The sequence below is a fragment of the Rhodococcus sp. NPDC077669 genome, from assembly GCF_040686915.1.
Taxonomy (GTDB): Bacteria; Actinomycetota; Actinomycetes; order Mycobacteriales; family Mycobacteriaceae; genus Rhodococcoides; species Rhodococcoides fascians.
On the sequence record NZ_JBFBMD010000003.1, the window covers coordinates 171714 to 281612 of the forward strand.

General features: G+C 64.5%; 121 protein-coding genes (2 of these 121 running past the window's edge). 57 read left to right on the forward strand and 64 right to left on the reverse strand.

Going from position 1 to position 109899, the window contains the following annotated elements; genetic code table 11:
• Together AB0P23_RS05215 and AB0P23_RS05220 are read right to left on the reverse strand one after the other, a co-directional pair.
• On the reverse strand, positions 1–572 hold the 5' portion of the coding sequence (locus AB0P23_RS05215; protein ID WP_283541967.1) for a DUF1707 domain-containing protein. Its footprint begins 274 nt before the window's first position; 572 of the gene's 846 nt are visible here — the first part of the coding sequence; its start codon is at positions 570–572; the stop codon falls past the left edge of the window.
• Positions 573–593: 21 nt separating this feature from the next.
• Entirely contained in the window at positions 594–1409 is an 816-nt protein-coding gene (locus AB0P23_RS05220) for a DUF1707 domain-containing protein (protein ID WP_283541968.1), read from the reverse strand.
• 99 nt (positions 1410–1508) lie between these two features.
• Here AB0P23_RS05220 and AB0P23_RS05225 point away from each other — a divergent pair, with 99 nt between their 5' ends.
• The 3 genes from AB0P23_RS05225 (at position 1509) to AB0P23_RS05235 (ending at position 6215) form a co-directional block, all read left to right on the forward strand.
• A complete protein-coding gene (locus AB0P23_RS05225; RefSeq protein WP_027495064.1) occupies positions 1509–1940 on the forward strand; it encodes a DUF5318 domain-containing protein in 432 nt (143 codons plus the stop codon).
• Positions 1941–2351: 411 nt separating this feature from the next.
• The gene (locus AB0P23_RS05230) at positions 2352–4655 is read left to right on the forward strand and encodes a transglycosylase domain-containing protein (protein WP_231578223.1); all 2304 of its coding nucleotides are present in this window, start codon (positions 2352–2354) and stop codon (positions 4653–4655) included.
• Between the two features lie 111 nt (positions 4656–4766).
• Complete coding sequence (locus AB0P23_RS05235; protein ID WP_052053643.1) at positions 4767–6215, forward strand: glycosyltransferase 87 family protein; 1449 nt, start codon at positions 4767–4769, stop codon at positions 6213–6215.
• Here the strand turns inward: AB0P23_RS05235 and AB0P23_RS05240 are convergent.
• From AB0P23_RS05240 to AB0P23_RS05280, 9 genes are all read right to left on the reverse strand, one after another.
• The gene (locus tag AB0P23_RS05240) at positions 6190–7416 is read right to left on the reverse strand and encodes a TerD family protein (RefSeq protein WP_230593358.1); all 1227 of its coding nucleotides are present in this window, start codon (positions 7414–7416) and stop codon (positions 6190–6192) included. The genes AB0P23_RS05235 and AB0P23_RS05240 overlap by 26 nt on opposite strands.
• 90 nt (positions 7417–7506) lie before the next feature.
• Entirely contained in the window at positions 7507–7734 is a 228-nt protein-coding gene (locus AB0P23_RS05245; protein ID WP_027495068.1) for a helix-turn-helix transcriptional regulator, read from the reverse strand.
• Positions 7734–8333, reverse strand: coding sequence for a DUF2975 domain-containing protein (locus AB0P23_RS05250; RefSeq protein ID WP_230593359.1), 600 nt, complete (start codon positions 8331–8333; stop codon positions 7734–7736). Before AB0P23_RS05250 ends, AB0P23_RS05245 begins: the two co-directional genes overlap by 1 nt.
• A gap of 84 nt (positions 8334–8417) precedes the next feature.
• Positions 8418–9152, reverse strand: a complete 735-nt coding sequence (locus tag AB0P23_RS05255) for an ESX secretion-associated protein EspG (protein WP_032373437.1) — start codon at positions 9150–9152, stop codon at positions 8418–8420.
• A gap of 2 nt (positions 9153–9154) precedes the next feature.
• On the reverse strand, positions 9155–10525 hold the full coding sequence (locus AB0P23_RS05260) for a PPE domain-containing protein (protein WP_052061293.1): 1371 nt from the start codon (positions 10523–10525) through the stop codon (positions 9155–9157).
• A 39-nt stretch (positions 10526–10564) separates the two neighbouring features.
• The gene (locus tag AB0P23_RS05265) at positions 10565–11368 is read right to left on the reverse strand and encodes an HAD family hydrolase (protein WP_167328157.1); all 804 of its coding nucleotides are present in this window, start codon (positions 11366–11368) and stop codon (positions 10565–10567) included.
• Complete coding sequence (locus tag AB0P23_RS05270; protein WP_363796956.1) at positions 11365–13698, reverse strand: phosphoribosyltransferase; 2334 nt, start codon at positions 13696–13698, stop codon at positions 11365–11367. Before AB0P23_RS05270 ends, AB0P23_RS05265 begins: the two co-directional genes overlap by 4 nt.
• Positions 13695–14843, reverse strand: a complete 1149-nt coding sequence (locus AB0P23_RS05275; RefSeq protein ID WP_032382656.1) for an HpcH/HpaI aldolase/citrate lyase family protein — start codon at positions 14841–14843, stop codon at positions 13695–13697. Before AB0P23_RS05275 ends, AB0P23_RS05270 begins: the two co-directional genes overlap by 4 nt.
• Before the next feature lie 29 nt (positions 14844–14872).
• Positions 14873–15952 (reverse strand): hypothetical protein, encoded by a 1080-nt coding sequence (locus tag AB0P23_RS05280; RefSeq protein ID WP_032382655.1) that lies wholly within the window; start codon positions 15950–15952, stop codon positions 14873–14875.
• Between the two features lie 220 nt (positions 15953–16172).
• Between AB0P23_RS05280 and AB0P23_RS05285 the strand changes: the two genes are divergently transcribed.
• A complete protein-coding gene (locus tag AB0P23_RS05285) occupies positions 16173–16748 on the forward strand; it encodes a TerD family protein (RefSeq protein WP_027495074.1) in 576 nt (191 codons plus the stop codon).
• A 125-nt stretch (positions 16749–16873) separates the two neighbouring features.
• Complete coding sequence (locus AB0P23_RS05290; protein ID WP_032373439.1) at positions 16874–17971, forward strand: DUF475 domain-containing protein; 1098 nt, start codon at positions 16874–16876, stop codon at positions 17969–17971.
• 31 nt (positions 17972–18002) lie between these two features.
• Here the strand turns inward: AB0P23_RS05290 and AB0P23_RS05295 are convergent, their stop codons facing one another.
• The 3 genes from AB0P23_RS05295 to AB0P23_RS05305 form a co-directional block, all read right to left on the reverse strand.
• Positions 18003–18347, reverse strand: coding sequence for a LuxR C-terminal-related transcriptional regulator (locus AB0P23_RS05295; RefSeq protein ID WP_032389419.1), 345 nt, complete (start codon positions 18345–18347; stop codon positions 18003–18005).
• Positions 18348–18498: 151 nt separating this feature from the next.
• Positions 18499–19197, reverse strand: a complete 699-nt coding sequence (locus tag AB0P23_RS05300; protein ID WP_048318943.1) for a response regulator transcription factor — start codon at positions 19195–19197, stop codon at positions 18499–18501.
• A gap of 52 nt (positions 19198–19249) precedes the next feature.
• On the reverse strand, positions 19250–20653 hold the full coding sequence (locus AB0P23_RS05305; protein WP_363796959.1) for a hypothetical protein: 1404 nt from the start codon (positions 20651–20653) through the stop codon (positions 19250–19252).
• A 161-nt stretch (positions 20654–20814) separates the two neighbouring features.
• Between AB0P23_RS05305 and rpsF the strand changes: the two genes are divergently transcribed.
• From rpsF to AB0P23_RS05340, 7 genes are all read left to right on the forward strand, one after another.
• Positions 20815–21102: a 30S ribosomal protein S6 gene (rpsF, locus tag AB0P23_RS05310; RefSeq protein ID WP_008711385.1), complete on the forward strand. Its 288-nt coding sequence runs from the start codon at positions 20815–20817 to the stop codon at positions 21100–21102.
• A gap of 57 nt (positions 21103–21159) precedes the next feature.
• Positions 21160–21705, forward strand: coding sequence for a single-stranded DNA-binding protein (locus AB0P23_RS05315; RefSeq protein ID WP_027495079.1), 546 nt, complete (start codon positions 21160–21162; stop codon positions 21703–21705).
• Between the two features lie 42 nt (positions 21706–21747).
• Positions 21748–21990 carry a 30S ribosomal protein S18 gene (gene rpsR / locus AB0P23_RS05320; protein ID WP_027495080.1) on the forward strand — a complete coding sequence of 81 codons (243 nt, stop codon included), beginning with the start codon at positions 21748–21750 and terminating at the stop codon, positions 21988–21990.
• 15 nt (positions 21991–22005) lie between these two features.
• Positions 22006–22461 carry a 50S ribosomal protein L9 gene (rplI, locus tag AB0P23_RS05325; RefSeq protein ID WP_027495081.1) on the forward strand — a complete coding sequence of 152 codons (456 nt, stop codon included), beginning with the start codon at positions 22006–22008 and terminating at the stop codon, positions 22459–22461.
• 303 nt (positions 22462–22764) lie between these two features.
• Positions 22765–24969: a bifunctional SulP family inorganic anion transporter/carbonic anhydrase gene (locus AB0P23_RS05330; protein WP_283542037.1), complete on the forward strand. Its 2205-nt coding sequence runs from the start codon at positions 22765–22767 to the stop codon at positions 24967–24969.
• A 523-nt stretch (positions 24970–25492) separates the two neighbouring features.
• On the forward strand, positions 25493–26887 hold the full coding sequence (gene dnaB / locus AB0P23_RS05335; RefSeq protein WP_027495083.1) for a replicative DNA helicase: 1395 nt from the start codon (positions 25493–25495) through the stop codon (positions 26885–26887).
• 89 nt (positions 26888–26976) lie between these two features.
• Positions 26977–27234 (forward strand): DUF3297 family protein, encoded by a 258-nt coding sequence (locus AB0P23_RS05340; protein WP_094716203.1) that lies wholly within the window; start codon positions 26977–26979, stop codon positions 27232–27234.
• A gap of 46 nt (positions 27235–27280) precedes the next feature.
• Here the strand turns inward: AB0P23_RS05340 and AB0P23_RS05345 are convergent, their stop codons facing one another.
• The 6 genes from AB0P23_RS05345 to AB0P23_RS05370 all read right to left on the reverse strand — a co-directional run bounded on the left by AB0P23_RS05345 (position 27281) and on the right by AB0P23_RS05370 (position 32088).
• The gene (locus tag AB0P23_RS05345) at positions 27281–29461 is read right to left on the reverse strand and encodes a cation-translocating P-type ATPase (protein ID WP_052061294.1); all 2181 of its coding nucleotides are present in this window, start codon (positions 29459–29461) and stop codon (positions 27281–27283) included.
• A gap of 18 nt (positions 29462–29479) precedes the next feature.
• Entirely contained in the window at positions 29480–29764 is a 285-nt protein-coding gene (locus AB0P23_RS05350) for a DUF1490 family protein (protein ID WP_027495086.1), read from the reverse strand.
• A 107-nt stretch (positions 29765–29871) separates the two neighbouring features.
• Positions 29872–30351, reverse strand: coding sequence for a GNAT family N-acetyltransferase (locus AB0P23_RS05355; protein WP_206498470.1), 480 nt, complete (start codon positions 30349–30351; stop codon positions 29872–29874).
• Between the two features lie 14 nt (positions 30352–30365).
• On the reverse strand, positions 30366–30707 hold the full coding sequence (locus tag AB0P23_RS05360) for a hypothetical protein (RefSeq protein WP_032407926.1): 342 nt from the start codon (positions 30705–30707) through the stop codon (positions 30366–30368).
• Positions 30704–31126 (reverse strand): VOC family protein, encoded by a 423-nt coding sequence (locus AB0P23_RS05365; protein WP_052061295.1) that lies wholly within the window; start codon positions 31124–31126, stop codon positions 30704–30706. The genes AB0P23_RS05360 and AB0P23_RS05365 overlap by 4 nt, the downstream gene beginning before the upstream one ends.
• A gap of 29 nt (positions 31127–31155) precedes the next feature.
• On the reverse strand, positions 31156–32088 hold the full coding sequence (locus AB0P23_RS05370; RefSeq protein ID WP_363796963.1) for a YafY family protein: 933 nt from the start codon (positions 32086–32088) through the stop codon (positions 31156–31158).
• A gap of 103 nt (positions 32089–32191) precedes the next feature.
• On the opposite strand from AB0P23_RS05370, the gene AB0P23_RS05375 reads away from it, so the two are divergent.
• From AB0P23_RS05375 to AB0P23_RS05385, 3 genes are read left to right on the forward strand one after another with little or no spacing between them, the layout of a single operon-like run.
• Entirely contained in the window at positions 32192–32785 is a 594-nt protein-coding gene (locus AB0P23_RS05375) for a TIGR03086 family metal-binding protein (protein WP_222090567.1), read from the forward strand.
• A gap of 47 nt (positions 32786–32832) precedes the next feature.
• The gene (locus AB0P23_RS05380) at positions 32833–33513 is read left to right on the forward strand and encodes a thiamine pyrophosphate-dependent enzyme (protein ID WP_222097430.1); all 681 of its coding nucleotides are present in this window, start codon (positions 32833–32835) and stop codon (positions 33511–33513) included.
• Positions 33514–34425 carry a transketolase gene (locus AB0P23_RS05385; protein ID WP_363796966.1) on the forward strand — a complete coding sequence of 304 codons (912 nt, stop codon included), beginning with the start codon at positions 33514–33516 and terminating at the stop codon, positions 34423–34425.
• On the opposite strand, the gene AB0P23_RS05390 is transcribed toward AB0P23_RS05385, so the two are convergent.
• Together AB0P23_RS05390 and AB0P23_RS05395 are read right to left on the reverse strand one after the other, a co-directional pair.
• Positions 34426–34887: a DUF6194 family protein gene (locus AB0P23_RS05390; protein ID WP_222097429.1), complete on the reverse strand. Its 462-nt coding sequence runs from the start codon at positions 34885–34887 to the stop codon at positions 34426–34428. It abuts the gene before it with no gap.
• Positions 34888–34926: 39 nt separating this feature from the next.
• On the reverse strand, positions 34927–35286 hold the full coding sequence (locus AB0P23_RS05395; protein WP_363796968.1) for a PaaI family thioesterase: 360 nt from the start codon (positions 35284–35286) through the stop codon (positions 34927–34929).
• Between the two features lie 130 nt (positions 35287–35416).
• Here AB0P23_RS05395 and AB0P23_RS05400 point away from each other — a divergent pair, with 130 nt between their 5' ends.
• Entirely contained in the window at positions 35417–36037 is a 621-nt protein-coding gene (locus AB0P23_RS05400; RefSeq protein ID WP_363796970.1) for a TetR/AcrR family transcriptional regulator, read from the forward strand.
• A 139-nt stretch (positions 36038–36176) separates the two neighbouring features.
• Entirely contained in the window at positions 36177–36692 is a 516-nt protein-coding gene (locus AB0P23_RS05405; RefSeq protein ID WP_283541979.1) for an HD domain-containing protein, read from the forward strand.
• Here AB0P23_RS05405 and AB0P23_RS05410 read toward each other — a convergent pair.
• The gene (locus AB0P23_RS05410; RefSeq protein ID WP_363796972.1) at positions 36676–37299 is read right to left on the reverse strand and encodes a hypothetical protein; all 624 of its coding nucleotides are present in this window, start codon (positions 37297–37299) and stop codon (positions 36676–36678) included. The genes AB0P23_RS05405 and AB0P23_RS05410 overlap by 17 nt on opposite strands.
• A 181-nt stretch (positions 37300–37480) precedes the next feature.
• On the opposite strand from AB0P23_RS05410, the gene AB0P23_RS05415 reads away from it, so the two are divergent.
• Entirely contained in the window at positions 37481–37756 is a 276-nt protein-coding gene (locus AB0P23_RS05415; protein WP_027495096.1) for a PLD nuclease N-terminal domain-containing protein, read from the forward strand.
• Here AB0P23_RS05415 and AB0P23_RS05420 read toward each other — a convergent pair.
• Positions 37749–39143 carry a PLP-dependent aminotransferase family protein gene (locus AB0P23_RS05420; RefSeq protein ID WP_032382391.1) on the reverse strand — a complete coding sequence of 465 codons (1395 nt, stop codon included), beginning with the start codon at positions 39141–39143 and terminating at the stop codon, positions 37749–37751. The genes AB0P23_RS05415 and AB0P23_RS05420 overlap by 8 nt on opposite strands.
• Between AB0P23_RS05420 and AB0P23_RS05425 the strand changes: the two genes are divergently transcribed.
• The 6 genes from AB0P23_RS05425 (at position 39142) to AB0P23_RS05450 (ending at position 45032) form a co-directional block, all read left to right on the forward strand.
• A complete protein-coding gene (locus tag AB0P23_RS05425; protein ID WP_032400974.1) occupies positions 39142–40083 on the forward strand; it encodes a DMT family transporter in 942 nt (313 codons plus the stop codon). The genes AB0P23_RS05420 and AB0P23_RS05425 overlap by 2 nt on opposite strands.
• Positions 40080–41300, forward strand: coding sequence for a pyridoxal phosphate-dependent aminotransferase (locus AB0P23_RS05430; RefSeq protein WP_032373451.1), 1221 nt, complete (start codon positions 40080–40082; stop codon positions 41298–41300). The genes AB0P23_RS05425 and AB0P23_RS05430 overlap by 4 nt, the downstream gene beginning before the upstream one ends.
• 177 nt (positions 41301–41477) lie before the next feature.
• Positions 41478–42122: an ABC transporter permease gene (locus AB0P23_RS05435; RefSeq protein ID WP_032367688.1), complete on the forward strand. Its 645-nt coding sequence runs from the start codon at positions 41478–41480 to the stop codon at positions 42120–42122.
• A complete protein-coding gene (locus tag AB0P23_RS05440) occupies positions 42119–43327 on the forward strand; it encodes an ATP-binding cassette domain-containing protein (RefSeq protein WP_032367689.1) in 1209 nt (402 codons plus the stop codon). Before AB0P23_RS05435 ends, AB0P23_RS05440 begins: the two co-directional genes overlap by 4 nt.
• Positions 43324–44061, forward strand: a complete 738-nt coding sequence (locus AB0P23_RS05445) for an ABC transporter permease (RefSeq protein WP_179274294.1) — start codon at positions 43324–43326, stop codon at positions 44059–44061. The genes AB0P23_RS05440 and AB0P23_RS05445 overlap by 4 nt, the downstream gene beginning before the upstream one ends.
• Positions 44058–45032, forward strand: a complete 975-nt coding sequence (locus AB0P23_RS05450; RefSeq protein ID WP_032373453.1) for a glycine betaine ABC transporter substrate-binding protein — start codon at positions 44058–44060, stop codon at positions 45030–45032. Before AB0P23_RS05445 ends, AB0P23_RS05450 begins: the two co-directional genes overlap by 4 nt.
• Positions 45033–45039: 7 nt before the next feature.
• On the opposite strand, the gene AB0P23_RS05455 is transcribed toward AB0P23_RS05450, so the two are convergent.
• The 3 genes from AB0P23_RS05455 to AB0P23_RS05465 form a co-directional block, all read right to left on the reverse strand.
• Positions 45040–45237: a helix-turn-helix transcriptional regulator gene (locus AB0P23_RS05455; protein ID WP_032373454.1), complete on the reverse strand. Its 198-nt coding sequence runs from the start codon at positions 45235–45237 to the stop codon at positions 45040–45042.
• On the reverse strand, positions 45234–45641 hold the full coding sequence (locus AB0P23_RS05460) for a hypothetical protein (protein ID WP_230593518.1): 408 nt from the start codon (positions 45639–45641) through the stop codon (positions 45234–45236). Before AB0P23_RS05460 ends, AB0P23_RS05455 begins: the two co-directional genes overlap by 4 nt.
• A 71-nt stretch (positions 45642–45712) precedes the next feature.
• Positions 45713–46795: a Gfo/Idh/MocA family oxidoreductase gene (locus tag AB0P23_RS05465; protein ID WP_196251043.1), complete on the reverse strand. Its 1083-nt coding sequence runs from the start codon at positions 46793–46795 to the stop codon at positions 45713–45715.
• 94 nt (positions 46796–46889) lie between these two features.
• Here AB0P23_RS05465 and AB0P23_RS05470 point away from each other — a divergent pair, with 94 nt between their 5' ends.
• From AB0P23_RS05470 to AB0P23_RS05480, 3 genes are all read left to right on the forward strand, one after another.
• Positions 46890–47189, forward strand: coding sequence for a helix-turn-helix transcriptional regulator (locus tag AB0P23_RS05470; RefSeq protein WP_052061623.1), 300 nt, complete (start codon positions 46890–46892; stop codon positions 47187–47189).
• Between the two features lie 117 nt (positions 47190–47306).
• A complete protein-coding gene (locus AB0P23_RS05475; protein ID WP_032367693.1) occupies positions 47307–48248 on the forward strand; it encodes a DUF808 domain-containing protein in 942 nt (313 codons plus the stop codon).
• Positions 48248–48733, forward strand: coding sequence for a GNAT family N-acetyltransferase (locus AB0P23_RS05480; RefSeq protein ID WP_032400975.1), 486 nt, complete (start codon positions 48248–48250; stop codon positions 48731–48733). The genes AB0P23_RS05475 and AB0P23_RS05480 overlap by 1 nt, the downstream gene beginning before the upstream one ends.
• Before the next feature lie 10 nt (positions 48734–48743).
• On the opposite strand, the gene AB0P23_RS05485 is transcribed toward AB0P23_RS05480, so the two are convergent.
• The 4 genes from AB0P23_RS05485 to AB0P23_RS05500 all read right to left on the reverse strand — a co-directional run bounded on the left by AB0P23_RS05485 (position 48744) and on the right by AB0P23_RS05500 (position 50679).
• Positions 48744–48956, reverse strand: a complete 213-nt coding sequence (locus AB0P23_RS05485) for a hypothetical protein (protein WP_032373455.1) — start codon at positions 48954–48956, stop codon at positions 48744–48746.
• Between the two features lie 8 nt (positions 48957–48964).
• Complete coding sequence (locus tag AB0P23_RS05490; protein ID WP_032373456.1) at positions 48965–49552, reverse strand: helix-turn-helix domain-containing protein; 588 nt, start codon at positions 49550–49552, stop codon at positions 48965–48967.
• 62 nt (positions 49553–49614) lie between these two features.
• Complete coding sequence (locus AB0P23_RS05495; RefSeq protein ID WP_230593519.1) at positions 49615–50289, reverse strand: DUF1109 domain-containing protein; 675 nt, start codon at positions 50287–50289, stop codon at positions 49615–49617.
• 18 nt (positions 50290–50307) lie between these two features.
• The gene (locus AB0P23_RS05500) at positions 50308–50679 is read right to left on the reverse strand and encodes a VOC family protein (protein WP_032367695.1); all 372 of its coding nucleotides are present in this window, start codon (positions 50677–50679) and stop codon (positions 50308–50310) included.
• Between the two features lie 62 nt (positions 50680–50741).
• Here AB0P23_RS05500 and AB0P23_RS05505 point away from each other — a divergent pair, with 62 nt between their 5' ends.
• Positions 50742–51176: a MarR family transcriptional regulator gene (locus AB0P23_RS05505; RefSeq protein WP_032373608.1), complete on the forward strand. Its 435-nt coding sequence runs from the start codon at positions 50742–50744 to the stop codon at positions 51174–51176.
• A 2-nt stretch (positions 51177–51178) separates the two neighbouring features.
• On the opposite strand, the gene AB0P23_RS05510 is transcribed toward AB0P23_RS05505, so the two are convergent.
• Genes AB0P23_RS05510 through AB0P23_RS05520 form a run of 3 tightly spaced genes read right to left on the reverse strand, consistent with a single transcriptional unit; the run spans position 51179 to position 53190 of the window.
• On the reverse strand, positions 51179–51988 hold the full coding sequence (locus AB0P23_RS05510) for an alpha/beta hydrolase (RefSeq protein ID WP_032373457.1): 810 nt from the start codon (positions 51986–51988) through the stop codon (positions 51179–51181).
• Between the two features lie 30 nt (positions 51989–52018).
• Positions 52019–52741: a pirin family protein gene (locus AB0P23_RS05515; RefSeq protein WP_363796978.1), complete on the reverse strand. Its 723-nt coding sequence runs from the start codon at positions 52739–52741 to the stop codon at positions 52019–52021.
• Positions 52738–53190: a MarR family transcriptional regulator gene (locus tag AB0P23_RS05520; RefSeq protein WP_032382398.1), complete on the reverse strand. Its 453-nt coding sequence runs from the start codon at positions 53188–53190 to the stop codon at positions 52738–52740. Before AB0P23_RS05520 ends, AB0P23_RS05515 begins: the two co-directional genes overlap by 4 nt.
• A gap of 85 nt (positions 53191–53275) precedes the next feature.
• Between AB0P23_RS05520 and AB0P23_RS05525 the strand changes: the two genes are divergently transcribed.
• Positions 53276–53800 (forward strand): VOC family protein, encoded by a 525-nt coding sequence (locus tag AB0P23_RS05525; RefSeq protein ID WP_027495111.1) that lies wholly within the window; start codon positions 53276–53278, stop codon positions 53798–53800.
• A gap of 34 nt (positions 53801–53834) precedes the next feature.
• Positions 53835–54617 (forward strand): pirin-like bicupin family protein, encoded by a 783-nt coding sequence (locus tag AB0P23_RS05530; RefSeq protein ID WP_206498482.1) that lies wholly within the window; start codon positions 53835–53837, stop codon positions 54615–54617.
• On the opposite strand, the gene AB0P23_RS05535 is transcribed toward AB0P23_RS05530, so the two are convergent.
• Positions 54614–56179: a Na+/H+ antiporter gene (locus AB0P23_RS05535; protein WP_206498483.1), complete on the reverse strand. Its 1566-nt coding sequence runs from the start codon at positions 56177–56179 to the stop codon at positions 54614–54616. The genes AB0P23_RS05530 and AB0P23_RS05535 overlap by 4 nt on opposite strands.
• Before the next feature lie 32 nt (positions 56180–56211).
• Positions 56212–57015 (reverse strand): SDR family oxidoreductase, encoded by an 804-nt coding sequence (locus AB0P23_RS05540; RefSeq protein WP_032407909.1) that lies wholly within the window; start codon positions 57013–57015, stop codon positions 56212–56214.
• A gap of 107 nt (positions 57016–57122) precedes the next feature.
• On the opposite strand from AB0P23_RS05540, the gene AB0P23_RS05545 reads away from it, so the two are divergent.
• Both AB0P23_RS05545 and AB0P23_RS05550 read left to right on the forward strand, forming a co-directional pair.
• Positions 57123–57851 carry an ABC transporter ATP-binding protein gene (locus tag AB0P23_RS05545; protein WP_032367991.1) on the forward strand — a complete coding sequence of 243 codons (729 nt, stop codon included), beginning with the start codon at positions 57123–57125 and terminating at the stop codon, positions 57849–57851.
• Positions 57848–59431: an ABC transporter permease gene (locus AB0P23_RS05550; RefSeq protein ID WP_206498484.1), complete on the forward strand. Its 1584-nt coding sequence runs from the start codon at positions 57848–57850 to the stop codon at positions 59429–59431. The genes AB0P23_RS05545 and AB0P23_RS05550 overlap by 4 nt, the downstream gene beginning before the upstream one ends.
• Here AB0P23_RS05550 and AB0P23_RS05555 read toward each other — a convergent pair.
• Entirely contained in the window at positions 59423–59983 is a 561-nt protein-coding gene (locus AB0P23_RS05555) for a sugar O-acetyltransferase (protein ID WP_206498485.1), read from the reverse strand. The genes AB0P23_RS05550 and AB0P23_RS05555 overlap by 9 nt on opposite strands.
• A 10-nt stretch (positions 59984–59993) precedes the next feature.
• Positions 59994–60500 carry a GNAT family N-acetyltransferase gene (locus AB0P23_RS05560; RefSeq protein ID WP_032373465.1) on the reverse strand — a complete coding sequence of 169 codons (507 nt, stop codon included), beginning with the start codon at positions 60498–60500 and terminating at the stop codon, positions 59994–59996.
• Positions 60501–60517: 17 nt separating this feature from the next.
• On the opposite strand from AB0P23_RS05560, the gene AB0P23_RS05565 reads away from it, so the two are divergent.
• From AB0P23_RS05565 to AB0P23_RS05575, 3 genes are read left to right on the forward strand one after another with little or no spacing between them, the layout of a single operon-like run.
• Entirely contained in the window at positions 60518–61483 is a 966-nt protein-coding gene (locus AB0P23_RS05565) for a D-2-hydroxyacid dehydrogenase (RefSeq protein ID WP_206498486.1), read from the forward strand.
• A 54-nt stretch (positions 61484–61537) separates the two neighbouring features.
• Positions 61538–61987 (forward strand): SRPBCC family protein, encoded by a 450-nt coding sequence (locus AB0P23_RS05570; RefSeq protein ID WP_032373467.1) that lies wholly within the window; start codon positions 61538–61540, stop codon positions 61985–61987.
• A gap of 27 nt (positions 61988–62014) precedes the next feature.
• Positions 62015–62776, forward strand: a complete 762-nt coding sequence (locus tag AB0P23_RS05575; RefSeq protein ID WP_052061624.1) for a class I SAM-dependent methyltransferase — start codon at positions 62015–62017, stop codon at positions 62774–62776.
• Here the strand turns inward: AB0P23_RS05575 and AB0P23_RS05580 are convergent.
• The 4 genes from AB0P23_RS05580 to AB0P23_RS05595 all read right to left on the reverse strand — a co-directional run bounded on the left by AB0P23_RS05580 (position 62773) and on the right by AB0P23_RS05595 (position 66758).
• Complete coding sequence (locus tag AB0P23_RS05580) at positions 62773–63372, reverse strand: hypothetical protein (RefSeq protein ID WP_032373468.1); 600 nt, start codon at positions 63370–63372, stop codon at positions 62773–62775. The two genes, AB0P23_RS05575 and AB0P23_RS05580, sit on opposite strands and share 4 nt — an antisense overlap.
• 106 nt (positions 63373–63478) lie before the next feature.
• On the reverse strand, positions 63479–64708 hold the full coding sequence (locus AB0P23_RS05585; protein WP_052061640.1) for a molybdopterin-dependent oxidoreductase: 1230 nt from the start codon (positions 64706–64708) through the stop codon (positions 63479–63481).
• A gap of 311 nt (positions 64709–65019) precedes the next feature.
• Complete coding sequence (locus AB0P23_RS05590; RefSeq protein ID WP_230593522.1) at positions 65020–65859, reverse strand: DUF692 domain-containing protein; 840 nt, start codon at positions 65857–65859, stop codon at positions 65020–65022.
• Complete coding sequence (locus AB0P23_RS05595; protein WP_204847267.1) at positions 65856–66758, reverse strand: TIGR04222 domain-containing membrane protein; 903 nt, start codon at positions 66756–66758, stop codon at positions 65856–65858. The genes AB0P23_RS05590 and AB0P23_RS05595 overlap by 4 nt, the downstream gene beginning before the upstream one ends.
• A 171-nt stretch (positions 66759–66929) precedes the next feature.
• Between AB0P23_RS05595 and AB0P23_RS05600 the strand changes: the two genes are divergently transcribed.
• From AB0P23_RS05600 to AB0P23_RS05610, 3 genes are read left to right on the forward strand one after another with little or no spacing between them, the layout of a single operon-like run.
• Positions 66930–68177, forward strand: a complete 1248-nt coding sequence (locus tag AB0P23_RS05600; protein ID WP_363796983.1) for an HNH endonuclease signature motif containing protein — start codon at positions 66930–66932, stop codon at positions 68175–68177.
• Between the two features lie 60 nt (positions 68178–68237).
• Positions 68238–69536 carry a lipase family protein gene (locus AB0P23_RS05605; protein ID WP_032389391.1) on the forward strand — a complete coding sequence of 433 codons (1299 nt, stop codon included), beginning with the start codon at positions 68238–68240 and terminating at the stop codon, positions 69534–69536.
• Between the two features lie 14 nt (positions 69537–69550).
• Positions 69551–70531 (forward strand): endonuclease/exonuclease/phosphatase family protein, encoded by a 981-nt coding sequence (locus tag AB0P23_RS05610; protein WP_052060811.1) that lies wholly within the window; start codon positions 69551–69553, stop codon positions 70529–70531.
• Here the strand turns inward: AB0P23_RS05610 and AB0P23_RS05615 are convergent.
• From AB0P23_RS05615 to AB0P23_RS05645, 7 genes are read right to left on the reverse strand one after another with little or no spacing between them, the layout of a single operon-like run.
• Positions 70524–71123: a hypothetical protein gene (locus AB0P23_RS05615; protein WP_310179624.1), complete on the reverse strand. Its 600-nt coding sequence runs from the start codon at positions 71121–71123 to the stop codon at positions 70524–70526. The genes AB0P23_RS05610 and AB0P23_RS05615 overlap by 8 nt on opposite strands.
• 13 nt (positions 71124–71136) lie before the next feature.
• The gene (locus tag AB0P23_RS05620) at positions 71137–71679 is read right to left on the reverse strand and encodes a DUF6286 domain-containing protein (protein WP_052053617.1); all 543 of its coding nucleotides are present in this window, start codon (positions 71677–71679) and stop codon (positions 71137–71139) included.
• Positions 71676–72089: an Asp23/Gls24 family envelope stress response protein gene (locus tag AB0P23_RS05625; RefSeq protein WP_363796985.1), complete on the reverse strand. Its 414-nt coding sequence runs from the start codon at positions 72087–72089 to the stop codon at positions 71676–71678. The genes AB0P23_RS05620 and AB0P23_RS05625 overlap by 4 nt, the downstream gene beginning before the upstream one ends.
• Complete coding sequence (locus tag AB0P23_RS05630; RefSeq protein ID WP_027495126.1) at positions 72082–72261, reverse strand: hypothetical protein; 180 nt, start codon at positions 72259–72261, stop codon at positions 72082–72084. The genes AB0P23_RS05625 and AB0P23_RS05630 overlap by 8 nt, the downstream gene beginning before the upstream one ends.
• Positions 72262–72300: 39 nt before the next feature.
• The gene (locus AB0P23_RS05635) at positions 72301–72585 is read right to left on the reverse strand and encodes a hypothetical protein (RefSeq protein WP_162182897.1); all 285 of its coding nucleotides are present in this window, start codon (positions 72583–72585) and stop codon (positions 72301–72303) included.
• Between the two features lie 19 nt (positions 72586–72604).
• Positions 72605–72895, reverse strand: coding sequence for an Asp23/Gls24 family envelope stress response protein (locus AB0P23_RS05640; RefSeq protein WP_027495127.1), 291 nt, complete (start codon positions 72893–72895; stop codon positions 72605–72607).
• A complete protein-coding gene (locus tag AB0P23_RS05645) occupies positions 72892–73380 on the reverse strand; it encodes an Asp23/Gls24 family envelope stress response protein (RefSeq protein ID WP_027495128.1) in 489 nt (162 codons plus the stop codon). The genes AB0P23_RS05640 and AB0P23_RS05645 overlap by 4 nt, the downstream gene beginning before the upstream one ends.
• A gap of 120 nt (positions 73381–73500) precedes the next feature.
• On the opposite strand from AB0P23_RS05645, the gene AB0P23_RS05650 reads away from it, so the two are divergent.
• From AB0P23_RS05650 to AB0P23_RS05685, 8 genes are all read left to right on the forward strand, one after another.
• The gene (locus tag AB0P23_RS05650) at positions 73501–74058 is read left to right on the forward strand and encodes a sigma-70 family RNA polymerase sigma factor (RefSeq protein ID WP_052056556.1); all 558 of its coding nucleotides are present in this window, start codon (positions 73501–73503) and stop codon (positions 74056–74058) included.
• Positions 74043–74501 carry a hypothetical protein gene (locus AB0P23_RS05655; protein WP_027495130.1) on the forward strand — a complete coding sequence of 153 codons (459 nt, stop codon included), beginning with the start codon at positions 74043–74045 and terminating at the stop codon, positions 74499–74501. Before AB0P23_RS05650 ends, AB0P23_RS05655 begins: the two co-directional genes overlap by 16 nt.
• 117 nt (positions 74502–74618) lie before the next feature.
• Positions 74619–74702, forward strand: a complete 84-nt coding sequence (locus AB0P23_RS05660; protein WP_072691966.1) for a potassium-transporting ATPase subunit F — start codon at positions 74619–74621, stop codon at positions 74700–74702.
• Between the two features lie 7 nt (positions 74703–74709).
• A complete protein-coding gene (kdpA, locus tag AB0P23_RS05665) occupies positions 74710–76374 on the forward strand; it encodes a potassium-transporting ATPase subunit KdpA (RefSeq protein ID WP_363796988.1) in 1665 nt (554 codons plus the stop codon).
• Positions 76371–78383 (forward strand): potassium-transporting ATPase subunit KdpB, encoded by a 2013-nt coding sequence (gene kdpB / locus AB0P23_RS05670; RefSeq protein WP_363796989.1) that lies wholly within the window; start codon positions 76371–76373, stop codon positions 78381–78383. The genes kdpA and kdpB overlap by 4 nt, the downstream gene beginning before the upstream one ends.
• A 2-nt stretch (positions 78384–78385) precedes the next feature.
• The gene (locus AB0P23_RS05675; RefSeq protein ID WP_363796991.1) at positions 78386–79042 is read left to right on the forward strand and encodes a potassium-transporting ATPase subunit C; all 657 of its coding nucleotides are present in this window, start codon (positions 78386–78388) and stop codon (positions 79040–79042) included.
• A complete protein-coding gene (locus AB0P23_RS05680; RefSeq protein WP_363796993.1) occupies positions 79026–81479 on the forward strand; it encodes a sensor histidine kinase KdpD in 2454 nt (817 codons plus the stop codon). Before AB0P23_RS05675 ends, AB0P23_RS05680 begins: the two co-directional genes overlap by 17 nt.
• Positions 81476–82153, forward strand: a complete 678-nt coding sequence (locus tag AB0P23_RS05685) for a response regulator (RefSeq protein WP_032367717.1) — start codon at positions 81476–81478, stop codon at positions 82151–82153. The genes AB0P23_RS05680 and AB0P23_RS05685 overlap by 4 nt, the downstream gene beginning before the upstream one ends.
• A 19-nt stretch (positions 82154–82172) precedes the next feature.
• Here AB0P23_RS05685 and AB0P23_RS05690 read toward each other — a convergent pair whose 3' ends face one another.
• Together AB0P23_RS05690 and AB0P23_RS05695 are read right to left on the reverse strand one after the other, a co-directional pair.
• Positions 82173–84095 carry a gamma-glutamyltransferase family protein gene (locus AB0P23_RS05690; protein WP_363797064.1) on the reverse strand — a complete coding sequence of 641 codons (1923 nt, stop codon included), beginning with the start codon at positions 84093–84095 and terminating at the stop codon, positions 82173–82175.
• Between the two features lie 36 nt (positions 84096–84131).
• Positions 84132–86354: a bifunctional diguanylate cyclase/phosphodiesterase gene (locus tag AB0P23_RS05695; RefSeq protein WP_032373617.1), complete on the reverse strand. Its 2223-nt coding sequence runs from the start codon at positions 86352–86354 to the stop codon at positions 84132–84134.
• Between the two features lie 201 nt (positions 86355–86555).
• On the opposite strand from AB0P23_RS05695, the gene AB0P23_RS05700 reads away from it, so the two are divergent.
• Positions 86556–87266: a Clp protease N-terminal domain-containing protein gene (locus AB0P23_RS05700; protein WP_196249528.1), complete on the forward strand. Its 711-nt coding sequence runs from the start codon at positions 86556–86558 to the stop codon at positions 87264–87266.
• Positions 87267–87275: 9 nt separating this feature from the next.
• Here AB0P23_RS05700 and AB0P23_RS05705 read toward each other — a convergent pair whose 3' ends face one another.
• Positions 87276–88265 (reverse strand): NAD(P)/FAD-dependent oxidoreductase, encoded by a 990-nt coding sequence (locus tag AB0P23_RS05705; RefSeq protein WP_032373619.1) that lies wholly within the window; start codon positions 88263–88265, stop codon positions 87276–87278.
• 291 nt (positions 88266–88556) lie between these two features.
• Here AB0P23_RS05705 and AB0P23_RS05710 point away from each other — a divergent pair, with 291 nt between their 5' ends.
• The gene (locus tag AB0P23_RS05710) at positions 88557–88745 is read left to right on the forward strand and encodes a hypothetical protein (protein ID WP_230595184.1); all 189 of its coding nucleotides are present in this window, start codon (positions 88557–88559) and stop codon (positions 88743–88745) included.
• Here the strand turns inward: AB0P23_RS05710 and AB0P23_RS05715 are convergent.
• Positions 88742–88900, reverse strand: a complete 159-nt coding sequence (locus tag AB0P23_RS05715) for a hypothetical protein (protein WP_167328122.1) — start codon at positions 88898–88900, stop codon at positions 88742–88744. The two genes, AB0P23_RS05710 and AB0P23_RS05715, sit on opposite strands and share 4 nt — an antisense overlap.
• A 252-nt stretch (positions 88901–89152) precedes the next feature.
• Between AB0P23_RS05715 and AB0P23_RS05720 the strand changes: the two genes are divergently transcribed.
• Together AB0P23_RS05720 and AB0P23_RS05725 are read left to right on the forward strand one after the other, a co-directional pair.
• Entirely contained in the window at positions 89153–90040 is an 888-nt protein-coding gene (locus tag AB0P23_RS05720) for an SGNH/GDSL hydrolase family protein (RefSeq protein WP_363796996.1), read from the forward strand.
• Positions 90041–90101: 61 nt separating this feature from the next.
• Positions 90102–90743, forward strand: coding sequence for a LysE family translocator (locus tag AB0P23_RS05725; RefSeq protein ID WP_363796998.1), 642 nt, complete (start codon positions 90102–90104; stop codon positions 90741–90743).
• On the opposite strand, the gene atzF is transcribed toward AB0P23_RS05725, so the two are convergent.
• The 5 genes from atzF to AB0P23_RS05750 are packed head-to-tail and all read right to left on the reverse strand — an operon-like array spanning position 90693 to position 97396.
• Positions 90693–92426, reverse strand: a complete 1734-nt coding sequence (gene atzF, locus AB0P23_RS05730) for an allophanate hydrolase (protein ID WP_363797000.1) — start codon at positions 92424–92426, stop codon at positions 90693–90695. The two genes, AB0P23_RS05725 and atzF, sit on opposite strands and share 51 nt — an antisense overlap.
• Positions 92416–94440 (reverse strand): 5-oxoprolinase/urea amidolyase family protein, encoded by a 2025-nt coding sequence (locus AB0P23_RS05735; protein WP_363797001.1) that lies wholly within the window; start codon positions 94438–94440, stop codon positions 92416–92418. Before AB0P23_RS05735 ends, atzF begins: the two co-directional genes overlap by 11 nt.
• The gene (locus tag AB0P23_RS05740; RefSeq protein ID WP_032373482.1) at positions 94437–95063 is read right to left on the reverse strand and encodes an urea amidolyase associated protein UAAP2; all 627 of its coding nucleotides are present in this window, start codon (positions 95061–95063) and stop codon (positions 94437–94439) included. The genes AB0P23_RS05735 and AB0P23_RS05740 overlap by 4 nt, the downstream gene beginning before the upstream one ends.
• A complete protein-coding gene (locus tag AB0P23_RS05745) occupies positions 95060–95842 on the reverse strand; it encodes an urea amidolyase associated protein UAAP1 (RefSeq protein ID WP_363797004.1) in 783 nt (260 codons plus the stop codon). The genes AB0P23_RS05740 and AB0P23_RS05745 overlap by 4 nt, the downstream gene beginning before the upstream one ends.
• A gap of 6 nt (positions 95843–95848) precedes the next feature.
• Complete coding sequence (locus tag AB0P23_RS05750; RefSeq protein ID WP_363797005.1) at positions 95849–97396, reverse strand: amino acid permease; 1548 nt, start codon at positions 97394–97396, stop codon at positions 95849–95851.
• Between the two features lie 187 nt (positions 97397–97583).
• On the opposite strand from AB0P23_RS05750, the gene AB0P23_RS05755 reads away from it, so the two are divergent.
• From AB0P23_RS05755 to AB0P23_RS05770, 4 genes are read left to right on the forward strand one after another with little or no spacing between them, the layout of a single operon-like run.
• Positions 97584–98285, forward strand: a complete 702-nt coding sequence (locus AB0P23_RS05755; RefSeq protein ID WP_363797007.1) for a TetR/AcrR family transcriptional regulator — start codon at positions 97584–97586, stop codon at positions 98283–98285.
• Positions 98282–98947 (forward strand): SDR family NAD(P)-dependent oxidoreductase, encoded by a 666-nt coding sequence (locus tag AB0P23_RS05760; RefSeq protein WP_363797009.1) that lies wholly within the window; start codon positions 98282–98284, stop codon positions 98945–98947. Before AB0P23_RS05755 ends, AB0P23_RS05760 begins: the two co-directional genes overlap by 4 nt.
• Positions 98948–98961: 14 nt before the next feature.
• A complete protein-coding gene (locus AB0P23_RS05765; RefSeq protein WP_222097400.1) occupies positions 98962–99402 on the forward strand; it encodes a cupin domain-containing protein in 441 nt (146 codons plus the stop codon).
• Positions 99395–100213 (forward strand): fused MFS/spermidine synthase, encoded by an 819-nt coding sequence (locus AB0P23_RS05770; RefSeq protein ID WP_222097399.1) that lies wholly within the window; start codon positions 99395–99397, stop codon positions 100211–100213. Before AB0P23_RS05765 ends, AB0P23_RS05770 begins: the two co-directional genes overlap by 8 nt.
• 22 nt (positions 100214–100235) lie before the next feature.
• Here the strand turns inward: AB0P23_RS05770 and AB0P23_RS05775 are convergent, their stop codons facing one another.
• Positions 100236–101588 (reverse strand): 8-oxoguanine deaminase, encoded by a 1353-nt coding sequence (locus tag AB0P23_RS05775; RefSeq protein WP_363797012.1) that lies wholly within the window; start codon positions 101586–101588, stop codon positions 100236–100238.
• 81 nt (positions 101589–101669) lie between these two features.
• Between AB0P23_RS05775 and AB0P23_RS05780 the strand changes: the two genes are divergently transcribed.
• Complete coding sequence (locus AB0P23_RS05780) at positions 101670–101966, forward strand: antibiotic biosynthesis monooxygenase (RefSeq protein WP_027495153.1); 297 nt, start codon at positions 101670–101672, stop codon at positions 101964–101966.
• Here AB0P23_RS05780 and AB0P23_RS05785 read toward each other — a convergent pair.
• Genes AB0P23_RS05785 through AB0P23_RS05800 form a run of 4 tightly spaced genes read right to left on the reverse strand, consistent with a single transcriptional unit; the run spans position 101944 to position 108038 of the window.
• Entirely contained in the window at positions 101944–103764 is a 1821-nt protein-coding gene (locus AB0P23_RS05785) for a bifunctional diguanylate cyclase/phosphodiesterase (RefSeq protein WP_230595188.1), read from the reverse strand. The two genes, AB0P23_RS05780 and AB0P23_RS05785, sit on opposite strands and share 23 nt — an antisense overlap.
• Positions 103765–103819: 55 nt before the next feature.
• The gene (locus tag AB0P23_RS05790; protein WP_032373487.1) at positions 103820–106189 is read right to left on the reverse strand and encodes a lysylphosphatidylglycerol synthase transmembrane domain-containing protein; all 2370 of its coding nucleotides are present in this window, start codon (positions 106187–106189) and stop codon (positions 103820–103822) included.
• Positions 106190–106198: 9 nt separating this feature from the next.
• On the reverse strand, positions 106199–106786 hold the full coding sequence (locus tag AB0P23_RS05795) for a GNAT family protein (protein ID WP_032367733.1): 588 nt from the start codon (positions 106784–106786) through the stop codon (positions 106199–106201).
• Positions 106755–108038, reverse strand: coding sequence for an MFS transporter (locus AB0P23_RS05800; RefSeq protein ID WP_032373488.1), 1284 nt, complete (start codon positions 108036–108038; stop codon positions 106755–106757). The genes AB0P23_RS05795 and AB0P23_RS05800 overlap by 32 nt, the downstream gene beginning before the upstream one ends.
• An 87-nt stretch (positions 108039–108125) precedes the next feature.
• Here AB0P23_RS05800 and AB0P23_RS05805 point away from each other — a divergent pair, with 87 nt between their 5' ends.
• Both AB0P23_RS05805 and AB0P23_RS05810 read left to right on the forward strand, forming a co-directional pair.
• Positions 108126–108440 (forward strand): helix-turn-helix domain-containing protein, encoded by a 315-nt coding sequence (locus AB0P23_RS05805; RefSeq protein WP_027495157.1) that lies wholly within the window; start codon positions 108126–108128, stop codon positions 108438–108440.
• Positions 108441–108474: 34 nt separating this feature from the next.
• Positions 108475–109644, forward strand: a complete 1170-nt coding sequence (locus AB0P23_RS05810) for a macrolide family glycosyltransferase (protein WP_363797016.1) — start codon at positions 108475–108477, stop codon at positions 109642–109644.
• Here AB0P23_RS05810 and AB0P23_RS05815 read toward each other — a convergent pair.
• Positions 109637–109899: the 3' portion of a hypothetical protein gene (locus tag AB0P23_RS05815; protein WP_027495159.1), read on the reverse strand. Its footprint extends 196 nt past the window's final position; 263 of the gene's 459 nt are visible here — the last part of the coding sequence; its start codon lies beyond the right edge, outside the window — the gene reads right to left on this strand; its stop codon occupies positions 109637–109639. The two genes, AB0P23_RS05810 and AB0P23_RS05815, sit on opposite strands and share 8 nt — an antisense overlap.

Consider the following 109899-nt stretch of genomic DNA (forward strand, 5'->3'; position numbering starts at 1 on the left):
AACACGCGCTCTCGTCGGCCCTCTGCCGTCGGGCGATAGACGTCGGCACGGTTGCCGTCCATCTGAATGAACACCTCGAGAACCTGCGAACTGCCGAAGCGTTCCACGTAGCGTTCTCGAAAATCGTCGAGTCCGGCTGCCGTGTCGAAAACGAAGGGGCGGGCGATGATCGGGGTGACGTCGACCGGCAGGTCCATCGGCACGGTGGGGGCGACGCTGCGCGTCGTCGTGGACGCGACGACGGCAGCAGTCGGAACCGGTTCTTCGCCGGTCCTGGTCGACAGAAACACCACCAGCCCTACAGTCACGATGACGACCGAGCCGAGTGCCAGCAGTAGCCGGTTCTTCGGTTCGGATGTTCGCGGCGGTGGTTCCGGAAGGTCGACGTCGATTTGTAGGTCGGAGACCAGGCGTCGTAGGTCGCGCAGGGTGATGGCCACCCGCGCACGTTCGCTGCGTAGGCGGTGCTCGTCGAAGGTGAGCTGGCCGTCGGCGTATGCGGAATCCAGAACGGTGGCGGTCAGTGCGCGGTCAATTTCACGGGCGCGAAAATCGGGTCGTTGTGCCATCATGCGGCCTCCTTTCCGGACACATCAGCCGAACGAAAACGGCGTGACACGCAGGAAGTTGCCTGCGGGATCGAATAGGAGAGTTCCGCTTTCCTGGTCGGTGTTGTCGGCGGAGACGGAAATTTGCGGACCGTTGTCGCTGCCGTGGAAGCTCACGTTGTAGCTGTCGATGCGACTCATGTTCAAGCTCTCGCGGGCACCGGCGATGATTCCCGCTGCCTTCGTCAGATCGACCGTCGCCAGGTCGATCTGAGGTCCGTCGAAGTCGCGGGTGCTCGAGAAATTGTCGTCGTAGTCGTCGATCACGCCGTTGCGATAGGTGTAGCTGACCTGCTTCTGTGGCACCCCGGGTGCAGGTGCCGAAATGACGGCGTAGTCGTCGTACAGCCCGAGTCTGTCGACCACCGACGTGCCGATCTTCTGTTGCAGTTCATCGACGATATCCACGACGACTGCAGGATTCTTGTACCCAGCCGACCCGAGACCCGATTCGAGGCCATTGGTGTTCGAGCACGCGCGAATGCCGAATGTGAGCGCCACGAGTGCGGCAACGGCAGGGACCGCGACGGCCATGAAGCCCAGGCGTGAGCCCTTTGCCGTCGTGATCGGATGCGCGAACTCGATCGGGTCGGCCATCGGCGGCAGATCGGTGTCGTTCTGAAGGTCCTCGATAAGGGCGTGCAGATCGGCGATCGTGTCGGCTTCCTCCGCCAGATCGATCCTTGCGGCGTGCTCGAAATCGGACAGCTGGCCATCGGCGAGTGCTTCGTCCAACGTGGCGCAAGTATCGGTGCGATCCACATCACGCGCTCGCGTACTGGGTGACAGTCGCGTCGGCACAGGTGGAGCATAGTTTCTCGGCCCAGGAATGGGGGTCGATCGTCGTCCAGGCGGGGATCGCAGGTCTCCATCGACACTGCCGCACGTACTCTGGTTCTCGTGCGACTTCAGCGACAGGTGGTGGACTACGCCCTTCAGCGTCGGTCGCTGCTGGCCGAGGTCTACTCCGGTAGGACGGGCGTGGCAGCGGTCTGCGACGCAGATCCCTATCTTCTACGTGCCGCCAAGTTCCACGGCCGCGGCAGCGACGTAGTGTGCCCGATCTGCCGGAAGGAGCAGCTCACGCTGGTGTCGTGGGTGTTCGGCGAGAAGCTCGGACCCCTGTCCGGCTCCGCGAGAACGGCCGACGAACTCGGCCGGCTGGCTGCCACCCAAGAGGAATTTTCGGTCCATGTGGTCGAGGTCTGCCGCTCGTGCAGCTGGAATCACCTCGTCCAGTCCTACGTCCTCGGGGCCGTGCCCGCACCCAAGCAACCCCGTCGCCCACGATCGGGATCCCGTCAACCGAACCGTCGAACTGCGAGTGAATGACACAATCGCTTCGCTGAACCCAGCCACCGAGAATTCGACGCGGCCGCCGAGATTACTGGAGATTCGTACGTGAGTTCCCCCTACGACAACAACCCGGGTAACAACGAACCTGGCCGTAGCGACTCCGGACGGCGCCCCGACGTGCCCGGACCACCGCGCGGCAGCCGCCATTCCGATCCGCCCGGACGTCGTCCGGTACCCCCACCGGGCCAACGTCCGGTGCCTCCTCCGGGCCAACGTCCGCTACCGCCTCCGGGTCAGCGCCCCGGACCGCCTCCCGGGCAGCGTCCGATGCCACCGCAGGGTCGACCGCCGATGCCACCTCCGGGTCAGCGTCCGGTACCGCCTCCGGGTCAGCGCCCCGGGCCCCCTCCTGGGCAGCGCCCCGGGCCCCCTCCTGGGCAGCGTCCGATGCCACCGCAGGGTCGACCGCCCGGTGACGGTCGCTACGCCGCGGCAGGTGTCACCCGATCGGGATCCGTCCCGCCGCCACACGAACCGAACGATCCATCAGCTAGCTCCTCGGGCAACGAACCGCCCGAGCCCCCCGAAAGAGGTTCCGCCGCGAAAACGAAGAAGAAATCCAAGTGGCGGGTAGTTCGACGCACGTTGTATGCGTTGGTCGCCTTGGGCCTGATAGTGCCGATTCTGCTGTTCATGGTGGCGTACACGCTGGTGGACGTCCCGCGGCCCGGTGACCTCAGGACCAATCAGGTTGCGACGATCTTCGCCTCCGACGGGTCGAGCGTGCTCGGCAAGGTGGTGCCACCCGAGGGCAACCGAACCGATGTCACGATCGACCAGATTCCGGAGCACGTACGTAACGCCGTGCTCTCGGCGGAGGATCGCGACTTCTATTCCAATCCCGGGTTCTCGGTGACCGGCTTCGGCCGTGCCCTGCGCGACAACGTGCTCGGACGTGACAGCGCGGGCGGCGGTTCCACGATCACCCAGCAGTACGTCAAGAATGCGGTGGTCGGCTCCGAGCGGACGTTGACGCGCAAGATGCGGGAGCTGGTCATCTCGTCGAAGATGGCTCGCCAATGGTCCAAGGACGACATTCTCGCGGCGTATCTAAACACCATCTATTTCGGTCGTGGCGCTTATGGCATCGCTGCCGCGTCGACGGCGTACTTCGGCAAATCCGTGGATCAGCTCTCGGTCGAGGAAGGCGCAGTACTGGCTGCGACCATCCAGCAACCGTCCGGACTCGATCCGGAAGTCAACCCCACCGGTGCTCAGTCGCGGTGGAATTACGTGCTCGACGGCATGGTCTCGCAGGGCCAGCTCGATGCGACTCAGCGTGCGGCGATGCAGTATCCGCAGTGGGTCCCCATTTCTCAGGTCGATTCGGGTGATGCCGCCGACGCAGGTCCCAACGGTCTGATCAAGGCGCAGGTACTGCGTGAGTTGTCGGCTGTCGGGGTCAGTGATCAGGATCTGAACACCGAGGGTCTGCAGATCACGACGACGATCGATCCGAGGGCGCAGGCCGCCGCGGTCGAGGCCGTGGACAACAACCTGCAGGGTGAGCCGTCGGAGCTGCGCACGGCGTCGGTGTCGATCGATCCGCGCAGTGGCGCGGTCCGCTCGTACTACGGCGGCGCGGACGGGCGCGGTTTCGACTTCGCGCAGTCCGGGTTGCAGACCGGATCGTCGTTCAAGGTGTTCGGCCTCGCCGCTGCCTTGGACCAAGGCATTCCGCTGTCGAAGATGTACGACAGTTCCTCGCTCGACGTCAACGGCATCCAGATCAGCAACGTCGAGGGCGAATCCTGTGGCACGTGCACCATCGCCGAAGCCCTCAAGCGGTCGCTGAACACGAGCTTCTACCGCATGATGCTGGGCATGGACAATGGCCCGCAGGCGATCGCGGACATGGCACACAAGCTCGGTATCCCGCAGGAGATCGAGGGCGTCGGCCCCACGCTGACCGAGCCCGACAACGCGGGCCCGAACTACGGAATCGTGCTCGGCCAGTACCAGTCGCGGGTGATCGACATGGCCTCGGCCTACGCCACACTGGCAGCCTCCGGCGTCTACCACACCCCGCACTTCGTGCAGAAGGTCGTCACGGCCGACGGCACGGTGTTGCTCGATCGTGCACCCGAGGCCGGTCAGCAGGTCGTCTCGGCGGCGGTGGCCGACAACGTGACGTCGGCGATGCGTCCGATCGCCGGGTACTCCAACGGTCACAACCTCGCGGGTGGTCGTCAATCGGCGGCGAAGACCGGTACCGCGCAGCTCGGCGATACCGGGCAGAACAAGGACGCCTGGATGGTCGGGTACACCCCGTCACTGTCGACGGCGGTGTGGGTCGGTACCGAGCAGGGCTTGCCGCTCGAGAACAGTTACGGCGGTCCGATCTACGGATCGGGCATACCGTCGGACATCTGGAAGGCGACTATGGACGGCACGCTCGAGGGCACCTCGAACGAGACGTTCCCGACGCCCGAGGCCATCGCCGGTCAGGCAGGTGTCCCGCAGTACTCGGCACCGGCCGCGCCGGTCACGACGGTGGCTCCGTCCGCGCCGCCGCCCGTGACTCTGCCGATTCCGACGGAGATCTCGCCGCCGGTGGTCATCACGCCGCGTCAGGTCGAGATTCTGCCGGGCGTCACCATTCCGCTGCCGGGTCTGGCCCCGGCTCAGCCCGCACAGCCACCGGCAGCACCCGAGCCGGCAGCCCCCGAACCGGCGACTCCCGGCCAGTAGCACCGAACGGTGACGACCGAACCCGAGCGCAAGGGCAGAGCCCTTGCCAGTCCTGGTCGCCTGGACACGGCGAGTGCAACGGACCGTGACGCACCCAGCCGTACCGATCCGATGACCGAGGAACTGTCCTCGGTCATCGGCGGGCCGGTGGGCGCGCACGCTCTGGTCGGTCGGCAACGGTGGTTCACTGCGCTGCGGGTCATCCTGTTGCTCGCGGTGGTCTTTCTCTGCTTCGGCTGGTTCGCCAAGGCAGCGTGCATTCAACAGGCACCGGTGGGTCCGAACGGTGAACTCGGACTCGACTGGAGCGGCAGTCGCCAGTACGTGGCGATGTGCTACTCGGACACCGTGCCGCTCTACGGTGCCGAGCGGCTCGACCAAGGCGCGTTTCCGTACAAGAAGTCCTGGGAAGAAACCAAGGCCGACGGGTCGAGTCAGATCCGGTACATGGAGTACCCGGTCATTGCCGGCCTGTACCAGTACGGCTCGATGGTCGTCGGAAAGGCTTGGAACTCACTGAGTTTCCTGCCGCAAGCCCTGCCTGTGGTCGTCTACTTCAACGTCGTCGCTCTGGGATTGGCCGTCGCGTGGCTGGTCACCGTGTGGGCGACGGCGATCTCGGCGGGACGACGCATCTGGGACGCTGCCCTGGTGGCTGCCTCACCGCTGGTGATCGTGCATGGATTCACCAACTTCGACGCTCTCGCAACGGCATTCGCGCTCACCGGTCTGCTGGCCTGGGCCAAGAAGCGGCCCGTACTGGCCGGCATACTGCTGGGTCTCGGCGGTGCCACCAAGCTCTATCCTCTGTTGTTCCTCGGGCCGCTGCTGGTGTTGTGCTGGCGGGCCGGCCGCATGCGCGAGTGGGGGCTGACCGCAGCGGCTGCCCTCGGGGCCTGGCTTGCGGTCAATCTCCCACTGGCCCTGCTGTATCCGACGGGGTGGTACGAGTTCTTCCGGCTCAACTCCGAGCGCGGAGCCGACCCCGATTCGCTGTACAACGTCGTCACTTCCTTCACCGGATGGACGGGCTTCGACGGCCCCCTCTATCCGGGGGACAAGCCGATGGTTCTCAACGCAGTCACGCTGCTGCTCTTCGCCGTCGTGTGTGCGCTGATCGCCTACATCGGTACGACGGCTCCGACCCGGCCGAGGCTGGCCCAGTTGGTGTTCCTGGTGGTGGCCGGGTTCCTGCTGACCAACAAGGTGTGGAGTCCCCAATACTCGCTGTGGCTGGTCCCTCTCGCGGTGCTGGCTCTACCGCATCGTCGAATCCTGTTGGCGTGGATGGCAATCGACGCGTTCGTCTGGTTCCCCCGGATGTACTACTACCTGGGCGTGGACAACAAGGGTCTGCCCGAACAGTGGTTCACCGCCACCGTGGTCGTGCGCGATATCGCAGTGATCGGCTTGTGCGCGTTGATCGTTCGGCAGATCTACCGGCCGTCGGAGGATCTCATTCGAAACGGCAGCGCCGTCGACCCGCTCGGTGGCGTACTCGACGGTGCTGCAGATCGAACCGGTCGGCGTGCGGTCACATATAGCGGCCGAGCTGCTTGACGGCTTCACCGGCGTGCTTGGCCTGGATGCCGTCGCCGATGGCCTGTAGCTTCCATTCACTGCCCTGGCGGTAGACCTTTGCCATCACCAATCCCGTGAACGGCATGCCGCCCTGCAGGGTGAAGCGGGCGAGTTCGGTGTTGGTGGTGTTGTCGACCAGCCGGCAGAACGCATTGGCAACCTGCTCGAACGTCTGGCCGCGGTACGAGGTGACCGTGAAGACGATGCCGGTGACGTGCTGGGGTACCCGCGTCAGATCGACGACGATGACCTCGTCGTCGCCCTCGCCCTCGCCGGTCAGGTTGTCTCCCTTGTGCGTGATCGACCCGTCCTTGGCGTTGAGCTGGCCGTAGTACACGACATCGTTGACGTTGCGATCTGCCAGCATGATTGCCGACGCGTCCAGGTCGATGTTCGCCGCACGGCCTCCGCCGCCGAACAGTCCACCCTTCTTCGGGGTCGTCACCGGGTCCCAGCCGAGGCCCATGCGAATCACCGTGAGGGCCACGCCGCCGTCCTTGCGCAGCGTGACCTTCTGGCCCTTGGACAGACTGACGGGCTTGGACTTGGTGAGACTGACTTCCGGAGCCTCGGAGCGAACCGGTGCGGGAGGGGCTGCGGGTGGAGCGGGCTGCGCGGCCGGGGCGGGTGGCGTCGGCGGTGCAGGGGGCGGGGTGGGAGCCGGCGCGTCGTCCACGGAGACACCGTGATCGGTCACCAACGCAGCGAAACCACCCGCGTAGCCCTGCCCCACGGCGCGCACTTTCCAGCTCCCCTGACGGCGGTAGATTTCCAGCGCAATGACGATGGATTCGGAGCTTAGGCCCTCGATCGTGTACTCGTACAACACGTTTCCCGTTGTGTCGCTGACTCGCGCGACCGGGGGTGCCGATCGGCCGAAGTTGCTCGACGCGTCGTCGAGGGTGATGACCGCACGGATCTGCTCGATGTCGGACGGAACAGCGCCGAGCGAGACGGCGAGCCGCGCCGGCCCGCCCTGCCCAGGTTCGAGGCGGACACCGGGACCGGTCGGCTGATTGAAGAACACGAAATCGGCGTCCGTGCGCACCTTTCCAGCGTCGGTGACCAGAAGTGCAGACAGGTCGGCCGGCACCGCCAGGGCGATGGACACGACGACGTCGGCGACGGTGAGGGGGCCGTTCTGACCCTTGGACAACGGTTGACCGGCCGGAGCAGACAATGTGGTGGACTCTCTCTCGAAGTGCTGGTTACCGTCATCCAATGTACTTGGTCGATTTGTCCGGCTGATGTGACCGCGAAGGCCTATCGGTCAGATCTGGCGGAGGGTGAACAGGTCACCCGGTGTGCAGCCGAGCACCCGGCATACGGCGGTCAAGGTGGAGAATCGGATGGCCTTGGCGCGGTCGTTCTTGAGTACCGACAGATTCACGACGCTGACCCCCGCCAGACGCGACAGTTCGGCGAGCGTCATGCCGCGGGCTTCGAGGATCTCGCCGAGATGACACACGACGAGATGGTCGACGAACTCCTCGGCCATCAGACCAGACCATCGGCATCACGAGCGAGCTTGGAGCCCTGACGGAGCACTGCGTAGACGAACTGCAGGACCACTGCGACGATCACGGCAAGCCAGAATGCGCCGAGGCTCCCTGCGGTATCGGTGACATCGGTCGTCTCGAGCGCGCTCTGAATGGCATTGGTACTCATCACTCGTAGGCCCCCGGTAATGACCGGGTACAGGACCAGGCAGACGGCAACCACAACCAGGTCGATGCTGGCGCGGGTGCTGAACGGAGTTTCCTCGATCACGTTGAGAAAGAACCGGTACGCGAAGAAGATCCCTATCAGAATGACGATTCCGCCGGCCACGATCTCGCCGTATCGCATGAAGTCGATCATCCCGATGAGTCTCTGGACGTCGCTCTTGGCAACAGCAAGTTCGACGGCGTTGCCCGGCTGCAGCCGGCCGCCTAGCAACTCGATGTTCGGCGAGTTGTAGCGCGGCGTGACCATTGCGCTGACGTAATCCGAGGAGTGGTATTTCCAAGCCTTCCAGCCGGACCAGACCACTGCCGCTCCTGCGTAGAACACCATTGCCCATTTGTTGGCTCGTGCCGAACCCAGTCCGTATGCCATCCCGCCGCCTCCATATCGATAGTCGATAACAACGAATATCGATAACCTATCGAAAATCGATACGGTGTCAAGGGGTGGGCTGTGTCATCGGCGTAAGGCCGACTCCAACTGTCGCCCGATTTCGGCGACGAATCGGGTGGAATCGGCGGGCACGACGTCGATCGACGCGTGGGACCGAACGAGGTAGCGGCCGTCCCCGTCGAAGTCCATCCAGAAGAACGAGACGGCATCGGTATCGCGGCGGTGGTCGTAGGTGGCGCCGCGCGCGACGATCACCTCGCCGACTGCCGATCGCGGTCGGGCGAAGAACGCCTCGAATTTCTCGTCCGCAGTCGCGTTTCGAGTGGCCGTGGACAGGATTGCTCCGCTCGATGTGGTTGCAGTGCAGGGATGTTCGAGGGTCGCGGCCGCACGGCGTCCGGCCTGCACGGTCGGCACGGACTCGGCGATCCGTACGGGGGCAGATGCCGGGGTCACCGTGTCGATCGTGACCGAACAGTCCGGCCCAGGTTGTTGGGTGAGGACGACCGCGAGATCGTGGGTCACCGCTGCATGAACGCGCACCGGGCTCTGCCCGAGAGCGTGTGTGTCGCTTCGGCATTCGATGCGCACAGCGGGGTCGATCACCACTCCGATGGCTGCCTCGAGCCGCTCGTCCACCAGCGCGTCGATCCTCGCCGACGCTTCGCGCCGCAGCTGTCGGAGCTGACCCTCGGTATCGACGTCGACGGTGACGGCCAGAGGGTAGGGCAGCCGATCCCGTCCGAATCGACTGCAGAGCATCGCGAAATCCATGCCGCGCACGGTCCACTGCGTCACCGTCAGCCGCCGAGCACAGGGGGTGCGACGAGTGGCAGGTCGCCGATCAGTTCGCTGCCGTTGCCGACGTCGATCAAGTAGCCGGGGGTGGTGTGTTCTCCGTCGTTGTCGCCGGTGCCACGACCTCCCGCCGCGCCCATACCGCCCACTCCGGGCATACCGTGAGCCCCTGCTCGACCGGCCGCCGCCGCACTCGCGCCGCCCGGGCCGCCGCTGGAACCGCCGGAACCGATCGGAGACCCGAGAACAGAGCCGCCGTAACCTGCACCGGAGCCCACACCGCCACCGGATCCGTTGTAGCCCGAGCCGCCGTAGTTGGAGCCGCTGTAGCCCGAGCCGCCGTAGCCGGAGCCCGGGGAGCCTGTCCCCGAGGATCCGCCGCCTCCCCCGTTGCTTCCGAGTCCCCCGGGAGCATTTCCGGGGCCACCGGCTGCGGCGGCCCGGGTTTCCCCGGACCGATCTGCAGGCGGCAGCGGTCCGGATGGACTCGAACCCGGTTGCCCGGGGCCCGATTGTCCAGGCGTCGCGGTGCCGGCATCGGTCTGCTGCGCAGCCGACTGCGCTGCGGGATCGACGGCTCCTGCCGAGCCTGCGCCCCCACCGGACGTCGCACCGCCGCTCCCACTGGCGGCCGGGAAACTGCCCGGCGGGAAACCGCCTGCCCAGCCGCCGGTGGAACCACCGCCTCCGCCGTCGACGGGATTGTGCGCCGTCGGCAGCACCGGAACGTTGGTGTCAGACAGCACCACGCCCGGTACGTACACCGATCGCATGATGCGACGCGCTTCGTTCTGCTGCTCCTCCTGCACTGCCGTCGCCGTTTTGGTAGCGAACGGAACGGGGAGCAGGGAACCGATCAGGGTGCTGGCCTCGGATGCGACCACCGGCGGCATTCTCGACTTGGTCTGCTCGAATCCTGCGTGCGCTTCGAGCAGCTTGTTCCCGATCAGACTCATCGACGTGGCCAGCGCGGACGCGGACGAGACGTAATCGCCCACGCCGCCGCGAACGGCGTCGGACATCGGCCCGGACCAGCCCGACGCCATGGCCGCCTCGATACCCGTTCGGAAGCCGTCGGATCCGGAGCCGGCGGCGGCCGAGAGGTCGTTCCAGTTCTTCGACGAGGTAGCAATGGGACCGATGGCCAACGACCCGACCATGCCCGCGATGTCCTCGTGTGACATCACCTCGAACGGTTCGGTGATCGTCACTTCGTTGGGTTCGTAGTCACCGCGGTAGTCGAAAGCTCCGTTCGCTTTCTCGAACGCCTCCCCGAGCATGGTGCCGACGAGCTCGGGCCCCACAGGGGTCACGAATATGTTGGTGACTATCCCGTCGATCGTCGCTTCGAGTTCCTCGTACGGATTCGCCATGCCCACCCCTTGCCACGCGCCTGTCCCCCCGACGAACTGTTAGACGCGGTGCGCAGTGGTTCGGTTCCGCAGCCACTCGAGAATTTCCTCGCTGGCCCGTACGCCGGAGGAATCGGTGACGGTCAACCCGGGGCGGGTGAACCCCAGCAGTTCGAGCTCGCCGTGCCGCGGCCGAACTGCCTCGTCGGCGGCCATGAGCATCTCGGCGTCGAGTGCGCCGTCACCGGCAGCGAACACGCCGGCCTCGGCATCCAGGGAACCGTCCTGAACCAGCCTGGAACGGACCTCGGCCACGGCGGAGCTCTTGCACACCGCGTTGGGCATCGTGTAGATCTTGCGGCCTTGCTGGGACACGTTCCAGTCGCGTGCCGCGCACCACTGCGACCAGTCCGAGACGAAGTCCGGCGGGACGGCGGTGACGTCGACGACGAGGTAGCAGAACAGGCCGTCGGCCTCGCGGTATTTGAGCACCCAGTCCTCGGAGACCCTCGATCTCAACTCTGCGCCGATGCCGGCCAGGTCCAGATCGAAGCCCTTGCGCCAGGCCGTATCCGGCTCACCGTCGACGAGAATGTTGCCACCGTTGCTGGTGATGGCGTACCGCCACGGGGCACCCGGCAGGCCGATACGCTGGAACTGTTCGATGGTTCGCGTCGTCGTCGGAACCACGGTGACGCTCTCGCTCAACCCGCGGAGCAGCGACATCGACCGAATGCTCATGTACGACAACGGTTTACCCTCGTACACCTCCACGCACTCGAACGTCTCGTCCAGGGGCACACCGAGCGCGCCTTCGGAGAAGATCATCGTGCGATCGAGGTCGACGGCGACGAGGGCGCTCACGAGGCATCTTCGGTGGAGACGTTCTTGATCAGACCCATGCACGAGTAGGCGAGGTCGGGTACCACGTCGACCGGTACTCCCCTGGCTTCGGCGAGCATCCGAATATGTTGGTGCTCCGGAGCATTCGCGTCGCGTACCAACACGCGCCACGGTACTCGGCGTAGCAGCACCCGCGTGGTCTCGCCGACACCGGGCTTGACGAAGTTGACGTGCGAGATGCCGTACTCCTGGCGGACCTTCTCCACCGATGCCCATCCCGACCAGGTGGGAGTTCTGTCGGACGCGAGCACCGACGACACCGTCTCCGCGACCTCGTCACGCACGTCGTCGAATCGAGCCGTCACCGCGTCGAGTAGGTGCCCCGAGACATCGTCGGGAGCGAGGTCTGCGTAGTACTTCGCGCCGTGGAAATCACCCGGCCGGATGAGGCTGTCGTTGAGTACAGTTCGCGAAACGAGGCCCGAGACGGTCGAATTCAGGCAGGCCGAGGCGATGAGGAAGTCGTCTCGGGTCCCGTAGGTGCGAGCGCAGTGTCCGGGATCGGCGAGCACGGCCAGATCGTCGTCGAAGTCCGCCCCAGGGAAGTCGCGTAGTGCCGCTGTGAGTTCGCGTGCGATGGCACCTTTGCCGGTCCAGCCGTCCACGAACACCACCGAGCGTGAATCGTGGTGCTCGGCGAGGTAGCGCAAAGCGACGCTGTCGATACCCCGATCACGCACGATCGAGACGGCGTAGTGCGGTATCTCGATGCCGTGGGCGGCGAAAGCCCAGCGCCGCATCAGAATTCCCACCGGAGTACCGGCCCGGGCCAGTGACGCGAGCACGATGTCGTGTCCGCGCTCGGCGAGCACCACCTCGGTGACGGTTCCGACGGCGACCGCGAGCCGCGCCGCACTCTCGTGCAGTACCTTCTCGAACAGTTCGCGATACGCAAGATCGGGTTGGTATTCCACCGGCAGCGATTCGGCATAGTGCGCCGTGCCGGCCTGAATCGCCCTCTCGCGCTCCGCCGTTGCCGCTTCCAGCGAGATCCCTGACAGGTCTTTGAGTAGCCAGGTCACCTCGTCCGGCGCGTACGAGCCGAACTCGGGCCCACGCAGCGGACGGGCGCGTCTGGCGATCTCGAGCGCCTGCGGATCGGCACCGGTCACGACCACGACCAGCACGTCGGTGCCCGCCGCCGCGAGTGTCTCCGCCGCGGCGGTGAGTGCGTCGGTATCCGCGGGGGTATCGGCGACGAACACCAGGGTCGAGCCGGCCGGCGCGTCGGCGTTGTAGAGGTAGCGCAGAGAGGATTCGTCCTCGGGCGCTGCGAATTCGAAGCCCCGGCGCAGTGGGTAGCCCGCCACGTCGAGTACGTAGGCGGGCGAGCGGGTGGTCGTCTGGAACAGTGCGCTGTGTCCGCGTCGTTGCAGCGCTGCCGCCAGGCGTAACGGCAGGTACATCAGCTCCTCGTGGCCGACGACCACGACGGCACCCGAGTCGGGGAGCGACGCGTCGACGGTGGCCGCGACTGCTTCGATCGCGTCGTCGAACCCGGCTGCATCAGACCTGAGGAAGCCGTGGCGGCCGCCCTCGGGTAGAGCTGCGGGCCAGTGCGCGTCGATGCGGTGTACCGAACCAGGTTGTACAGCAATCGGATTGAACGTCGGATCGGGAAGGTCCAGTACCGTCTCCACGAGCCCGGGTGCCAGCTCGACCGATCCCTGAGCGAGGCTGACGTTGTCGATCACGACGCCCAGTTCGTCGGCCGTTGCTGCGGTCGCGTCGAGATGCTCGGCGGTACGCATGTCCACCAGGGATGCGATGACGTAGTGGGAACGCGCAGCCGTGGAATGGATCTGGCGGAGCGCATCGAGTGCGGTGGCTCCGGTCGAGATCTCGTCGTCGACGAGAACGAGGGGTAGTTCGCCGCCGAGCAGGTCCGCCGAGGTCGGCATCAGCAGATGGTCGGTGGCGTGCGAGTGCCCTTCCTCGAACTCTCCGTGCACCGTCATGCCCGGGACCGTGCGGCGGGTCGAGTGCACATAGCAGCGCGCATCGAGGGCGGTTGCCACCGTGTGACCCAATCCCGTTGCCGTCTCGGCGAATCCAAGAACATCGACGTCGGAGCCGCCGACCGCCGCAGCGACCAGGCCGGCCAATTCATCGCCGGCACCGATGACGACGTCCGGATCCACGGGTATGTGTTTGCCGAGCACAGTGGACACCAACAGATGTGCCCGTCGGGGATTGCGGCGTAGGCCGGGACGCACCAGTTGTCGTGCCGTCCACGACGACGAGGAGCCGGTGTCGGTCAGGACGATGCCGTCGGCCGGGTTGTCGGTCATCGCTGAGCCAGCGCCGTCAGCAGGTCCACGAACGTGATCCCTTCGTTGGTGACCCCGAATGCCCGGGCGCGGACCATCGTCTGTTTCGCCCAATTGCGATGTGGTCCCAGCTCGTTCATCTTGTTCCGGTAGCCGGAGGCCTGCGCGCCGCCCTGATCGGAGGCCAGAATGTCGAGGGCGTCGTGGTATTCCTCGTGCGTCACTGCGGACAATGCGTGCACGGCAGGAACGTGGGATGGATGGATGACCGTCTTGCCCTGGATACCGTTGGCGCGGTCGAGGGCGACCTCGCGCAGCAGTGCGTCCAAGTCGCTGCTGACCAGTTGCTGCCGGAAGCGCACGGCCTCCTGGTCGACGAACGGCGTCTGGCGCAGAAGTGGCCGGAACATGCGTTCGTGGTCTGCGAAGTACTCCCACACCGGCCCGGTGATGACGAATCCCGATCCGTCGTTGCGGCCCAGGTGATTGACGATCGCGCTGATGACGTCGGCCACGACGCGGACGTCGTAGATCGTCAGGTCACGGTCGCGGCGAATGCCGAAGGTGCCGCACATGTCGGTGGCTCCGATGCGGACGGCCAGCACGATGTCTCGGTATTTTCCCAGTAGTTCCCGGATGGCAACGAGTTCGGTGTCGCGTGTTTCACGGTGGACCACCTCGGCCGACTCGAGAACCGGCATCGCCAACAAGCGGGTGTCGTGCGCGGTGGATGCGGCGAGAATCTCGTCGAGGTACTCGGCTCCGGTTGCCGAGGTGAACTTCGGTACGACGAAACCGGCAAGTCCAGCGGCCCCAGGAGTCAGACCGGCGCAGACCGTCCGAATCTGTTGGGCCGTGCGGGCTCGGACGAACACCAGTGCATTCGAACCCGAGAGTTCGTTCAGAGTTCGGATGGTGTTCTCCACCGCGTACTGTAGATCATGATCTGCGACTGCATCTTCGAGATCGATCACGATCGATCGAACGCCCTCGTCGGTGCGCTTGTGCACCGTCGCGGTCAGGTCCGCACGGGTCGCGGGGATGTACAGCGTTGCACCGAGTGCTGTTGCTACGACGTTGTTTCCGTCGCTGACCGCGATGTCCTCCGGTTGCAGGAAGAACATGCGTTCGCGGGTGTCGGCGTCGAGATGGCGAAAGTGTTGCACCATGATCCTTCGTGTGAATGCGGTCGGTGCTAGCTGCGCATGCGTTCGATCACGCCTGCGATGAAGTCCGAAATGGTAGCCAGATCCTGCAGATATGACCAGTAGTCGGGATGGGTACCCGTCAGTGCGTTGCTCGCCCTGTCGATCCGGGCGAGCTGAGCATCCAGCACCGAGCCCCATTCGGCAACCAGACCGCGATTGATCGCGAGTTGTTGAGCGTCACGAAGTTTGAACCGGACCTTGTTCTCGGTCTCGCTCGGATCGGCTTTGACTGCGCGCAGCAGGCGAACACGATCGGTGACGGCATCGACCAGGTGCTCGGCATCGGTCAGGTGCGACCGGGCCTGGGCGACGAGATCCAAGGCCTGCTCGGGGTTGCCCGTGTCGAGCGCCGAACGGGCCGCTCGCAGATCCTCGTCGGCCTGCTCGATGTGGCGCACACTCGATCGTTCGTTGTGCGACAGATCTGCCGAACTCTTGGCATTGAATTCGCGAAGCAAACTCGAGAAGGCCGGCGCGATCCCCTCGGATCTCGTTCGTACGGCTTCGATTCGGGTCCGCACCGAGACCAGTGCGGTCCGGGCCTCCTGCTGGCGTCCGGGAGCCGAGCGAACCGCCTCGCGCAACGCAGTGGATCTGTCCCGGACGACGGTGGCCTGCTCTCGCGCACGCAGCGGATCCCGTCGAACATCGTTCAATTGTGTTGTGGCGGCATCCAGTTCGTTCCAGGCCTGCCGCAGTGATGGATAGGTGGCGTACTGCTCGTCGACGGTGGACCGCGCAGCGTCCGCCTCGGCCAGTGCGTCCTGCACCAGGCGCGGGGTGGCCGCGAACTGTGCCGAGGCGTGCTCGAGAGTGCTGCGATGAGCCTCGTAGAAACGATCGACGGCGACACTGGCGTCGTGGAGCAGTCGCGTCGCGTTGTCGAATGCCGACCTCGCGGCGGCAGTGGTGATTCCGTCGAACTGTTCGACGGCAGCGAGATACGCCGCTCCCGCGTCGAAACACAGCTTCTCGGTATCGAACCATCGGCGGGCGAGTCCGTCCTCCGGACGCAGCGCGGTGGATGCCTCGACGCCGGCGGATGCGATGGACTGTCGCTTGTCCATGTCGAGAAAGGCGGCGACAGCGGCGTCCTGGGAACGACGCGCGGCGGCGTCCGATTCGGAACCTCGGCGAAACACCCCAGGCCAGCGACTTGTCACCTGTTCGATACTACCGACGGGAACCTCCGCATCACCGCGCTCGTTGGTCGAGTACGTCCAGAAACCGGACATTCCCACTACGGTTGTACCCGTAACGGGAAACCAATTGCGAAAGGACCTCTCAATGGGCGTCAGCCTCAGCAAGGGTGGCAATGTCTCGCTCACCAAGGCAGCACCGAACCTGACCGCGGTCGTGGTCGGCCTCGGTTGGGACATCCGCACGACGACGGGCACCGACTTCGACCTCGATGCCAGCGCCATCGCATTGAACTCGACGAAGAAGGCCCTGAGCGACGGGCACTTCGTGTTCTTCAACAACTTGAAGTCTCCCGACGGCTCCATCGAGCACACCGGGGACAACACGACCGGTGAAGGCGACGGAGACGACGAGCAGATCAAGGTCGATCTCGCCGCTGTGCCGCCGGAGATCGAGACCATCACGTTCCCCGTGTCGATCTACGATGCGGACGCTCGCTCGCAGTCGTTCGGTCAGGTGCGCAACGCGTTCATTCGCGTCATCAACCAGGCCGACAACTCCGAGCTCGCTCGCTACGACCTCAGCGAGGATGCCTCGACCGAGACCGCGATGGTCTTCGGCGAGCTGTACCGCAACGGCGCGGAGTGGAAGTTCCGCGCAGTCGGCCAGGGCTACGCGTCCGGACTCGCAGGCATCGCCCGGGACTTCGGAGTAAACGTCTAGTAAAGGCACTCCCAAGATTGGGGATACCCCCGCCTCGTCATTCATGATGGGCGGGGGTTTTTCCGTTTCGTCCCCCAACTTGGTCGCGCCTGCGGGCTCTGCTCCTAGCCAGAAAGGCCACTGACGTGGTTATGAGAATCTTCGGCTGGTCGATTGCGGTCACCATCGTGTCCGTCATCGTGGCCTTCTTGTACGGCGGACTCGAGGCGATGATTCTCGTCCTCATCCTCGGCGTGCTCGAAGTGTCCCTGTCCTTCGACAACGCCGTCATCAACGCCACCGTGTTGCGACGGATGAGTGAGTTCTGGCAGAAGATCTTCCTCACCATCGGCATCGTCATCGCCGTGTTCGGCATGCGGTTGCTGTTCCCGCTGGTCATCGTCTGGGCCGCGTCGGGCCTCGGTCCGGTCGCCGCCATCGACCTGGCACTCAACCCGCCCGCCGACGGTGCCGCGACCTTCCCGGACGGTTCGCCCAGTTACGAAACGCTCCTCACCGACGCACATCCACAGATCGCAGCCTTCGGCGGCATGTTCCTGCTGATGCTCTTCCTCGGCTTCATCTTCGAGGATCGCGAGATCACGTGGCTGAGCTGGCTGGAGAAGCCTCTCGCCCGGATCGGTCGCCTCGATCAGCTGTCCGTTGTCGTCGCGGGCCTGCTGCTCGTGCTCAGCGCCGAATTCCTCGCCGACGACGACAAGATTTCCACCGTCATGGTCTCGGGCGTGCTCGGCATGATCACGTACATTGCCGTCAACGGTCTCGGCGAACTGTTCCACATCGAGGAAGAGGGCGAAGAGTCCTCCGGCGGCCCGAGCGAACTGGCGAAGGCGACCGGCAAGGCCGGTTTCTTCCTGTTCCTCTACCTCGAGGTCCTCGACGCGTCGTTCTCGTTCGACGGTGTCATCGGAGCCTTCGCCATCACCGCGGACCCGATCATCATCGCGCTCGGCCTCGGCTTCATCGGTGCCATGTTCGTTCGCTCGATCACGGTGTTCCTCGTTCGCAAGGGAACGTTGTCGGACTACGTGTACCTCGAGCACGGCGCGCACTGGGCAATCGGTGCCTTGGCCCTCATCCTGCTCGTGTCGATCGGCGTTCACATCAACGAACTGATCACCGGCTTCGTCGGAATCCTCTTCATCGGTGCGGCACTGATCAGCAGCATCCGACGCAACAAGCGTCTCGAGAGCGAAGGCGTGGACACCGAAGTCCACGTCTGACCTTCGCTTCGAACCACAACAGCTCGAAGACTTACAGCTCCGAGATGTCGACGAGTCCGTCCTGCAGGGCCCGGGCCACCAGGGCGGCCTTGGTCGGGGCGGACCGTCCGACAGAGGTGTATTTCGCGCGGATGCGCGTCAAGTGGGTGTTGACGGTTCCCAGCGACAGGAACAGCGCCTTGGCGACCTCGGTCTTGGAGTCGAGGCGAATCCAGCAGAGCAGTACCTCGATCTCACGGTCGGTCAGGCCGGGCCGAGTGGGAAACTTGTCGCTCTGCTCAGCGGGCGGCACCAGGCTGATCAGTCCGCGAGCGAGCGGTGCGGCAGAGATGGAGTCGCTGTGTTCCGAGGGCATGGGATCGAGCAGTGCGGACATCAGTTCTCCCGAGGGCCGAGGCAGGTTGAGACGGTCTAAACCTGAGTCAACTCATTCTCACAGGTCGATCACAGACTCGCTGCCCTGATTTCTATGGGCATTTGAACCGTCAACTCCGAGGATGCGTCATGAATCGCGTTCCAACCGGTCATCAGTCCTGCGAGGGGAGCTCGGGCATCGGGAGCCAGCCGTCTTCGACCGCGCGTTTGTACAGATCGGTTTTGGTCGGTGCCGGACGCCCCGCCTCGGCGTATTTGTTGCGGATGCGCACGAGGTAGTCGTTCACGGTCTGTTCCGACAGTCCGGCCAGGCGGGCGACGCGTCCTGCCTTCTCGCCCGACGCGTAGAGGGCGAGCACCTCGCGTTGACGTGGGCTCAGACCGACGTCGGGCAGTTGTGGATCGCCGTCGATCGCCGCGGCCCAGTCCGTGGTGACCACCTGCCCGCCGCTCGCGGCTCGCCGGATCGCGGACACGATGGCCGATGCGGGCGCGGACTTGCGCACCACGCCGAGCACTCCCGCGCGTGCCGCGGACCGAACCAGGAATGCGTTCTCGGCACCGGTGTACACCAGCACTCGTGATCCTGCGGCGTGCAACTGTTCCACGTTCGAGCGCGGAGACGATCCGTCGCCGAGGCGCAGATCGAGTACCACCAGGTCGAGCTGCTCTCGGTGGGCGAGCAATTCGTCCACGGTGGAGGCCATGATCACGAGATCGAGATCGGGTTCGTCCGCCAGCATGGCCTTGAGGCCGAGCGCAACGGATTCGTGGTCCTCGATCAAACCGATCCGACGTACCGCGGCAGTGCCGTCCTCGGTACTTCCCTGAGATTGCGACACCTGTGCCATGTCCCCGCCCCGCTCTGCGCGCTATTTCCCCAGCGCCCTGTTTCCCGAAGCTCTAGTGCCTCGGTGATGCCGTCACAGATGTCGTCGACGAACGAGGCGACGTTACCGACTCCGAGTCGGTTTCGCCCGGCTGGGCAAACCGCAGGCGAGCGCGGGCGAACATCACGAACAGCACCACCAGCAGCAGCGCTCGCCCCCAGACTCCGACGAGGACGAAGAATTCTTCGTCGTTGGCGTCGACGCCGGAGGCCAGCGCAGCGAAGTACTTGAACACGCCGATCCCCATCGACAGATCGACCATCAAGTACGCGGCGACGATCCCCCAGGGGATCCGAAGCAACACGAGGAAGGGAAGCAGCCACAGCGTGTACTGGGGTGAGTGCACCTTGTGCAGCAGCATGAAGCCGCACAGCATCGACCCGCTCACGGCGACCCACGGATAGGTGCCGATCACGTTCGCGCGCCGGAAGCCGAGCCACAGCGCGAGCGCGAACGCGACGAACACCAGGAGCGGCGAGGCCACGTCGACGACTTTCTGGAACGACGCTTCGGCGTCGTTGTACGCGTCGGGCGTCATGCGGTCGTTGACGTAGAGGTGGCGCAGCCCCCAGTACCAGATGGAGTTGGTCGTCAGGTCCGCCTGGCGCAGCGACTGGAAGGTGAAGGACGCGCGCCAGCCCTCGTAACCGATGACGGCGAACGGCAGGTTGACTGCGACGACGGTGGCGATCGCGGCTCCCGCGACCTGCAGGCCGCCGCGTATGTCGTAGCGGCCACGGACGGTCTCCGGTTTTTCTCGACCGTTCGTTCCGCCGGTGACGACATAGGCAATGAGCGGGAGCACGAACGCGCCCGGATAGATCTTGAGGCAGAATCCGATCGCCAGTAGTACCGAAGCCACAATTGCCTTGCGCCGCAATGCAATCGGCAATGTCATGACGAAGATCGCACCTACCGCAGAGGCGACGACCGGTAGCTCCCAGTTGTGGAAGGCGTACATCACCAGGGGTGGGGAGATGGACCACAGCAGCGCCGGCCAGCCGGCCATCCGCCCGAGCATCCAGGCGGTGAGAAGCCCGAACGGCGCAAGGATCAGTGCCGAGGTCAACAGGAACTGCGCGTCGGTGTGGGCCGGGATCGCGCCGAGCCACATCAGCAGACCGCTCAGAACCGGATACTCCACCGTCCCTCCGGTAAGGATTCCGTCGCTCGTGATGGCCCCGTGGATGTAGGGAACAATGTGATTGTCGATATCGCGACCGAGCCACAGGAACTGGATGTCGGAGTAGCAGACGGACGAGTCCTTGATGACGTCGAACACCGTGCTGCGTCCGGACTCGTCGAACGGTGCGACGGCGCAGCGGGCCTTGTTCAGATATCCCAGAATCAACCCGATTGCTGCCATCGCGACGACCACGACAACCGTCGTCGGACTGGCGCGGACCCCGGATCGCATGGTGCAAGAGTATGACGAGCGAATGCCCGACTGTGCGCCCAGAGGGAATTAGCAGGTCAGGGCCCTGTCGTGTATCTTCGAGGGGTTGCTGACGCAACGACCCTCCTGCCACGGATAGTCCGTGGCCGTTTTCACTAGTCCACAGGAGGTGATGAGGTCTTATGCGTCATTACGAATTGATGGTCATTCTCGACCCCAATCTGGACGAGCGCACTGTCGCTCCGTCGCTCGATACGTTCCTCAACGTCGTTCGCAAGGATGGCGGCACCGTCGACAAGGTCGATGTATGGGGCAAGCGTCGTCTGGCTTACGAGATCCTCAAGCATGCCGAGGGCATCTACGCCGTTGTGAACCTCAACGCCGAGCCTGCCACCGTCAGCGAGCTGGATCGTCAGCTCGGACTCAACGAGTCCGTGTTGCGTACGAAGGTCCTGCGACAGGGCAAGTAATTGTCGGTGTCCGGCCCTAGGCTGGCACTCACAACGCTTACTACTGAAAGAGGAACCATGGCAGGCGAGACCGTCATCACCGTCATCGGAAACTTGACGGCTGATCCAGAACTTCGATTCACCCCCGCCGGTGCGGCAGTTGCCAACTTCACGGTTGCATCCACCCCGCGCACATTCGATCGTCAGACGAACGAATGGAAAGACGGCGACGCGCTCTTCATGCGCTGCAACATCTGGCGCGAGGCAGCGGAGAACGTTGCCGAGAGTCTGACCCGAGGCTCACGAGTGATCGTGAGCGGACGGCTGCGGCAGCGTTCGTACGAGACGCGCGAGGGTGAGAAGCGGACAGTCGTCGAGCTCGAAGTCGACGAGATCGGACCTTCACTTCGCTACGCCACCGCAAAGGTCAACAAGGCCAATCGCGGTGGAGGTGGCGGCGGAGGCGGCTTCAACTCCGGCTCGGGTTCCTCCGGCGGATCGGGCGGCGGCCGCTCGAACTCCTCGTCCAACTCCGGTTCCGGTGGAGACGATCCCTGGGGCAGTGCCCCGGCGGCGTCGGGCTCCTTCGGCGGACGTGGCGGAGACGAAGAGCCACCGTTCTAGATCCTTCGATCGAGAACAACCAGATGTAACGGAGAAAGACCCATGCCCAAACCGCCATTGCGCGACAAGGTGCTCAAGAAGAAGGCGTGTTCCTTCTGCAAGGAAAAGAACACGGCGATCGATTACAAGGACACGACGTTGCTGCGTAAGTACGTCAGCGATCGCGGAAAGATCCGTGCTCGCCGTGTCACCGGCAACTGCGTCCAGCATCAGCGTGACGTGGCCGTTGCCGTGAAGAACTCGCGTGAGGTAGCGCTGCTGCCTTACGCCGCGACGGCTCGATAGAAAGGGGCGATTGGTATGAAACTGATCCTCACCGCTGATGTGGACAACCTCGGTGCGCCTGGCGACACCGTAGAGGTCAAGGACGGCTACGGCCGTAACTTCCTGCTGCCCCGCGGATTGGCCATCCAGGCCACCCGTGGAGCTCAGAAGCAGGTCGACGGCATTCGCCGCGCTCAGGAAGCTCGGGCCGTTCGCGGCCTCGAGCACGCCAACGAGCTCAAGCAGGCCATCGAGGGCCTCGAGTCCGTCACGCTGTCTGTCAAGACTGCCGGCGACTCGGGCAAGCTGTTCGGCTCGGTCACCGCGTCGGACGTCGCTTCTGCACTCAAGGCTGCCGGTGGACCGGTCGTCGACAAGCGCAGCATCGATCTGCCGAAGGCTCACGTCAAGAGCACGGGCAAGCACGACATCGTCGTGAACCTGCATCCCGACGTGACCGCCAAGTTCAAGCTGGAGGTCGTCGGAAGCTGATTTTCAGCTTTCGGCCCGAAACGGCTGCAAGAAACCCCACGAACTTCGGTTCGTGGGGTTTTTTCGTGCCATCTCACAAAATTCAACTGTCACAACGGTTTCCAAATTGTGAAGGATCTCTCTCGGTGCCACCTTCGGCCGAGGTTTGCGTACCCTTTACTTGGGGGCGACATTCCAAGCCGGAACACGATCGACCGACCTGACGCCTAGACGCCCGGAGGAACTGCCGTGACAACGACAGCAGAGCACGATTCAGAACCCAGTCCGAAGACCCGATCCGAGCCGCCGTCTCGGGTCGGGTCGATAATCAAGTACGACCTACCGGCCTCGCTGGTCGTTTTCCTTGTGGCAGTGCCACTTTCGATCGGTATCGCTGTCGCCTCCGGCGCTCCCATCATGGCCGGCCTCATTGCCGCTGTGGTCGGCGGCATTCTCGCCGGTATTCTCGGCGGATCGCCGTTGCAGGTCAGTGGTCCGGCTGCGGGTCTGACTGTGGTGGTCGCCGAGTTGGTCAACCAATTCGGTTGGGCCACAACATGTGCCATCACGGTGTTGGCCGGCCTCGTCCAGGTTCTGCTGGGCATGAGCCGCATTGCTCGTAGTGCACTTGCCATTTCGCCGGTGGTCGTTCACGCGATGCTCGCCGGCATCGGTATAACCATTGCGCTGCAACAGATTCACGTGCTGCTCGGTGGAGAGTCCGAAAGCTCCGCGGTGCAGAACCTGCTCGCCATTCCGCGTTCCGTGGCCGACGGCCAATGGCCGTCCATCGTCGTCGGCGGCATCGTCGTCGTGCTGATGTTCTCGTGGCCGCGACTGGCCGGCGTGTCCAGTGTGATGGCCAAGGTCTCCAAAGTGCCTGCGGCACTGGTTGCAGTGGTCACCGCAACCGCGGTCTCGATCTTCTTCTCGCTCGACGTCGAGCGAATCGAGTTGCCGGGCAACCTCATCCAGTCTCTGAGCTTCCCGATCATGCCCGACGGTCAGTGGGGCGCATTCGCCACCGGTGTCATCACCATCGCGCTGATCGCCAGCGTCGAGAGCCTGCTGTCCGCTGTGGCCGTCGACAAGATGCACAGCGGTGAGCGCACCAACTTCGACCGCGAATTGATGGCGCAGGGTGCGGGCAACATGGCCTCCGGTGCCATCGGTGGCCTGCCGATCACCGGCGTCATCGTGCGTAGCGCGACCAACGTCAAGGTCGGTGCCAAGTCTCGTGCGTCGGCGATTCTGCACGGCGTGTGGATCCTGATCTTCTCGGTGCTGTTCATTTCGATCGTCGAGCTCGTGCCCTTCGCGGCGCTCGCCGGGTTGCTCGTGATGATCGGTGTGCAGCTCATCAAACTGGCCGACATCAAGATCGCGAACAAGACCGGTGACATCGCTGTCTACGCAGTCACGGTGCTGGGTGTCGTGGCGCTCAACCTGCTCGAGGGAGTGCTGATCGGCCTGGCGCTCTCGATCATCCTGGTTCTGCGACGCGTGGTGCTGGCGAAGATTCGGGCCGAGGAAACGGTCGACGGAACCTGGCGGGTGACGATGGAGGGCTCGCTGAGCTTCCTCGCGCTGCCGCGACTGACTCGTGTGTTGGCCACGGTGCCCGCAGGCACGTCGGTCACGGTCCATCTCGGAGTCGACTTCCTCGACCATGCTGTGCACGACGCGTTGAACGAGTGGGTCCGCCAACACGAGGCGACCGGTGGTTCCGTGCGCGTCGAGGAGGTGGGCACGGCGTCGATGGCTGCGGCCACCGAAGGGCCACCGAGGCGCGGATCTGCCACGGTGCGTAGCTCGTTGGCACCGTGGCGGGCGTGGCAGCTCAAGAGCGACGACACGCAGGAGGATTCGCCTGCCGCTCTGCGTCCGGTGTTGAGCGGAGTGGCCGAATACCACCGCACTCATGCCCCCAACATTCGTCCGCACCTGGAAGGTCTGACCGAGTCTCAGGACCCGGACACGCTGTTCCTCTGCTGCGTCGACTCACGCGTCATGCCGAACACGATCACCAGCAGCGGCCCCGGTGACCTGTTCACCGTGCGCAACGTCGGCAACATGATTCCCACCCAAGGTCAGGATTGCTCGGTGGAGGCAGCCCTTGCCTTCGGCGTCGACGAAGTGGGTACGTCGTCGGTTGTCGTGTGTGGCCATTCCGGTTGCGGTGCCATGAAGGCGATTCTCGGCGGGGCGGAGAACGCCGCCGACCCGTCGGTGGCCGAGTGGCTCGGGCACGGAAGGGCCAGCCTGGACGCGTTCCGCAGTGGGCACGCGGTGGGCCGCCAAGCGGCGGAGCTGGGCTTCGGCGAGGCCGACCAGCTCGCGATGGTCAATGTCGCGGTGCAGCTGCAGACGTTGACCCGTCACCGGGTGGTGGGACGCGCGAACGCGGAGGGTCGTCTGCGGATCACCGGTCTCTTCTTCGACATCCCGTCGGCCCGGGTGCTGCAGATCGGTACGAAGGAGATCACGGTTCTCGACCCGGCGCTGTGCCCGCAGAAGGCCGATCTCTGACGGCCTGTTCGAGCGACGTACGAGGGCCCGATTCCCGACGGGGATCGGGCCCTTCGGCCCGAAAACCAGCATTAAGACTTTTTCGGTGCCAATTTCCAGCCGGTGTGACGTACTTCACCACGGAGTTCACTCGGCATTTACTCAACACGCCCGAGTTGTCAATTCGGCCGACACGCCGCCCCCAGAACGATGCACAGGCAAAAAACTTTATGTACACGCCTTGACGTGCGGGAATGGTGCAAAGTCCAAAAGTTATACCCAGGTTATCCCCAGACGGTCAACACCGTTGTTCAACCTCGTCCACATTTCATCCACAGATCCATCCACAGCCTGTGTTGTGACTCCTGGCGATACCGCTTAACGTCCCTCCAGCGTCTCTCTCGATGCCGTCGAACGGTGCCGGGGCAGCGCGGATCCGGTACCGGACAGGACCTGTCGGTGCCCGGGGGTAGAACTTGCTTGACCGCACGTCCGGGTGTTATCCGGCCGTGCTCGGACTATGGGGAGAGGACGGCCGGTTCGCGTGGCAGTTGTGGACGATCGAGGACAGTCCGACTACTCCGGCTCCTCCTCCAGCGAAGGTCCGGGCGAAGACTTCGGGCGACAGCCGCCACAGGACATGGCCGCCGAACAGTCCGTGTTGGGCGGCATGCTGCTGAGCAAGGATGCCATCGCCGACGTGCTCGAGGTGCTCCGTCCGGGCGACTTCTACCGGCCGGCACACCAGAACGTCTACGACGCTATTCTCGACCTCTACAGCCGCGGTGAGCCTGCCGACCCGGTGACCGTCTCGGCCGAGCTGGATCGCCGCGGCGAGCTCAAGCGCATCGGCGGCCCGCCGTACCTGATCACGCTGACTCAGACGACGCCCACCGCCGCCAACGCCGGGTACTACGCCGAGATCGTGGCGGAGAAGTCCATTCTCCGGCGGCTCGTGCAAGCCGGTACCCGCATCGTGCAGTTCGGTTACGCCGGAGCCGACGGTCAGGACGTCGCCGAGGTCGTCGACCGCGCACAGGCAGAGGTGTACGAGGTCACCGAGCGACGCACCTCCGAGGACTTCCTCCCCCTCGAAGAGTTGCTGCAGCCCACGATGGACGAAATCGACTCCATCGCCAGCCGCGGCGGCATCTCCCTCGGCGTGCCGACGGGATTCGCCGAACTCGACGAGATCACCAACGGCCTTCACCCTGGTCAGATGATTATCGTCGCGGCGAGGCCCGGCGTTGGTAAGTCTACCCTAAGTATGGATTTCATGCGTTCGTGCTCCATCAAGCACGGTATGCCCAGTGTCATCTTCTCTCTGGAGATGAGTCGCACCGAGATCGTCATGCGTCTGCTGTCCGCGGAAGCGAAGATCAAGCTCGGCGACATGCGTTCAGGAAAGATGACCGACGACGACTGGACCAAGCTGGCCCGTCGCATGAGCGAGATCAGCGAAGCACCGCTTTTCGTCGACGATTCGCCCAACCTGACGATGATGGAAATTCGAGCCAAGGCGCGACGCCTGAAGCAGCGCAACGGCCTGAAACTCATTGTGGTGGACTACCTTCAGCTGATGTCGTCCGGCAAGAAGGTCGAGTCGCGTCAGCAGGAGGTCTCGGACTTCTCCCGTCAGCTCAAGCTGTTGGCCAAGGAACTCGAATGCCCGGTGGTCGCGGTCTGCCAGCTCAACCGTGGTCCCGAGCAGCGAACCGACAAAAAGCCGATGGTCTCGGACCTCCGTGAGTCCGGCTCACTGGAGCAGGACGCCGACATGGTGATTCTGCTGCACCGCCCCGACGCCATCGAGCGAGACGACCCCCGCGGCGGTGAGGCCGACCTGATCCTCGGCAAGCACCGTAACGGTCCGACGGCGACAATCACTGTGGCGCACCAGCTGCACCTGTCCCGATTCGTGGACATGGCACGGGGCTAGGGACAGCGGCGCTGGTCCAACGCTACGTCGCGTATTCTTCATGGGGTTCAGACCCCAGCACCCAACGCAGCACATCGACGAAAGTAATCATGCCCGAGGACCAGAACGCAGACGTTCCACCGAATCATCTCTCGATCGATCCGAGCAGCCGCTTCTACAACGAAGAGGTTCTTCGCCGCGACGTGGGCATTCGCTTCAACGGCGTCGAGAAGACGAGCATTCGCGAATACAACGTGTCCGAGGGTTGGGTGCGTGTCGAGGTCCCGACCGCGAAGGATCGCTACGGAAACCCCATGCTCGTCAAGCTCAAGGGCACGGTCGAACCGTACTTCCGCGACGCAAAATAGCGAAGTAGGTACCGGACACCTCGCCCTGGCGTTCGGTACCTACTGATCAGAGTCGGTATCGGATCAATCGCGAACTGTTGCCGACCACCGCGACCGACGAGGCGTTGTGCAAGATTGCCGCCAGCACTGGGGACAGCGCACCACCGGCGCTGACCGCCAAGCCGAGAGCGTTGACGGCGATGGACATTCCGTAGTTCTGACGGATGACCGACACCGAGTGCCGGCCGAGGTCACGTACGTCGAGCAGACGCGACAAGTCGTCGCTTGCCAGTGCCACGTCCGCGGTCTCGACGGCAACGTCGGTGCCCGCCAATCCCATTGCGATTCCGATATCGGCGACGGCCAACGCAGGAGCATCGTTGGTGCCGTCACCGACCATCGCCACGACGTAACCTGCGTCCTGCAGTTCTCGGACGGCTTCGAGCTTTTCGTCGGGCATCACTTCGGCCCGCCACTCGGTGATGCCGAGTTCCGCGGCGACCGCCGCCGCTGTCTTCGGGTGGTCGCCGGTGAGCATGATGATGCGTTCGACACCATCGGCTCGAAGCGCGTTCAGAACGGCGGATGCGTTGGTACGGACTTCGTCGCGGAGACTGATCAAGCCGACGAGTACGCCGTCGACGGCCAACAGCAGCGGAGTCTCGGCCTCGTCCTGCAGCCGCGAAACCCATTGCTGCGCATCCTCGGACACCGCGACGTTCTCGCTGCGCAGCAGGGATGGACTGCCCAGGAGCAGCGTCCGTCCGTCTGCGACCGTCCGCATGCCGAGTCCGACGATCACCTCGCACTCCTCGTGCGGCGGGATGACGATGTGTCGTTCCTCGGTACTCCGAATGACAGCTTCTGCCAAAGGATGTCGCGAGTGGATCTCGGAGCTCGCCGCGTAGGCCAGCACCTGCTCCGGTTCCCAGTCGTCCTGGAAGGACACGACATTGGTCACCACGGGCCGTCCCACCGTCAGGGTTCCGGTCTTGTCGAACACGAAGGCGTCGACCCTGCCGGCCTGTTCGAGGTGAGATCCGCCCTTGATGAGAATGCCTCTGCGAGCACCGTTTCCGATGGCTGCGCTGATGGCGGTCGGCGTGGACAACCCCACCGCGCACGGGCACGCCACGAGCAGCATCGTCATGGCACGTCGTACATCCCGGGTGACGACGAGAGTCAGCGCCGACAGGATGAAGGACGCGGGGACGAAGCGTCGTGAAAAGTTCTCTCCTACAGTCTGAATCGGTGCACGATCTTCCTGCGCCTCCTCGACGCGAGAGATGATGCGGCCGATCGTGGTGTCGCGACCGACGGCGGAGGCACGCACGACGAGGCGGCCACGGACGACGACGGATCCCGCATGAATACGGTCTCCGGCGACGATCGATACCGGCAAGGTTTCGCCGGTGATCGCGGACTGATCCACCACTGCGTCACCGTCGACCACGGTGCCGTCGACGGGAACGCCCACGTGGTCGTGCACGACGACCTCGTCGCCGATCTCGAGTCGATCGACGTCGACGGAGATCTCGGAGCCGTCGGGCAGCCTGATCCAGGCGGTGTCCTGTGTGCCGGTCAGCAAATCGGAGATCGCGCGTCGAGTTCGCTTGAGGGTCAATTCCTGCAGGTACTCGCCGATGTTCAGGAGCCACAGCACGGTGAGGGCGACGACGTTCTCGCGCAGCACGAGGCTGGCCACGGTTGCGGCGCTGACGAGCGCGTCGGTTCCTGCCGTCCTGTTGCCGGCAAGCGAGCGCACGGCTCCCTTGAGAAACGGGTAGCCGGTGAAGATCGTTGCGCCGGTGGCAACGAGACGGCTGGTGGGGCCGAGGATGGGCGGCCGACGGAACGCGTAGCGGCGAAGACCGAGAAGGACCAGTGCCGCGCCGCCGATAGTCATCCGCAGCACGTCGCCGCTGGTGACGTCAGCTGAGCGCGGACTACGGACCGGTACCAGGGCCCAATTCGTCGAGCGCCCCGCATTCACCGCGTCGAAGAGTTCGGCCCTGTCGATGCGTGTGCGGGAGTACCAGATGACGACCGACGCCGTCCGCGGGTACGCATGAACGGCGCGCACTCCGCGGATCTTGTCCACGTGGTCCTCGACCGCAACGGCACGGCCCGGGCTCGAGCGGAGCCAGTCGACGCGGAGGCGCATACGGCCGGCGGCGTCTGAGAGGATCTCGATGCCGTCTGCCTGCGTCGCGTCGATGTCGAGGGGGCGTTGGGCGAGGGTCGTCATAATCGGAAGCAGTCCCGGTCAGTGCGCGTGGCCGTGGCCTGCATCGGAGGCCGTGGGCGGCTGAACCTCTTCACCGATCCGGTCCCGGGCCTCGGCGACGACGTCGGACACGGCCAGTCGGGCCGATTCCGCGTGAACCTCGGCCTTGCGCGCTGCGCGCAGACCGAGTTCGGTGGCCGACACCGCAGCCTTGCGGACGGGGGCCTTCTCGTACAGCTTCTTGGCACCGTTGTATGCGGCGACGCCGACTGCACCCGTCACGACCGTCGATACTGCCTTCGCGACGATGATCGGAAACGCCATGATTGAACTCCTCGGGATCGATCGGGACCGCTGTTATTGGCAATCGTATTCGTTTTCTCGGGCTGTGGCGATTCCTGGACGTTTCGGACTTCTTCTACGACAACCGATCATTCGAGTTCGAGTTCGAGTTCGTAGTACAGAGCCTTGGGGCCGCTTCCGCGTCCCTCGTGGCAGTCGAATCCGCGTTTCTCGTACACGTGTCGAGCTGCCTCGTCGTCCTCCGAGGTGTTCAGATCGAGGTAGGTCGCGCCACGGCTGCGGACGTGCTCGATGACGTCGTCGAGAAACGTCGTGCCGTAGCCCTTTCCGCGCTGGCTGGGCTGAACGTAGAACTCGGCCAGGTAAGCCTCGATGTTCGAGCTCCACGTTCCGATGCGAAATCGAAGGACCGCCACCCCGATCGCGGGAGACCCGAACGTCAGCACGCTGGTATCACCGGACTGCACCAGTCGATCGAGATGCGTTGCAAGCCAATTCGGTTCGGGTGCAGGGTCGTCGTATTCGCGATTGAAGTCGACCAGCAGTGTTGCGGCCTCGTCGAAGCCGTCCCGGTCACGAACTACGTGTGTACCGTCCATGTCCATCATCGCCCGTTCCTTCGTCAGAGTTCAGGTCGAACCAGGTTCTTCGCGTCACCCAAGCCGAGGCCGGGATGTAGTTCACGCAGCGAGCGAATGGCCTTGACGGTGCGCCCGTGTTCGTCGACAACGGCGTCGACGTCCTCGGCGGGTACGGACTCGGGGCCGATCTTTTGTACGGTGCAGACAGGCGCGGGACGCCAATACCGGTACAGGAACCAGGGCACGGCCATGGCCAGTAGAGCCAACTTGATCCAGGTCCAGATGGACGGCTCGGTCAACACGTCGGAAATGACCAGGAAGGAGATGCACGTAAGCCAGATGACCAACAGATATCGAGTCCACGGTCGCTGACGGGCGTTCATCGGTCCATCGTGTCATCGCAGCCCTGTTCGGACAATGCGTCAGCGTCTCCGTCGTCCCAGACTTCCGTGGTGATGCAGAAGGGATGACCGGCCGGGTCCAGCAGCACCCTCCATCGGAGATCGGGCTGGTCGAGCGCTTCCGTCGCGCCGCAGTCCAGTGCGTATGCGACGGCTTCGGAGAGACGTCCGCCGGCGTCCAAGTCGAGGTGCACGATCGCCGCCGAGGGCCAGACGGGTGGTCGATAACTCTCGACTTTCTGCGCGACGATGCGAACACCTGACATCGTTTGTACTGCGGCACTGTCGTCGTTGTCCCACAGCACCTCGCCTCCAAGGAGCGCCAGGTAGAACTGTGCAAGTTCTCCTGGGTCTGCGCAGTCGACGGATGTCCCTGCGACAGCGAGATGTGAAATCGGCATGTCAGGAGAATACGGACGTGCTGGAATCCTCACCTGTACAGCTCGTAGGTCTCGAATGCCCGAGCAGCTAGTTCCTCCCGGATTGCTGTGGGCTGCAGAACTTCTACGCCGGGTCCGCAGTTCCACAGTGCACCGAGGGCGTGATTGTGTCCGGAGAACACGATCACTACCAGTCGCTTTCCGTCGTGATGGATCCTCTCGTCAATGACTCGTACTACGTTCTTGGACAACGAAAGCCACGCTGATTCCTCGACTGTGCAGGTGATTTCGGTCTCGACCAAACTCGCACGGAACGACTTCCAGTGTGCGGTGAAGGCGGCCTCCAGGTCCACGGTGGAAGCGCGGTGAGCCTGCTCGTCGAGCACAGTCAGTTCTTCGATCCGCGATACCCGGTAGACACGTTCGGTGCCGTCACGCCCGGCGAGTAGGTACCAGTGATCGCCGGCGTAGACGAGCCCGATTGGGTCAAGGATTCGATCGTTCATCGAACCGCTGCGATCGCGATACGTGATTCTTATCCGCACACCGTCTATGACGACCCGTTGGAGTTCCACCAGATGTTCTTCCGGTTCGTGGGGATACGCGAAACCGTCGGGGCGTACCAGGATTCGTTGTGACGCAGTGCTTGCCGCTGCTCGGTGAGCGTCGGGTATCGCGGCGATCACCTTGCGCATGGCGCTTGCGAACGCCGGGGTGGCGACGCGTCCCGCGCCGGAAGTGAGCAATGCCGTCGCCTCGGCGGCCGTCAGACCGGTCAGCTCGGTGCGATAGCCCTGCAGCAGACTGATGCCACCACCGCGACCGCGATCGGTGTAGACCGGAATGCCCGCCGAAGACAACGCTTCGATGTCACGCAACACGGTGCGCGTGGATACTTCGAGCTGGGCGGCAATGTCGGCAGCGTTCAGTCTGCCCCGATGTTGGAGCAGCATGACGATGGACAACAACCGGTCTGCGCGCACCCGAAAAGTCTCTCACCAATACATGACAGAAGATGTCATGTTCACCCGATCTACTTCTACCCAGCAGGCCACACCCGGTGGCCGCGAAACGGAAGGATCGACAATGAACACCATCGAGACCACGCAGCAGACGGATCCGCGCGAGGTGTACTTCACGTCCGCCGCATGGGTGAGCGGTCTGCTCACCGGCGTGCGCGCCGACCAACTGGACCTTCCCACTCCGTGCGACGAGTTCGATGTTCGGACGCTCGCAGGGCATCTCGTTGCCACGGTCCGAAGGCTGATTGCGATCGCCGAACTCGGGAGTCCGGACTCTGTGTCGCCCTTGTGCTCCGATCATGACGCCGCATCCTTCGACACGTCGGTGACGCAAGCCCGTGCCGCGTGGGCCGACGATGCATTGCTCGATGCCCCGGTCGCGGTCCCGTGGGGTGAGGTACCGGGGCGATCGGCTGTGTGGGGATATGCGCGGGAGTTACTGGTGCACGGATGGGATCTTGCCGTTGCGACAGGACAACCGGCCCACGCCGACCCGGCTCTCGTCGATCCGGTCGCCGTGGAACTTCGAGCACTGCTGCCGGCGGAGAGTCGGGTTCCAGGAGTCCCCTTCGGGCCCATCGTGGAACCCCGTTCCGAGGCAGGGCCGTTGGAACGCCTGGCGAACTTCGCGGGACGGTCGTCGGACGGTTGGGTGTAGTACGTCGCTCTTGACCTCGAGTGCACTCGAGGTTGCAGGGTGGTCCCATGCAGATGACTTTCGAAGAGTTGCCTCAACTCATGACGCTGATGACCGGCGACGAAAAGCACGGTGCCAGCGCCACATCCACGCTCGACGTGCTGTGGGTGCTGTACTCCGACATTCTTCGTCTCGACGCGGCGCAGCCCGACGATCCCGATCGCGACAGGTTCTACCTCTCCAAGGGGCACGGCCCGATGGCGTACTACGCAGTGCTCGCTGCACGGGGCTTTCTGACGCCGAACGAGCTTGCTTCGTTCGGCAGCTACCACTCACCGCTGGGCAATCATCCGGACCGCACGCTGATTCCCGGGGTCGACATCGGTTCGGGATCACTCGGCCATGGTGTGGCGTTGGCGGCCGGAACTGCTGTGGCGCTTCAGATTCAGCGAAGCCCGGCTCAGGTGTTCGTACTGATCGGTGACGCCGAGCTCGACGAGGGAAGCAACATGGAAGCCATCCAATTCGCCGGCCGATCGCAGCTGGGCAACTTGACCACCGTGGTGATCGACAACGATTCGGCTGGTCTGGGTTGGCCCGGCGGCATCGCGTCGCGCTTCGCCGTCGAGGGGTGGTCGACCTCCGACGTCGACGGGAGGGACCACAGTGCGCTCCGGCAGGCGTTTCGCATCGATCGCGGCGACCGGCCGCATGTGGTGGTCGCCCACGTGGAGAAGAAGGAGAACTGAGTGACGTCGACGATGAACAGGACTGCGGATCAACGCGAATTCTTTTACCGGCTGGTGCCGGAGCTGTTGGCGCAGGACCAGCGAATTGTGCTGGTATTGGCCGAGATCGGCGCTGCCTATCTCGAACCGAACCTCACTCCTGACATCCGATCGCGTGTGGTCAACGTGGGTATTCGAGAGCAGGCGATGATCGGTGTCGCAGGCGGTATGTCGCTCGCCGGAATGCGTCCGATCGTGCACACCTTTCCACCGTTTCTGATCGAGCGACCCTTCGAGCAGGTGAAACTCGATCTGGGACATCAGGATGTCGGCGCGATCCTGGTCAGCTCGGGCGGCTCCTACGGGTGGCCGCAAGGCGGTGAGACGCACTTCGGCCAACGCGATGTCGCACTGCTGGACACCCTGGACGGGTGGACGGTGCACGTGCCCGGGCACGTCGACGAGGTCGAATGGATGCTGCGCGGTGCCGCTGCATCCGACGACCGCGTTTACATCAGGTTTGACGGCGTCTCGAACGATCACTCGTACGGTCGACCCGGAGGTTCGATGACCGTTCTGCAACAGGGTAATTCGGGCACTGTGATCTCGGTCGGTCCGATGACGGACCGGGTCCTGGCCGCGGCCAGTGGACGTGACGTCACCGTGATGCACGCGTCGACGATCAGGCCCTTCGACGGTACGACTCTTCGAGAAACGCTGACTGCGCCGGACATCATGATCGTCGAGCCCTATCTCGCGGGAACCTCTGTGCCGCAGATCGATCGAGCGATGGCAGACATACGGCATCGCGTACTGGGGATCGGGGTGGAGCCTGGAGAGCGTAGGAAGTACGGAACGGTGGCCCAACACGACCGAGCCAACGGCCTCGACATCGAAGGACTATCCCGATCGATGGACGACTTCTTCGAGTGATCAGTGTCGGCGGCGCTCGTACCTGTCCTTGGTGACGCTGTACGCAGATTCGAGGAGTTCCCCGATCTGCGATTCGGTCTGCGAAGACGGGTTGACCACCGACAACCAGCCCGCAGTGCCGTACTGAGGGTGGGCGGCAAGGGTGTCGTCGGTATCGGCCTGGGGTGCGTGGGCTGCTTCGCGTGGGGGCACTCCCAATAGCCGCTCGAACTCCTGCTTTCCTGCAATGACATTGACACGGAACGCGTCGGGCCGGTCCAGCCGGGACAACTCGTCTCCCGGATAGTTCTTCGTCACGATGGTCGCGAACGGCTGGGTGGACGACGGAACAGTTCCGTCCGGCGAGTAGTAGAAGAACACATCGCCCCATGCGAGTTCCGGAGTCCCATCACCCTCCCGAGGCCGCTGCGCCAACGTGCCGTCGAAGCTGCCGACCAGATTCACGATGTCATCGAGTGTCATTCATCGATCGTCACATGTCCTGCGGTCTCTGCCCAGAGTTCAGCCGACTTTGTAGGTTCCCGTGCCGGTTGCGACGAGGCGGCCGGATTCGGTCCCGACGATGTCGACTCGACACGTCTTCAGGCTCCGACCCGCGTGCATCCGAGTACCGACGATGTCGACACCCTCGGCATATACCGGTTCCATGAACTGCACAGACATGGAGACCGTGACGCCCCGAAGCTTCTCGGGCACTTCGGATCCGGCCCATGCTGCGGTCATGATCCCGATATCGATACAGCCGGCGATCACGCCGCCGTGCAGCATCCGGCCGACGGTGGACAGCTCGTCGCGGTACGGCAGCCGCAGTCGAGCTGTGCCCTCGTCGATGTCGACCAGCTCGATGCCCAGTTGCTGCACGAACGGTGATTGCGGGAGAACATGGTCATCGCCGCGCTGCCGCTGTCCGGTGCCAGTACTTCGTTGGCTGTCATCGCTACCCCTCTATCGTAATTGGCTTCCGATATCGGAATCAGAGTACGATAAAGTTATGGTCTTGGATACCCCCACCGACAAGCGGAAGCGTCGAACACACACTGCGGTGCTCGACGGCGCTCGTTCGCTCTTCCTACGCCACGGATATCGGGCAACGACGATCGAGATGCTGTCCACTGCAGCCGATGTGGCGGTGAGTTCGATCTACGCAAACTTCCCCGCCGGCAAGGTGGACATCTACGCCGCTCTCGCGTGGCGAACCGCCCAGAGCCACGCTGAGCAAATGACTGCCCCCACCGCTGCGGTCGAATCTGCGCACGTCGTTGCCGAGTTCCTCGATCGCTACATCGCGTTCCACCGCGACGATCCATTGGCGCTGCGACTGCTGGCGCTGACGGATGTGGACAAGTCCGAGTCCGCATCGGTCGGCGAGGCGAAGAACAGGATCGACACAGCACTCGGAGAACTCATCGATTCGGTGACGCGAGCGGTGGAGGACGCCGGTACCGACGTCGTCCCCCGTGCATTGGTTCTGAATGCCTGGGCGGCGATGAACGGTGCTGTGTCACTGCATCAACGACGCATCGTCGATCGATCCATGCTCGACGCCATGCTCGCGATCACGCGGGCGGATATGCTCCGCCACCTGAAGGGAACACCCGATGAAACCCGGTGAGCTGAGCGCAGGTCATCGTGCGCGAATAGTGGCAGCTGCTGTGCGAGAACAACTCGCGATGTTGCCCGCTACTGTGCTCGGTCCCCGGCGACGTTCGGCGGGTTCCGCATGGCACACAGTCGATGCTCCGGATTCACGGTTGTGCCGGGAAGCACTGGAGGAGGCCAGAGGGTGCCTCAGCGAGCCTATGTTGATGCACAGCGTGCGGTGCTGGCAGTACGCCTCGGCGTTTGCGGTCATCGACGGTCTACGGCCGGATCGGGAGGCGCTGTACGTCGCGTGCCTGTTGCACGACATAGCTCTCGGCGCAGAACAGAACCCGGTGGCTGGATGTTTTGCGGTGATCGGAGCCGGGAGAGCCGAAGAGTTCGTCCGCCGACACGAAGGCGACGACCGAACGGCGCAGATCGTCCACGAGACTATAGCCAGGCACATGGACGTCAGTGGCCGTCGGATTCGAGACCTCGATCCGCACTGCGTGGATGTCATCGAATCCAGCTATACGCGAGAAGGTTTCGCCGCAGACTTCGCATCCAGGATGAAGATCGAATCGAGAAGGAGACCGCAGTCGACGGCTGCGACCTTGTGGCGCTCAGGAATGTACCCGGCGATGAAGGCGAACCCCCTGGAGCGCAGGGTCATATCGTCGAAGTAGCTGTTGCGCGATGGATGATCTGTTCGATTCGATCCGCGTCGTCGGAATCTCTCGGTGCGTAGAGGAAGACGTAGGTTTCGGGAAGTCCGAGGCCAGGGCGTCCGGCGAGGGGGTGTAGCTCACCCCAGCCCGCGGAGATGACGGTCTGAGCATCGTCGGGCTGCATGACGACGTGCATCGATCCTTCGGTCTCGTGGACGTGGAGTATCTCGCCGTTGGTTCGCGAAATCCACGGTGCAGCAGCGGTAACATCCGTCAGATACAGCGCGTCCCCTCGCCTCTCGAAGTGGCTGCGCGCCAGGTGGTATCGATTGTTCGTGCGCGCTTCGGTAGTAACTGCGCCGGTGATCCTGTCTGTCAGTACGGGCGTAGCACGGTCGGTGAGCTGGCGATGTGGAATCGGGTACGGGGCGATCGTCGGCCGTGGTCCTCGGCGCGGTTCGAGGTGCCAGTGCCGGCCTGCGGGCGACGCGCCGGCGACGGTCATAAGGTCACGTCTGGACAACGGTCGTAGCGCGGTGGCGATCAACCACCCACCGACGTTGGCCGGTAAGCCGCCCGGCCCCAGGGCCCTCCACGTCGTGTAGTCGTTCTTGACGGTCTGCACAAGTCCCCCCCAGGTCGTATACGTCCGCACCACGGTAACTGCGCGAAGACTCCGGCGGTAGGCCTACATCGTCCGATGTACGACGAGATACACGTGCAGACCGATGTGCAGGAACGTTCGGGTCCATAGCGTTGTGGTCGTCAACGAAACAGCGAAGAACAAGCACAGCAGAGGAACCGTCATGCACGCCGCAGTACTACTTTCACAACAACACTCGACCACCGAGCAGGTACTCGGGTTCGGGCTGGGAACCATCGTCTTGGTGGCAGTGCTCGGCGCGGTCGTTCTGTTCGTCGCCGCGCTCGTCAGCATCCTTCGCTCACCCAATTACAGTGTCGCAGGCCGTGCGGTGTGGATCTTCGTCGTGCTCGCGTTTCCGTTTCTCGGGCCTCTGGTCTGGTTCGTATGGGGCCGCACCTCGACGTTCGCCGTCGAAGCGTCGAACAGTCTCAGATGACCGATCCGATCGTGCGTGCCGCATCCGGGAACTCACCGGCGTTCGAGCCCGCGTAGTTCAACCGCAGGAACTTGCCGGTGGGTTCGGCCGGGAAGTAATCGTCTCCCGCACCGACGATGACACCCGCCAATTTGCATTTGTGCACAACGTCTTCCAGGTCGATGTCGTCACGCAGGCGCATCCACAGATTGAGTCCGCCCCGGGGGATCCGGTCGAGATGCCCGCGAGGAGCGAACTCGATCAGGCTGTGGGCCAATAGGTCTCGACGAGCTTCGAGTTGCGTGCGTAGGCGTCGTAGGTGTGTGCGCCAGGCGGGTTGGGTGACGACATCGAGAGCGACGGTTTGCAGGATGCCGCTGACGTACATCGATTCGGCTCCCGTGTCGGCGAGGATACGTTCGTGGGCCGGGCCACGAGCGATCAAGCCTGCCAATCGAATCGACGGTGATACGACCTTGGTCAGCGAACGCAGGTACACCACATGTCCGCCGTCGTCTCGTGCGGCCAATGGGCTGGGTTCGGCGGTGATGCCGAAATCGTGGGCGGAGTCGTCCTCGATCAGGAACGCGCCGTGTCGTCGAACGATGTCGAGCACACGTTCGGACAGGTCCGGAGACCACTGCGCTCCGGTGGGGCTGGCGAAGGTCGGTTGAGCGTAGAACGCCCGCGCGCCGGACTCGGCGAATGCCTGCTCCAGCGCGTCCGGGTCGGGTCCGTCGACCCCGGTGGGGACCGGGACCACGCGAACGCCCGCCTGCGTTGCCGCCAGAATTGCTCCCCAGTACGTCGGTGATTCCATGAGAAGTGGGCGTCCCGCACCGACGAGCGCTCGAAAGGCCGTGCTCAGGCCGGTCTGGCTGCCCGGGATGATGACCACGTCGCTGGCCGAGGGCGGTGTGATACCCAGCGGGGTGGAAGCGCCCAGTTCCGCGGCGAACCAAGCTCGAAGCTCGGGCAGACCTGCGGTGGGCGGCCGGGCAACCACTGCGTCGGTGCGTGAGGCTCGGGTGAAAGCAGCGTGAACGAGTCGCTCCGGCAACAGCTCTCGGGCCGGGTAACCGGAATGCAGAGCGATCACGTCACTCGACGTGGACTGCAGTGCGGCGGGGAGTTGCAATCTGTTTCCGGGTGCACCGAGCGCGGCAGTCTGCCACCCGTAGTCGTTCGGGCGGGCCGTGTGCACGGTCTTGACGAATGTTCCGACGCCAGGCCGTGTTTCGATGACACCCTGCGACATGAGAGTGCGCAGTGCTTTCTGCACCGTCACAGGGCTGGCCGAATGCTGGGCCACCAGCGCCCGAGTGGATGGCAGCTTCGCCTCGGGCGGGGCGGTTGCGATCCAGGTTCGCAGTGCAGACACGATCCGGGAACTGCTATCGTCGGACATGACACAGCATAGTAGCGCTACCCAGCCTGCGCCGGGACTGCTATCCCGAGCCGGCCTCTTGTGGGGACTGGCGGGTGTCACGGCGTTCTCGTTCACCGTGCCGCTGACTCGGATCGCCGTGACCGGTGGCCTGTCGCCGCTGTTCGTCGGGTCCGGACGCGCCGTCGTCGCCGCGGCCCTCGCTGCTGCCGCCCTGGCCCTGACCTCGCAACGGTTGCCACGCGGACGGCAATGGGTTCGACTGGGTGTCATCGCGGCCGGGGTCGTCATCGGTTTCCCCGTGCTCACGTCGTTCGCTCTGACCACCGCCTCCGCCGGCCACAGTGCCGTCGTCATCGCGCTTCTGCCGGCTGCGACCGCGGCCTTCGCCGTCGTCCGCGAGCGGCAACGCGTCCGGCCGATGTTCTGGTTGGTTGCGGCCATGGGTGCTGCGGTCGCTGTCGGATTCGCGGCCGTGCAGGGCGGCGAGGTCGCCGGACTGGGGTGGTCGGATCTGCTTCTCCTCGGAGCCGTCGTGGCGGCCGCGGTGGGATACGCGGAGGGCGGGCTGCTTGCGCGTGAACTGGGAGCGTGGCAGACGGTCTCGTGGGCGCTTGTCGTCTCCGTTCCGGTGACCGGAGCGATGACGGCGTTCGCGTGGTGGCATCAACCCACGAGCGGAGGCGTCTCGGAGTGGGCTGCGTTCGCCTATCTGGCCGTCGTGAGTATGTATCTGGGGTTCTTCGCCTGGTATCGGGGGTTGGCCATCGGTCCGATGTCGAGCGTGAGCCAGGTGCAGCTCGTTCAGCCGGTGCTGACGATCTGCTGGGCCGCGATCCTGCTCCACGAGGGACTGACGTGGCCGGTGGTCGTGGGTGGAGCAGCGGTCATCGTATGTGCAACAGTGGCGGTCCGAACTCGGATGTCGCCGTCCGTTCGACAGGAGGAACTTTCGTCATGACGCGATCGATCGATCAGGCACGCAAGCTCGAGAATGTTCGCTACGACATTCGTGGCCGCATCCTGGACAAGACCGAGGAACTCGAGGAGCAGGGGCACAAGATCCTGCGCCTCAACGTGGGTAACCCGGCCCCGTTCGGTTTCGAGGCACCCGACGAGATCATGATGGCGATGATTCGCAATCTGCCTACCGCGCAGGGATATTCCGACTCGCGGGGCCTGTTCTCGGCGCGCACCGCGGTGGTGCAGTACTACCAGACCAAGGGCCTGGGCGACCTCGACGTCGGCGACGTCTACCTGGGCAACGGGGTCTCCGAGCTGATCACCATGACGATGCAGGCGCTGTGCAACCCCGAGGACGAGGTGCTGATCCCCTCCCCCGACTACCCGCTGTGGACGGGCTCGGTGGCTCTCGCCGGAGGCACACCGGTCCATTACTTGGCAGACGAGGCTCAGGACTGGGCTCCGGACTTCGAGGATCTGGAATCGAAGATCACCACCCGTACCCGGGCCATCGTCGTGATCAATCCCAACAACCCCACCGGCGCGGTGTACTCACGCGACGTTCTGCAGCGTTTCGTCGACCTCGCGCGCGAGCACGATCTGATTCTGCTCGCCGACGAGATCTACGAGAAGATCGTGTACGACGGTTCCGAGATGACCAATCTCGCAACCCTCACTGGCAAAGATGTGCTGTGCCTGACCTATTCGGGGTTGTCGAAGGCCTACCGAGTGTGTGGATTCCGTGCCGGGTGGCTGGCGATCACCGGTCCACGACGCCGTGCGGCGAGCTTCACCGAGGGCATCACGTTGCTGTCCAACATGCGCATGTGCGCGAATGTGCCTGCACAACATGCAATACAGACGGCGCTCGGCGGCCGTCAATCGATCGAGGACCTTCTGCTGCCGACGGGTCGGTTGACCGCGCAGCGGGATCTGGCGCATCGAATGCTGAACTCCATCGACGGGATCAGCTGTGTGCAGGCTGCGGGCGCGCTGTACATGTTCCCCAAGCTCGACACCGACCGTTTCGGCATCGTCGACGACGAGAAGTTCGTCCTCGACCTGCTCGAATCCGAGAAAATCCTGGTCAGTCACGGTCGAGCGTTCAATTGGGATGTGCCCGACCACTTCCGGCTCGTCACCCTGCCCAACGTGGACGATCTCTCGACCGCACTAGAGCGGCTCGGCAACTTCATGAGTTCGTACTCGCAGTAGAACCGATTCTGCTCGAGCTGATTTTAAGTCCGTGCGGGCGCTCGGCAAGGGCGTATTCGCGCAGATGAACCCGCGTATCGCTCTGCTGCACGGCCTTTGGCGAACCCGCATTTCCCCGACGCCCCGGGGAAATGCGGGTTACGCTCGTCGTCCGATCTGCCGGGCGAGAGGGAATTCGTGGATCTATGGGGCTATTTGCAGGGGCGGGGTGAATCCCTCGCGTTTCTGACCTATCAACATGCGTCGCTGGCGTTTCAGACGGTTCTGGTGGGCACGGTCGTGGCCGTGCTCATCGCGATCGCAGTCCATCGTCTGCCTCTCTTCTCGGCACTGACGCTGACGACCAGTCGAGTAGCGCTGACGATTCCGTCTCTGGCGTTGCTCGCGCTGCTCATCGTCCCGTTCGGCTTGGGTGTGGTGCCCTCGTTCATCATGCTCGCGTTCTTCGCCGCCATGCCCGTGATCGGCAACGCCATCGTCGGACTGCGTGGAGTTCCCGACACCGTGATCGAGTCGGCGAAAGGAATCGGGTTCTCGCGCAGCCGCATCCTCGTCTCCGTCTCGCTGCCCATGGCATGGCCGGTCATTCTCACCGGAATCCGCGTCTCGACTCAGATGGTTGTCGGCGTCGCGGCCATCGTCGCGTACGTACTCGGGCCGGGCCTCGGGTCGCTCATCTTCAATGGCCTGTCGAGACTGGGCGGGACCAATTCCGTCGAGATGGCAGTGACCGGCACAGTGCTCATCGTCGTCATCGCCCTGGTGTTCGACGGCCTGCTCGTCCTTCTCGGGCGCCTCACCATCTCGAAGGGATTGTCATGACGGACAACACAACCGGCGAGCGAACGGTCACCGGCGCCTCGATTCGCCTCGACGGTGTGGTCAAGCAGTACAAGGGCCAGAACAAGGCGGCGGTGCAGAAGATCGACCTCGATATCGAGGCCGGCCACATCGTTGCGTTCGTCGGTCCGTCGGGTTGCGGTAAGACGACCACGCTGAAGATGATCAACCGCCTCATCGAGCCGACGGAGGGCCGAATCTTCATCGGCGACCGTGACGTCACCGGTGAGGATGCGGACAAGCTGCGGCAGTCGATCGGGTACGTCATTCAGTCCGGCGGACTCTTCCCACATTGGTCGGTCGCCAAGAACATCGGAGCCATTCCACGGGTACTGGGGTGGGACGCGAAGAAGATCGACGAGCGAACTGATTACCTGCTGGATCTGGTGGGACTCGACGTCGCCGACTTCCGCGATCGTCTACCCAAGGACATGTCGGGCGGACAGCAACAGCGAGTGGGTGTGGCGCGAGCACTCGCCGCCGATCCACCGGTGTTGCTGATGGACGAGCCGTTCGGTGCCGTCGACCCGATCACCAGGGTTCGACTGCAGGACAGCCTCATCGCCATCCAGCACGAACTGGCGAAGACGATCGTGATCGTCACCCACGATTTCGAGGAAGCGACGAAGCTCGGTGACAAGGTACTGATTCTGTCCGAGGGCGGCCACATCGAGCAGTATGCGACGCCGGAAGAAATCTTGGCCAAACCCGCGAGCCCGTTCGTCGAGGAGTTCATCGGATCCGGGGCCACGCTGGCACATTTGACGTTGTCCCGCGTCAAAGACGTCGACCACGACTCGGTCGTCACCGCCGAGGTGGGCGATGCGTCGCAGGAGGTCATCGCTCGTGCTCGGGCTCAGGGTGCCACCTGGATCGTCGTCATCGACGAACACGGCCGGCCCCGCGCCTGGCCGTCGCTGGACGAAGTCGCCACCAAGGAGCGCATCACCGACTATGTCGACGAGCGATTGCCCACCGTCGCACCGTCGTCCACGCTCAACGACGCACTGGACACGATGCTGGCCGCCAGTCAGGGCGGCGTACTCGTCACCGACGGCCGCGGTGCCGTCACCGGCGCACTGACGATCGCAACCGTGATGGCCGTCATTCGGGGCCAACTCTCGGATGCTCGCTCCGGTGACGGTCACGTCTCGTATTCGGCCCATACCGAGGGCGCAGCAACATGAATCGACTTCGACGCGCACCGTTGGACGTGTGGTTCGAGCCGCTCCTCATCGTCGTGCTCGGGGTCGGTTACATCCTGTGGTACCGCTCCACGACGCTGACGACTACCGAGCAGGCATCACTGGGCTGGGACAATTTGAAGACGACGATCGTCGACCACATCGTGTTGACGTTGACCGCGACCGTGATCGTCGTCGCCATCGCAATTCCGTTGGGCATCCTGCTCACTCGCGACAGGGCGAAGAATTTCCGACCGGTGGCCGTCAACTTCGCCAACATCGGCCAGGCCGCTCCGGCGGTGGGTCTGATCGTGTTGCTGACGATGTGGCTCGGAACCGGGTTCCGCACCGCCGTCATCGGATTGGTGGTCTACGCGATACTGCCGATTCTGCAGAATACGATCGTCGGAATCCAACAGGTCGATCAGCGGACCATCGAAGCGGCCCGGGGAATCGGGTTCTCCGGCCTCCGCACGCTGGTGCAGGTGGAGTTGCCGCTCGCGGTGCCTGTGATCCTGAACGGCGTACGTACCGCGTTGGTCATTCTCGTCGGCACCGCGACACTGAGCACCTTCATCGGGGCGTCCAGCCTCGGCACGCTCATCACCACGGGTACCACGCTGTTCCTACCGAAGTTACTCATCTCCGGTGCCGTTCTCGTCGCGCTGCTCGCACTGATCATCGACTGGCTCGGCCGTGTGGTCGAACTGATCGCGACCCCACGAGGAGTGGCATGATTCGCCGACTGTCCACGGCAGCAACCGCTCTCGCGCTGACGGCAGCACTCGCCGGTTGCGGGTTGGTCAGCTCGTCGGGAACGTTCGAGAGCACGTCACTTCCGGACGGTGCGACCCCGTTGGACGGCGCATCGCTGGTGGTGACGAGCAAGAGCTTCACCGAGGGCGTATTGCTCGGAAAGATCACGGCCACATACCTTGCCGCTGCCGGCGCGAAAGTCACCGACCTGACCGGAGCACCGGGGTCGGCGTCGTCGAGACAGGCACAGCTCAACGGTGACGCAGACATCCTCTGGGAATACACCGGTACCGGGTGGGTCAACTACCACAGCCAGACCGAGACGATCAGTGATCCGCAGGAGCTGTGGGAGCGCGTCCGCGACATCGAGAAGAGTGAGCACAACCTCGATTGGCTACCGCCCGCGAATTTCAACGACACGTATGCGTTCGCCGCCTCGGCCGAGACGGCACAGCGTCTGGGTGTCGCATCTTTGTCGGATGTAGCGAAGCTCCCCGTGGCCGACAGGACGTTCTGCGTCGACGACGAGTTCTTCTCTCGCTCGGACGGTTTCGGCCCGATGCTCGACACCTACGGCATCGGACTGAACGCACCCGACGGCGTACCGTCGGGCAACGTCACGCGGATGGATGCGGGTGTCGTCTACACCTCGACCGCCGACAGCTCACCGTGCAACTTCGGCATGGTCTACACCACCGACGGCAGAATCAAGAACTTGAATCTGACTGTGTTGCAGGATGACAGGGCCTTCTTCCTGCCTTACAGCGGGACCGCGGTGGTGCGCGACGCGGTGCTCGAACAGCATCCCGAGATCGCCGATCTTTTGGCCGTCGTATCCGAGCGATTGACCGACGACCTGATGCAGGAGTTGAACGGGCGGGTCGACATCGAGGGCGAAGACCCATCCGATGTCGCCTACGAGTGGTTGAAGAGCGAAGACCTGGTGACGTGAGGTCCGGTCAATTCGTATCCGGCTCGAACAACTCCTCGATCGTGCAGTCGAATGCTGCGGCAAGGCGGAAGGCGACAGGCAGGCTCGGGTCGAACCGCTCCTTCTCGATGGAGATGATCGTCAGTCGGGTGACGTCGATTCGCTCGGCCAATTCGCTCTGAGACCACCGCTTCTCGGTGCGGCGCCGTCGAACATCGTTCTTCACTCGGACAGGGCCCGGTAGCGCGCGAACGCGTACCGCGCGGTGAACGATGCGAATGCCGCCAGCAGCAAGCCCGTCAGCAGCAGCGTGGCCGGGGGATCGACGCGGGCGATGGACACCACCGCAAGAGTCAGACCCAGCACGGTCACCAGATCGGTGGCCGTACCGCTGGACGCGGATGTCGTCCAATGGCTTTCGACGCTGTCGCCCGAGGTGTAGGTCTGGTCGGCGGTGACCGGTGCGACGAACAGTATCCAGCCCAGCATTGCACCGAACGGGAGTGCGGTGAACCCGAACACCACCGCCGCGACCCCTGGGGCGACGGGTGAGACCAGCCAGGCCAGCAATGCCGTCGCCGAGGCGGTAGCGAGACCGACGGCGCCGACCGACAACCATCTGAGTGTCATGAGCAACTCCCGTTCTACGTATAGTTCACTGTACGTATAGGAGACCATACATCAAGCTGGGTCGTCAGAAGTCAGATCCCGGGCTCCTCGCTGATGTGCTCGATGTACCCATGAATGCGATGTGCGTCGGCAAATGTTGCAGTCCGACTTCCCCCGTCTGCCAAGTCGTCGATGATCGCCAGATATTGCGATGCGATATTGGTTGCTGCTGGATTGCCGGGAAGATGGATTGTGGGCATGGAGGACGGCAACGTGAGGGGTTCGGGTTGTCCGTTCGGGTGGAATGTCGCCGCGAGCGGTGCCATCTGGACCTGACGCATGATCGGCGTCGGTACTGGAAGGGTGAACAGGGAAGCCCGACCGCGTGATCCCTGTATGTCGATGACTGTCTGCGCGTTGTCGTCCCCGTCCCAAATCAGTGCGGAACCGAGCGCTCCACCCGCGTCGAATTGGACCCGGACGGTATCCGGCGCAGTCGCAGCCACAGGCAGGGCTTGTCCCGCCACGCGATAGTCGCGCCTGTGAATTCTCGACGTTCCACCGGTAACGGCGATCCCGCCGAGTACCTGATCGAGGAGGTCGAGTACGTGGCCAGTGTGTACCTCCCTCGTGCCGGCGGCGCTGGTGCGATCGAGCGTGTACGCGGACTGCGCAGATATGGTCTCGGCTCCTTTGGCTCGTGACGATCGCGCGTTCACGGCCTGAATGTCACCCAGTTCTCCGGCCGCGATCATCTCGCGAAGCGCGATCGCAGAGGGGTCGAACCGTGATTGAAGGCCGACGAAGCCACGGTGCTGTGAAGTCGCTCGAACACTCATCGAATGGGCCTCGGCCGCGTCGAGGCCGAGTGGCCATTCGCAGAGCACGTGTTTTCCGGCAGCCTGCGCTGCGCTGACCAACTCGGAGTGTGCCTGCACTTTGACTGTCACTACGACAAGGTCGACAGCCTCGAACCTGGCCAATGCGCTGGCCGAGGTAAATGGTTCGGCTCCGGTGGCGGCCGCGGCTGCATGCGCAGATTCGGTGCGTGACGTACTCACCGCACTGATCGAAATATCCGTGCCGAGAACAGTGCGCAGAAATTCTATTGCGGGAACGTGCGCACGGAACGCCCACCCGTGTTCGATATTTGCTCCGACCAGTCCTATGCGCATCGGCAGTCCCCTTCGGATCGGCAGGTTCGAATTATTCGAACCAGTACGCGTGACGGTATCATCGAGTTCGGAAAGTTCGAACCCGGAGGTCTGGATGAGCGACATGTCCGTGTCGGCGATACTTCATGCGCTGTCCGACGAGACTCGGCTCGACATGGTGCGTCGATTGGCAGACTCGAAAGTCGATATGGCGTGTGGGCAGCTATACGAAGACCTGGCAAAGTCTTCGGCGTCATACCATTTCTCGATACTCAGAAACTCGGGAATCATCGAGCAGTACGAGCAGTCGGGACGCAAGTTCAACAAACTCCGATCGGCTCACATCGAGGCCGCGGCACCTGGGGTACTGAAACTGGTGCTCGAAGCGTTCCGCCGCGAACATGCCGGCCGTTGACCGACGCTTTACTCCGAGCTTCACGCTGACGGCCGGGGCGGTAGGGTTCACCTGATCCGACGTCGGTTCGTAGCCTAGGAGTCTCACAGTGCAATCGTCTTCACTCGGAGGTCTGTGATGGCAGGCGGACTCGTAGCTCTGCTCGACGACGTGGCAGCGCTGGCTCGTTTGGCCGCGGCATCCATCGACGATGTCGGTGCGGCTACCGGCAAAGCGACGGCCAAGGCCGCCGGTGTCGTGATCGACGACGCAGCGGTGACCCCGCAGTACGTTCGCGGTCTCGCGGCCGAACGTGAATTGCCCATCATCAAGCGCATCGCCGTCGGCTCGCTTCGCAACAAGCTGCTGATCATTCTGCCGATCGCCCTGCTGCTCAGCCAGTTCCTCCCATGGCTGCTGACGCCCATTCTGATGCTCGGTGGCTGCTACCTCAGCTACGAGGCAGCGCACAAGATCTGGGGAGCACTGTTCGGTCACGGCGATCATCACGCCGAGGCAGAGGACGAGCCGCGGGACGAGGACAGCGTGGTGTCCGGTGCCGTTCGGACCGACCTGATTCTCTCCGCCGAGATCATGGTCATCGCTCTCGACACCATTGCGAGCGAGGGCTTCTGGAGTCGCCTCATCATCTTGGCGGTCGTCGCGGTGGTCATCACCATCGTCGTCTACGGCGTCGTCGCACTCATCGTCAAAATGGACGACATCGGTCTGAAGCTGGCCGAGGGCTCATCCGGGTTCGTCGAGAAGTTCGGCCGCGGACTGGTCAAGGGCATGCCGAAGGTGATGGCAGTGCTATCGGTCGTCGGCACCGCAGCCATGCTGTGGGTCGGTGGGCACATCCTTCTCGTGGGCATCGACGAGCTCGGTTTTCACCCTATCTACGAGCTGGTGCACCACGGTGAGGATGCGGTGCGTGGGGTCGCGGGTGTCGGCGGAGTGCTGGCGTGGATTGTCAACACTCTCGCGTCGGCAGTCATCGGTGCGATCGTCGGCTGCATCATCGTCGTTGCGCAGCTCGGGATCTCGAAGGTGCTCGCCAAACGGGCCGCCGCGAAGTAGTGCCTGTATCGGCGACGTTCGCCGTCGTTCATCCCTCCTCGGAGCCGGCGCTCGACATCCTGTTTCGCTACAACGTCGATATCGTCGGACGCTTCTACGGCCGCGAGGCGTCGGACGAGGAAGTACGACGAGTCATGGTCGACGAGCCGAGTGACGATCTCGTGGGTGATTCGGGCCTGTTCGTGGTCGCATACCTGGGCGCGACGCTGGTCGGTTGCGGTGGTGCTCGCTTCGTCTCCGACGACATCGCAGAACTGACCCGGGTTTTCGTCGACGCGCGTGCCCGTGGAAACGGCGTCGGGGCGTCGGTCGTCGAGTTCGTCGAGGAATCGGTCCGCCGATCGCGCCGCAAGACAATGCGATTGGATACGCGAGCGGACCTCGTCGAGGCCCGGGGCCTGTACTCCAAGCTCGGCTATCGGGAGGTGCCGGCATTCAACGCCGAGCCGTATGCCGAGGTATGGCTGGAAAAGCGACTGCTTTGAACAGCTTTCGTCACCGACGAGCCAGCTCGAGGACCCGTCGCTCGGACAGGGAGACATCGGCGAGCGATGCGGTCAACTCGTCCCACGCCTTCTGAACGCGGAGTTCATCTCGGCGGAGGCGCTTCTGCGCAGCAGCGAGTCTGCGCCGCTCGGCCAGAAGCACATGCCGATCGCGATCTTGCTCGGCCAAGAGGAGGTACGTGTGCGGATCGAACGGATACATGCCAACTCCTAAGGTGTAGTGGGGAATCCATGCATCAGCACCATCACGTGTTCACGCTCCCCCGAGGTCGCGTTCTCGCCGTGTCGACGCCATTTGTCGATGACGGCACGCATCTCCGTGCCCATCTTCTTCGTCTCCTCGGCGGTGAGCCGCAGGACGTCGTCGGAGCTGAAGGCCGCCGATACCCACTCTTGGCCCCACGACTCGGAAGTCCGGTCGAAATCACGCAACCGAGACCACTGGTGCGCCAACCAGGAGTCCTTGGACGCCTTGGCGACCGACAGTGACTCGGGCGAGTCGGAGAAGTCGTTCTCGGACCAGCTGAAGCCCTCCTCATTGGCCTCCGACCACCAACGTTGGCGCTTGTCCGAGCCGTTCTCTACCTCCTTCACGAACCCGTGCTCGGCGAGTTTGCGCAGGTGATAACTCACCGAGGCGGGTGACTCGTCCACCAGATCGCCGAGCTGGGTTGCCGTCATCGACTTGTTGGCGCGGAGTGCATAGAGCAGACGTAACCGGATGGGATGCGTCAGCGCTTTCAGCTCGGACATGTCTGTCAGCTTGCGCGGCGTCCGGGACGGAGGTGGTGGGCTCATGCAACAACCATAACCCGAAAGAAATATTTCGCAATAGTTCTTTCGGGTCTGCGGTTGGGGTATCAGTCCCGCCAGATGGCCGAGAATTCGTACCAGGGACCGTCCAGGTGCGTGGCGGTGAAGTCGTCGAATCCCGCGGGCGGTCCACCTGGTGCATACGCCCAGCCCGAGGCGCTCATGAGGGAGAAGCCGCCGTCTTCGGTGAAGTAGACCTCGCCGCCAGATGTGGCGCGTGCCGAGCTGATGTCGAACGGGCCGATCTCGATGTGTTCGCGGCTACTCGAGGGCTGTGCACTCAATTCTCGCGCAACGGCCTCGAATTCGTCGCGATGGTCCAGCATATTGTCCGGTGGCAGCAGTACCAGAACAGCCGCTGCCAAGCCCACCACCACCGGAGCCGACGCTATCCACCACGACCATCTTCGATCCTGGCCGACGACGTGGAGGGTGCGAATTGCCCAGATGAGCCCGACGATCAGCAGCACCAGGATCGACGACGCGCCGGCGAGGAGCGGATCGAACCAGGCGAACTGTCCGTAGGGCGAGGGCCACCAGTTCCTGGACACGCATACCCACGTGACGGCGGCGATCGTGGTGAACACCAGCAGGATCGGCCCGGGCGGTTTCGAGGCTTTTCGAGGTGCGTTCGCCGACTCGATGAGGCGGTTCTTCAGGCGCTCGATGATGGTCGTGTTCCCTACGCGTCGGAGGTGGCATCCGCGCTCAGGGTCCCACATTTGTCGATGACTTCGGGACTAACTGCTGTGCACGGTGACGGCGTATCCGTCGGGGTCACGTAGGACGAAGGTCTTTCCGAAGGGGCCGTCGAAGGGGGCGGTCACGATCGTCACGCCGGCGGCGACGAGATTTTCGTGGAGCGCTTCGGCGTCGTCGCACACCAGCCAGAGGGCAACTCCGAGTCCCGGCTGACCACTGTCGAGATCCGTTTCGGGAGCGGGGTTTCGGACGGCGAACGGTATCGGTGAGGTGGTGAACACCACTGCGCCGGGTGGTGCCTGGGGTGCGCGGACGAGGCCCAGCTGCGATTCGTAGAAGTCTGCACTGACGGCGAGGTCACGTACCTGGAGGGAGAGGAAGCTCGGTCCGGAAACGGTTGCAACGGTCATGTCGTGTCCTTTCGGTAGTTCGTCAAGTTCTTGACGAGATGAACGTATGTCAAGATGTTGACATGAGTCAAGTGGATGTCGACACCTCGATCGGTTACGCCCTCAAGCGGGCCACGTCCGCCCTGCGTTCGGCGATGGACGAGTGCCTACGCGATCTCGATATCACCGTCTCGCAGTACTCGAGCCTCGAACTCCTCGCGCACAAACCGGGACTGTCCAACGCCGAACTCGCGCGCGCGGTATTCGTCAGCAGGCAGGCAACCCATCAACTGCTGGCCGGGCTCACACGCGGCGGCCTGGTGGAGATCGAGGGGGTAGGTCGAGACCAGCGTCTGTACGTGACGACCCTGGGCAGGGAGCGCCTGCGGCAAGCGTCGGCCGCTGTCGCTGCGGTGGAACACGCCATGATTGCGTCGCTGTCCAAGAGTGAGCGAGAAGTGTTGCACCGCAGCCTTGTTACGTGTGCTGAGGCTCTGGACGGGCGCGAGCAGTCGTAACCTCAGTCGATCGAGTCGAGGAATTCCAGCATCGCTGCATTGAACTCCTTCGGCCGGTCCATGTTGGCAGCGTGACCGCAGTTCTCCAAGACCACAGATCGACCACCCGAATTGAGCTTCGCGGACTCGGAAGCATGTGCAGCAGGCCAGAACTGGCTGTCGCGTCCGGCGATCATGAGGTACGGCCTATCGGTACCGGACATGGTTGCGCGCCAGTCCTGCGCCGCATGATCGGCCAGTAGCGCCTTCATCGGGGCCGTGTCGGGTGATGCCATCTTCGGCATCGCGCGCAATGCAAACGCGAGTTTCAGTAGTGCAGGCACCGACTTCCACTGCGGTCGGCCGTGGCCCGTGTCGGGTATTCCGCTGTCGAAGAACGACGTTCGATTGCTGTCGGTCAGACCGTAGAAGCCGTTCGACCAATCGTCGCTGTTCGCCATCTTCGGTGTCTGATCCACCGACACGATGGCTCGAACGCGGTCGGTGCCGAACTGCGAGACGTACGACCAAATGGTGTTGGCCCCCATGGAACCTCCGATCAAGACGGCTTCGTCGACGCCCACCTCCGAGAGGAAATTCGCGATATCGCGTCCGTGCCGCTCCATCGACGCTCCGTGTGTCGGTGCATCGGAGGTGCCGTGACCCCGTCGATCGAGGGCCAGAACACGGTATCCGGCTCGCACCAACGCTTTCTGCTGCAACATCCAGGTGGTCGCCGGTGCGCAGAAGCCGGCGACGAGAACCACGGCCGGGCCGGTGCCCTCGTCGAGATAGTTCAGGGAGACGGCATCGTCGGTGACAACGGTTGGCATGGTGAATCTCCCTGTGTCAGAAGAACTCGGTCAGGCGAAGCCGGCGTGCATTTCCCAAATCAAAATCTCGCTCGCCGTCGATGCTGTCACACGGTGACCTCCGGTGGCGGTGAGTCGGACCGCGTCGCCTTGGGCAACGTCTCCGACGGTCTCGAACACTGCGGAACCGTCGGCGACGAAGACGTGACCGTACGGCGCGTCAGGGACGGTGACGGACTCCCCCGGTGCGAGTCGGGCGGCATGCAGCGTCGCGTAGCGGTTGCCGATCCGAACGCCGCCGCGGCCCGGCATGCCGGACGCCACCGGAACCAGCTCGCCGTTCGCCAGCTGGTCCTGTACGTCCAGCTCTTCGTAGGAGGGATCGGTTCCATCGGTGTCGGGTGGGATCCACATCTGCACCACGCGCAGCTTTTCTCGGCTGGACCGGCTCGATGCATTGGTCTCGGTGTGCCGAATTCCGGTTCCGGCACTCATGCGTTGAACGAGGCCGGGGTAGATCAGCCCCGAATTACCGTCGGAGTCAGTATGTTTCAGCGTCCCTTCCAACACCCACGTGACGATCTCCATGTTCTCGTGCTGATGGGAGTCGAACCCTTCGCCGGGAAACACCGTGTCCTCGTTGTGCACCATCAGTAGCCCGTGCGCATTGGCCGCCAGGTCGTAATTGCCGGTGGCGGGAAACGACTGCTTCGAGTCGAGCCACTCGTTCCACCAGTGATGGCGTTGCGTACCGGGTATGTGAGTCACCGTCACGATGCGTGATTCCGCATCGCCGTGAAAGTTCGGGTCAGAGCCGCGAGATCGTTCGGGTCAACCAGGTCGAACATTTTCCCTCGTACTGCTTCGACGTGTCCCGGGCTGGCGGCGGCGAGGGTGTTCATGCCTGCTTCGGTGAGTTCGGCGGACATTCCTCGCTTGTCGTCGTCGCATTTGACGCGTGTGACCCAGCCGTTGTCGACGAGTCGGCTGATGGCTCTGGTGACGCCGCTACGAGTCGTGGTGACGGCGTCGGCCAGTTCGCTCATTCGTCGGCGACGGTCGGGTGCCTCGGACAGTACGACCAGCAGCTCGAAGTCGGTGAAGGAGATCCCGGAGTCGCGTGTGAGTTGATTGTCGAGGTCGCGAAGCAGCAGCCGCGTCGCATCGAGGTATGCGCGCCAGGCCTGCTGTTCGTCGGCATCGAGCCACCGTGGTGAGTCCATGCCCCCATGCTAGTTGACAACGCAACTAACCGGTGTACTGTTCTCGGTAGTTGACGAAGCAACTACCTGACCGGAGGCCGAAGCGATGACCGAGACCAACGAACTGACTGCAGACGAGACACGCCGCGCGCAGGAGCACGCCGAACAGCGGGATCGCATTCGTCAGCAGTACATGAAGCCTGCAGGCGAGCGTCCGGCATCGTCTGCCCGCGGACTTCATCACACGGCATTGGTCAGCAGCGATGTCGAGGCGACCGTGCGGTTCTATCAAGACCTGCTCGAGTTCCCTCTGACCGAGCTCATCGAGAACCGTGACTACCCGGGTTCGTCGCACTTCTTCTTCGACATCGGCAACAGCAACCTGCTGGCCTTCTTCGACTTCCCCGGACTCGACGTCGGCCCGTACGCGGAGGTGCTGGGCGGTCTGCATCACGTGGCCATCAGTGTCGAGCCCACCCGCTGGGAGCACCTGCGCACCAAGCTGATCGACGCGGGAATCGAATTGATCGAGCACAGCGAGGTCTCGCTCTACTTCCGCGACCCCGACGGTGCACGGCTCGAACTGATCGCCGATCCGCTCGGTGAAATGTACGGCTCGCACGTTCTCTGAGAACACACCTACTTTCGAGATTCGAGGCAATGACATGACCTCTGCAGCAACCACACTCGACCTCCGCCGCGCCGACGACCGATTCAAGACCAAGATCGGCTGGCTGGACTCCAAGCATTCCTTCTCGTTCGGCAACCACTTCGATCGCGGTAACACCCACCACGGCGTGCTCATGGTCAACAACGACGACATCGTCACCCCGGGAATGGGATTCGATACCCACCCGCACCGCGACATGGAGATCATCACCTGGGTTCTGCAGGGATCGCTGGTGCACCAGGATTCGATGGGCCACTCCGGAGTCATCTACCCCGGCCTCGCACAGCGCATGAGTGCGGGCACCGGAATTCTGCACTCCGAGAAGAACGATTCGTGGCGACTCGGCGATACTGCCGGCTCGTACTCGGGCAAGCACGGCGATCCTGTTCGCTTCGTCCAGATGTGGGTCGTGCCCGACGAGCAGGGCATCACCCCGGGCTACGAACAGCTCGAGATCGACAACGAATTGCTCAGCGGTGGAATGGTTCCCGTCGCATCCGGCATGCCCGACCATGCCGATCACGCCGCCATTCGCATCAAGAACAAGTACGCCGCCATGCACGTGGCGCGCCTACAGCCCGGGCAGGCTCCGGTGGAGATTCCCGATGCACCGTTCGTGCACATCTTCGTGGCCGAGGGTGAGGCGATGCTCGAGGGAGTCGGACCCCTCGCGCAGGGCGACGCCGTGCGCGTCAGCGGAGGTGGCGGTCAGAAACTGAGCACTGCCAGTGGCGCCGAAGTGATCGTCTGGGAGATGCACGCCGCGATCGCCGGTTAATCGGTCTCTCGGTGTGGGCGGAACGAATGCTCCTCGTGGTCGAGTTCGTGTTCGAGGCTGCGCATGCTGTTGTCCGGTAGCCGGCCGGCATCGCGCCAGCAGAGCAACTCTTCTCGCTCCACATCGAGGATTCGGCGGCGCGTACTCATCGCAGCAATCTGTTCCGGTGAGATGACCGCGTCGCCGACGTCCGTCTCGTCGAGATGATCGAGTCGACGGTGGTAGCGGTCGATGCGATGCTCGAGCTCGCTCCGCAGGATCTCCCGGCCCTCGTCGTCGAGGTTCTCTTCGTCGGCGATGCGATCGAGCTGTGACAGTGCAGCTTTGGCCGATCCCTCACGTGCTTCGTTTCGCAGACGCGCCTCTGCGGCGGGGTCCGCGACGACGTTCAGCTTGCGGACCAGTGGAGCGAACGTGAGGCCCTGTCCAACGACCGTCACCAGCACGACGAGAAATGCGCAGAACAGCAACAGGTCTCGGCTCTCGAAAGGCTCGCCCGAGTCGATCGTCAGAGGGAGCGTGAACACCGCGGCGACGGTGATGACGCCGCGGGTGCCGGCCCAGCTCATCACCACCGCCTCGCGTGGGGACAGCCCGGTCGTGAGCAACCACAGCGGGCGCAGCAGGAGCACGCCGACCAGAGTGACCGTGACCGCGAGAGCGATGGTCGTTCCCGAGTAGGCCGAGACACCGCCGACCACGGTGGGCAACTGCTCACCGATGAGCAGAAAAACGAATCCCTCCAGCAGCAGATCGATCAGTCGCCACACAGCGCTGGTCTGCAGTCGGCTGGCCCCGGAGATGGCGTGGCGGGTGTGGTGCCCGATCACCAGAGCCGCGACGACCACGGCGAGAACACCCGAGGCGTGAACTTCCTCTGCCGCCAGGTACGCCACGAACGGCGTCGCCAGCGACACGATGTTGAGCAGCAGCGAATCGTGAACGTAGCGCTGTACGAGGCGAATCAGCAGGGCGACGACCAATCCGACGACGATTCCGCCGGCCGCAGCCAACACGAACAACCCACCCGCGTGGACGAAGGTCATGTCCTGACTGGATATTGCGGCGATCGCGACGGTCAGCATCGTCAGCGCCGTCGCGTCGTTCAGCAGTCCCTCACCTTCGATGAGGGTGACGAGTTTCGGTGGGATACCGGCGCGACGACCCACCGCAAGGGCGGCGACCGGGTCCGGCGGCGCAACAGCGGCACCGAGCGCCATACCGGCGGCCAGGGTGATGCCCGGAACGAGCAACCACATGCCGACGCCCACGAGGGCAGCGGTCGCCACCACGAGGGCGACCGACAGACTCAGGATCGTCCAGACGTTGCGGCGGATCGCGATCAGCGAGGAGTTAAGCGCGGCGCTGTAGAGCAGCGGCGGAATCACCAGAGTAAGCACGACTTCGGGGTCGAGAACGATGTCGGGCAACGCCGACGCCGAGACGGCCAGGCCGGCCAAGGTCAACAACGCTGCCGCGGGCAGCGCCGTCTTCTTCGAGATCACCTGGGCGGCGACGATCAGACCCGTCGCCGCCAGGACCAGGCCCAGAGTTTCTATCACCCGGCTGTATTCCACCAGGTCAGGGGTTCAAACTATCTCTTCAACCCGAACATCTTCGCAATCGTCTTCTCCATGAATGTCGCCGGCAGCAACCGTCGCGCCAGAAACACGACCGGTGCGTTGCTTCCCCTGGCGTACAGGGGTTTCGGCTTGTCGGCCTCGATGGCCTTCAGTACTACTTCGGCGACGTCCTCGGCGGAGATTCCGGTTCCCTCCTTACGGTCCAGTGACGAGATCGCTGTGTGGAAGTCGTCACGGTGGACCGAATCCGCTGCGATGTACTTGGTGCGGCGTTCGCTGATTCCGGTGTTGATCGATCCCGGCTCCACGGTGGTCATCCACACGCCGAACGGAGAGAGTTCCAGCCGCGCTGCGTCGGAGAAGCCCTTGATGGCTGCTTTCGTCGACGCGTACGAGGAGCGGTAGGCGAGCGGAAAGCTCGCCAGCATCGACCCGACCATGACGATGCGGCCGTACCCGCGCTCACGCATGCCGGGAATGACGTTCTGCGACAGCGTCACTGCGCCGAACACGTTCAATTGGAACAATCGCTCGATGGCGTCGGTCGGCAGTTCCTCGAAGGGCCCGGACTGGCTCTCGCCCGCGTTGTTGACCAGAACGTCGACGGCGCCCAGCTCGGCAACGAATGCGCCGATCGACGTGGTGTCGGTCAGGTCCAGAGCTCGATACTCGACGCCTGCTGCCCGTTGATCGGAGGTCATCGAATCCGGATTCCGAGAAGTGCCGATAACTCGGTAGCCGCGGGCAACCAGCGCCGACGCGACGGCCCTTCCGATGCCCGACGAAGCTCCGGTGACCACTGCGGTGCGATTCATGCCCAGATGGTACCGGTGCAGTCGGTTCGTAGCGCATGACGAAAACGCCCATACCGGTTAGTCTGTTACCCGTGCAAACGAATCCTCCCGCTTTGCTGCTCGAGCACATGTGCATGGCCTTCGGCCCGAAGATTGCGGTCGACGACCTGTCATTGATGGTTCCGCCCGGGTCGATGTTCGGGTTGGTCGGCCCCAACGGTGCTGGTAAGACGACATGTCTGTCCATGGCGGTCGGGCTGCTCAGACCGCAGTACGGCCGAAGCCTCGTTTTCGGGCGTGACGTCTGGGCCGATCCGATCGCGGCGAAGGAGCTGCTCGGCGTGCTACCCGACGGACTGACATTGCCTTCCCAGTTCACCGGCCACGAGCTCCTGACCTATATCGGTCGACTGCGCGCGATGCCGGAGGACGTCATCGCGCAACGTCGCGACGAGCTACTGAACGCGTTGGGTCTCGCCGATGCCGGCGGAACCGTCATCGCCGACTATTCCGCCGGAATGACCAAGAAGATCGGACTGGCGTCGGCGCTGTTGCACGGGCCTCGCCTCTTGGTGTTGGACGAGCCCTTCGAAGCCGTCGATCCCATCTCGTCCACGACGATCCGCAACATCCTGATTCAGTTCGTTCGCTCCGGTGGCTCGGTGATCCTGTCCAGTCATGTCATGGCCCTCGTGGAACGGCTGTGCTCCCACGTCGGTGTCATCACCGGTGGTCGAGTCGTGGCGGCGGGAACGGTCGACGACGTCCGCGCCGGTGGCACCCTCGACGACGCCTTCGTGCGCCTCGTCGGATCCCGAGACCAGAACCCGGACGGCTTGTCCTGGATGCGCTCGTGAAGTCGGTCGGTCGCACCGTCCTGCAGATGCGAATCACGCTCTACCGCAGGCAGTTCAAGGGCGGACAAGCAGTGGTCAAGACCGTGTTCGGGTTGCTGGGGCTGGCCCTCGCGGTTCTCGCATGCGTGATGGCGGCCCGAACCGGCGCGTCGCAGGTATTGGTGGGCGGCACCGCAAGCCTCGGACTGACCCTGACGGGCCTGAGTTGGGTGCTCTTCCCGGTGCTGTCGGGTATCTCCGACGACAACATCCAGCCCCGCCACTTCCAATTGCTGTCCGTCGATCCTGCGCGACTGGCCCGTGCGCTGCTGACCACGTCGGTGATCGGCATGGTGGTTCCGCTGACGATCGTCGCGACGGCGTCCATTCCGATCTACGCTCTGTCGCGGTCGGCTGCCGCAGTACCTCTGGCGCTCGTGGCCTGGCCCGCGACGGTGGTGTTCTTCGTGACGTTGTCACGGGTGGTGACGCTGGCCATGTCGCAACTACTCAAGAGTCGCCGCAGCCGCGAATTCGCGTTGCTGGCGTTCGGCGCTGTCTTCGGAGGCCTGTACTTCCTGCAGTTCCCCATCACGCAGAATCTCGATCGTGTGCTGTCGGGTGAGGTGACGTGGCCGCTCACACTGGCCCATTCGATTCCCTTCGGCTGGGGCATCACCGGCGTCGATGCTGTGCTGGAGGGCAAGTGGCTGTTGGCGATCGGCGCGGTGGTGGGATTGCTGCTGCTGGACGTCGCACTGGTGTGGGCCTGGCAGCGACTGGTTCTACGCCACTTCGAGGGACGTGTCTCGACGTCGTCGGGATCAACCCGTAAGCAGACGGCAGAGAAGGGGCGCGACGGTGCAACAGGGTGGCGGGCAACGCGCGTCGGGGCGGTAGTGACGCGAGAGCTGTCTCTGTGGCGCGGTGACATGCGTCGTCGGAGTCAGCTGCTGTCGGTGCTGATTTTCGCAGTGCTGGCCGGCATCGGCCCGCTGGTGACCGACTCGATTCCGTTCAGCGCAGCCTGGGGCGCCTGGATCGCGATCTTCATGGCGATGGGTGCGGGATCGAATTCGTACGGTCTCGACGGCGGTTCGATGTGGCACCTGGTGATGATTCCGCAGGCTCTCCCCGACGACATCCGTGGTCGGCAGATCGCCTGGTTGCTGGTCGCGACCCCCTTCGCGATCGTGCCGGTCGTGGTGGTTCGAGTGTTTGGAGATCTCGGGCTCGACCGATGGGAGATCCCTGTCGCCGTGACGATCTCGATGCTCGGAGTCAGCGCCGGTCTGACCGCCGTGAACTCCGTACGCGGTGCCTACCCGGTGCCCGAAGCTACGAAGTCGTTCTCGATGAACACACGGGGGTCGTTCACCGGAAATGCATTCGTCTTCCTCATCCTCGGGATAGTGGTCCTGGCCGTGTCGGTCGTGCCCGCACTGCTTCTCGCACTGCTCCTTCCGGGAGCGTGGGCGTATCTGTCCATCCTGGTGGCCGCAGCGATCGGCTGGCTGGGGATGTGGTGGGGCGCGCGGATGGCAGTCGGCACGCTGGTTCGTGACTCCGACAGAATCCTGAACTCGGTGATCTCACGGTAGTGCGCGGATCGCCCGACACGGGTTGCCTGCAGCGAACGTATGCGGCGGTACGTCGCGGGTGACGACACTTCCGGCTCCGATCACCGAGTTCTCTCCGATCGTGACTCCGGGACAGACGATAACGCCTCCGCCGAGCCAGACATTGTCTCCGATAGTGATGGGAAGGGCGCTCTCCCAACGAGATCGACGAGCATCGTGGTCCTCCATGGGATGCAGCGCAGTCAGTAGTTGCGCACGTGGACCGGTCGAGACGTCGTTCCCGATGGTGATGGGCGCGCAGTCCAACAGAATGGCGTCGTAGTTCAGAAAGCTGTTGGACCCGATGGAAATGTATGTGCCGTAGTCGCATTGGAAGCGCGGCATGATCCACGAGTCTGATCCGATGGAACCGAGTAGCTCGCCGAGCAGTTCACGTCTTGCTTCGTCCTGGTCTGCCTCGGTCGCGTTGAATCTGTCGAGCAACTTTCCACACGACACCCGAGAGGCCACCAGGTCAGGATCGCCGTCTCGGTAGAGTTCGCCGCGCAGCATCCGATCTCGGTTCTCGCCCATGGGGGACACGCTACAAGCAGGTCGGCTTCTCGAACAGCGCCACGCTGAACCACGAACTGCCACCGTCGAAGTCGCGACGGCCGACGTACTGGAAACCCTGCCGAAGGTAGTAGTTGCGAAGAGCGGTGTTGGTTTCGGCGCAGTCCAGCCGTAGCAGCCCTCGCCCTTCCTGTCGGGTCCGCTGCGTCGCCCACTCGAGCAACGAGGTGCCCAGTCCCGTTCCGGCTTCGCTTCTGTCGATCACCAATCCGTGCACATAGCCTGCGTCGTCGTCTGGCTCCGGCCAGACGGCAGGATCGGCCCAAATCAGTCGCAGGGCTCCGACGATCGGGCCACCGGCGTGACGTCGAGCGATGTAGAACTCCCCTGCGTCTATCTGGGCCGCAACAGTCGACAGAGGTACCTCGCGCGGTGCCCACTGATCGATGCTGCGGGCGGCCAACCAGTCCTCGGCGGCGTGCCGGAGGTCGAGTATCGTTGCTGTGTCGGCGGCAGACGCGAGTTCTACGGTGAGCACCCTGCCATCGTACGGAGGTGACGAGTCCTGTGGTGAACGTGCTTGTGGTCGAGAGTGATTCGGACCGAAAAGCCTTCCCGTCGATCGATGGAGTTCAGCTCCGGAGCTGCGCGATCACCGAACTCGTCGACGCTGTGTCGTGGGCGGAGGTTCTGCTGTTTCGCACGTTCGAGACGGTCGACCTGCGCAACGTGTGGCCGCACGCCGACAAGCTCCGATGGATTCATGTGTCGAGCGCTGGGGTCGATCGGGTTCTGGATCCGGTTCTGCGGGAAACTCCCTGGGTGCTGACCAACTCCGGCGGCATTCTCGACCGTGCAATTGCCGAATACGTCGCTGCGGGCGTTCTGGCGTCGATGAAGAAGCTGCCCGAAGCGCTTCGGCGACAACGTGAACGGGTCTGGGAGCATCGCCTCACCAGTGGAATCCACAATCGGAGAGTGCTGGTCGTCGGTCCGGGTTCGATCGGCCGCGCCATCGGTCGCGTTCTCGGGGCACTCGGTATGCGTGTCGACGCGGCCGGCACATCCGAGCGGCCGGGAGACGCGGAGTTCGGGAGAATTCGTTCGGTGGACGAGTTACCCGCCTACGCAGGTGAATACGACGTGGTGGTGCTGTCCGCGCCGCTGACCGAGAAGACCCGGGGGCTCGTGAATGCAGAGGTCCTCGGGGCGATGCGTCACGACGCGGGGCTGGTCAACATCGCCCGTGGGCCCGTTGTCGACGAACAGGCCTTGTGTGAGGCGTTGGATTCCGGGGCGATCGGATGGGCCGTGTTGGATGTCTTCGAGGTCGAGCCACTTCCGGCGTCGAGTCCGCTGTGGGAGATGGACAACGTGATTCTGACGGCGCATCTGGCCGGTGACGCCGACGACTTCGCCGATCGGCTGTGGACGCTGTTCGAGGACAATCTCGATAGGTATCGGCGGAACGAGTCCCTGGTCAATGTGGTGGACAAGCAGGCGGGCTACGTCCGCCGGTAGAGGCCGACGCCAATCTATGTGTAACACGCCGTCGCGTGTATTAGTGTCGGTGGAATGCGTGAGATAAACCATTCGGCGGTCGCGTCGACACCCCGCGATGTGGCGTTCGCCTACCTCGACGACTATCGAAACGTCCCGCGGTGGATGTTCGGGATCACGCGGTTCGAGCCGAGGAGTGAGACCACCTCCGGTCTCGGGGCGACGTACGACGCAACCATGCAGATTGGCCCCAAGTCGTTGAATTCGATCGTGCGCGTCACCGAATGGGTCGAGAACGAGCGACTCACGCTCGAATCGGTCGAAGGCCTGTCCAACTCCTCGACCTGGTCGTTCACGGACCTGGATGAGGGCCGGACCCGTCTCGACGTCATCTTCCGTTACAGCCTGCCCGGGGGCATCGCCGGAAAGGTTCTCGGGGCCGTCGTGGAGCCCGTCGTCGGGCAGGCAATTCGGCACACCGAGTCCACTCTCCGATCGCAGCTGGAAGCGGCCGAACATCGGTAGTCCCGAATAATCGGTACTCTGGCTAACGTGACGGACGAGCCGGAACGACCCCGCGGTTTGACCTTCGGCCGAGTCGCCGAGGAGTACGACCGCGCTCGTCCTGGATACCCGGCGGCGCTGTACACGGATGTTCTTGCCGGCGGTGCGACCCGCGTGTTGGAAGCGGGAGCCGGCACCGGCAAAGCCACCGTTGCGTTGGCTGAACGCGGCGCTTCTGTGGTTGCGGTCGAGCCGGATTCAGCTATGGCCGAGGTGATCCGACACCGAACCGAGAACATGGACGTCGATGTTCAGGTCACCCGGTTCGAGGACTACGTCGGCGCGCGCTCATCGTTCGATGTCGTCGTGGCCGCTCAGGCGTGGCACTGGGTCGATCCCGATCGAGGAGCCGCGGTGGCGGCTCGTGCATTGGTCCCCGGGGGATCACTTCGGCTGTGGTGGAACATGCCCGGTCAGCTTGACGGGCCGGTGTGGGAGTCGGTGCGGGCTGCGTACATCGCCACCGAGCCGGAAGCCGCACCGCTGTTGGCGCACTCTCTCGGCGTGCAATCCGAGACCGCGGTACCCCGCGCGGCCGGCTTCGGCCCATGGTCCACGTCGACCTACGAGTGGGTTCAGCGTTACACCGCGGACGAATTCTGCGCCATGGCCGCGACGTACTCGAGTCACCAGATTCTCACCGACACACGTCGGCAGGAAGTGCTCCGAGCGGTCCATGCGGCTATCGACAGCCACGGCCACCTGGACTATCACTACGTCACGCAGATGATGACGGCGAATCCAGGCTAGGACATCGTTGTGGTGCAGACGACGAATTGCCGTGCTTCGTAGGCGAATCCGCCTTCGGGGCAGTCGTTGGGGTCGGCGGTTCCGGTCTTGATCTCGGTGACCTTCTCCACGCTCGTCGCGCTGGGGTCTGCGCAATCGACTCGGGCGGGCTCGTCCATTCCGGTACTCGGCACGCTCATGCAGCCGTCGATCACCCAGTCGACGTCGAGGCACAATGCACCCTGCTCGACACCGTTCAGAGTCTCGTAATACGTCTGGTTGACGTCGGTGGGGCACTGCTCGTTCTCTTCGGCTTTGGCGATGACCTTGTAGTTGGACTCCATGCTGCCGCACTCGGCGTTGTCGATCTCGGCGGCAGTCATCGTGCCACCGAGCTTGACGCACTGGCCGATCTCGACGTCGATGTCGGTGGAGCCACCGGCGTCGATGCCTTCCTGGCCGGACACGTTGTCGGTGGTGGTGGGGGCTGCGGAACTGCTGGAGGCGGTGGTGTCTGCGGCAACGGCAGTGCCGGCGTCGGACGACGAACAGCCCGCGGCGAGCATCAGCGTGAGGGCTGCACCCGCGGCGAGAAGGCCTCGAGATAGTGCGTGCATCGTGGCATGACCTTTTGGACTCGTCCAGACGAAGGAGTAATCCTTCGTCGGCAGCCCCGCGGGCCACCGATGAAAGATTCTCGACTATCCGGGTGGTTTTGCAAAGTCACGAACGGAACACGATGCGCGCCACCCACTTGGTGTTGTGCACACCGGGAAGCGCGGGAACGATGACACGTGCCGGGTAGCCGTGATCGAGCGAGAGATCGACGCCGTTGACTTTCAATGCCAACAGCGAATCGGGATGGAGCGCTTGATTGCCCTGCAGCACAGCACGACCGAATGGGCCACCCTGTTCTATCGAGATGATTTCCGCGGACCTGGGTGCGGGTACCCCTGCCAATGCTGCGAGTTCGGCCAACGGAACTCCCGTCCAACTCTGCGTGGTCGACCATCCTTCGACACAGGCGATGGGAAGTTCGGCGGTGTGCTGAGTCATGGACAGCAGCCTGCCGCGGGAGAGAACCACGGGTTCCGAGTTCTCCGAAGCGCTCTCGACGGACAGAGTCCAGTCTGCGCCCGTCTGTTCTTCGGTGACACCGGCCGCCTCGGCGGTGCGGTTGATTTGAAAGTCGTTGGGCCCGTCGCCGTACGAACGCCCCCGCGGAAGCAGAATTGCTGCCTTGCGTAGGACGCCTCCGACGGTTTGCCCCACCGTCAACACGGCTACGAATCCCATTCCGGCGGCGACCAATCCGATCGCACCTCGTCGGCTCATGGTTTCGTGTGGCCGGCTCGGCGCTTCGTTGCGGGCGCGCAGGACGTCCATCAACGATTCCGATCGAAGGGTCCGCCACATCAGCGGCACTTTGAGACCGAGGTGCACCAGGAATCCGGAGATGAAAACCCAGGCACCGAAGTAGTGAGCGGCGTAGAAATCGAAGCCGAACACGTAGTCGTACTGGATGTTCAGCACGCCGGTGACGATCTCGAACAGCAGGCCACCGACGAGTGCCAGCAGCGACAGTCGTTCGAGTGCATGTGCGGGCGACCGGACCGGTGGCAGTTCGACGAGCTTGGGCATCACCGACCAGAGCTTGGCGATGACGAGCGGGACGATGATCAGGCCCAACCCGACGTGCAGGCCCTGCGTCAGCTGGTACAGCCAGGCCGGGTTCGTCGGCCAGTCGAAGAACGGTAAACGCAACCACCCGACGGCACCTGGTCTGGCTTGGCCGAATTGCGGCCCGTAGGCACTGTAGGACAGCAGGCCCGTCAGAATCACGATCGGCAGCGCAACGAGCAGCACCGCGCCGAACACCGACGTCAACCACGTGCTGCGCAGCGGACTGCGAAAGCGCGCGAGCGGGTTGGGTGCGTCGGCCATGTATGGCATTCGCTGCCCGACCCGTCCCGGATGTGTGGCGGCGAGTTCCCCTTCCTGTTCCATGGCTCGGTAGAAGGCCTCGGCATCCTCGGCCGTCGACACCTTGGGGCGGCTCGACGCCCATCGGCGGAACAGCATTTCGTATCGGTCGCCCAACGCCGAGGGCAGTGCCGGATAGCGTGCCGCGATCTCGGCCGCTCGCTTGTTCAGCAAAGCCGCTCGGACAGTGTCCACTGTCGCAGAATCGAATTCGGCGGGCAGTGGCCCACCTGCCACGAGAGCGCGCACCAACTCTTCTTGACGGCGAGCCAGGTCGTCGTTCACCTCGTGTACCCGGACGTCCGTACCCCGGTGATGCGATCGAGTCCCGCGGCATCCGCGATCGAATCCAGTTCTGCGAGAAGCTCGGCCTCGGGTGGATAGTGACCGTCGCGTTCGAGCATCAGGGGCGTGCGATGCCCAGCCGTCGCAAAGGTTCGTAGTAGTTCGAGGACTTCGTCGGGCACCGGCTCAGTGTGGGTGTCGTGATAGATGCCGCCGCGGACCGTGCCACCGGCGATGTGGCAGTAAGCAATTCGATCCAGCGGCAGGCGTTCGAGTTCGGTCCACGGGTCGCGGCCCCGATTGAGTGCGTTCGCGTACACGTTGGCGATGTCGAGCACCAGGCTCACGCCGGTCCGCTCGACGAGTTCTGCCAGGAACTCACTCTCGGTCAACTGGTCTTCCGGCCAATCGAACAGGGCTGCAATGTTTTCCACCGCCAGCGGAACCGGCACACCATCCTGCGTTCGTGCGATGTTTCGCGCGAGCGCCGTCAGGGCTTCGTGGGTGCGCGGCACCGGAAGCAGATGACCGGCCTCGATGCCGTCGGCGCGGACGAAGGCGATGTGCTCGCTCACCAGTGGGGATCCGAGCATCGAGGCGACTCGTGCCAGTCGGTCGATACGGTGCTGCTCCACCGGCTCCGCACCGCCCAACGACAACGAGATTCCGTGCGCGACGACGGGAACTCCCAATGCGACGAGGCGATCGGGTGCCTGCTCACCGATCGATTCGGCGATGACCTCGCAGAACGCCAGCCCCGGCAGTTCCGAGACGATGCCGGATATCTCCGAGCGCCAACCGATTCCGAGCCCCACGGGCACTGCGTCGACGTTCAACCTCCACAACCTCCGCCGCCGCATCCCCCACCGCCGCCACCGCAACTGCTGCTGCCGCCGTCGCCTCCGCTGCCACCGCTGTCGCCGCCGAAGCCGAACGACGCGGCCCCACCGGCCTGGGCGGTGCCGTAGCTGAGTGCACCGGCCATCGCCGGATCGAGCATCAGCAGGGCCCCTGCTCCGAAAATGGCTGCAGACATTCCGGCACGAGTCGGCCCGTAGGCGGTGAAGGACGGTCGCGCGCGGGGTGAAAGGTAGTCGTTCTCGGCGCGGAGCCGGCGTAGTTCGGTGTCGCCCGCAGCTGTCCGACGGCGTCGACGAAGCAGAACCGGCACCGCCGCGAACAGGACGAGCACGATCGCGACGAGAAACCAGACGGGCTTGCCGTTCGCGGTGCCGGCGACGATGCGGGCAATTCCGACTGCGATGACGAAGACCACCGGGAATACCCGTGTGACAGCGGAGCCGCGTGCGCCGTGCAGCAGACCCTCGTCGACGAGAGTGCTCCGCAGTTGCGCGCATGTGCCCGACATGTTCGCCACCAGTCGGGAGCGAACCAGGGGTGCTTTACCGCTACCGAGGCGTTCGAGAACGGTGCGGGTGAACCAGTCCAGCTGTGACCGCTCGATGGCGCTCAGCTCGCGGCGCTTTCTTCCTTGCGAGTCGATGATCTCGGCACCGCGAAGTATGGCCAACGACGCCATCACTGCCTGGGAGTCGCTGGTGAGCACACCTACTTCGGGTGGTGTGAGCACGCGGCCTGCCGACGTCACCGGGGTCGATCGGTGAGCGGCTATCCAGTTCCCCGCCATCGTCAGGAGTATCGCGAGAACTGCCGCGAGCAGGTACCAGCGGAGAAAGTCTGTGCTGGGGATGCCCCAGGTGTCCGAACCGCTCATGGCCACACCCACTTTCCGTCGGATCCAGCATCTGATGCTCAGTATCGGGCCCGCGGGCGAGAAAGCAACCCCGACAACGTCCCCGCGGGGACGGGTGCGTCGGTTTCCCGCCGTTCTTGTCGGTGCCTCGTCGTACTGTCGTCGAACATACATTCGACGAGTGGGGCATTCATGGTCGAGACTGCAGACATCGAGACGGAGATATGCGCGCTGGCGGGCCAGATCGCGGCTGCATCTGCGCAGTATCTGATCCTGGTCGGTGAGTTCGATGCTCGACGCGGGTGGGCCGCGTGGGAGACGAGGTCCTGTGCGCACTGGTTGTCCTGGCGCGCGGGAGTCGATCTGCACACTGCCCGTGAGCAGGTACGGGTGGCCAAGGCGATGCGAGAGCTGCCCCTGATCACCTCTGCGTACCTGAGCGGCACGGTGTCGTACTCGAAGGTGCGCGCGATGACCCGTGTTGCCACCGCCGACAACGAAGCGTCACTGCTGCAGAAGGCGCTCGATGCACCCGCCGCGCACATCGAACGTCTCTGCCGTGGTCTGAAGAAGGCGATGCGGCCGACCAGAGGCAACGGCGTCGACCTCGATCCGTGTGTGGGACGGTGGCGCTGGGACGACGAGGACGGCTCGCTCGTGGTGACGGCGCGCTTTCGGCCCGAGGATGGCAAGCGATTTCTGGCTGCGGTGACCAGGGCCGAGTACGAGCGCACCCGCACCGAGGTGGAAGCCGAGGGTGACCGGTCGGCCCCGGCGCCGCCGAACCCCGTTCCTGCGCTCGTCGCGATGGCGGAGATGGTGTGCGCCGCCATCGATTCACCGGTCGTCTCACCTGCCGCGGAGGTGTTGATACACCTCGGAGACAGCACCGAAGCCGGGTGCGATCATGCTCATTTCGATGACGGGCCCGGGCTCGACGACGAAACTCTCGCTCAGGTGTTGTGTTCGTCGGTCATGCGAGTCGTTGGTCACGGCCGGTTGGGAAAAACGGTGCGGTGGAGTACCACTGCCAAAGCTCCGAGCCGAACCCAGCTGCGTCAGTTGATCATTCGCGATCGATGCTGCTCGGTGCCCGGGTGCGGACGCACCCGGTTTCTGCATGCTCACCACGTCACCTACCGCTTGCGGGGAGGTGCGACCTCGCTCGACAACTTGGTCCTGCTGTGCGGCGAACACCATCGAGCACTGCACGACGGCTACTTCCTCATCGAATCCCTCGGCCACCAACGATTCACGTTCCGGCACCCATCGGGAGCAGAGATGGTTCACGCGCCGGCGCTGTCCGGAGACGCCGAGGTCCTCCGGCGGCAATATCAGCACATCGAACCCGACGCCATTGTCCCGAACTGGGGCGGGGAAGGCCTCGACCTGAGCTACGCGACCGACGTTCTGATCACCAACTGGCAGCAGGCTGCATGAAAAGGGGCCGTTCAGGGCAAGTTAGTGTGACGAAGAGACTCGGACAAGAAGCGGTGGGATATGAGCGTCGACAGATCGATGGCGGACGAACAGTCCTGGCCGGTGGAACAATGGCCGAGCTGTGAGGATGCGACCAGGCCGGAAAACGACCCGTTCTACGCCGCGCCCGAGGGCTACGAAGCGGCTCTACCGGGGACGATTCTCAAGGTGAGGCCGGTCGAGGTCGCGATGTTCGGCCACGTGCGACAGCGAGTCGACGCATGGCAGCTGCTGTACCGCACCGCCGATCTGGGCGGTGTACCGCAGGCCAGTGTGACGACGGTGCTGCGGCCGCAGAATGCCGAACCGGTGTTGCTCTCGTACCAGTGCGCCATCGACGGCGTCGCGTCCTCGTGTTTTCCGTCCTACGCGCTTCGACGCGGCTCGAAGGCCCTCGGCGCAGTTCCTCAGTTCGAGTTTCTGCTAGTTCTGCATGCCCTGCGCCGCGGATGGACCATCTCGATCCCCGACCACGAGGGACCGGACGGACATTGGGGGTCGCCACAGGAACCAGGATTCTGCACACTCGACGCGATCCGCGCGGCGCTGTCGTTCGAGTCGTTGGAGCTGCACGAGAGCACACCCGTCGCATTGTGGGGATATTCGGGCGGCGGGCTGGCGACGTCGTGGGCCGCGGAGATGGCCCCCGAATACGCGCCGGAGCTCGAGCTCGTCGGTGCCGCCCTCGGCTCCCCCGTCGGCGATCCGGGTTCTGCGTTCACCAGGCTCAACGCGACGCTGCACGCGGCTCTGCCGACGCTTGTTGTCGCGGGACTGCGACGCACCTACCCCGATCTCGATCGCGTGGTGCGTCAGTACGTCAGCGAGGACGGAATGCGCATTCTCGATTCCGTCGAATCGATGACGACGGTTCGTGCCGTCAGGCGGCTGGCTCGGCACGATCTCGACAACTACATCGACATTCCGCTTGCCGACCTGCTCGCCCTACCCGAGATCGTGCAGGTGTTCCAGGACATCCAGCCCGGTCGCACTGCGCCGTCGGTGCCGCTGCTGGTCGTGCAGGCCGTGCACGACCAGATCATTGCCGTCGACGACGTCGACGGCCAGGTCGATCGGTATCTCGAAGCCGGCGCACACGTCACCTACCTGCGAGATCGGCTGAGCGAGCACCTGTCGCTGCATCCGCTCAGTGCGCCCCTGACCCTCGACTGGCTGGCCGATCGCTTTGCCGGCCTTCCTGTTGCCGAACCGGCGACCAGAACGGTGTGGTCGACGGCGTTCTCGTTCGCGGCTGTACGGGGCTTGATGTCTCTGACCTGGACAACCGTCCGAGCATTGACCGTCGGCGTCAGGGCGTAGCTACTCTCGGTGCGATGCAGCGAACCTGGGTACGGATTCTCACCGGAACGATCGCGACGCTGGGCATCGTCACCGGACTCGTCGCGATGGGGGCGTACTACACCGACACCCGCATCAACGTTCTGATCGCGCTGGCATCGTTCGTTCCCCTGATGCTCGTCGCTGTCGTGGTCGGTGCCGTCGTCGCGCTGATCGGTAGGCAATGGATTCTGGCGGCGGTGTCCGCGGTCGTGTTGGCAGCAGCCGCAGTGGCGTACGCACCTCTGTACGTGGCCGACGCGGCATCCCAGGACGAGGCGAGCGGCGATGCCGTCCGGCTGCGGGTGATGCAGGCCAACCTGATGGTGGGCAGCGCCGATCCGTCGGTCGTCGTCGGATCGGCACGCGACAACGCCGTCGACGTCGTGACGATCCAAGAGCTGACCGATGCGTCGGTGCTCGGGCTACGGGATGCCGGCATGGAGCAACTCTTTCCGTACAGCTACCTGCGAGCGTTGCCGACGGGTGGCGGAGGTGCCGGAATCTACAGTCGCACACCGCTGTCCGACAACCGCGAACTCGCCGGCTACGGGCCCGTGAACCTGGCCACCTCCGTCGACGTTCCCGGATCGGAGCCAGTGACGCTGCTGGCCGTCCATCCCGGCCCGGCATACGTCACCCCGGCCGATATCTGGACCGCCGAATTGGACACGCTCCGTAGCGATCTCGAGGCGGTGTCGGCAAGCGGTCCCGTCATCGTCAGTGGTGATTTCAACACCACGTATTCGCACAAGAAGTTCAGGAACCTACTCGATGCCGGATATACCGACGCCGCAGCACAATTGGGGATGGGGCTGATCCCGACCTATCCCACGGACAAGGGCACTCCCGCCGTCGTCGGCATCGACCACATTCTCACCAATTCCGGGCACGCCCGATCACTGGAAAGAATCGACCTCCCGGGATCGGACCACCACGGTCTGATCGGGGAGATCGAGTTCTCCGGAGTCAGCTGACGCGCGCCGACTGCTTGCGAGACTTGCCGCACTGCAACAGAATTCGCACCTTGGCTGGAGTTCCGTCGAGTGAGGTCACGATGTCGTCACGGGTCCGTGCTGCGGCGTCGGAGACCTGCTCGAGGGACGTGACGGCTGGATCGAGCGTCGCGACGATCTCGACCACGCGCTGTCCCCTGTCCGAGACAGAGCGACCGGAGGCCGAGACGATTCCGTCGTGACCTGCCAGCGACTTGGCTGCACTACGGGCCGCGGTGCCCAGGTCGACGCTGAGCCTGCCGTCGACCTGGGCACCGTCCACGTTCGTGACCTCGGCCGACGTGGATCCGAAGGCCACGGTCCCGACCGATCGGCGCGGCAGGTGCGCGAGCAACCACCACAGACCCAGCAGGATCAGCACGACAGCGGCTACGCCGAGAGCCCAGGGCCACCAACCGGCGTCGACGGCGGTGTCGACGAACGCGGCGTCCAGCCGCTCGCGGCCGGGAAGCTCGCCACGTTCCCACGCGATAGCTCCGCCGCCGAGAGCGATCAGAGCCAGCCCGACGACGGCTGTGCCGGTGCGGTCGAGCGATGCGGTTGCACGTTTCACAGCTGCTGTCCTTTCATGAGGCCTGTCCTGTCGTTCGCACTCGGGTGCGCACCTTGGGTGCCGACGCGAGTGGGCGGAGGGCGTCGTCCACGGACGTCACGACCGCGGACTTCAGAGCCGAGGTGTCGGTACCGGCCACGGTGGAGACGGCGACGGTCACCTTCTTGTTGCCTGCCTTGGCGGACGCGGTGTCGACGCCCACACTGTCCAGGGCGGCAGATCGCGCGACGGCAGCGACGTCGCCCTTACGAAGCCAGACGCCCTGCTCGGTGAGAGCACGGTGGGTGCGACGACGTGGGCGAATTGCCACGAACACGAGAACGAATCCGATGACGACGGCGGCGATACCTGCGGGCAGCATCCACTGCTGAGCGGTGAGCCCGTCGAGGTTTGACGCGGCCGGGCCGACCCACTCGGAGCCGTCGAGAGCGCCCAGCTTCAGCAGCGCCTCGCGGCCGAGTACGACTCCGGCGGCGATGAGAACGAGAGCGAACAGGACGGCCGGAACAGCTGCGGTGGGGTTGGCCACCGGCTTCTTGCTTGCTTGCTCTGTCACTGCACTCTCCCTTCTTCGCTGGTGGGCTCGGCCGGTATGCATTCGACCGTCACGTCGACTCGGTCGACGGTGTAGACACCGAGTTCGGACAGGTCTCTGGCCACGGCGGCGCGAACGTTCGCAGCCACTTTCGCCAACGGTGAGGGCCAGGTGACTCCGACGGAGACCTTTGCTCGCACGCGCTCGCCGGTGATCGTCACATCGGCCTTCGGCAGATCACGCCCACCGAGGAGGTGCAGTCCGGGCTGGCGGTCGGTGACGGAGTCGGTACCGCGGGCCGCCAGAACGGCCAGGCGTTCGACTGCCTTGTGCTTGATCTCCAGGGAACCGCGATCGCCGGGGTCCGCGAGTGACCCCGGGGTTGCTGCCGGTGTCCCGGGGGTCGTGGGGGCTGCTGCTGTGTCAGTCACGACCGCGACCACGCATGATCGAGTTCAGATCCAGTTCACCGTCGATGTAGCGGCCGACGAAGAAACCGAGTCCGCCGAGGACGATGGCGATGAGGAAGCCGGTGAAGCCGCCGGCTGCTGCGGCGATGGCCAGCAAAAGTCCCACGAACAAACCGATGGTTGCAGTGGTCATGGTCTTGATCTCCAGTCAGAGTGTTCGGATGTCGAGGGTTCAGATGTCGAAGTAGTTGCGTCGAGTGACGCGTTTGCGGAGCCGGGCGATGCGTTTCGGCAGTGTGCGCAGTGGCGTCGGTACCGAGGACGAGCGGAACGCTGTCGGTGCGCTGGCAGTGTTGATCGGAGTCGACGGAAGTACGGCGAACCGGCGGTCGACTTCCGCGAGCTCTGCCATGTACCGGGCGGGATCACCACCGATGTCGGGGTGGTGTTCTCGGGCCACAGCGCGCCGGGCCGCCTTGTACGCGGCGGCCCGGTCGCGCGCTGAATGCTCGTTCACCTGGTCAGACTCGCACAATTCAGACCCGGACGACATCCTCGACTGTGACGTGCACGGGCCCGTCGACCATTGCCGCGACGGTGCTACGCACTGCCTCGGCGGTCTCCCGTACGGCGTAGCCGAACTGGAGAGTGACGTGTACCTCGGTGCCGTCGTCTGCGATCCGGATGCCGGCGACGCGGCGTCCGGGTAGATAGGTCGCAGCCTCGCCGAACATGCCGCCGTGCAGCCCGACGACACCGTCGATCGCCTGTACGGCGTCGGCGATGTCTTCGGACTTGTCACGGTCCGTCGGGTTCGGGTCGGTCACTGCACTCGGGTGGAGGCGGTCTCGGTGGTCTCCTCTTCGTCCGAGCCGTCGTCCAGGTAGATGTCGTGAACGACGATGTTGACCTCGGTGACCTCGAGGCCCGTCATGCGCTCGACGGCGTTGATGACGTTGCGACGAATGCCTGCTGCGAGGTCTGCGATCGAGACGCCGTAATCGGCGACGATGTCGATGTCGACCGCTGCCTGACGCTCGCCGACCTCGACCGAGACGCCCTGCGACTGGTTGACGCGGGCACCCGGGATACGCTCGCGCAGGGCACCGATCGCGCGGCTCGCTCCGCCGCCGACGGCATGTACGCCCTGGACCTCACGGGTGGCGATGCCGGCGATCTTCGAGACGACGGTATCGGCAATGGTGGTGCGGCCCTGCGAGCTGACGAGCACGGAATCCGACTTCGTGGTGATGTCGGTCTTGCCTTCGCCTGCTGCGGATACGGTTGCCTTGGTGTCCGTCGTGGAGCTCATGACTGCCTCTCTTCGCTGAGTAGTGGTGCACAGTGTGTGTCAGGAGTTGGTCGTAGCTCGATCACCGAAACGCACGTACAAATAAAGTGACCTACGTCATAGATTACGTCTGGGGGCCCGATGGAGTGGAGAGATGCGTCGGACCGCGTACTCGTCGGCGCAGCCGCGCTCGGCGAGACGGATGCGTTCGAGGAGATCGTGGGCCGATACGGACCGGAGATGTTTCGGTACGCCCGAAACATGCTGTCCGATCAGGGTGCAGCAGAGGAGGTAGTGCAGGACGCGTTCGTCGCAGCGTGGAAGGGGCTCGACAACTTCCGGGGCGAATCGGCTCTGCGCACCTGGCTGTTCTCGTTGGTCTCGCACAAAGTGATAGATCATCGCCGGCGTCGCAGCGTTCCTCCTGCGGAAGACTGGGTATTCGAGCGCAAGAGCACGGGCGCGGGCAGTGATCCCGAGGCGGACGTCGAAGCAGACAGCTTCATGGCCGAATTGGGTGTGGCACTGGCGGAGTTGCCCTATCGGCAGCGGGCCTGCTGGTTGCTTCGGGAGGTCGAGGGCCTGACCCATCCGGAGATCGGCGCGATCATGACGTTGTCCGCAGGAGCAGTACGAGGTCAATTGACCAGAGCACGAGCAACATTGAGCGAAAGGTTGGCGACATGGCGAACCCGGTAGAACCGAATGCGGTTCTCGCGCGTGCTGCCACCGAGCTTCGGGAGGCACCGCAGGAACCGAACTGGGTGGACATCAGCTCGTCCATCCTCGCGAAAGTGCGCAATACGACGCGCCGCACCTGGCCGATCGACAGCGTCTTCCCGGCGGGTTCAGCGGCTGATCCACGGGACTCACTGCGGATCAGCGATCACATCGTCAAGACGACGTTGCGCCGTGCTCTCGCGGGCGTACACGGTGCACAGCCCACCGAGATCGACCTCGATCTCGACGATCACGCCTGCACAGGCCTGTTCGTCGCGGTGATCGGCGTGTACGGCGACGATCTGCAGGCGGCAGGCGAAGAACTGGCATCGATCGCCATCGACGTGGTCGCGGACCTGCTCGGCGTCACCCTCGGCAGGGATGCGGTCGAAATCCGCGTCGACGACATCGAGGAGCGCTAGCGGATCGCGATTGCCCGAGGAGCGCTAGCGTAAAAACTCCGTCATGACCGCAGGTCGTGAGCGTAGGAAAGCGTAAGGAACGCGTTTTCGTTCGCTGGTGGGATCCAAGATCGAGCAATGACCGAATTGCTCTGTCTCACGGTGGCCGCGTTCGTCGCGGTCTACCTGTTCGTCGCTCTTCTCGATCCGGAGAGGTTCTGACGGCGCCATGAATCCTGCTCTGCTTGCCGGTCTTCAGATCGGCATCGTGATCGTCGTGTTGGCGGCGGCGTACGTGCCGCTCGGTGACTACATGGCCCGAGTGTTCGGTTCTACCCACGACACTCGCGTCGAGAGTCTGCTCTATCGGGTGGCCCGGGTGAACTCGTCGTCGGAACAGACCTGGGTCGGCTATTCCACCAGCCTGCTCGGGTTCTCGTTCGCCGGGGTCGTATTCCTGTTCGTACTGCAGCGAATTCAAGGTGTGCTACCGCTGAACGGTGGCCTGTCGGGGGTGAGTCCGGCGATGGCGTTCAACACTGCGGCGTCGTTCGTCACCAACACCAACTGGCAGTCGTACGTTCCCGAGACCACGCTGTCGAATCTGACGCAGCCGCTGGGGCTGGCGGTGCAGAACTTCGTCTCTGCTGCAGTCGGTCTCGCGGTGGCGATCGCCGTCGTGCGCGGCTTCGTTCGGGTGTCGACGGGCGGTGAGCTCGGCAATTTCTGGGTCGACCTCACGCGCGGGACGCTCCGTATTCTGCTGCCGCTCTCCGTGCTCGTCGCGGTGATCATGCTGACTCAGGGCACCGTGATGTCGTTCTCGACCGGCTTCACCTCCACCGGTCTCGATGGGCAGACGGTCACCAATGCGCTTGCGCCCGTTGCCTCACAGGAGGCGATCAAGGAGATCGGCACCAACGGTGGTGGCATTCTGGCGGCCAACTCGGCGCATCCGTTCGAGAACCCGACACCGCTGACCAACATCGTGCAGATCATCTCGTTGCTGCTGATTCCGGTGGCCCTCACTCGTACGTTCGGCACGATGATCGGCAACCGCAAGCAGGGCCTGACTCTGTTGGCGGTGATGGCGACGCTGTGGGCGACGCTGTTGGCGGTGACGTTGTTCGCCGAATCCGGTACCCGTGGAGTGGCAGCAACGGCCGCGGGCGCGATGATGGAAGGCAAGGAAGTTCGCTTCGGCATCCCGGCGTCTGCGCTGTTCGCGGTGTCGACGACCGGAACATCCACCGGCGCAGTCAATTCGGCCCACGACAGTATGTCTGCGCTGGGCGGCGGAGCGGTGTTGCTGAACATGCTGTTCGGCGAGATCGCGCCGGGTGGCGTCGGCACCGGTCTGTACGGATTGCTGGTTCTCGCGGTCATCGCCGTCTTCGTCGGTGGTCTGCTCGTCGGCCGAACTCCGGAATTCCTCGGCAAGAAGCTGGGTCGACGGGCCATCACGATGGCCGCGCTCTCGGTTCTCGTGATGCCGATCCTCGTGCTCGTCGGCACGTCGATCACGGTGATACTCGGATCGACGACGAGCTATCAGGGCAACCCCGGCATCCACGGATTCACCGAGGTGCTCTACGCCTATGCATCGGCATCGAACAACAACGGCAGTGCTTTCGGCGGCCTGACGGTGACGAGCGACTGGTTCCAGATCTCCCTCGGTATCGCGATGCTGCTCGGCCGCTTTCTGCCGATCGTCTTCGTATTGGCCCTGGCCGGTTCGCTCGCGACGACCAAACGCAGCGCGCCCAACGCGGGCACCCTGCCCACCGATGGACCGTTGTTCGGCACGCTGCTGATCGGTACCTCCATCCTGGTCGCGGCCCTCACCTTCTTCCCCGCACTTGCTCTCGGACCCATAGCAGAGGCCATGCAATGAACCTGTCACTGAACACCGCTCTACCCGGCGCGTTCCGCAAACTCGATCCGCGCCACCTGGCCCGCAACCCGGTCATGTTCGTCGTCTTCCTCGGCTCGATCGTCACGACGATCCTGTCGATCGCTCAGCCGTCGGTATTCGCCTGGTTCGTCACCGGCTGGCTGTGGTTCACGGTGCTGTTCGCGAACCTCGCCGAATCCGTCGCCGAAGGCCGCGGCAAGGCGCAGGCAGCCAGCCTGCGAAAGGTGAAGCAAGACACCACTGCTCGACGACGCACGGCGTCGGGTGCCGAGTTCGTGATCACCGAGGTGGCCGGTGCCGAATTGAAGGTCGGCGACGAGGTCGTCGTCTCGGCCGGTGAGGTCATTCCCGGCGACGGCGATGTCATCGAGGGCATTGCAACCGTCGACGAATCCGCCATCACCGGTGAGTCGGCTCCCGTGGTCCGTGAATCCGGCGGCGATCGGTCGGCCGTCACCGGCGGCACCATCGTGCTCTCCGACGAGATCGTCGTGAAAATCACTGCAGCGCAGGGCGAGACGTTCGTGGATCGGATGATCGCCCTCGTCGAGGGCGCGGCGCGGCAGAAGACGCCGAACGAGATCGCCCTGAACATCCTGCTCGCGTCGCTGACCATCGTGTTTCTCTTCGCTGTCGTCGCCATCGGTCCGATGTCGAATTACTCTGGACAGCAACAGGATCCAATCCAGCTGATTGCCCTGCTCGTCTGCCTGATCCCCACGACCATCGGGGCACTGCTCTCGGCCATCGGTATCGCGGGCATGGACCGGTTGGTGCAGCGCAACGTACTGGCAATGTCCGGCCGGGCAGTGGAGGCGGCAGGCGACATCGACACCCTGCTGATGGACAAGACCGGGACCATCACTTTCGGTAACCGCCGCGCCACCGGCCTGCATCCGGCGACGGGCATCGACGCCGCCGAATTGGCTCGCGCCGCTCGGCTGTCGTCGCTGGCCGACGGCACCCCCGAGGGGCGCAGCATCGTCGAACTGGTCGAGCGAGACTTCGAATCCGTCACGGCAGAAGGTGAATCCGAGCGCGGGGAGTTCGTGGCGTTCACGGCGCAAACTCGGATGAGCGGGTTGGATCTACCGGGCATGGAGATCCGCAAGGGTGCAGCGGATTCGGTCTACAGTTGGATTCGCGACGGCGGCGGGACGGCCGATCTGGACGGCACCGTGCACGACATCGCGCAGAACGGCGGCACTCCGCTGGTGGTCGCGGTACGCGAAACCGGTTCTGCTGCTCGCGCTCTCGGTGTCGTCGAACTCTCGGACGTCGTCAAACCCGGCATTGCCGAACGGTTCGCTCAGCTGCGGGCCATGGGCATCCGAACCGTGATGGTCACCGGTGACAATCCGCTGACCGCCAAAGCCATTGCTGCCGAGGCAGGTGTCGACGACTACCTGGCCGAGGCCACTCCCGAGGAAAAGCTCACGCTCATCCGGCAGGAGCAGGAAGGCGGCAGGCTCGTTGCGATGACCGGCGACGGTACCAACGATGCCCCGGCTCTCGCCCAGGCCGACGTCGGCGTCGCGATGAACACCGGCACCTCGGCCGCCAAGGAAGCCGGCAACATGGTCGACCTCGATTCCGATCCGACCAAACTCATCGAGATCGTCGAGATCGGCAAGCAGTTGCTCATCACGCGCGGAGCTCTGACGACGTTCTCGTTGGCCAACGATTTGGCGAAGTACTTCGCGATTCTGCCGGCGATGTTCTCCACCGTCTATCCCCAGCTGGGCGGGCTGAACATCATGCACCTGGCGACCCCGGAATCGGCGATCCTGTCCGCGGTGATCTTCAATGCGCTCGTCATCGTGGCGCTGATTCCGTTGGCACTCAAAGGTGTTCGATACACCCCGGCGTCCGCAGCTGCGTTGCTGCGGCGGAACCTACTGGTCTACGGCGTCGGCGGCGTCATCAGTCCGTTCGTCGGTATCTGGCTCATCGACCTGCTCGTTCGACTCATTCCAGGGATTGGCTGACCATGCGTTTCGTACAGGGATTTCTCCGTCAGGTCGTCGCCGGCTTCGCAGTGCTGCTGGCGCTCACCGTGATCCTCGGCATCGCCTATCCGGCTGTGGTCTGGGGCATCAGCCGCATCGGCACCGACTCCGCCGAGGGGTCACCGCTGCGTGACGCACAGGGCTGCGTCGTCGGCAGCTCGCTGATCGGCGTCGATCCGCAGGTGGCTCCGGGAGAGCCGGATCCGTTCTTCCACACCCGCGTCACGGGCTCGGTATCGGACGACGACGCGTTCGCGCCGGGAGATCCGGCCGCAGCGCTACCGACCAATCAGGGCCCGTCGAGCGAGGTACTCGCGTCGTTCGTCGAACAGCGCCGAGCCGCCATCGAAGCCCGGGAGAACGTCGACCCGTCCACGATTCCGGCCGACGCCGTCACCGGCTCCGGATCCGGTATCGATCCCGATATCAGTCCCGCCTACGCGGCCCTCCAGGTCGCCCGGGTGGCCCAGGTCAACGGAGCGTCGGTCGACGATGTCGAGGCTCTGGTCGACAAGTACACCCGCGGCCCGCAGTACGGTGTACTCGGTGCCGAAGCGGTGAATGTCCCGGAGTTGAACCTGGCACTGCGGGACGCATACCGGCCGGGTGAGGAGACAGGCTGTGGCGGACAGGGGTGAGCTGCGGATCTACCTCGGTGCCGCGCCCGGCGTCGGCAAGACCTTCGCCATGCTCGGCGAAGCTCGTCGGCTGCAGGATCGCGGATGTGACGTGGTCGCGGCCGTCGTGGAAACGCACGGCCGGGCGCGAACCATCGAGGCACTCGAGGGCATCGAAGTTCTGCCGATGGCCACCGTCCGTTACCGAGGAGCCTCGGCGCAGGAACTCGATCTCGACGCGGTCCTGACGCGCCGCCCCGAGGTGGTGCTCGTCGACGAGCTGGCGCACACCAACACTCCGGGCAGCGTCCACGACAAGCGGTGGCAGGACGTCGAAGTGCTGCTCGACGCGGGCATCGATGTCATCTCCACCCTCAACGTGCAGCACCTCGAATCTCTGAACGACGTGGTGCAGCAGATCACCGGTGTTCCGCAGCGAGAGACGGTTCCCGACAGTGTGGTTCGGGCCGCCGACGAAGTCGAGCTGGTCGACATCACACCCGAGGCGCTGCGGAGCAGGCTGCGGCACGGCAACGTCTACGCCGCCGACAAAGTAGACGCCGCGCTGAGCAACTACTTCCGCGGCGGCAACCTGACGGCTCTGCGTGAGCTCGCACTGCTCTGGATCGCCGACCAGGTCGACGCCGCATTGGTGAAATACCGCAAGGACAATCGCATCACCGACACCTGGGAGGCGCGCGAGCGGGTGGTGGTCGCGGTGACGGGCGGCCCCGAGTCGGAAACCCTGCTGCGGCGGGCGAGTCGGATCGCCTCGAAGTCGAGTGCCGAACTGATGGTCCTGCACATCGTGCGCGGAGACGGCCTCATGGGCGTGTCCGCACCGCAGATGGGTTCCGTGCGCAAGCTCGCCGCCGGCCTCGGTGCGAGTGTGCACAGCGTTGTCGGGGACGACGTGCCCACCACTCTGCTCGATTTCGCGCGCGGAGTGAACGCCACGCAGTTGGTGATCGGTACCTCGAGACGGTCACGCGCCGCCCGCATTCTCGACGAGGGTATCGGCGCGGCCGTCGTGCAGAACTCCGGAAAGATCGACGTGCACATGGTCACTCACGCCGAGCAGGCCCGTCGGCGGAGTCTGCAGGTCGATTCGGGGCGTCGACGGGTGATCGCCTGGCTGGCTGCGGTTCTCGTGCCTTGCTTGGCCGCTGCAGTGCTGAGCACGGTCGGTCCGGACTTCGATTCCAGCGGTGAGAGCGCCCTGTTCTTCATGGTGGTGCTGTGTGTGGCTCTGTTGGGAGGTGTTGCACCGGCGGCACTCTCGGCGCTGATCGCAGGATTTCTGCTGAACTATTTCTTCACCACACCCAGATACAGCCTGACGATCGCCGAGCCGGACAACTTCGTCGTGACAGTCGTACTGCTGCTGGTCGCTGTCGCGGTCGCGGCCCTGGTGGATGCGGCCGCTCGGCGGACGCGTCAGGCACGCCGGGCGACGCAGGAAGCCGAACTGTTGACCCTGTTCGCGGGGTCCGTCCTGCGCGGTGCCGATCTGGGTGCGCTGCTAGAGCGCGCACGGGAGACGTATCGGCAGTCCGGCGTCGCATTGTGGGACAACCAGTCCCGATCCATCGTGGGCAGCTCGGGCGAACACCCGCCGACCGATCGCAACGGGGCCGACACCGAGATCGACGCGGGCGATTTCACGTTGCTGCTCGTCGGCGAACGTACCCGCGCCCACGATCGCCGCGTACTGGCAGCCGTGGCCAACCAAGCCGCGGGCATGGTGCGCCAAGCCCGTTTGGCCGAGGAAGCCAGCCGCGCCAACGCACTGGCCGAGGCCGACGCGTTGCGTCGAGCATTGCTCTCGGCCGTCAGCCACGATCTGCGAACGCCGCTGTCGGCGGTCAAGGCAGCCTCGTCGTCGCTGCGCAGCACCGACGTTCAGTTCTCGCCCGAGGACACCGACGAACTGCTCGCCACCATCGACGAGTCGGCCGACCAGTTGACGGCATTGGTGACCAATCTGCTCGACTCCTCGCGGCTGCAAGCCGGTGTGGTGCAACCCAGTCTGCGTCCCGTCTTCGTCGACGACGTACTGGCAGGCGCGCTGGTGGGGGCCGACGAGCGGGTGCGGGTCGAGGTGGGCGACGTCGAAGTGCTTGCCGATCCGGGTCTGCTCGAACGAGTGCTCGCGAACCTGGTGGCCAACAGTGCCCGCTACGCCCCCACCGGCGAGATCACCGTGCGCGCCGCAGTGCACGGTGACATGGCCGCCATCTCCGTCGTCGACCACGGCCCCGGCATCACCGTCGGGGCCGAAGCGACCATGTTCGATGCGTTCCAACGCCTCGGCGACCGTGACAACTCGGTGGGTGTCGGACTCGGCCTGTCGGTGGTGCGAGGATTCGTGCGGGCCATGGGCGGTACCGTCACGGCGTCGGACACCGTCGGCGGAGGGCTGACGATGACGGTCGAGTTGAAGGCGGCGAGCAGGTGAAGGTACGGGCGCTCGTCGTCGACGACGAACCACAGATCGTGCGGGCGCTGCGGATCAATCTGAACGTCCGCGGATTCGAGGTCGTCAGCGCGGCTACGGGTGGGGAAGCACTGCGGGTGGCCGCGAACTTCCACCCGGACATCGTGATTCTGGATCTCGGTCTGCCCGACATCGACGGTATCGACGTCATAGCAGGTCTGCGCGGATGGACCGATGTGCCGATTCTGGTGCTCTCGGCGCGCACCGACTCGGCCGACACCGTCGAGGCACTCGATGCCGGAGCGGACGACTTCGTGACCAAGCCGTTCGGCATGGACGAGCTGCTGGCGCGACTCCGCGCGGCCCTGCGCCGCGGTCCGCAATCGGTGGCGGATCCCATCGTCGAGACTGCGGACTTCACCGTCGACCTCGCCGCCAAAACCGTTGTTCGACAGGGTGAGAACGTGCACCTGACGCGCACCGAATGGGGCGTCCTCGAACTGCTCGTCCGCAACGAGGGGAAACTGGTGTCGCAGAAGGAGATTCTGCGTACCGTGTGGGGACCCGGGCACGAACGCGAAACGCATTATCTGCGAATCTATCTCGGCCAACTACGCCAGAAGTTGGAACGAGACCCAGCGGCACCGGTGCATCTGATCACCGAAACCGGCATGGGCTATCGATTCGTGAGCTGAGCGCTACCCGCGCCCGCACCTATCCACCCAATACCTCACCTTCGCGGCGTGGGTCCGCTCCGCCGATCCAGCCACCGTCGGTGCGTTGCAGCGCGCTCAGCCCGCTCGACTGGTCGGCAACCGAGACCTGGTGGCCCTTCTCGCGCAGCGTCTTCACGACCGGATCGTTCTCTCCAGTCACGTTGGGATGTTCGCCGCCGTAGTTGGTGGACGGGGTGTTGGCCGCTCCGAAGTCGACCATCGACACCGCCTGCTGCGGGTCCATTCCCCAATCGAGCAGTCCTACGAGTGTTTTGACGACGAACTGGATGATCACCGACCCGCCGGGTGAGCCCGCGACGAGAACGAGATCTCCGCGTGTGCCGTCGTCGCCGCGGTCGAACACCAGGGTCGGGGCCATCGAACTGCGCGGGCGCTTGCCTGGCTCGACACGGTTGGCCATGGGAGTTCCGTCCTCGGCCACCGGCGTGGCGGAGAAGTCGGTGAGCTGATTGTTGAGCAGGAAGCCGTCGACCATGTGGAACGAGCCGAAAGCCGACTCGACGGTCGTCGTCATCGAGGCTGCGTTGCCCTCGCCGTCGACGATGGAGATGTGGCTGGTGCCGTGCTCGGGATCGGTGGACGAGGCGAACTGCACCGGTCCGAAGTCGCCCGGTTTCGCGGTACCCATCGACTTGCCTTCGTCGATCAGTCCTGCTCTGCTGCTGAGGTACTCGGGGGCGAGCAGGGTGTCGGGCGAGCCGCCGGGTAGGGGTACGAAATCCGGATCGGCGACGTACTTGTCGCGATCGGCGTACGCCAGTCGCTCGGCCTCGGAGATCAGGTGCACGGCCTCGGCGGTCGGCTTGCCGCCGTTGGCGTCCATGTCCGTCGGGGCGTACTGCGCCAGATCGAAGTTCGACAGAATGCCCATCGTCGACGCCACCGCGATGCCGCCGGAGGACGGCCCCGGCATTCCGCAGATGTCGTGATCGCCGTACGGCGTGCACACTGCGGTACGGGTCTTCGGCTCGTAGCCGGCGAGGTCGTCCACCGTGATCTGCCCCGGGGTACGGCCGGCGGTGGTATCTGCTGTCGCGTCGACGATCGCCTGGGCAATGTCGCCGGTGTAGAAGGCATCGGCACCGTCGGTTGCGATGGCGGACAACGTCTTCGACATCGCCGGATTGTTCAGCACCGTGCCGGCAGGCTTACCGGTTCCGTCGGGCTGCAGGAAGTAGTCCTTCGACGCCGGGTCGAGTGCGAGCTTCGGTGCCGAGTCCGCGATGGACGAGGCCATGCGCGGGCTGATCTCGATTCCGTTGTCGGCGAGCTCGATCGCGGGTCGGAACAGATCCCCCCACGGCTTGTCACCGTGATCCTCGTGCGCCTGCTCGAGCATGCGCACAACACCCGGCACGCCGATCGATCGGCCACTGGACCGCGCATCGGGTTGCGGCACAGTGCGGTTGACGTCGTCGATGTACCGCAGGTAGTCGCCGGTGGCACTCATCGGCGCGGTCTCGCGGCCGTCGTAGCTCTGCACCTCGCCCGACGCGGCGTCGTAGTACATCAGAAAAGCGCCGCCGCCGATTCCCGACGACTGGGGTTCGACGAGCCCGAGCACGGTCTGCGCCACGATGAGGGCGTCGGCCGCGGTGCCGCCGTCGCGTAATACCTCGCATGCGGCCTCCGTGGAGACCGGGTTGGCGGTGGAGACCGAGTACGACGGCGTCTCCACCGGAGTCATGCTCGACCGATATCCGGTCGCCACTTCCGGATTGGTGGAGATGTCACCCGAGCCGGTGCTCGGGGTCTTTCCTACCGGGGTGCCGCCACTGGCACCGAGTACGCAACTGTCCGCCGCGGCGGTGTCGGTACCGGCGTCGTCGCTACTGCTGCACGCGACGAGCGGCACCAGCAGGAGAGCACAGGCGAGGGCGGTGTAGCGAACAGGGCGCATTCCGGTTGCAGACACCGCTCGACGCTAACACCGTGGTCACCGTTGCTGCGCGGATTCGAGAAGCCAATGCGCGATGGGGGCGGGCCTGCCGTACAGATAGCCCTGCGCGAAACGGCAGTCGAGTTGCTCGATGATCGCGGCCTGTTCCTCGGTCTCGACCCCCTCGGCGACGGTCGTCACGGAAAGCGCGGACGCCATGGCGGTGATGGCGCGAATCAGCTGGACGTCGGAATCGGAGACGCCGATCTCGTGGACGAAGGACTTGTCGATCTTGAGCAGCGCAATCGGCATCTTGCGCAACCGGTTCAGCGAGGAGTAGCCGATACCGAAATCGTCGAGGACGATGAGTACGCCCATGGCGGCGAGCCGATCGAGCACGGTCTTCGCTGCGCCGACGTCGTCGATCAGAACACTTTCGGTGATCTCGAGCGCCAGGTCCGCACCGGCGACGCCGAAGGTATCGAGCACCCGTTGGACGATGCCCGGCAGCGAGTCGTCGCGCAACTGCATCGGCGAGACGTTGACCGACATGGTGACGTCCTGCCCGTTCGCGCGCAGTGTCACCAGATCGGAGATCGCGGTGCGCAGTACCCACTCACCGATCTCCTCGATGAGATTGGTCGATTCGGCGATCGGGATGAACTCGTTCGGCGTCCGTACTCGGCCCTGCCAGTTCCAGCGCACGAGCGCCTCGTAGACAACGGTCTTGCGGGACTTCGTCGCGACGATCGGTTGGTAGTAGACCTCGAGTTCTCCGCGCCGGATCGCGCCGCGAAGTGCGGTGGCGGTCTCGATCGCCGATGTTGCTCGCGCACGCAAGGACTCGTCGAAGAACGCGTAGCGAGACGCCCCGAGAGATTTCGCGTGATACATCGCGGTGTCGGCCTCGCGGATGGCGTCGTGCAGTCGTTCGGCGTCGGCGATGCCCACCGAGGCCGAGACGTAGGCGGTGGCAGCACTGAGCGGGAACGGCTCGCTCAGTCGCTCGATGATGCGGCGCGCCAACAGTTCCGAACCGGAACGGTCGCGGCGGGTGAGCACCACGAACTCGTCGCCGGCATACCGAACGACGGTGTCGGCGGCACCGACGGCCGCGCGGATGCGACGTGCCGCGGCGACGATCAACTCGTCTCCGACGCGGTGGCCGTACGAATCGTTGACCATCTTGAAGTTGTCGAGGTCGACGAACAGAGTGCAGGTGCGTCCGGGTCGCTGAGCGCGTTCGTGTCGGGCGTACTCCGCGTCGAGCGTCGTGCGGTTCGGCAGTCCGGTGAGCAGGTCGTGTGCCGCGAGGTAGCGGGCATGCTCTTCGCCGGTCTGCACTCGGGCCAGGGCGCGTTCGCCGCGGAGGAAAGCACCGACCAGGATCGAGGCGAGCAACAGCGAGCGGACGATCAGGTCGCCGGTGGAGACCGCCGAACCGAGCAGCGGCACGGTCGCGCAGACCACCAACATCAACACCACGAAGACCACCCGACGGCTGCTGTGGGCGGGTGCGGGGGTCTGCCGGTGCGACACCGTGCGCATCGACGGGTCGAGCGCTGCCATCGCCAGCGACAGGTACGCGAACAGGTAGATGCCGTCGAGCAACCCCGAGGACGGAGCGTCGTCGGTCGTCGCCGCGAAGGCGTAGGACACGTCGCCGACGAACGTCGCCACCAGGGCGAGCAGCGCCCAGAACAGCGCGGCGGAGCGGGGTTTCGAGGAGAAGAGCAGATATGTCGTCAACGTGATCAGCGCCGCGTCGATCGCCGGATAGATCCCGTTCACCACCGTCGACACGGACGAACGCGGCAGGTCGAGGGCCGCAGAGATCAGCAGCAACCACGACAGGAACAGCGTGCCGAGGAAAATCAGGCCTGCATCGACTAGTGGGGTGATGTCGTCGATCGATCGGCGGTCTCGGATCCACCGAGACAGGGCGTATCCCACCAGGGCGTACCCGGTGAGAGTGAACAGATCCGGGAGCAGCGAGAACGATCGATCCAGCGCGTTCGGGTCGCTGCGAAACGAGACTCCGAACATGAACAGCACCGAGGCTCCGAACAGAGCCCACCAGCATCGGGCGTCGGTCGGGCGGTAGCGACGAATTGCCGCACTGATCGCCACGACCGATCCCACGGCGACGACGGCCAGAACGCCGGCACGCACGTCGGCACTGCCCTGGACGAACACCGTCACCGCGATGACGGCCACCGCAGCCAGGAACGCGGTCCGCACCGATGGCACGGCGAATGGCGCAGCGGCCTTCGCATTCATCGAAGGACCCCACTTCCCCTCGCTGTGCGGCGCTCGCACCTTCTCCGCTGACGCCTTCATCGGTGAATATACGTCTTTGCCAGCAAAAACGGTGATCAGGGTCACTATTTGACCCCGAACAAACTTCGACTCCACCGACCCTCGACGCAGAGTCGTCAACCGAGGGTTGACGACGGACTGGCGTCAACCTAGAGTTGACGTATGACCGAATCGACGAAGATCACCAACCCAGTCCGACTCGACGACCTGATCGCCGCCATCGAGAAGGTGCACACCGACGCACTCGATCAACTCTCCGACGCGGTGATCGCCGCCGATGCGCTCGGCGACATCGCCGACCATCTGATCGGCCACTTCGTGGATCGAGCGCGTCGGTCCGGTGCGTCCTGGACTGCCATCGGCGCGTCCATGGGCGTCAGCAAGCAGGCGGTACAGAAGCGCTTCGTGGCCAAGGGTGGCGACGACCCGGCCGAACTCGACGCCAGTCAGGGCTTCTCGCGCTTCACTCCACGCGCACGAAATGTGGTGGTGGGGGCCCAGAACGAGGCCCGGGCGACGAGCAACGATCACATCACCACCGGCCATCTGATCCTCGGCCTGCTCGGTGAGCCCGAGGGCTTCGCCGCGAAGCTACTGGGTGCGCAGGGGCTCACCGATGGGCAGATCCGTACCGCGGTGACGGCGACGCTGCCCGAACCGGCCGATCCCCTGCCGGCGCTGATCCCCTTCGACGCCGGTGCCCAGAAGGCACTGGAATTGACCTTCCGTGAAGCGCTTCGGTTGGGGCACAACTACATCGGCACCGAGCACATCCTGTTGGCGCTGCTCGAGAACGAGGATGCCACCCTGGCCGAACTCGGGGTTCGCAAAGACGCCATCGAGAGCGGATTGGCAACCGCGCTGGGAAGCTGATGTCCGACGTCAGGAGGCCATTGCTTCGGCCCGTTCCACGGCGAACCGTACGTCCTCCTCGATGAGGTCACCGTTGATCGCGGCACCGGCCTTCACGCCTGCCGCCGACGCCGCGACGACGGTGTCCATGGGTGCCGCCACGTTGCCGGCCACCCACACCCCCGGCACGGACGTCGCGCCGACCGGGTCGGCCTCGATGTAGGTGCCCAAGACGTGACCGTTCATCACCATCTCGGTCGTCTCGAGTCCCAATGACTCGAGAACGTCTGCGCGGGAAGTGAAGTTGGGGCCGACGACCACGGCGTCGAGCGCGACGGCGACGCCGTTCGCCAACGTGACGCCGACGATGGCGTCGTTCTCGACGTCGACTCGCGTGATCTCTTCTTCGACCACGACGATCCCGCGGGCGCGCATCCGCACCAGCTCTTCGGGGCTCAATTCCGTTGCGGTGTGGGTGAATACGGTGACGTTCTCGGACAGTTGACGCCACATCTGAGCCTGATGTCCGGACATGACGCTGCCGATGATGCCGATCGCCCGGTCTCGGACTTCCCATCCGTGGCAGTACGGGCAGTGCAGTACGTCGCGGCCCCAGCGCTCGGCGAGCCCGGGGATGCTGGGAAGAATGTCGGTGAGACCGGTGGTGACCAGGAGGCGACGGCCTCGAACGACGGTCCCGGCGGCGAGGGACACCTCGAACCCGGAGTCGGTCCGCGCAGCCGAGGTCGCGTTGCCGTGGACGATGCGGACGCCGTAGTGCTCGGCCTCGATACGGCCGAGGCGAACGAGCTCGAGCGGAGATTCGCCGTCGCGCGTCAGGTAGTTGTGGGAATGGGCGGCCGGAGCGTTACGCGGATCGCCGGCGTCGACGATCGCCACGGATCGGCGGGAGCGTCCGAGGGCCACGGCGGCGCTGAGCCCCGCGACTCCGCCGCCGACGATGATCGCGTCGACGGGGACATTCTCGACGGGGGCTGGGTGTGCGTTGTCTGAAGTCATATCTGCATTGTGCGGACAGGGCTGCATGGTTGGCAAGAAATATTGCTAGAACAGCAACTTGTCGAAGACGAAAATACCGCTGCTCCGACTCGCGCACACAAAACGAGGTAGCTGCCCTGTTTGTCCCCGCGTCGGCCGAACCGCCGGTAGCCATCGGTGGCAGTAAGCGCGGATCTACCGCTTGAACAGGCCGTTCGGGTGCGGTCTACTGATCGGCAGGAAGAATTTGGGGGCGCAATGGGGAATTTCGAAATTGGGGATACGGTCGTCGCAGTCAGAAATCTGGGACGCGTGCGTTGGCGAAGCGGCATTCCCAAGGGAACCGTGGGGATCGTCGTAGGCATCGACTGGCTCGGCGACGCCCGAGTGGACTTCACCGCCGACCCGTCGATGCGAGGGCGCGGAGAAGCGGTGGAGCACATCGTGGCCGACGGTGACGTCCGGACGGTGCGGTCAGCGCCTCGCCGCTTGTTCGGCTAGCTGCCGTCGGTTCGCTCGTCGTCGGTGGCTGGGCCAGTTTCGATGGCCCCGCCCTCGCTGGACCAGTCGTTGGTGTCTGCATCCGCAGCCGGGTCGGACTGCACGTCCTTGTCGGCGTCGGGGGCAGAGTTCTCGTCGTGCTTCGGATCAGTCATGTGTGCGGTGTACCCGTGCGGTGCCGGACGAACCGTCGGCACCGCACGGATGGCTAACTGCCGGTCCTACAGTCCGAAGGGCAGCGTTCCCGGTGCCAGCTCGAAGCCGCTGCTACCAGCAGAAATGGAGCCGAAGCCGGCCAGGATCGCGTTGATGAAGTTGGTGATCATGCGATGTTCCTTTCCTTCGATGTGTAGACGTACTCGTGGGACAACCCGGTCGAGGTTACCGGCCGCGGTAGCGTCGAGCCTGTGAGGAACCCTGGGATCTACGTCGGGATTGCTGTTGCCGTGAGTCTGCTGGCGGCGTGTTCTTCGCCCAGTGCACCCGACGCCGACGTCCCGGACGCCCCGGCCTCGGCCTCACTGAACTATGTGGCGCTGGGTGATTCGGCGGCGTCGGGGCCACGTATCCCGGAGCAGGTGGGCGTACCGGGTTGTGAGCAGTCCGACTCGAACTACCCGCACGTCGTCGCGGCTCAGCTCGAGGTCGCGTCGTTCGTCGATGTCACGTGCGGCGGGGCCGTGACCGAGAACCTCGTCTCGACGCCCCAGAGCACCTCCAGCGGGGATCAGCCCGTCCAACTCGACGCGGTGACGCCCGAGACCGATCTGGTCACGGTGACGATCGGTGGCAACGACATCGGGCTCGTCTCGACCGCGGTGGGTTGCCTGACGTTCGCGAATTCCTCGACAGGCAACGTCTGCAAGGACCGGCTCACCGCCGGCGGTGTCGACACCGTCGGCGCCGCCATCGCGGACAAGGCTCCGGGTTGGGGCGCGATGCTCGACGCGGTGGCCGAGCGTGCGCCCGACGCGCGGATCCTCGTCGTCGGATACGGAACGTATCTCCCCGACGGTGGCTGCTTCCCCACTCAGCCGGTTCTCCCCGAGGACGCCGACTACATCCAGAGCAGCATCACCGCCATGAACCAGGCGCTGAAGACACAGGCCGAGGAGCACGGGGCCGAGTTCGTCGACACCGAGGCGCTCAGCGTCGGCCACGATGTCTGTGCGGCAGTCGATCAGCGGTACTTCGAGGGCGTCATCCCGGAGAACCCCGCTGCGCCACTGCACCCGACGGCAGCCGGCATGGCCGCAATCGGTGACGAGGTCGCCTCGATCGTGCGAAGCGAATAGGTGTCCACGGGAAGGTAACTGGCTCTACCCGGGCGTTCGACTATCGGGAAGTGTCGACCGTATGGTCTCGTGGTCTGCAGTATTCGGCGTGTTCGCCGTCGCCCTCGTGTTGGTTCTGACACCGGGTCCCAACATGATCTACCTCGTCTCGCGCAGCATTTCGCAAGGCAGGCGGGCGGGAATGGTGTCCCTCGTAGGTGTGGCTGTCGGCTTTCTGGTCTATCTGACGGCCACCAATCTCGGCCTGGCAGCGGTGTTCACGGCCGTGCCCGCGTTGTACATCGCGGTCAAGCTCGCCGGCGCGGTCTACCTCGGTTGGCTTGCCGTGCAGGCGCTACGCGGAACGGCCTCCGCCTTCGAGGCGACTGCGCTGCAACAGGATTCGAACCGTCGACTGTTCACGATGGGTCTGGTGACCAACCTGCTGAACCCGAAGATCGCGATCATGTACATCTCCGTGATTCCGCAATTCGTCGATCCTGCGGCCGGCCGCCTTCTGCTGCAGGGCTTCACACTCGGCGGCGCACAGATCGCCGTAGCGGTGGTGATCAATCTGGTGATCGTGGTTCTGGCCGGATCGATCGCCCGATTCCTCGCCGTCCGGCCCACCTGGCTGAAGATGCAGCGCTACCTCATGGGCACCGTGCTCGGGCTACTGGCGGTCCGTGTCGCCACCGACGGCAGCAGGCCCGTTCCCGCGTGAGCTGTACACGCGCCAACCGCCGAATTCGGTGATGTCGGTGCCCTTCTCGGCCGCATCGTGGGCGCAGCAGAACCCGGTGACCCAGCGTCCGTCCGACAACTCGACCGGACCGAGGCCCATCGGCGCGGGCAACCCGGCGAGGAAGGTGCCGAGCGCGGCAGCGGACATCCGGTACAGCTCTCCGGCAATGGGTGCGCCGTGCCCTTCCCGCCGCACCAGACCGGGCTTGGGCGGTGTGGTGTGCAGATCCACGAGTCGGTAGTCCGCAGATGTGGTCACCTCGCCGCTGAACCGTGCGCCCCGATCGGTCAGCTGGCTGTGCACCGGGAACCCGCGTAGGTGTGCCCCTACGGCCAGCACCTCGATGCCGTCGTCGATCAACGAGGGTGACGGCGCTTCGCTCAGCCGAGCAGCGAGGTCGATGGCGATCTGATCCTCGAACGCAGGCACGACGAACATCACTCCGAACGGGTTGTCCTCGGGCGTCGGGGCACCGGGGACGGCCACCGCAGCCATGTCGAGCAGGTTGCAGAAGTTGGTGAACGTGCCGAGGCGTCGGTTGATGCCGACCGGATCTGCCTGCACTGCAGCGATACTCGGGTGCTCGGTGGTGGTGGGCAGCAGCAGACCGTCGACATCGCGCAGCAGTTCACGGGCAGCAGTCTTGGCCTGGGTGAGTGTGCCCAGATCGTCCACGTAACGGTGCGCGGACGGGCCGGCTGCAGAGCGGACGATGGCAGCGACCGTGGGATCGGCACCGTCCGGAGCGGTGTCGAGAAATTGTCCGACGGCCGAATAGCGCTGCGCCACAATGGCTCCGTCGTACAGCAGTGTAGCCGCATCGAGCAGCCCCGAGATATCGACCTCGATGTGGGTGAAGCCCTTGTCGGCCAGGCCTGCGACCGTCTCCTCGAATGCCCGACGGTATGCCGGGCTCAGCGATACCAGATCCGCGGCACGCGGAACGGCGACCCGGGGTTCCGGCGACGCGGCCAGTCGTACGTCGGCGGGCCAGGCCCGGCTGCGTGGATCGGTGGTGGTCGGACCGGTCATGACTTGGATTGCTGCCGTGGCACTGTCGAGATCGTGGGCCAGAACGGTGACGCAGTCGTAGTCGGCGCAGGCGGGAACGACGCCGGTGTTCGGCACGATCCCCAGTGTCGCCTTGATGCCGACGAGTCCGTGGAACGCGGCGGGGACTCGCCCGGATCCGGCTGTGTCGGTGCCGATTCCGATGTCCGCGATCCCCAGTGCCACCGCCACTGCCGAGCCGGAACTGGACCCGCCCGAGACCAGCGTGGGGTCCCAGGCGCAGCGCACTGCTCCGTAGGGGCTGCGGGTGCCGACCAGTCCGGTGGCGAACTGGTCCAGGTTGGTCTTGCCGAGTATCAGAGCGCCCTGGCTCGTCAATCGCTCGATGGCGACGGCGGAGATTGCTGGTGTGTAGGCGAATTCGGGGCACGCCGCAGTAGTGGGCAGACCGGCGACGTCAATATTGTCCTTGACGGCAACCAGCACGCCGGCGAGCGGCAGATCTGCACCGGCCGCGAGCGCCTCGTCCAGCGACACCGCCTCGGCCAGTACGTCGTCCTCGTCGCGCAGGGTGATCCACACCTCGGGTCGGTCGACCTCCGCTATTCGCTTGTAGGCCTGCAGAACTCGTTCTCGTACCTCAGGCAGCATCGATCTTGCCTCTCTTGTCGAATTCTCCGGCTGCCGACCACGCGTCCCGCTCGGCCCCGAAGGCCACGGCCTGAGTCGCGCGGAACTCCGCGATGGACTCGGCGTTGGACTCGAGGAAGTTCTCGTGCTCGGCGAGCGAGAACTCACCGTCGGTGATCTCGACTCCACCGCCTCGGCCTGCAGCGAGATCGGCGCGCAGGTCCATCAGCTCCTCGGGTTCGACCGAGTACCAGGAGATTCGGTCGAAGAACCGCAACAGCCACGGGGTTCCTTCCTCGAACGGGCCTCCGCTGTACGTGGCACTGTGGTTCCACACCTGCGTGGTTCGGCCGACGAACTGGTATCCGCCGGGACCCTCCATGCCGTAGATGCAGAGGTATGCCCCGCCGATGCCGACGGCATTCTCCGGCGTCCACGTGCGTGCCGGGTTGTACTTCGTCGTCACTAGACGGTGCCGAGGATCGAGTGGAGTCGCCACCGGGGCACCCAGGTAGACGTCACCGAGTCCGAGCACCATGTAGTCAGCAGCGAAGACCGTGTCGAAAACTTCTGCGACGGAACCGAGTCCGTTCATCCGCCGGATGAACTCGATGTTCCAGGGACACCACGGGGCGTCGGCGCGCACACCGTGCATGTATCGCTGGGTCGCTTCCCTGGTCGACGGGTCGTCCCACGAGAGCGGGAGCCGAACCTGACGGCTGGGGACCACGAGCTCCGAGGCTGCGGGCAGATCGTCCTCCACCTCGGCGAGCAGTCCCATCAGCGAATCGATCGACAGCACATCGGGATTCACCTTGACCTGCAGTGAGCGGATGCCGGGGGTCAGATCCAGCAGGCCTCGGGGCGCGATGGCCTCGACGCGCTGATGCAGCGCGTGCACCCGTGCTCGCAGGGTGAGGTCGAGCTTCATGTCGCCGTATTCGACGAGCACGTTGTCGTCACCAGATCGCCGGTAGGTGACGCACGTATCGGCGTCGCGCCGAGCGATGACGCCGTCGTCCCCGTCGCCGCCGGCGGAGAAGACTGCGGGCAGTGATGCGCGCCGTGCGAGGCCGAGCGATCCCAGCGGCGCGGTGGCTGCAGCCCGGACCGGCACGAATCGGATGGTGTCGCCGGGACGAAGTTGGCCGAGCTTCCAGCGTTCGGCCGCGACAACGGTGACAGGACAGACGAATCCGCCGAGACTGGGTCCGTCGGGGCCGAGCAGGATCGGGGTGTCGCCGGTGAAGTCCAAGGCACCGACGCTGTAGGCGTTGTCGTGGATGTTCGACGGGTGCAACCCCGCCTCGCCGCCGTCGGCGCGAGCCCACTGCGGCTTGGGTCCGATCAGCCGAACTCCGGTGCGATCGGAATTGAAATGCACCTCGTAACGGGTGGCGTACAGGGTGTCGATGTCGTCGCGGGTGAAGAACTCGGGTGCTCCGTGTGGGCCTTCGGTGACGGCGATGTCCCAGTTGGACGTGAGCACCGGCAGGTGTTCCATCGGGATCGGTCCGAGGACGGCGGAGTTGTCGGAGCGGCCGGCCAGTCCGATGATGTCTCCCTCGCCCAGGATGCCGCCGCGATGTCCGCCGAACTTGCCGAGCGTGAATGTCGCTGCGCTGCCGAGGTAGTCGTCGACGTCGAGGCCGCCCTGGATCAGGACATACACCCGCAGACCGTGTCCGGTGGTGGTACCCACGTCCAATGTTGCTCCGGCAGGTACCAGAACCGGTTTCCACTGCGCGGCCGATCGGCCGTCGATGCGCACCGGAACGGAGGCGCCGGTCACACAGACGTAGGTATCGGCGTCGAACGTCAATGCCGGCCCGGCCATGGTCGATTCGAGTCCCGGTGCACCCTCGGGATTGCCGAGCGCGGTGTTGCCGAGCCGGAACGACAGATCGTCCATCGGACCCGACGGCGGCACGCCCACCTTCCAATATCCGACGCGTCCCGGCCAGTCCTGGACCGTCGTGATCATGCCGGGCCGCTGCACGGTCATCTTGGCGGCCTTACTGTTCACAGCGGTCATGATCGCGTCACGATCATCTGCACCGCGGTTGGGTCGAACCCGTTGCAGGGGTTGTTGATCTGCGGGCAGTTCGAGACCAACACCAGGGTGTCGATCTCTGCGCGCAGCGAGAGCGTCTTGCCGGGGGCCGACAGACCGTCGACGATGCCGAGGGTGCCGTCGGCGTCGACGGGGACGTTCATGAAGAAGTTGATGTTGGGGGCCAGATCTCGCTTGCCGAGTCCCCACTTGGAACCCTCGATGAGGAAATTCTCGACGCACGCGTGCTGGTGTTGGGTGTGATGGCCGTAGCGCAGGGTGTTCGATTCCTTGGAGCACGCACCGCCGACGGTGTCGTGGTTGCCGACCTCATCGTCGATGATCGTCATCAGAGGTGTCGAATCATCGCTGCGAAGAACGGTTCTGGTGGTCAGGAACAGGTTCTGTTGCGCGGTGACGGTCGCGGCCGCGGAGTATCGCAGTGAGTGATCGTGTGCGGCGTACAGCAGGGTGTCCACGGCCTGATTGCCGTAGAGGTCGACGATGGTCAGGACGTCGCCGGCCTCGACGATTGCCGACCAGGGGCCGAACGCGGGAGCGATCTCGTCTCTCACTGTCACCGTGTTCACTGTGCTGGTAGTCATTGCGCTGCCTTCCATGCGTTTTCGGTGTTCTGCACTGCTCGTTGGTATTCCGGCTCGGTGTTGTCGAGTGTGAGCAGCTCTTCCGGTGCGTGCCAGGCCAGTACGTCGAGTGTCGTCGTGTCGTACTCGGGACTGGGGTTCAGTGGGTGAGCGGTGTTGGCGAGCAACACGATCACCGGCAGGTGGATCAGCAGATCCACCGAGCGGCCCGGTCCGGCCGAGCCGGTGCTGACGAGGCTCCCGTCCGCGTCGACGGTGACGCCGTGGAAGAACGACAGCGATGGTCCGACGTCACGCGGCTCGAGTCCGTGCTTGGCCGCGGCAAGGGTGAACAGCTCGCGTCCGGCCGGAGCGGACGAATGCGGTCCGCTCACTCCGTATTTGGCGATGTTCGTCGCCGTGGACGTGGTGCTGCACAGCGCGTCGTGGTGACCGGAGGAGTCGGCCACGATCGTCGCCAGCACGCGGCCCTGATCCGAGAGCAGAGGGTGGCCCGCGCTCAGGTACGCCTGCCACGGAACCTTGACGGTGTCGGCGGTGTTGAGGCGCTCCCACGGTGCGTCGACGCGATAGAGCAGCAGGTTGGCGCAGGCGGCGCCGTCGACGTCGACGAGGCGCAAGCGGGTTCCGCGAGCCAGAACCTTCGTGGTGTAGCTGCCGCCGGGCACCGATTCTGCCCACGTCAGTTCCGACACGCCCTCCGGTGCGGTGGGGGCCGGTGCGAGGGTCGCCTGCGACCGCGCGTGTTCCTTGGCCGAATGGGTGGTTGCTGTGCTCATGGTGGTTCAGGCTCCGATCGTGACGGGCTTCGGGTGGGCTTTGCCGCGGGGCAGGCAGGCGATGCCCACGACGATCACTGCGAGGACGGTCAGGGGTGCGGCCCAGCGCAGCAGAGGGAATTCGCCGGTGGGGTCGAAGATTTCGGCTCGTGGCCACGATAGGTTGACCACCATGAGCCCGCCGTAGAGAACTGCGGCGATGTTGACCGGCAGGCCGAGGCGGCCGAGGGTGAAGAGCTTCTCGCCGTCGGCGTCCTTCTGCACTCCGCCGTGCGGCCAGCCTTTGAGTCGCTGGATCAGCAGCGGGACGGTCACCATCATGTAGGCGAGGTAGATGAGCACGATACAGACGCTCGACAGGGTCGTGAAGATCGCGGAGTTCCCGACGTTGACGGCGAGGATGGCTACGCAGGCGAGGCCGATCAGCACCGAGGGTGCGATGGGAGTTCCGGTGCGCGAGTTGACCTTGGCCAGTGCAGCGGATGCCGGCAGTCGTCCGTCACGGGCCATGGAGAACATCAACCGGGAGGCTGCGGTCTGGATGGCGAGGGTGCAGATGAACACGGCGATGGCGACGTCGACGAGCAGGACCTTGCCCCACGGCGAGGTGAGAATCGAATCGATGACGTACGGAAGTCCCTGCGTCGCAAGCTGACCGTCGGTGAGGCTGGGTGCCGCCATCAGTGCGCCGACGATCATCAGGCCACCGCCGAGTGCCGATGCCGAGAGGGCGAGGCGAATGGTGCGCGGTGCGACGCGTCGGGGATTGCGGGTTTCCTCGGCAAGTTCGCCCGCCGAGCCGAAGCCGACCATGACGTAGGCGGCCATCAGACCCGAGACGATCCAGGCCCCGATGTAGCCGGGATCTGCTCCGGCACTGCCGGTATCGAACACCACCTGCGGGCCGCGCTCGGCGTGAGTGAAGAAGACCAGCACGAGGGCGATGACACCGACGATCTCGCAGGTGACTCCGATGCTGTTGATGCGCGACATCCAGTTCACGCCGATGCAGTTGATGGTGGTCGTGAGTACCAGCAGAATCGATCCCAGCACAACGGCATTGGCTGCTCCGCTCGACGAGGTCAGCGCGGTGTCCTCACCGATGAACTGGAATCCGCCCCAGATGCTGGGCAGCACCACCTGCAACGCGATTGCGGCGGCGGAGGCGGTGACGATCTGCGCGATGATCATGAACCACCCGGCGAACCACCCGACCAGTTCACCGCCCATGCGCCGGGACCAGTGGTAGATGGCCCCCGAGATGGGATAGCGCGCGGCGAGTTCGGCGAAGTTCAAGGCGACCATGAACTGGCCGAGGAACACCAGCGGCCAGGTGAGGAAGAAGGCCGGGCCGCCGAAGCTGAAGCCGAGGCCGAAGAGCTGGAAGATGGTGGTGAGGATAGAGACGAACGAGAAGCCGGCGGCGAACGACGCGTACTTGCCGAGGCTACGGTGCAGCTGCTGGTCGTACCCGAGGGCAGCAAGATCCGAATGGTCCGTCGTACGAACCGGTTCCGATCCCGCGCCGGGGGCCGGCAATGTTGTCGAGCTCATGTTCACTCCTACGGGCGAGGTGGGTGGTGAGTGACCGCCCGCTGCATCGCCGAGGCGGGTTTCTGTCAGTTGATAGTTTTCGGCACCGCCGTTCCCGGGCGGTGTCCGTCGTGAAACAAGCTCGTTTCGTCTATTTCGATCAGATGACAGAAATCTCACCGTCACGTGGACCTGACAAGATGCAGTCATGACCGGCGCAGGCAGACCACGGCTGAGCACAAAGAAGCGGGCAGGGGACACCGCTCGCGAGGAAATACTCGACGCCTCGGCTGAGCTGTTCACCACTCGCGGTTTCACCAACACCTCGACCCGCGTCATCGCCGACGCCGTCGGACTGCGTCAGGCCTCGCTCTATCACCACTTCGCCACCAAGGACGACATCCTCGACGCACTTCTCAGTGGCACCGTCGACGCGCCGTTGGCCGTTGCGCAGCGAATCCGCGATTCCGGAGCCGAGGCCCCGACCCAGATGTATGCGCTCGCCTATTTCGACGCCGGGCAGCTGGCTGCGTCCACCTGGAATCTGGGTGCGCTCTATCTGCTGCCCGAGTTGCGCAGTGAGCGTTTCGAGGCCTTTCGAGACCACCGCTACACACTGATGAGCCTGTATGCCGCCATCGCGTCGGACACGCTGGTTCAGCTCGGTTCCGAGCGTCGGCCGGGCACCGAGGACCTGCCGTTTCGCCTGGTGGAGACCGTGGTCAACGCGCGAGCGGATCGCGAGAACGGACGCCGCGACCCGACGGTGGATGCGGCGGGGATTGCCGAGGCCGCCCTGCGGGTGCTCGGCTGGACCGCGGATGTCACCGCGTTGCACGAGAGTGCGGAAGCCCTGCTCGAGACGGTCGTCGGAATAGTCGAGGATTCTCGCTCCTTGCATTCGACATGACATCGATAGCAATAGTCGGAGCAGGTGCAGGTCTCGGAGCAGCAGTGGCGCGTAAGTTCGGAGCGCAGGGCTTCTCGGTCGGCCTTATCTCCCGCAACCGGTCCCGTGTCGACGCACTCGCTGATCAGCTCGCTGCCGAGGGCGTATCCGCCAAGGGATTCGTCGCCGACGCGCGCGACCCGGCCTCCATCGCCGCTGCCTTGGAGCAGGTCACCGAAACACTCGGCCCCATCGAGGTGCTGCAGTACAGCCCGCTTCCGCAAAAGGACTTCATGCGGCCCGTGCTCGAGACCACCCCGGCCGACATGGTCGGACCGGTCGAGTTCTCCATCTACGGACCCATCGCCGCCGTTCATCAGGTGCTGCCGGGAATGCGCTTCCTCGGCAAGAACAAGGGCACCATCCTGTTCGTCAACGGCGGCTCCGCCGTGAAGCCCGGTCGTACCGTCACCGGCACATCCATCGCGTTCGCAGGTCAGGCCGCCTATGCGCAGCTGCTCAACGAGGAGTTGGCCGCGGAGGGAATCCAGTTGTCGCAGTTGATCATCGGTGGTGCCATCGACGGCACCGATCCGAAGAAGAGCCCGGAGGCTCTCGCCGAGCAGCTGTGGAGCCTGCACACCGAGCGCGACAGGTTCCGGGTTCAGGTCGCCACGGACTGACTAGGCTTGCCGGCATGACATCGTTGCCCGACTGGGCTCAGAGCCTGGACCTTGCACCCCACCCGGAGGGTGGATGGTTCAAGGAGACCTGGCGCAGCGAGGTCACGATTCCACAGGCAGCTCTGCCCGACGGTTATCCCGGCCCGCGCGCGGCAGGGACGGCAATCCTGTTCCTGCTCATGCCGGGTCAACAGTCGGCGTGGCACACCGTCCGTGGCACCGAGATGTGGCTGTATCACCGCGGTAGTCCGGTGCAGCTCGACCTGGGCAGTGATGGAACCCAGCCGGGCGAGGTGACCACGCTGCTGGTTGCACCCGAGTCTCCGCAGCAGATCGTGCCACCGTCGGTGTGGCAGCGGGCGCGGCCGGTGGGCGGCGAGCCGAGCTTGGTCAGTTGCATCGTCACCCCGGGATTCGATTTCGAGGACTTCCGGCTCGAGGACTCCCATGGGTAGGAAGCGTGAGTCCGCCGGAGGGCTGAAGCCTGGCCTCTTCGAAATCGACTCGGGCACCTGCGAACTGGTGCGCGATACGTTCTCCGACGACGGCTGGGTCGTCAACGTCAACGACGTCCCGAGCTCGCACATCGACATGAACGACCCGACCGTGCTCGAGTTCGAGTACATGCGGTGGATCTCGGGACTGGTTCGGGCGCAGTGGGATTCGACCTTCCCGCTGCGGGCGCTGCATCTCGGGGGCGGGGCGTGCACGCTGGCGCGCTCGTTCACCGCCGAGTTCCCCGGTGCACGTCAGGTGGTGGTGGAGCTCGACGGGAAGCTCTCGGAGCTGGTTCGTGAATGGTTCGACCTACCGCGGGCACCGCTGCTGCGTATCCGCGTCGGCGAGGCACGGGCCGTCACCGAGACGCTGAGCGAGAACAGCCGAGACCTCATCGTGCGAGATGTGTTCGCCGGAGCCACAACTCCGACCCCGCTGCTCACCGCCGAGTTCACCGAGCATGTTCGACGCGTTCTCTCGCCCGCCGGCATGTACGTCGTCAACTGCGGTGATCGACGCGATCTCTCGCTCGCGAAGCAGGAGGCGTCGACCGTCGGAAGTATCTTTCCGCACACGGCTATCGTCGCCGATCCTGCGATGCTCAAGGGCAGGCGCTACGGCAACATCATCATTGCCGGCAGTGACGTCCCGATCGGAGACTCCCCGGCTCTGGCGCGGGAGCTTCTCGGCGGAGCAGTTCCGGCGCATGTGTGGTTGACCGACGAGGTCACGACTTTCGCGCGTGATGCAAAGGTGTTGCGGGATTGAAGTACTGGGTTCCAAGACCCGCTCACAGCACGTCCTGCGCGAGTGTCATCAGGCGACGGTGCGCATCGGCTCCGGCGCGGCCTATTTCGTCCTGCGGTGCGCTGATCAGGACGTCGTTCTCGACGATCGTTCGACCGCCCACCATCAAGCGAGCAAGCGGTGGCGTCTGCCCGTAGGCGAACGCGACCACAGGGTCCTCCACGGCCGAGTAGAAACCATCGGTGCGCCAGATGGCGATGTCGGCCAGCTTGCCGACCTCGAGCGAACCGATCTCGCTCTGCCGTCCCAGTACCTTTGCACCGCCCAGGGTTCCGATCTCGAGTGCCTGACGCGCGGTCAGTGCTGTCGGACCGTACTTGGCTCGCTGCATGTACATCGCCTGGCGGACCTCGCCGGCAAGCGGCACCATCTCGGCCGAAGCGGAACCGTCCACACCGAGGCCGACGGGTGCGCCGGCCGCGAGCAGGTCCGAGATTCGCGCGATGCCTGCGCCCAGACGTGCATTGGAACTCGGGCAGTGCGCAATGCCGGTGCCGGTGGCCGCCATCTTCGCGATGTCGGAGTCGTGCAGGTGTACCGCATGGGCGAACCACACGTCGTCACCGAGCCAGCCGACCTGCTCCATGTATTCGACCGGGGTGCAGTTCATCTGAGCGAGGCAATGCTCCTCCTCGTCCAGAGTCTCGGCCAGATGGGTGTGCAGCCGAACACCTTTTGCGCGGGCGAGTTGTACGGACTCGACGAGCAGTTGCTTGCTGATCGAGAACGGGGAGCACGGCGCGACGGCGATGCGGAGCATAGAGCCGAAGGCGGCGTCGTGATAGGTGTCGATGGCCTCGGCGGTAGCGGTGAGGATGTCGTCGAGCGTTTCGACCACCTCGTCGGGCGGCAGACCGCCGTCGGAGACACCCCGGTCCATCGAGCCGCGGCACGGCTGAAATCGGACGCCGATGCGCTGAGCCGCGTCGATCTCGGCGGCGAACAGGTCGCCCCGGCCCTTGGGGAAGATGTAGTGATGATCGGTGCTCGTCGTGCATCCCGATTTCGCCAGCCAGCCGAGGCCGGCAGCAGCTGCGCCACCGACGACCTCGGCATCCATCTTCGACCATGGCTTGTACAGCGCCACAAGCCATTCGAAGAGCGTGTTGTCCTTGGCGAGACCTTGAGAGGCCCACTGATAGAGGTGGTGATGGGTATTCACCAGTCCAGGCGTGACGAGGCAGCCGGACGCGTCGATGTTCTCTGCCCCGGCGAGGACCGGTGCCGAGCCGGATCCCACGGCGGTGATCTTCGTTCCTTCGATCACGAGATAGCCGGAGGGAATCTCGTCGCCGACAATGGGGGCGATATACGCATTGGAGATCACGGTGGTCATGTGTCGTCGGCCTTTCGAGTTGCTGCGACATCGTAAGCCCGCCGGAGCGTCGGCGCAGCGGAGCGGGTCTAGGGTGACGGTATGGCTCTCATTGCACAGTTGGATCTGACGTTCAAGCCCGAATCCCTCGCCGAAGCACGGGCGCTGCTGCGGACCGTTCTCGCGGACACCCGCGCGTTCGAGGGGTGCCTCGGCGTCGAGGTGTGGGTCGACGAAGAGAACGAAGCGCACGTCGTCGCGCACGAGACGTGGGAATCGGCGGAGGCCGACGCGAAGTACCGCGAGTTCCGCGCCGGACCGGGCAAGATCGTCGAATTGCCGCCGCTGCTCGCCGCAGCACCGTCGTTGACGAAATTCACCGTCGATTCCTCGGTGTAGCGGATTCGTCGATCCGGCCACCGGCCACGGTGGCCGGTTGTGGTCGACCGGTGAGGAACCCCTGCACCATGTCGGCACCGAGATCGGCCGCCACCCGCAATTCCGCGTCGGTCTCGACACCCTCCATGATCACGCCGGCACCGATCTGTCGGGCGAAGTCGATGATCGCCGTGGCCGCGGCGCGACGGAACGAGTCCCGATCGATTCCGTGCACGAGTGCGTAATCGATTTTGAGGGTGTCGGGCCTGAGCTCGACGATGTGGCGCATACCGGCGAATCCGGCTCCGACGTCGTCGATGGAGATTTGGACCCCCGCGTCGCGCAGACCCTCGATGGCGCGGGTCACCGCACGGTAGTCGTCGACGCGTTCGTGCTCGGTGATCTCGAGGTGGAAGGTTCGGGTTGCCAGATGCGGACGCAACCGGTCGAGTAGGTCGGTGGTGCGGATGGTGTCGGCCGACGCATTGAGCGACACGAACGGCCCCGGTGGCAGCAGGTGAACATCCGCTAGTGCCCGTTCCAGTGCGGCGCGTTCGAGCCGTGGACCGACGCCGGCCTCGGCTGCGTCGCGGTACCACGACAGGGGCGATCCGTGGCCGAACGGGAACCGCGACAGTGCCTCGTAGCCGACGGTCGAACCGGTGACCGTGTCGCAGATGGGCTGAAAAAAGATGTCGGGACCGCCGGATGCGATGAGCGCATCGATTCTCTGCCTGGCCTGTTCGCGGGCGTCCGCTGCGGACAGTCCCGTCTCCGGAAACTTTCCCGAGGTCCGTGCTTTGAAGCGATACATCTCGATGTCGGCGAGAGCGATCAACCGTCGGACCAGTACATGTAGGCCGGTGTCGGCGGGTGGCGTCTCCACGGCCGAGCCCACACTGGTGGTGAACGGCGGGCCGTCGAACGATTCCTCCAGCGATGCGCGAATCCTGTTGTCCGATTCGGCAATGGACTCTCTGGTTCCGACGCTGACGACCACGAACTCGTCGCCGCCGAGTCGTGCGACCGCGGACTTGTCCCCCACCGCATAGGACAGGCGACGGGCGACCTCGACGAGCACTGCGTCACCGGAGGGATGGCCGAACCTGTCGTTGATGTGCTTGAACCGATCGATGTCGAGGACGGTCACTCCGACCGCTTGCTGTGCGCGATCCTCGGCTGGGGACAGGCGCAACGAGTCGACGGTATCGAGCAGCCCACGTCGGTTCCACAGGCCGGTCAACGGATCTCGCAATGCCCTCGCCGCGCTCGTTCGCAGCTGACCGATGTACGACTTGATCATGAAGGGTGCGGCGTAGAGGGATCCGATGGTGACCATTCGAGAAGTGGTGGACCATGGATCGGCGCCCTCGGAGACAGCCAGAGCAGCGAGGCCCGCGAGGGTCAGTGCGCCGATTGCCAAGTGAATCAACATGACACGGTGCGAGCTCGCGACGACGATGAACGCCGCGACGATCGAGAACATCGCGCAGCCCGGCATCGCGTCGAAGTGGGTTTGGAAGGCGAACAGAACGGTCACGATGCCGACGTCGGCGTAGAGGATGTAGACGATCGCCATCCTCGGGGACGCCCACGGCCGGAGGTACCAGGCAATCGCCACCGGCACCGTGGTGACGGACGCCAGGAGCACGGCGATCGACATGGGGTCGGAGAACTGACCGGCGGGGACCATCAGGGCCCCGGCGAGGCCGAACGTGAGCGTCATTCCGCTGATGAACAGCCGCACCCAGCGTTCCTCCGCGGTGGGTGCGAAGTCTCCCGGTTCGGAAATGGTGACGCCCTCCGTAGAACCAGCCACTAACCTGCGTGAACGCTAGCACCCACAACGGGCGCCGTAGTGGGGATGCAGCCGTTCAGACCATGTCGTGCTTGGTGAGCCAGCGCAACGTCGGCCAGCCGAGAAACACCGGTAACCAGCAGGTCAGTACGCGATAGAGCAGCACGGACGGGACTGCGATGGAGGCGGGGAGACCGAACGCGGCAAGCCCGCCGATGAGGGCTGCTTCCACGGCCCCCACACCGCCCGGCGTCGGGGCGGCCGAGGCCAATGTGCCACCGATCATCGTCACCACTGTCACCGTCACGAACGTCGTTCCGCCGCCGAACGCCTCGACACTCGCCCACAGGGCGAGCGCAGCACCCAAAGTGGTTGCGGCGCAACCCAATATGATGATCGAGAACCGTTTCGGGTCGCGGGCGAGTTCGCCGAGCTCGGTGAGCACTTCGGCAACCTGGGGCCGGACGGCCACTTTCAGCCACAGTCGCAGCTTGGGCACGAACATGAAGGTCCCGACGACTCCGAATGCGACGCCGGCGATGAGGTACAGCACGGTGTTGCCCGGCACCATGTTGGACAGCCCCGACGACGTTCCGGCGACGACGCTGAAGAAGATCAACAGGCTGACATGGGTGATCACCTGAACCGACTGTTGCAGTGCCACAGCGGCCGTCGCGCGGACGGTACCCAATCCACCCTTTTGCAGAAAGCGAACGCTCAGGGCCAGGCCACCGACGCCCGCAGGTGTCGTGGTCGCGGCAAAAGTGTTCGCTACCTGCATGATCGTCAGATTCCGGAAGCTGACCTTGCCGAATGCGCAGGCCCACAATGCGGCACCCGCACCGATGTAGGTCAGTGCGGAAACGGCCAGACCGAGAAGTGCCCACCACCAGTCGACCGAGCCCAATTCGACGACGAACGCGGGAACTGCACTGATGAACGGGTAGGCGACGTAGACCAATCCGATCAGCAACACGAGCGAGATGATCTGGTTGCGACTGAACCGAGTGACCTGCTCGGCCTCGATACTCGCGGCGCCGGTCTGATCGAGCACTTCGAGCCGGACGGACTTCATCGTCTTCCCGGCATCGGCAACCGACTGGCGCACCCGAAGGGGGATGGCGGACTTGGTCAATCGACCGGACGCCGCGATCACGACGTCGATTCCCAATACCTCGACGGCGGTGGCCACGGCGCGATGGGAGCCGAAAAGGTCTGCGGTGGTGAGTAACAGCTGTGCGACGTCGGATTGCATCTGGGCGTCCGACGCGCCGAGTTCTGCGTGCCCGAACCCGCAGAACAGTGCCGCGCCGTTGTGGAGCCGCAGTTCACCCCGATGCAGGTCACCGTGCGAGATCTGGTTCTCGTGCAACGTGTTCAGAGCCGACCAGAGAGCTCTGAGCGCGGCATCGTCGAGCTCGGCTTCGATGGGGTCGCCGATGGGCTGGCTGTGTGCGTACAACGTCCAGCCGCGGTCGAGTGCTGCTACCGCCAACGGGTCGCTGCCTGCGGCGTTCATACTCTTGATGGCCAGGCCCATCAATGCGCGATGCTCGACGGCGCGGCGCATGGACGCGTGCAACGGCGCTGTCTCGCTGCCGCGGCGGGTGATCCATCGCCAGAACTGGCGCAGCGCACCGCCACTGCGTTGGTTCTGTCCGTAGAGCTCGACCACCACATCGGCGTCCGGGGTGTGTGCGTTCAGCACCAACGGGCCCGGGCCCGCAGGGCGCACGACGGTGAAGCTGCGGACGTCGACGCCCCGGCTGCGGAACAGGCGCACGGCCGCGTCGAGTGGAACCTCCAGTGCCGGGGTGCCGACCAGCAGCACGATGATCGCACCGACGAGCCAACCGACGGCCAGCCCGAGCAGCGAACGGGCCGGGACCACCGTGGACACGACCAGGTGTATCGGTACGAAGGCGAGCAGCAGTGCCCACCATGCTCGACGCCACCGCGCGGGCAGGCCCGGGCCCGACACCGTGAGCGCCGCGGCGAGCATGGCGATCCAACGTGAATCGTCGAGGAATTGCGACAGGAACGTGTCGAGTCGCTCGGGCACGTCCAGGTCCCACGTCGGAGTCGAGATTCCGGTACCGGTGATGGACAGAGCCAGCGCGGCGATCAGAGCTGCTGCCGCGTACCCGGCCAACAGTTTCCATTTGCGTCCGGCGATCAGCCCGATCAACACCCCGAACGGGAGGGCGAGGATCGCGACGCCGTAGACGATGTAGACAGCGTTGGACTGATCGGGGCTGAGCACGCCGACGATGTTGGACACCGATTGTTCGAGTGCATCCCACTGATTTCGGGTGATGAGCGAGCCGGCGATGACCAAGCTCAAGAACACCGAGGCGGCAACGACCCGAATGATGTCACTGGTTCTTCTCACCAGCGGCTGCAGCAGGTTTCCCGCTACGGGAACGTCCCGCCCATCCACGCGCATGGGCTCAACTTACCGTGCGGTACGTCGACGGAGTTCGTTGCGCACGGCGGGCCATTCGGATTCGATGATCGAGAACACGACGGTGTCGCGCAGTGAACCGTCGGCCATGCGTTGGTGATTGCGCAGAATGCCGTCCTGCTTGGCTCCGAGTTTCGCGATGGCCGTCCGCGATTGGAGGTTCATCCAGTGGGTGCGGAATTCCACCGCGATACAACCGAGTTCCTCGAAAGCGTGCGTCAGCAACAGGAGTTTGCTCGACGCGTTGGTACCGGTTCCGTGGGCGGAGCGCGCATTCCAGGTGTACCCGATCTCGACGCGACGGTTGTTCGCATCGACGTTGCAGAAGGTCGTCGCGCCGAGAATCTGCCCGGTATCGTTGCGCCGCAAAGTGAATGGAAGCATGGTTCCCGCGTCGAGCAGTCCGAGCCGGCGATCTATCTCTGCGGCCATGTCTTCCGGTTTCGGAACGCTCGTGTACCAGAGGTTCCAGAGCTCGCCGTCGCGGGCGGCATCGCACAGCCCCTCGAGGTGATCGCGGCTCAGCGGCTCGAGGGTCACGAGGTCGTCAGTGAGGGTCACCGGTTGCAGAAAGGACATTGGCCGACGATACGTCCCGGCGTGGTGTTCGCAACAGCGAGAAGATCACCGCCGCGGTCACGACGAGAGCTACGACGACGATCGACACGACCTCGGTGTAGGCGTGCGCGTAGGCGTCGGCAAACCCGGGTCGTCCGGCTGCTGCGGCGTCGGCGTCGGCTCGGTCGGGTAGCTCGCCGCGGACCAGGACGGTCAACAACCAGGCATATCCGGCCACCATCAGGGCCTCGCTGCCGATGCGAAACAGGTTCAGCACGCCCGCAGCGGTACCGCTGCTGTGCGGCGGTACCGCAGCCAGTGCCTCGCCGTCCACCAAGCCGATCGGGAGTCCGAATCCGAGCCCCAACGCGATCATCGGGACCACGACGGCACCGAGCGGGACACCTGGTTGCAGTGCCAGCATGCCCAGATTGCCGAGGACGAGGCAGCCGAGGCTGACCAGCACGACCCGAGTGGGGGTGATGGCGTCGAACATGCGGCTCAGGCGGGCAACGGTCAGCGGAGCGAGCAGAACGGGGATGGTCATGGCCAGCATGAACACTCCGGCAAGCCCCGGCGTCAGCGACGCGACAGCGCTCAGCGCAGCGGGCAGATACGTGAGCAGCGTGACGAATCCGATGGCTCCGGCCACCGGAACGAGGCACAGGGCCAGGAATCTCCGGTTGCGCAGTAGCGAGAAATCGAGCAGGCGGTGCGCCGTCGATTCGGTTCGCAGAGGCGGCAGAGCGACAGTTCCGATGGCCGCCGCAGCCAGGACGACCGCCTGGGCGGCGAACACGCCCCGCCACTCGAACGCCGCGACGAGCAGCCCGGAGATGGTGGGCCCGAGTGCCAGACCGAGACCGTTCACGGTGCCGAACAGTGCGAACGCGGTTGCTCTGGCCGTGCCGTGGAAGTGAAGCGAGAGAATGGAAGTGGAGCCCACCAGAACCGCTGCGGCTCCGATGCCCGCGAACACCCGCGCGACATCGAGTAGGTACAACGACGGCGCGACGGCGCTGACCGCACTCGCGACGGCCGTCAGCACCACCCCGATGCGGAACGACGTGCGGTGACCGATTCGATCCGACACCGCGCCCCAGACGACGGTGAACAGCGCGAACGCGATGTTGAAGCCGTTGACGACCCACTGCAGAGGCGTCGGATCGGTGCCGAGGTCGCCGGCGATGACCGGGAGGGCGAGTGCAGTACCCGAGATGGACATCGGTACGACGAATTGAGCCGCGAGTACGACCGGTAGCACTGCTTTCATGTGTCCCCCTGAACCGTAGGTACGATGGTTGTCGTACTAGACCAGGTTTAAAGGTACGGCGCAAGTCGTACCTTGTAGGAGGAGCGCATGGCGGACAAGGACGGGCATCCCGAGCCCGAGGAAATGCAACTGGGTGCGGTGATGTCCGCGTTGGCCGATCCGTTGCGTCGCCAGGTGGTCACCGAACTCGTCGGCGACGACGACGGAGCCGAGCGGACGTGTATGTCGTTCGAGCTCGGTGTCACCAAATCGACTCTGACGCACCATTTTCGAGTGCTACGCGAGGCAGGCCTGGTGTTCCAGGTCGATCGCGGAAACAGTCGCAAAGTGACGCTGCGCCGCCACGAGCTCGAAGAGCGATTCCCCGGTCTGCTCGATCTGATCGCCAACGAAAACCGGTAGCCCCGCACCCTCTCCGCGTCCTACGGTGGGCGGCATGCACTTCGCGATGATCGGCACGACGGCGCCGAGTCACATCTACCCCTCGCTTGCCGTCGTCGCCGAATTGGTCCGACGCGGGCATCGTGTCACCTATGCCGTCGGTGAGTCGTTGCGGCACTTGGTGGAACCGGCTGGAGTCGAGGTGGTGGCGTTCCCCTCGATACTTCCCGACGGTGAGGGCTCCTGGCCGGACGACCCGGCGTCGGCGATGCAGGTGTTCCTCGACGAAGCGATCGCGTCCTTTCCCGTGCTCACCGCGTTCTACGACGACGATCAGCCGGATGTGATCCTCTACGACATCGGCGGCCTGACCGCCCCGATCCTCGGCGTCCGGTACGGGGTGACGGCCGTGCAGCTCTCCCCCACGTACGTCGCCTGGGACGGCTACATCGAGGATCTCGGTGACGGGATGACCTCTATCCGCGAGTCGACAACCGGAGTTGCGTATCGCGATACCTATGCGACCTGGTTGCGAGAGAACGACATCGACGCAGACCCGTGGGACTGGATCACGTACCCGGAGCACTGCCTGTCGTTGATCCCGAAAGTGATGCAGCCGAACGCCGATCGAGTCCCCAGCTCGGTGCAGTTCGTCGGCCCGTGTCTCGATCCGGTGCGACTGCACGACCGATCGTGGTCCGCGCCCGAGGGGCCCGTTCTCTACGTATCGTTCGGCACCGGGTACAACGAACGCCCCGACTTCTACCGGCTGTGCATCGAGACGTTCGCGAACACGGACTGGCACGTGGTGATCTCCATCGGCCGACGCGTCGACCCCGCCGTACTTGGGGAACTGCCCGCGAATGTCGAAGTCCACGAACACGTTCCGCAGCTCGCGGTGCTCGACGCCGCCACCGTGTTCGTCACCCACGCCGGAATGGGTGGGTGCACCGAAGCCCTGTGGTTCGGCGTACCGACAGTTGCCCTACCGCAGGCGGTCGACCAATTCGGTAACGCGGCGATGCTCGCCGAACTCGGCGCAGGAGTGCACATCGACTTCGACGGGATGACGGCGACAGGACTACGCGACGCCGTCGAACAAGCCCGGGGACTCGCGCCGCGCGCACGTGAGATCAGCGCAGAGGTGCGCGCGCACGGCGGCGTCGACCAGGCCGCGAATGCGATCGAGGCATTCGGTGTCGATGCCGGCGGCGCGGCTACGTAGCCAGCGTCGCCAACTCCTCGAACGTCTCGGCGTACGTGTCTCGGACCTGATCCCAGGAAGCCGTCATGTCCACACTCTCCGGACCGGCGATCGGCAGCGCATAGCCGTACTGCGAGCGCGGCACCGGGCTACCGGGCAGAACGAGTACCTGTGTGAACGCCGCAGAATCAGGATTGAACGTCAGAGTGTGCGAGGCGACGTTGCGGCCCCAATCCTCCGACGGCCACGACAGGAAGATCACGTGTCGAGGGTTCT

What these genes read in the sequence shown, in the direction of transcription:
- AB0P23_RS05230 (WP_231578223.1), top strand. Translation starts at nt 2,352, where the DNA reads ATGCCACCGCAGGGTCGACCGCCCGGTGACGGTCGCTACGCCGCGGCA.
- AB0P23_RS05235 (WP_052053643.1), top strand. Translation starts at nt 4,767, where the DNA reads ATGACCGAGGAACTGTCCTCGGTCATCGGCGGGCCGGTGGGCGCGCAC.
- AB0P23_RS05245 (WP_027495068.1), bottom strand. Translation starts at nt 7,734, where the DNA reads ATGGCCGAGGAGTTCGTCGACCATCTCGTCGTGTGTCATCTCGGCGAG.
- AB0P23_RS05250 (WP_230593359.1), bottom strand. Translation starts at nt 8,333, where the DNA reads ATGGCATACGGACTGGGTTCGGCACGAGCCAACAAATGGGCAATGGTG.
- AB0P23_RS05260 (WP_052061293.1), bottom strand. Translation starts at nt 10,525, where the DNA reads ATGGCGAATCCGTACGAGGAACTCGAAGCGACGATCGACGGGATAGTC.
- AB0P23_RS05270 (WP_363796956.1), bottom strand. Translation starts at nt 13,698, where the DNA reads ATGACCGACAACCCGGCCGACGGCATCGTCCTGACCGACACCGGCTCC.
- AB0P23_RS05280 (WP_032382655.1), bottom strand. Translation starts at nt 15,952, where the DNA reads ATGGACAAGCGACAGTCCATCGCATCCGCCGGCGTCGAGGCATCCACC.
- AB0P23_RS05285 (WP_027495074.1), top strand. Translation starts at nt 16,173, where the DNA reads ATGGGCGTCAGCCTCAGCAAGGGTGGCAATGTCTCGCTCACCAAGGCA.
- AB0P23_RS05295 (WP_032389419.1), bottom strand. Translation starts at nt 18,347, where the DNA reads ATGTCCGCACTGCTCGATCCCATGCCCTCGGAACACAGCGACTCCATC.
- AB0P23_RS05300 (WP_048318943.1), bottom strand. Translation starts at nt 19,197, where the DNA reads ATGGCACAGGTGTCGCAATCTCAGGGAAGTACCGAGGACGGCACTGCC.
- AB0P23_RS05305 (WP_363796959.1), bottom strand. Translation starts at nt 20,653, where the DNA reads ATGCGATCCGGGGTCCGCGCCAGTCCGACGACGGTTGTCGTGGTCGTC.
- rpsF (WP_008711385.1), top strand. Translation starts at nt 20,815, where the DNA reads ATGCGTCATTACGAATTGATGGTCATTCTCGACCCCAATCTGGACGAG.
- AB0P23_RS05315 (WP_027495079.1), top strand. Translation starts at nt 21,160, where the DNA reads ATGGCAGGCGAGACCGTCATCACCGTCATCGGAAACTTGACGGCTGAT.
- rpsR (WP_027495080.1), top strand. Translation starts at nt 21,748, where the DNA reads ATGCCCAAACCGCCATTGCGCGACAAGGTGCTCAAGAAGAAGGCGTGT.
- rplI (WP_027495081.1), top strand. Translation starts at nt 22,006, where the DNA reads ATGAAACTGATCCTCACCGCTGATGTGGACAACCTCGGTGCGCCTGGC.
- AB0P23_RS05340 (WP_094716203.1), top strand. Translation starts at nt 26,977, where the DNA reads ATGCCCGAGGACCAGAACGCAGACGTTCCACCGAATCATCTCTCGATC.
- AB0P23_RS05345 (WP_052061294.1), bottom strand. Translation starts at nt 29,461, where the DNA reads ATGACGACCCTCGCCCAACGCCCCCTCGACATCGACGCGACGCAGGCA.
- AB0P23_RS05350 (WP_027495086.1), bottom strand. Translation starts at nt 29,764, where the DNA reads ATGGCGTTTCCGATCATCGTCGCGAAGGCAGTATCGACGGTCGTGACG.
- AB0P23_RS05355 (WP_206498470.1), bottom strand. Translation starts at nt 30,351, where the DNA reads ATGATGGACATGGACGGTACACACGTAGTTCGTGACCGGGACGGCTTC.
- AB0P23_RS05360 (WP_032407926.1), bottom strand. Translation starts at nt 30,707, where the DNA reads ATGAACGCCCGTCAGCGACCGTGGACTCGATATCTGTTGGTCATCTGG.
- AB0P23_RS05365 (WP_052061295.1), bottom strand. Translation starts at nt 31,126, where the DNA reads ATGCCGATTTCACATCTCGCTGTCGCAGGGACATCCGTCGACTGCGCA.
- AB0P23_RS05375 (WP_222090567.1), top strand. Translation starts at nt 32,192, where the DNA reads ATGAACACCATCGAGACCACGCAGCAGACGGATCCGCGCGAGGTGTAC.
- AB0P23_RS05380 (WP_222097430.1), top strand. Translation starts at nt 32,833, where the DNA reads ATGCAGATGACTTTCGAAGAGTTGCCTCAACTCATGACGCTGATGACC.
- AB0P23_RS05390 (WP_222097429.1), bottom strand. Translation starts at nt 34,887, where the DNA reads ATGACACTCGATGACATCGTGAATCTGGTCGGCAGCTTCGACGGCACG.
- AB0P23_RS05400 (WP_363796970.1), top strand. Translation starts at nt 35,417, where the DNA reads ATGGTCTTGGATACCCCCACCGACAAGCGGAAGCGTCGAACACACACT.
- AB0P23_RS05415 (WP_027495096.1), top strand. Translation starts at nt 37,481, where the DNA reads ATGCACGCCGCAGTACTACTTTCACAACAACACTCGACCACCGAGCAG.
- AB0P23_RS05425 (WP_032400974.1), top strand. Translation starts at nt 39,142, where the DNA reads ATGACACAGCATAGTAGCGCTACCCAGCCTGCGCCGGGACTGCTATCC.
- AB0P23_RS05420 (WP_032382391.1), bottom strand. Translation starts at nt 39,143, where the DNA reads ATGTCCGACGATAGCAGTTCCCGGATCGTGTCTGCACTGCGAACCTGG.
- AB0P23_RS05430 (WP_032373451.1), top strand. Translation starts at nt 40,080, where the DNA reads ATGACGCGATCGATCGATCAGGCACGCAAGCTCGAGAATGTTCGCTAC.
- AB0P23_RS05440 (WP_032367689.1), top strand. Translation starts at nt 42,119, where the DNA reads ATGACGGACAACACAACCGGCGAGCGAACGGTCACCGGCGCCTCGATT.
- AB0P23_RS05445 (WP_179274294.1), top strand. Translation starts at nt 43,324, where the DNA reads ATGAATCGACTTCGACGCGCACCGTTGGACGTGTGGTTCGAGCCGCTC.
- AB0P23_RS05450 (WP_032373453.1), top strand. Translation starts at nt 44,058, where the DNA reads ATGATTCGCCGACTGTCCACGGCAGCAACCGCTCTCGCGCTGACGGCA.
- AB0P23_RS05460 (WP_230593518.1), bottom strand. Translation starts at nt 45,641, where the DNA reads ATGACACTCAGATGGTTGTCGGTCGGCGCCGTCGGTCTCGCTACCGCC.
- AB0P23_RS05465 (WP_196251043.1), bottom strand. Translation starts at nt 46,795, where the DNA reads ATGCGCATAGGACTGGTCGGAGCAAATATCGAACACGGGTGGGCGTTC.
- AB0P23_RS05470 (WP_052061623.1), top strand. Translation starts at nt 46,890, where the DNA reads ATGAGCGACATGTCCGTGTCGGCGATACTTCATGCGCTGTCCGACGAG.
- AB0P23_RS05475 (WP_032367693.1), top strand. Translation starts at nt 47,307, where the DNA reads ATGGCAGGCGGACTCGTAGCTCTGCTCGACGACGTGGCAGCGCTGGCT.
- AB0P23_RS05485 (WP_032373455.1), bottom strand. Translation starts at nt 48,956, where the DNA reads ATGTATCCGTTCGATCCGCACACGTACCTCCTCTTGGCCGAGCAAGAT.
- AB0P23_RS05490 (WP_032373456.1), bottom strand. Translation starts at nt 49,552, where the DNA reads ATGAGCCCACCACCTCCGTCCCGGACGCCGCGCAAGCTGACAGACATG.
- AB0P23_RS05495 (WP_230593519.1), bottom strand. Translation starts at nt 50,289, where the DNA reads ATGTGGGACCCTGAGCGCGGATGCCACCTCCGACGCGTAGGGAACACG.
- AB0P23_RS05500 (WP_032367695.1), bottom strand. Translation starts at nt 50,679, where the DNA reads ATGACCGTTGCAACCGTTTCCGGACCGAGCTTCCTCTCCCTCCAGGTA.
- AB0P23_RS05505 (WP_032373608.1), top strand. Translation starts at nt 50,742, where the DNA reads ATGAGTCAAGTGGATGTCGACACCTCGATCGGTTACGCCCTCAAGCGG.
- AB0P23_RS05510 (WP_032373457.1), bottom strand. Translation starts at nt 51,988, where the DNA reads ATGCCAACCGTTGTCACCGACGATGCCGTCTCCCTGAACTATCTCGAC.
- AB0P23_RS05520 (WP_032382398.1), bottom strand. Translation starts at nt 53,190, where the DNA reads ATGGACTCACCACGGTGGCTCGATGCCGACGAACAGCAGGCCTGGCGC.
- AB0P23_RS05525 (WP_027495111.1), top strand. Translation starts at nt 53,276, where the DNA reads ATGACCGAGACCAACGAACTGACTGCAGACGAGACACGCCGCGCGCAG.
- AB0P23_RS05530 (WP_206498482.1), top strand. Translation starts at nt 53,835, where the DNA reads ATGACCTCTGCAGCAACCACACTCGACCTCCGCCGCGCCGACGACCGA.
- AB0P23_RS05540 (WP_032407909.1), bottom strand. Translation starts at nt 57,015, where the DNA reads ATGAATCGCACCGCAGTGGTCACCGGAGCTTCGTCGGGCATCGGAAGG.
- AB0P23_RS05545 (WP_032367991.1), top strand. Translation starts at nt 57,123, where the DNA reads ATGTGCATGGCCTTCGGCCCGAAGATTGCGGTCGACGACCTGTCATTG.
- AB0P23_RS05555 (WP_206498485.1), bottom strand. Translation starts at nt 59,983, where the DNA reads ATGGGCGAGAACCGAGATCGGATGCTGCGCGGCGAACTCTACCGAGAC.
- AB0P23_RS05570 (WP_032373467.1), top strand. Translation starts at nt 61,538, where the DNA reads ATGCGTGAGATAAACCATTCGGCGGTCGCGTCGACACCCCGCGATGTG.
- AB0P23_RS05580 (WP_032373468.1), bottom strand. Translation starts at nt 63,372, where the DNA reads ATGCACGCACTATCTCGAGGCCTTCTCGCCGCGGGTGCAGCCCTCACG.
- AB0P23_RS05585 (WP_052061640.1), bottom strand. Translation starts at nt 64,708, where the DNA reads ATGCCATACATGGCCGACGCACCCAACCCGCTCGCGCGCTTTCGCAGT.
- AB0P23_RS05595 (WP_204847267.1), bottom strand. Translation starts at nt 66,758, where the DNA reads ATGAGCGGTTCGGACACCTGGGGCATCCCCAGCACAGACTTTCTCCGC.
- AB0P23_RS05600 (WP_363796983.1), top strand. Translation starts at nt 66,930, where the DNA reads ATGGTCGAGACTGCAGACATCGAGACGGAGATATGCGCGCTGGCGGGC.
- AB0P23_RS05605 (WP_032389391.1), top strand. Translation starts at nt 68,238, where the DNA reads ATGAGCGTCGACAGATCGATGGCGGACGAACAGTCCTGGCCGGTGGAA.
- AB0P23_RS05610 (WP_052060811.1), top strand. Translation starts at nt 69,551, where the DNA reads ATGCAGCGAACCTGGGTACGGATTCTCACCGGAACGATCGCGACGCTG.
- AB0P23_RS05630 (WP_027495126.1), bottom strand. Translation starts at nt 72,261, where the DNA reads ATGACCACTGCAACCATCGGTTTGTTCGTGGGACTTTTGCTGGCCATC.
- AB0P23_RS05645 (WP_027495128.1), bottom strand. Translation starts at nt 73,380, where the DNA reads ATGAGCTCCACGACGGACACCAAGGCAACCGTATCCGCAGCAGGCGAA.
- AB0P23_RS05650 (WP_052056556.1), top strand. Translation starts at nt 73,501, where the DNA reads ATGGAGTGGAGAGATGCGTCGGACCGCGTACTCGTCGGCGCAGCCGCG.
- AB0P23_RS05655 (WP_027495130.1), top strand. Translation starts at nt 74,043, where the DNA reads ATGGCGAACCCGGTAGAACCGAATGCGGTTCTCGCGCGTGCTGCCACC.
- AB0P23_RS05660 (WP_072691966.1), top strand. Translation starts at nt 74,619, where the DNA reads ATGACCGAATTGCTCTGTCTCACGGTGGCCGCGTTCGTCGCGGTCTAC.
- kdpA (WP_363796988.1), top strand. Translation starts at nt 74,710, where the DNA reads ATGAATCCTGCTCTGCTTGCCGGTCTTCAGATCGGCATCGTGATCGTC.
- kdpB (WP_363796989.1), top strand. Translation starts at nt 76,371, where the DNA reads ATGAACCTGTCACTGAACACCGCTCTACCCGGCGCGTTCCGCAAACTC.
- AB0P23_RS05675 (WP_363796991.1), top strand. Translation starts at nt 78,386, where the DNA reads ATGCGTTTCGTACAGGGATTTCTCCGTCAGGTCGTCGCCGGCTTCGCA.
- AB0P23_RS05690 (WP_363797064.1), bottom strand. Translation starts at nt 84,095, where the DNA reads ATGCGCCCTGTTCGCTACACCGCCCTCGCCTGTGCTCTCCTGCTGGTG.
- AB0P23_RS05695 (WP_032373617.1), bottom strand. Translation starts at nt 86,354, where the DNA reads ATGAATGCGAAGGCCGCTGCGCCATTCGCCGTGCCATCGGTGCGGACC.
- AB0P23_RS05700 (WP_196249528.1), top strand. Translation starts at nt 86,556, where the DNA reads ATGACCGAATCGACGAAGATCACCAACCCAGTCCGACTCGACGACCTG.
- AB0P23_RS05705 (WP_032373619.1), bottom strand. Translation starts at nt 88,265, where the DNA reads ATGACTTCAGACAACGCACACCCAGCCCCCGTCGAGAATGTCCCCGTC.
- AB0P23_RS05715 (WP_167328122.1), bottom strand. Translation starts at nt 88,900, where the DNA reads ATGACTGATCCGAAGCACGACGAGAACTCTGCCCCCGACGCCGACAAG.
- AB0P23_RS05725 (WP_363796998.1), top strand. Translation starts at nt 90,102, where the DNA reads ATGGTCTCGTGGTCTGCAGTATTCGGCGTGTTCGCCGTCGCCCTCGTG.
- atzF (WP_363797000.1), bottom strand. Translation starts at nt 92,426, where the DNA reads ATGCTGCCTGAGGTACGAGAACGAGTTCTGCAGGCCTACAAGCGAATA.
- AB0P23_RS05735 (WP_363797001.1), bottom strand. Translation starts at nt 94,440, where the DNA reads ATGACCGCTGTGAACAGTAAGGCCGCCAAGATGACCGTGCAGCGGCCC.
- AB0P23_RS05740 (WP_032373482.1), bottom strand. Translation starts at nt 95,063, where the DNA reads ATGACTACCAGCACAGTGAACACGGTGACAGTGAGAGACGAGATCGCT.
- AB0P23_RS05745 (WP_363797004.1), bottom strand. Translation starts at nt 95,842, where the DNA reads ATGAGCACAGCAACCACCCATTCGGCCAAGGAACACGCGCGGTCGCAG.
- AB0P23_RS05750 (WP_363797005.1), bottom strand. Translation starts at nt 97,396, where the DNA reads ATGAGCTCGACAACATTGCCGGCCCCCGGCGCGGGATCGGAACCGGTT.
- AB0P23_RS05755 (WP_363797007.1), top strand. Translation starts at nt 97,584, where the DNA reads ATGACCGGCGCAGGCAGACCACGGCTGAGCACAAAGAAGCGGGCAGGG.
- AB0P23_RS05760 (WP_363797009.1), top strand. Translation starts at nt 98,282, where the DNA reads ATGACATCGATAGCAATAGTCGGAGCAGGTGCAGGTCTCGGAGCAGCA.
- AB0P23_RS05765 (WP_222097400.1), top strand. Translation starts at nt 98,962, where the DNA reads ATGACATCGTTGCCCGACTGGGCTCAGAGCCTGGACCTTGCACCCCAC.
- AB0P23_RS05770 (WP_222097399.1), top strand. Translation starts at nt 99,395, where the DNA reads ATGGGTAGGAAGCGTGAGTCCGCCGGAGGGCTGAAGCCTGGCCTCTTC.
- AB0P23_RS05775 (WP_363797012.1), bottom strand. Translation starts at nt 101,588, where the DNA reads ATGACCACCGTGATCTCCAATGCGTATATCGCCCCCATTGTCGGCGAC.
- AB0P23_RS05780 (WP_027495153.1), top strand. Translation starts at nt 101,670, where the DNA reads ATGGCTCTCATTGCACAGTTGGATCTGACGTTCAAGCCCGAATCCCTC.
- AB0P23_RS05790 (WP_032373487.1), bottom strand. Translation starts at nt 106,189, where the DNA reads ATGCGCGTGGATGGGCGGGACGTTCCCGTAGCGGGAAACCTGCTGCAG.
- AB0P23_RS05795 (WP_032367733.1), bottom strand. Translation starts at nt 106,786, where the DNA reads ATGTCCTTTCTGCAACCGGTGACCCTCACTGACGACCTCGTGACCCTC.
- AB0P23_RS05800 (WP_032373488.1), bottom strand. Translation starts at nt 108,038, where the DNA reads ATGAAAGCAGTGCTACCGGTCGTACTCGCGGCTCAATTCGTCGTACCG.
- AB0P23_RS05805 (WP_027495157.1), top strand. Translation starts at nt 108,126, where the DNA reads ATGGCGGACAAGGACGGGCATCCCGAGCCCGAGGAAATGCAACTGGGT.
- AB0P23_RS05810 (WP_363797016.1), top strand. Translation starts at nt 108,475, where the DNA reads ATGCACTTCGCGATGATCGGCACGACGGCGCCGAGTCACATCTACCCC.